The organism is Pseudomonas sp. MH9.2, from assembly GCF_034353875.1.
Taxonomy (GTDB): domain Bacteria; phylum Pseudomonadota; class Gammaproteobacteria; order Pseudomonadales; family Pseudomonadaceae; genus Aquipseudomonas.
In genome coordinates, this window is record NZ_CP133784.1 from 5,264,852 (window position 1) to 5,380,194 (window position 115,343).

The window sequence follows — 115,343 nt, forward strand, 5'->3', positions numbered from 1 at the left end:
TTTTTGCTTTTTGGTAGTGAATTGGTAGTGAATTGAGATTTGCTGACTCTCTGGCGTTCCCCCATCATTTAAGTGGGGGTATTTCACTATGCTGAGATTGAGTCCTCCAGTAGCGGGCCATCGCCTCCGCCATATTTGTACCTAAAGGCCCCATTTTATGGGGCCTTTTTGCTTTCTGTTGTTTCTGTTCCCCCATATGTTCCCCCGCTCTCTTTTTGCGTGATTTTACTCTACGGCCTTTTAAGGGGCATGGATGCAGCAGTGTGAGCGCTAGGTCTAGAAAATCATAATGGTGGATGATGACATGCCCGCTCTAGCACCCTGAGGCGTTACGGCTGCGCTCAGTCAGTACGCTATCGTCGTCATGTCGCAATCACTGTATTGAATCGCCATCGATACCGAATAGGGGTCAGTGCCGATGCAAGGTTGGCCCTTCCTGCCAGCTCAAAACAGACTCTCCAGGGATACACCGTGGCTTTCACGAGCGGCCCCAGGAGGAGCAGTTGGGCGGCCTGCCCAAGGAGGCGTTCAGCCTGACTCTAATCAGCCCTCGCCCTGGCGGGATGCTTCTTTATAAATAAGTTCATGACTCCATCTGCCCCTGTAGTTACATAGACCCTAAAGCTGCCGGGTGGGTTTTGTGTGGCTATCTGGGCGCCCTGGAGTGCTCCGCCTGTCTTGATGTGAGATGAGACATTCTTATTAGGCTGCGCCTCTAGATTTTCACTGGCAGGATGTTTGATTATTGGGCTGGCGCTATCGCTTACGAGCGTCGAGCTGGGCTTTGGCTTTGCTTCTGGGGTCTGTTGACGGGTGGCTGGCTTCTGGCCAGTCAAGTCCGCCTGGTGCTTTAGTGTGCTGCGCGTGGTTTTGGGCTCTGCCTCTTTCGCTACTTGGCGGTTGGCATTGCTTCCTTTTATGGGGCGATCAAGGAGCCCTGAGCGTCGAAGCCTAATCTCACCTGTTATATCTGCGCCAACTTCGGCCATTGTTTGCTTGCGTAGCTCTTCTATCCTGCGCTGCTGATCCTCGGTGATGCTCTCTGTCGAGATTGAGGCATCTTCCAGCAGAATCTCAGATTGACACAGTTGCGCCACACTGACGTGCAGCAACTCCTTTAGAGTCCCGTTGATCTGTCTGTAGTGGGCAGTGACGTTTCTGGAGCGGCTCAGCAGTTCTTTGTGCGTCTTTTTTACCTCGTTGAGCTTCTCCTCAAACCTTACATGAGCATCCTGCTCCATAGAGATCAACCTGCTGAGCATGTCGGCTGCAGTGATCTTGTTCTTCTTGGCGAGCCATACCAGATCTTTTTTTACATCGATTTTGAGCTTGAAGGCATAGGTCTTTCGGTCTTTATCTGAAGCGCTGCATTTTACCTGCCGCCATGCGCCTCTCATCTGGCCAATGATCAATATGCCCTCTTTTGAATCCTCCAGTCTCTCGCCGATCCGAAGGAGCTGATCGATCGTTGAGGAGCGATGTTGCTGGTCTATTTCGTCTTTCCCTTGCAGATATTTGTGAGCCCATTTCTGCTGCTTGTGATCATTGCTATCAAGCCATGTAAGTCCAAGCGACCTCCGACTCATACCCAAACCCCCTCCCCAAATTTTTAGCGTCATTTTGTGAAACTATAGCTCCTTATTCATCACGTTACTTCATCACGTTTATCGTCACGTTTCAGCATCATGACTAAGTATTGAAAACAGGCTGTATTTATTGCGATAAAATAGCCATATTCTGTCCTGGGCCTATGGAGGATTGGCGTGTTTCTATCTGCATTGTTTTATGAAGTGAAAGGGCTTGAGCCAGAGGATAAATATTTCCTGGTGCGCTTCATTCAGCACTTCGGAAGAGAAGAGCCGGTGGAGCTTGGTGTGAAGGCTTTGGCGAAGCAGTTTGGGCTCTCTGATCGCCATGTGACTGCGTCGCTAAAAGAGTTGGATAAGCGCGGCGTGATGACCTTTTTATCCACTCCTGCGGGTAAGGGGCGACCAAAAAGGAGCTACCAACTCACGGATGACTTTCACAACAAACTCAATAAAGCATCCGCGCAGCCAGCCACGGACCATGAGGAAGCTGTCAGCAGGCTGCTGAAGCACGAAAATAGGAAGGCTGCCCAAGCAAGCGAAAAAGCCGAGGAGCATAATGAGGGTGTGGATCTGGCGGCCGACGCACGGAGGAAAAGACAGCCCGGCCGGTTGAGTATCGTGAATAGCCTGTTGCTGAGCGTGCTGTTGTGTCGCGCTGACCGTCTAGGGGTGGTCAGTGGCCTGGGCTTTTCAGCTCTATGCAAGATCACGGGGCTCAGTAAAGAACGATTGAAGAATAGAGTGCTGTGCCTGATTGACCTGGGCCTGATAAGAACCTATGTGCCCGGTGCAACCAGCTCGGTTCTTTTCGAAAAAATGAAAAGCATCTACTTCCTCAATCTGAACCATCCAGAGCTATCAGGCGGGGACAATGCCACTTCAGTTTTGGTTTGCACGACGAGACTTGATTTTCCCACTAGAGCGCAGCATGCGGATACGATCCGTAGGAATACTCGTCAAAATCCCACGACACATCAGAATTATCCATACGGAGAGGTTCTTAGCCTCTGTAAGGACCAGCAACCCTCGTTCTTTCATTTTTTACAGGTCATGTTGGAGAAGTACGCCGCTCATCTGCTCTCCAAATATTGGTCTGTGCTTGTTAACTGCCCTTCTAGTCAGTGGATTGATGATCAAGAGCTACAGGCGCGGATTCGTAATGACTTTCGGCCTCCGGCTCGGCTCTCAGACTCTGGTGATGATTGTCTGAAAGTATTCGGCAGAGACCGGTGCGGCATTTTAGTCGATGAGCTCTATCATGGTGCTTATAGCTTGGCGATCTGGATTACTGAGCTATTTGACCAAGTATCAGGGGTTCCGTTTGGGGCAATGGATTTCGTCATCATCCCTAGACTTTTGAGGTCTGGTTATTTTCTTCTCACATTGCTTGCCTTGCCCCGCTCGTCAGATGGCTGGCGTGGCGGCGTAGTCATTGAGCCGAATGCTGACAATAGGGTGGAGCCGCAGTTCTTTCCCTGCGAGTCCGATATTCCCCTTGAGGATCGATACCGATTTGGCTTGCTGACCCGGCCAGGCAGCAAAGTGAAGAACCCGTAGGTATTTTCTTACAGGCCACCCGAATCCTCTGAACGGAATACAGAGGAGCCAGTTCATGAGGTTAATTCGCCTGAAAGACGTCAAGCACGCCACCGGCCTAGGTCGGTCCACGATCTACAAGTACATCGAAGAAGGGGGCTTTCCGAAGTCAGTGTCATTGGGTGAGAGAGCTGTAGCGTGGGTTGAAAGCGAAGTGATGGGCTGGGTCATGGCCCGAATCGAGGCGCGTGATGCTCACGAGGGAAGCGCTGCGTGATTCGCAGGCATCCGGAGTGAGCTTTGGATGCGCGCTCCCGGCAGTCTCAATAGGCCATGACTGGGGCTTCCCCGGTCATGGCCTATATGCCACATCAGCCGGCTGCCATGGTGGCATCTCAGACAACACCCTCGGTCGACTCATAGCAAAAAGTCTCGATAGGCAGGGCTCTATCGCTTTCCATTGCCCGGCTTCTCCGGGCAGTACCTCCCTTGACAAAGCTGGTTTTATTGATATAGGCATAGGCATATCTACAGTCAACTATAGCCATATCCAATAAGCTACCCCCTTTCAATAGTCTCAAGCAGAGAACGTCTCAGCAGTTAAAACACACTCACTAAGTATCTGGTGTGCATCCAACCAACCAGGTACTCAATCATGTACTCATTCAACACTACCGTTTTCGCCAGCTTCTCCCAGTCTCAAGCCTCGATCAGGATCGAACGACTCGTTCAGTCCATTGAGCGTACTGACAAGCCGGCTTTCGAGATCATCCAAACTCAATCTGGATACGAACGTGTACAACGGACCAGGATTTCCAAATACGTCGACTCCATGCAGCAGATGTTCGATCTCTTCGATGATCGTCACCCCTACGGCTATAGCGAGCACCTGCAAGCCTTCTGGGAAGCCTGTCAGGACATTGGCTTGGAGCGTAGTCCTGCTGGAGTGACCTGCCTGAATGTGCAAGGGACGGCCTATCTGGATTTCTATCATGCCATGAACGTACTGGTTGCTCGGATTCGTCAGCTAATCAGCAGCAAGAGGTACAAGCGCAAGGCGGATGACCGCCGCTACGAGGCTAGTCGCAAGCAAGCCACGCTCAGCGAGTACGTCAGCCAGGTGCTTGATCGTTACTCACGCACGGTGGTCGTCCGTGTTGATCTGCATTATCGAGCGATGGCTTGGCCACGCTTGCGCATTGAGCATGTGTTCAATGACTTGGATAAGCTCATTCGTGCGCGGGAGCGTAATCCCATCTTCGAGCATGAGACAGGCTATATCTGCTCAGTTGAGCACGGAGAGGATAAAGGCTTTCATATCCATGCAGCCTTCTTCTTCAACGGTGCTGGGGTACGCAGCGATTTTGCTAAAGCGAGAAAGATTGGCGAGTTGTGGGAGCAGATCACTTGTGGCCTGGGTTACTTCTTCAGCTGCAACGATGACAAGGACAGATATGGTGACGAGCTCGGAATCGGGGTGATCAAGCGAGCTGACAGCGAGGCATGTCGAAAGGTCATCAATGCCGTGAGTTACCTGACCAAGGACAACCAATATCTGCGCATGAAGCCTGTTGGGGCGAGAGCCTACCGCACTGGTCGTATTCACAGAGCAACGGTTTGAAAAGTCTACGGATCAGCACCATCGTGCTGGCTCTGATTTGCCCAAGCGGTTATCTGCTATCTGAATAAGGCAGCGTAATCAGTCATCTCCAAATACGTCGACTCCTTGACCCACAGAATTCAATCAGCACGGGGGCGCTCCGTGCGCCTGAACGATACTGCTCATCAGACAGAGGTGCGCTGGTGCTGGGTCAGGGAGATTGGGCAAGAGGGTCGACTGCATTATCACTTCGTCTTACTGCTCAACTGGGATGCGTACCACACCGTGGGACGCTTTCACTCGGCACAGCAGAATACATACAGCCGCCTAAATGCTGCCTGGGCCAGTGCGTTGAGAATTCCTGTCGACGATGCCTATGGCTTGGTGCATATCCCCGATAACGCTGGGCACCACCTCTCTCAGGATGATCCAGAGGAGATGGATCGGTACTTCCTTCGCGTGAGCTACCTCTGCAAGGCCGCGACCAAGGTGTACGGCAATCGATGCCATGTGTTTGGTTGCAGTAGGGGATAGCCCCCCTCCCGGCTAACCTGCAGCAGCTATCTCTGCAAAGCAGCTACTAAAGTCTTTGGGGATGGCAGTCATGGCTGTGGCGTCAGTCGGATTTGAGCGTGCTCGTTGGCCCTCAAATGAAGCCAGAGGGCATTTGATCGACGCTATCAGTACGCTCCCATATAGACCGAAAAGTCTATATGGGGCAGTCACATAGCCTTGCTGACAATCAAGGCTATGACCCTGATCAGTGCCAGCCCCAGGTAGATCAGTTAAAAAAAGCCTATTGAGATAGATATGACCCAATCCAGCAGGTTGATCCGTTATGAAACAATTCACTGACTCCAGCGCCACCCCTCCTTCCGCACTCTCGCGCATACATTACGGCCACACGTTCAGTGGGCTACCTGTCATGTGTGTGCACAAGCAAGTGCCGGTCTGGCAAGGGCGTCAGTTGTCCTCGTTGTCGAACCCCCAGTAGGCATTGAGCTTTTTTCGCAGCACCAACAGCGCGGCGGCTTCGGCCAGCGCCTTGTCTTTGCTGCGCAGTTCACGCTCAAGTTCCTGGATGCATTTCTTGTCTTTACGTGCTTGTTCGCGGTCGTCTTTTTGCTGGTCCTGTTCAGACTTCTGGCCGCTGATAAACGCTTGCCGCCAGACGAGGATTTGCTCCGGGTAAAGGCCTTGGCGTCGGCAATACTCTCCCAGGTCGATCTCGGACAAACCGGCGGCCTCAAGGACAACAGCAAACTTCTTTTCGGCTGACCAGTTCTGGGCCAATTGCTTGTTTTCGGGCACTACGTTTCCTTCTGAACTGACCTGCTTGCGCCAGTTGTACAAAGACATTTCGCTCACCCCTTCGCGCCGGGAAACCTTGGCTATCGACAGGTTAAGCGGAGGTGGCAACATCTTGAGCAATGCGGCTCTTCGTTCGGATGAATAGTACGCCACGGTGAATCTCTTTCCGCCCCCGATATGACTTTTCAGGAAAATCCGCAGAGGCGAAAGCACTTTTCTAATTTGAATTGCTCGAACGCAAAGCTGCCTATGTCAGGTGGACTTTGCGCCGATCAATGAAGTTTTTTAACGCACTACTTCTCCAAGTCAACCTTCAAACGCTCGCCGGCATAGATCTGAGCTTCCTGGGCTTTTTGCACCACAGCTGCAGTACCAAAGAACTCGTGGGTTACTCCTGGATAGAGCCTGCGTTCAACGCTCACTCCTGCGCTTCGCAGCGCCTGTTCCAGCTGAGCACCGTCGTCACGTAACGGGTCAATCTCGGCGTTGATCAATGTGACCGGAGGCAGACCTTGTAGATTGGCATGCACAAGATCGATGCGCGGATCTTTGGCATCAGCTTGGCTGGTAATGACTTGCGAAATGAACCACAGCATCATTGGACGGTTGAGGGGAATCGCATCGGCGTATTTCAAATACGACTCAGTGTCGGTATTTGACTGGGCTACTGGATAAACCGACAGCACATGCTTCGGAGCAGTCAACCCCGCCTTATGAGCCGCTACCGCCGTCGCAACGGCAAGGTTCCCACCTGCGCTCTCGCCAGCAAGCGCAAGACGCTTCGGATCACCATTCACCGAAGACGCTTTGGTTGTCAGCCAACGGTAAGCAGCTAGGGCATCTTCATGTGCGGCGGGGAATTTGTTCTCCGGGGCGAGTCGATAGTCCACGGAAACAACGACAGCGTTAGCCTGCTTCGCTAGACCTCGTGCGCCGCCGTCATAAACTTTGCGGTCGGCGAAAACCCACCCGCCTCCGTGGAAGTACAACACTACCGGAAACGGCCCTGTGCCGTCTGGTGTATACACAGTCGCGGGCATCGAGCCTGCAGCGCCCGGCACTTGGATCTCGCGAGTGGTGACGCCTGGCACAAGTGTCGTGGGCGTGCTGTCGCGTTTCTGGTCAGCCAGTACCCCTTTAACGGCGTCGGCCATGGTCGGTTGCTGGCGAGCTTCGGCTGGTGTGATCTTCTCAACTGCTTTGCCATCGAAGCTGGCAAATTTATTCAGCACTTTGTGCATGTCCGAATCAGTGCGCAGCATGCTTTTGGTACCGCTGACAGCAAGCTGAGAAACTGAAGGTTTGTCAGGGTCTCGAACACATCCGCTCAAGAAGGTAACGACTCCGATTGCTGAAAGTACGATGACCAGTTTGCGATGTTTTGTAATCATTATTTTTTCCTCACACCGACAGCCCGCCTTAATCGCGCACTGCGCCACGGGCGGGCCTTTTCGGTGCTTAGCTATCACGGTTTATGACCTACTCGGTATTTTCGGAGCAAGCGAAGGCATCAGGTTCATCCACTCAATCAGCCGGTTTGAGCACAACCTTTGTCCAGCCATTGTCACGCGCATCGAAGTGCTTATAGGCGTCTGGCCCTTCAGCGAGCTTCAAGCGGTGAGAAATGATCTGCGCGGGGTTAGCTCGCCCGTGGTGAATGAGTTGTGCCAACCTGCGGTTGTAGACTTTGACGTTGGCCTGGCCCGTGCGAATTTGCTGCCCCTTGAACCAGAATGCACCGAAGTCGAAGGCCATCTTGCCTTCCTTTGCGAGTTCGTTTTTTGCACCAGGGTCTTTCGGTATGAATACGCCGACGACTCCTATTCCACCGGTAGCCTTTGTCGAGGCAACGAGGTTGTTCATCGTCAGGTGATTGGCTTCATGCCCATGGCGGTCGCAGCACTGATAACCCACACATTCGCAACCACGATCAGTGCCTTTGCCATGAGTCAGATTGAGTATCTGATCCACCGCTTCTTTCTCCAGGGAGTTTATCGGTGTGGCACCCATTTGAGCCGCCAGCTTCAGACGATCTGGATGATTGTCGACCACGAATACTTGGGAGGCACCTTTGATCATGGCGGAGTGGGCAGCCATCAATCCGACCGGGCCGGCACCGTAAATCGCGATGCTCTCACCGGGTAATAGGCCGGCTAATTCAGTCGCATGCCAACCGGTAGGAAAGATGTCAGACAGCATCACGTAGTCATCTTCACGCTCTTGCGCGTCTTCGGGCAGCACCAGGCAGTTGAAGTCGGCGTAGGGTACGCGAAGCAATTCAGCCTGCCCTCCTTGATATGGCCCCATTTCTGCGAATCCATAAGCAGCGCCCGCATTACCAGGATTGGCGGTCAGACAAAACCCCGTCAGGCCCTTCTCGCAGTTTTCGCAGAACCCGCAGCCAATATTGAACGGCAGACAAACGCGATCCCCCACCTTTACCCGATCAACACCGGCCCCGACCTCAATCACCTCACCGAGATTCTCGTGTCCAAATACGCGCCCAGTCTCAAACGAAGTCCGACCCTCGTACATGTGCAGATCTGAACCACAGATGTTGGTGGCAGTGACTCGAACCAAGGCATCAGTAGGTTTTTCGATTTTGGCATCCGGGACATTTTGCACGCTCACGTCACGCGGGCCGTTGTAAACGATTGCTTTCATGTTGTTCTCCCATTAGCAAAACGAAAGGAATATTTCGTCTGCTCACCACTTATCTGTCAGGGAAAAGCAACATATGTTCAGTCAGTTGAGCCGAATGGCTGACGAGCGGTTAATTGAAATGCTTAGCGTCGAAAAGGATGAGTTTTTGGCCTCCGCGGGCATGGGAGGGATGATGAAGATGATGGATCAGCAGTCGTCCTTGATGGCAATGCCAATGGCTAAGGGATGACTGCATGCATCTGCGCTACCTCGGCAACCTTGGGGAGACAGATACTCGAAGATTTAGCTGCCGGCTTCCTGATCAATTGGTTCTTGGCTGAGAATTTGAATCGCGCCATCCAAGGGGGTCATGAGCAACTCTAGCTTTTTGAGCTGACGTAGTTGGATTCGATCCAACTTCTCCCTTATCTCGGCATAACCCCGTTTTTGAGCGCAGGTTGTAGTAGTCAACTAGCCTGATCTGAAGATGATTCAGCACCAGCTCATTTGGTTACTGAGGTTTCGGAAACTTCCGATGGATGCCTGATCTCTACCTGATGATCGCGGCCATCGTCGATCAGCGGAATGTCCTCGCCGCTGTGCAGCGTGCCGTCTAGACTGAATTGCGACAGGCCCTCGCCGACGGCGGTTTGTCGCACCCTGATATGGTAAATGGTTTCACCAAACCGGTAATGCAACGTGAAGCTAGGCCAGTGCGCCGGGAGCACCGGCCGTATGCGGAGTCGCTCGCCTTCACGCTGCAGGCCCAGCAGGGACTCCACCATCAGCCGGTACATCCAGCCTGCTGAGCCGGTATACCAGCTCCAGCCGCCGCGTCCGGCATGCGGAAACACCCCGTACACATCAGCGGCCACCACATACGGCTCGACTTTGTAAACCTCTATCGCCTCAGCGCTGCAGCCATGGTTAACCGGATTAATCATGCGCAGCAGCTCCCACGTTCGTGCACTGTCGCCCAGTGCGGCGAAGGCCATGGTTGCCCACACGGCTGCATGGGTGTACTGGCCACCGTTCTCTCGCACGCCGGGCACGTAGCCCTTGATGTAGCCGGGGTCGAGCGCCGAGCGGTCGAAGGGTGGATCGAGCAACTGGATCAACCCGACATCGCGGCGCACCAGATGGCGATCAAGCTCGTCCATAGCCTGGCGCCTTCGTCCGTCTGGTGCGGCGCCGGAGAGTACCGCCCAGCTCTGTGAGATTGAGTCGATCCGACATTCGTCGTTGCTTGCCGAACCTAGCGGTGTGCCGTCGTCGAAATACGCCCGGCGGTACCATGCGCCATCCCAACCATGCACTTCTAAGCTGTCCTGCAGCGTGCCCGCCTGCTCCTCGCAGCGCCGGGCGAACGGCTCGTCACCATAGCCGCGTGCGGTCTTGGCAAAGTGCTGCAATACCTCGTACAGGAAGAAGCCCAACCACACGCTTTCGCCACGCCCCTGCTCGCCGACCCTGTTCATGCCATCGTTCCAGTCGCCGGCACCGATCAGTGGCAGGCCATGGACGCCGCGCCCCATGCTGTGCTCGATGGCCCGCACGCAGTGCCGATACAGCGTTTCGTCCAGCGGCGCGCACGTAGGCAGGTCATAGTAGGACTCTTCGCCTGCGTCCAGCGGGCGGCCTTCGATATAGCCCACCGGTTCGTCGAGCACGCTGTGATCCGCAGTGACCCGCACATAGTGGCTGGTTGCCAGGGCCAGCCACAGGTAATCGTCAGAGCACAGTGTACGCACGCCTCGCCCCAGCGGCGGATGCCACCAGTGCTGCACATCGCCTTCGGGGAACTGGCGTGAGGCGCAGAGCAGCAGATGCTGGCGTGCGGCGTGCGGGGCGGCGTGGAGCATGGCCATGACGTCCTGCAACTGATCACGGAAGCCGAACGCCCCGCCTGACTGGTAATAACCGCTGCGAGCCCAGAAGCGGCAGACAATGACCTGATACATCAACCAGCCGTTGACCAGTACATCGATCGACGGATCGGGCGTTTCCACCTGCACCCGGCCCAGCGTCTCACGCCAGTGGGCCTGCACGGCGTCGAGTGCCTCGACCGCCCCCATGCTGCCACGGTAGCGCAGGCGCAAGGCGCTCGCCGTCGAGGCATCGCGCTCTGCGCCCAGACGGAACACCAGTTCGTGGCTGCCACCAGCGCCCAGTTCGAGGCCGACCTGGATCGCTCCGCACGGGTCAAGACCACCTCCGGTGCGGCCAGACAGTCGCGCCTGTGTCATCGCTGCTGGTGCCCCGAGGTTGCCGTTGCGGCCGAGAAACTCGCTGCGATCGGCGGTGACACTTAGACTTGGCGAGTCGACATCGAAGAATGCCACCCGGCCTGGAAACTCGATCGAATAGGTGTTGTGCGCCAGTAGGGCGCCGCTGAGCGGGTCGAACTCGGTGACCACGTGCATCGCCGACTTCTCGCGCAAATCGCCCAGCACCCATTCGACATAACCCGTTGCGGACAGGCGGCGCAGGCGCCCTGAGTCATTGCGTATCCTAAGCCGGTAAAACTTGATCGGCGCATCCAGCGCCACGTAGACCCACAGCTCGGTGTGGATGCTGTCTTCGTTGTGCTCGAAAACACTGTAACCAAAGCCGTGGCGGGTCATGTACGCGCCATGGCCGCGCCGCGGTAGCAGCGTAGGCGACCAGTAGTGCCCGGTCACCTCGTCGCGCAGGTACAACGCCTCGCCGCAGGCATCGCCGACAGGATCGTTCTGCCAGGGCGTCAGCCGGAACTCATGGGCGTTCTCGCTCCACGTATAGGCGCTGCCGCTCTCGGAAATGACCGTGCCGAACCCTGGGTTGGCCAGCACGTTGACCCAGGGCGCCGGTGTCGCCTCTCCCGGCATGAGAGTTATCGAATATTCGCGGCCGTCTGCCGTAAAGCCGCCGTACGGATTACACAAGATCAGCTCTCCCTGCTTGGGGGCGGGCTGCGGTGGGGTCGTTTCGAACAGGCGCGGGAGGTTCTGTTCGAACTGCGGCAGCGGCGGATCCACGCGACGCCGGTGCACCTGCTCGGCCAGGCTGCCATGGTCGTCGCTGAGGATGATGCGGGCGACCGACTGCATCAGAGTCCGATCCTCGTTCGAGAGCTGCTGAGCCAAGCGCACGAAGACTCTGCCCGGCCGGTCGATCAGGCTGGCATCAATACCCGAGGCAATCAGGCCCATGATCAGATCATGCAGGTGTTGCCGGTAGCCGGCACGATCCTCGTTCCATATCACCAGATCCACCGCCAAGCCCTTCATCCGCCAGTAGGTATGCGCTTGCACCGATTGGCGGACCAGCTCGATATTCTCTGCCGCATGGATCTGCAGCAGCACGATCGGTAGGTCACCGGAGACACCATGCCCCCACAAGCCGGACTGGTTCCGCTGATTGGCGGCCAGCACGCCGGCCTCTGCCCGATAGGCGGCATTCGCGTAGATGACCGAGGTGGCCAGGTGTTCATACAGCTGCGCATCGACCTGCGAGATATTGAACTGGCGGCGTAACACCTGACTATGGGTCCACGCCAGGTCGAACACGCGGTCGGCCAGATGGCGGTCGCGATATTTGTCGATCAGTTGCAGGCAGCCTTCGCGACTGTCGCTGACGCCGGTCACCAGATCGATCGTCGCCGACTGGTCGGGATCGAGGGTGATACGGCAGCGGATCGCCACGATCGGATCGAGCACCGCCCCGGCGCTGTTGGAGAGCAGACCCTGATCGTCGGGCGTGGCGTCCATCGCCGCTGGCTGGACGATACTGCGGCCGCGACCGATGAAGCGCCGGCGGTCCGTTTCGTAAGAGATCGAGTCGATATCGACCTGGTGCACCGCCAGCAGATGACACATCCAGGGCGCTACTTCCTCGCTGGAGCGCGACCGGCGCGTGCAAAGGATCGCCTGCAGCGGCTGCAGCAGCTCGGTCTGCACGAACAAATTGCTGAAGGCCGGATGTATCGCATCGCTGATCGCGGGAGCCAGCACCACCTCGGCGTAGCTGGTGAGCTCGATTGTGCGTCGCACCCGTGCACGGTTAGTAACATGGATGCGCCGCAGCTCGATGTCGTCCTCCGGCGATACCACGATCTCGGTATGAGTATCGAAGTCACGTTCGCGTATGCGGAACTCAGCGCGCGCCTCTGAGAAGATCGCCTCGTAACTTTCCAGGCGCCTCAGTGTTGGCTGATGGGCACTGGACCAGAAGGTGCCACTGGCGACATCACGCAGATAGCAGAACATGCCCCAGTTGTCGCAGGTGATGTCCTCGTGCCAACGGGTCACCGCCAGTTCACGGCAACGACTGTAGCCACCACCGGCACTGCTCACCATCACATGATAGCGGCCGTTGGACAGCAGTTTCACAGCGGGCCGGCGACGGTCGGGGTCAGTGAAGATGCGCAGCTGGGCTGTCGCCAGCTGTGCCCCCACATCGGGGGTGGTAAGGCCGGAAGCATGCAGGTACTCGGCTGCCGTTTTCGGTATCCGCTCCTGCAACAGCAAGGCGTTGGCCCGGAACTGCGGTTCGGACTCGAAACGTCGCTGCATCGGCCGGTCCAGCAGTACGCTGGCAAGTGCCAGCAGGCTCATGCCCTGGTGATGCGCCATGAAAGAGCGGACCACCACCGAGTCATGTCCGCGCGGCAAGCGTGCCGCGGTGTAGTCGATGGCCTCGTGCAGGCCGTAGCGTCCAGCCAAGCCTTGGGTGGCGAGCCGCTGTAGATTCCGGCAGGCAGCCTGCGGAGCCACCATCAACGCTAGCGCCGAGGCATATGGCGCCACCACCATGTCCTCGCCTAGCCCTCGCTGGAGCCCGAGTCCCGGTACCCCGAAGGCGCGGTACTGGTAATTGAAGTTGATGTCCCGCGTGTTGTAGGCCGATTCGGATACGCCCCACGGCAGCCCCAGCTGGCGGCCGTATTCGATCTGCCGGGCCACCGCCGCGCGGCAGGTCTGGTCTAGTAGGGTACCCTCGGGGCTCGGCATCACCAGCAGCGGCATCAGGTACTCGAACATCGACCCAGACCAGGACAGCAATACCGGCACGCCGCCGTTGCTGGTGAGTAGTCGGCCGAGTGTGAACCAGCTTTGCTGTGGCGACTGGCCCAGGGCGATGGTCACGAAGTTGGTGAGGCGCGCCTCCGAGGCCAGCAGGTCGTAGTAACCCGCATCCCGCAGATGCTCGTCGACGTTGAAGCCGATCGCGAACAGGTTACAGCGTGTGTCGTACAGAAAGCTGAAATCCATCGTCGCCAGGTCCTCGGCCAGCTTCGCCAGCCGTGTGGCGGTGGCGATGCGCTGGCTGGCATCACGCTGCACTTCGGCGACCTGCCCACGCAGGGCCTGGGGCCACAGATCGGCATTGAGCTGCGCCAAGTGGCGCCAGGTCGGCAGCGGCGTAACAGCATCACCTCCCGCGCCATTCATGGTCGATGGGAGCATGAAACGATACAGCTCGGCCTGCTGGTCGCCGCATTGGGTGATCAGCGCCGCCAGCCAGAAGGCGACGTCGCTCTCCGGTGTGGCATTGAGCACGGCGGCCAGCGCCACGGCACGATCGAGTAACCCGTGCATGCAGTCCGCTGCGTCTGGCAGCGATTGCGGCACAGTGGCCAGCGCCGCGCGCAGATCGGCCTGCAACGCGTGCATCTCGCGGCTGTCGAGCGCAGCGGCCGGGAGTGTGTCGCGCAGTACATGAAGGGTATCGCTCAGGCCTGTCAACTGGCGCGCGTCGAATAGCGGATCGTCGGCCAATGCAAGCAGGCCAGGGCGCAGGGTCAGAAGCAACCCGGCTAGATTGCCGCTGTCCACCGTCGAGACATAGCGCGGGTGCAGGGGTTGCAACGACAGGGTGTCGTACCAGTTGTAGAAATGGTTGCGATGCCGTTCCAGTCGGCTCATGACCGCGAACGACTGGTCTAGGCGCTCCAGTAGTCGCCCGGCACTCAGATAGCCGAAGTCATAAGCGGCCAGATGCGCCAGCAGGGACATGCCCATGTTGGTTGGCGAGGTTCGGTGGGCGATGACGGCGGTGGACTCTTCTTGGATATTATCCGGAGGAAGCCAGTTGCCTTGCTGGCTGACGTGGCTGTCGAAGAAAGCCCAGGTCCGACGCGACAAGTTCCGCAGAAAGCGCAGTTCGACGTTCGTCGGGGTGAATGCCGCGCGGGTGGCCGGCTTACTCAGCCACCAAGCGATGGCCGGCGATGCCATCCAAAGCAACACCAGCGGAGCGGCGAGCGCTAATGCGCCGGGGCTAGGGAGCAACGCCAGGATCACTAGCCCACTCAGCAGCGGACTTGCCCACATCAGCCGGTAGAGTTCCGGCAGGTCGTGGGCACTGGTGCGCTCTACTTCGCAAGAGGGGTTCCACTGCAGCAATCGGCGATGGCTGACCAGTATCCGCCACAGCGTGCTGGCGATTGCATCCAGGCTGCTCAGCGCCTCGCACGGCAGCCAGGCAAGAGTCAGTGCCGTGCGCAGGACATCCTGGCCGGCTGCGCGCAGCACCACCGCCAGGTGCTGGTCGAGTGGCACGTCGTGGGGCTTCTGGAACATCGCCTGTATCGGCGGAAGCAGCGATGGGATCAGTAGCAGGGCGAGGATCGTCAGGGTCCAGCCTGCCGGCTGCGCCAGGCCGAACCAGCCTGCCAGCAGCATCGCCAGCAGTGCCGCGGGCTCCAGGCTGCGGCGCAGGTTGTCGAATATCTTCCAGCGCGCTAGCGCGCACAGGCGATTGGCTTCGAAGCCGGCGCACTGGGTTGGCACCTGCGGCAGAATCCAGGGCAATAGCTGCCAGTCGCCGCGAATCCAGCGATGTCGGCGCTGGCTGTCAGCGCTGTAGCTCGAGGGGTACTCCTCGAACAACTGCACATCGCTGAGCAGGCTCGTGCGGGCGTAGCAGCCTTCGATCAGGTCATGGCTGAGAATGCGGTTGTCGGGGAAGCAACCGGCGACGGCCTGCTCGAACGCATCCACCGCATAGATGCCCTTGCCGATAAACGAGCCTTGCTGGAACAGATCCTGATAGACGTCCGAGACGGCGCGCGTATAGGGATCGATCCCTGCCTCGCTACCGAACAGGCAGGTATAGGCGGATCGTGCCGTGCTGGGCAGGCTGATGCCGACCCGTGGTTGCAGGATCGCGTAGCCGGCGCTGATGCGACGCTGCTGCGGATCGTAGACGGCACAGTTGAGTGGATGCTCCATGGCGCCAATGAACTGTCGTGCCGTATCCCGCGGCAGCTGGGTATCGGTGTCGAGGGTGATGACGTAACGCACCTGCTGCAGCCCTGCGAGGTTGCCGACAATCAGCGCAAAGCGCTCCTGCCCGGTGCCGCGCAGCAGTGCATTGAGTTCGGCAAGCTTGCCCCGCTTGCGCTCGTGGCCCATCCACACCTGCTCAGCCGAATTCCAGTATCGCGCGCGATGGAACAGGAAAAAGTGATTGCTGTCGGGATATTTTCGGTTCAACGCATCGATGCGCTCACGAGCCAGCGCCAACAAGGCTGCGTCCTGCTCCAGAACTTCGGTCGAGGCATCCATGAAGTCGGTAAGCAGCGCGAAATGCAAGTGCTCGTCGCGGTTGGCCAGGAAGCGCACCTCCAGCCCCTCGGTCAGCTCCTCGATGTCCTTCGCACGGGCTATGAGCGTCGGAACTACCACCAGCGTGCGCGCCTTGGCGGGGATGCCCGCGCTAAAGTCCAGGCGCGGCAGCATGCTCGGCGGCACAGAGAGGGTCACCAGCCAGTTCACCAGAGCCAGCGCCAAGCGGCTGGTAGTCAGCAGCGCGGGAATTGTGAGCAATACCAACAGTAGCCCATGCCAGCCGTTGGCCTGCGCCGCGGCGAAGAACGGTACAGCGAACAGGAACATCAGCACCGTGTTCAAACCGAGGTAAAAGGATAGCGGCGAGCGGCCCAGCAGCCGTTGGTATCGTTCACCCAAGGTGCAGTGTGCGCCGAGGTGTTGCTCCAACGCAGGCAGTCCCTTGCCGATCAAGTAGAAACCCACGTGACTGGTAACAGCTCCGACGTGATCAGCCCCGGCGTTGGCCTGTGCCAACTTGATCGCTGCCCGCGCCACGTTTTTCTCGGAGTGCGTACTATTTCTCGCAAGGCGCTCAACGACATGGCGGTAATTGTCACGCGTCGCGAAGTCCATGCTGACATAGACCCCCGATGGATCTTCGCGCAGCACTTGCTCGACGATACTCAAGCTCTCGACGAATTCGCGCCAGTCTGTCGTCGACAGCAGGCGCAGGCTACCGATGCTATTGCCGATGGAAACCTGGTCGGCCGCCTGTTGCTGCGCATCCATTTGCACCATGTGCTCGATGGTTTGTCCTGCCTCAGCCAGGTTTTGCTCGACCCAGGTCAACGGCAGTGCCAGTGCCGAACTCTGTCCCTGTAGTCGCCGCACCAGCTCGGCGACGAATGAACTGGTCATCGGCGGCTTCGAGCGTGCCATATCGGCCACACTGAGCACGACATTCTTCGGGTCGCACTCGACAGTTTCGGTCATCCGGTCGGCCCAGTCGTCGGCCAGACAACGATCATTCCATTTCGCCATGACCCGCGAAGCAACGCGGCGCAGATTCTCGATCAACGCCAGCCGCAGCATGATGGGGATCGCCCACAATTCGCCGAGTGTGAGCGGCGTTACTGCCTGATAGGCCGCAACAAAACGGTCCAGGATCTCGCTGTCAACCCGGCCATCGCCGTGTGAAATAATCTCCAGCGCGGTGTCGTAGATCCTCGGCAGCCCGGTCGATGGGCCATTCGCCAGCCGCGGCAATTCACGGCTGTAGCCCTTGGGTAGGTGCCTTTGCGCGATTCGAATTTGTTCCTCGATCAGATAGAAGTTGTCGAGCAACCATTCTGCGGCGGGCATGACGCGTCGACTGGACAACGTCGCTGTGGTCAGGGTTTCACAGCTGCTGACCAGCAGGGCTTCGTTATCGCTCAGTCGCGCCAGTAGCGGGTCCGCCGCCGAGCGCGGACTCAAGATGTGTTCGCGAGCCAGTTGAGTGCCATGGTTTGCCATCTGCTCGGTGCTGAACAACTCGGCGCGCAAGGCAGGCTCGTACTCGAACTTGCGAGTCGAGTCTCGCCACAGACGAAACCCTGTTTCAAGTCGACGCAACCGAAAAAAGGAGAGAATCCGCTGAGTATTCATTGATCCCCTGACCTCAGGCTGAGCCGTCAAAGAGATCATTCAGCCTAGGGGCTGTTGACGTTTCGCGCTAGGGAGGCTGAGAAAGAAGAGCAAAACCGCAGAATTAAGGTTCCTACGCCGACAACCCTGCGAGTTTGCAATGTCCCGATTGATGTGATGCTCAGTAACGAGCTTTGGTCGACGCTGGAAAAAATTCTGCTTCAACAAGCCATTTACCATAAGCCTGATCTGCGAGTGACGGTTGAGGGGATGCTCTACCGAATGCGCGTGGGCTGTCCCTCGCGAGCCTTGCTAAGAACCTTTGGAGACTGGAACTCAGTCTACAAGAATCGCTCGCTATTGACCGACTCCTGCCTGTCACGGAAGGCAGGTGGTGACCCGAACCGGCCGCTCACGACAGGCAACCAACGGCCAAAAGCAGCCTCTGACGACGATTCCGTGATGAGCTTTATGTCTAGATATGTGGAATGACAATCATGGGATCACCGTTGGTTTCATTGGCGCATCCGAATATCCGCTGGCACTGGCCACGGCTATACTTAATGGGTGGACTCACTCACATTCTGCGGGTCGTAGTGTTCATGGTGTTTCTGGTCCATCGGAGCCTGTAACTCCCACATTTTAGGGTGAGCCGGAGAACTTCCAGTAGATACGGATCCTGTCTGGTGCAGACACTGACCGTTGGTAACATCCGGTCTGCCGCATCGGAGTACAAAATGACTCAGTCAGTGGAGTTCTTCCTATCGATCGTCATCGCGAAAATCATCAAGGCGGGCTTTGCGTTTGGTGGCAGCTATCGCCAAGGCGAATTATTTAAGGGCTCGAAAGTAAAGGGTTATTACAACGCCAGAACCGGGTCATGGGAGCTGCAGGCAGGTGTCCGGTCGTATGACTATGCAACTTTCCTGATGATCGAAAAAGCCGTGAATTGTTTACGCGAAACCAAGGGCTGGGAAATCGGTATAGGACCAACCGTTGTTGTGGTTGACGAAGGGGCGCTAAGAATCTGTCCCGCTCGACGCTGAAGGACGATACCTGCGCGTTCACATTCGTCCAACAAGGATTAATGGCCGGGGTCAGCATCGAAGGAACGAAGATTTCCCTGATAAAACACGGAAAACCGGCCGTTTGGGTTGCGTGCCTTGAATTGAACGTTTAGATATGAAATTAAAAACAAGCTAGGGTTACAGAGTCTAACAATCTACATCAGAGGTTTTGCCATGAGTACCCTGACGATCGAAGGCTGGTGCAAAATTAGCGACGACCAAAAGTCCACCCCGGTGGGGGACGTCCATTTTAACATCGAAGGCCCTGTCCATTTGCGTCTGGAGCAGGCCGAAGAACGCCTGCAGAATGGCCATGAGTCAGAAGTCATGGTCGATGTCGATATGAAGTCAATGGACTTGATCATGCCTGAGGGATACGGCCCCCTATCCGATTGCCAATTACGCGTCTATTTGAGCGACGACCAACGCGGCCAGTTCCATTTGGTCGGGCATCGGACCAGTGATGGCAGCTTGATCTACACCAATGTGGTTTTGATTGCTCAGTTAAGTTAGCCGCCACTCAGTCCAGGCGCACGGACACCGCCCGTACACGGAAAAGTGCTCAGGGAATGGTCAATTCCTAGTGTGGTGACTATAGTTACTTCCAGTAATTCAGCCCCTTCTTTGTGAGCAGGAAAAAATGCAAGCAGATAACGAATCGCTGCCAGATTCCGAAATGCTCTTCGATGATGCGGATCGTGGATTGCTGCTCACCGCAGAAGACGGTCAGATTAAACGGGTTAACCTCACCTTCTGTCACTGGATCGGTTACAGCCGAGAGGAACTACTCGGTCGTCAGATTCAGAGCCTTATGAGGCTCACGGGGAGAAGCTTCTATCAGAACTGGGTATCCCTAATGCAAATTCAGGAGGAGGTCGCTGATGTGAAATTCGACCTCGTTCATCATAATGGCTGTGCAACCCCGATGATTTTCAGCGCAATCAGGTGTGAGCACTCCACCGGTATTTTTCACGAGTTGTCATTGTTCAGGGCCGAAGAGCGACATCGATACGAACGTGACCTACTCAATGCGCGGATGGTCGCCGAAAGGCATCTGGCAAAACACCTCAAGGCTCAACGCGCTCAGAATGCTGCCCAGGACAAATTGCGTGTTACCTACGCTGCGGCAGAAGACAGGGCCCTTTTCGCCGAACAGATGATTGGTATCGTCAGCCACGATCTGCGAAACCCGCTGTCGGCGATAATAATGGCAACGGATATGCTGGGCCGCGGGGAGCTTGATGCCAAACAGAGGCAAGTACTCGGTCATATCACTCACTCGGCGCAGAGGGCACAGCGTTTGGTCGCAGACCTTCTTGACTTCACTTTGACTCAAGTTGGACGAGGTATCGCGGTTTCCCCCAAGCCGGTCGACCTGCACGAACTTGTGGCGGGATGCTTGGACGAGTTAAGACGGACCTTCCCCGGACATGAGCTGTCCCACTTGCGTGTTGGACACTGCGAGTTCACCGCGGACAGTGACCGGCTTTATCAGCTTATAGGCAACCTCGTTGCCAATGCAATCTCCTACGGCTCTGCGGATGGTGGGGTAACCGTCTCGTCGCTCTGTGAGGACCACGCAGTAAGTATTGTCGTGCACAACGTTGGCACGCCAATACGCCCGGCGCTGCTCGACAACCTGTTCGAGCCGATGATTCGCGGCAGTCATGACAATGCTGAGCTGCACAGTCTCGGGCTTGGTCTATTCATTGTTCGAGAGATCGCAAGAGCGCATCACGGTGATGTGACAGTGACGTCTTCGATCGGAAGCGGAACGACGCTCACTGCCACGTTTCCTCGATCCGCCAATTAGCTTGATACAGAAACGTGGATTGTTTCGGTCGGCAGAGCGCTGAGGAGGGGGATTAAGCGTGCGTGACCTTTGTGTGACTTTCTCACGCACCTATAGCGGACCCATTCCATATAGCTACCGAGGCCAGCGCACGTCGTACACACTGGCACAACGGTCTCTTTTGGGGCCAGGCTCTGTGGAAACGCAGCCATCGTTTTGAACGATGCGTTGCTACGTAAAATCTGCAAGCGTTTGGTTAATCAGCTAGATCTGCAATTTGCATAGGAACGCGATTTTCGTTCCAGGTCTGACCGTCAAACCTGTTTTAAACGTTTTCACAAAGCCTCGACCCAGCCTCGTCGATGATGACGGGCTGAGAGCGGCCAAAAGAGGAAGATCCCCAGCGGCGACGTTGGTCGTCGTCGATGCCGAAGCTTGAATGGCAATGACGTTACGATGCTTCTGAGAAGAAGCATGTTCTGATCTTCCCATTACGCGCCCGACATGGCCACGGCCAATCTCTTTCCGCCCCCGATATGACTTTTCAGGAAAATTCGCAGATGTGCCAACTATTCTGACACCGGGGGGGGTAGAAAAACTTGTAGAGCGGGCTGGCTGGACTTTCGACGCATTTGTAGTTCGGGCTTACTATGTAATTACTGCAGCCAAAATATCTGCTGTTGAGACCCGGGATGCGCAGAAATTACAGGACGAAGCCGTCGCAGCCGCGGTAGCTTATCTTTCCAAAGCGCAAGTTGCTGGCTCGCCCTACTACAGTTACACCAACCAGTTATTCGCAGAGGTGGTAGTAGGCATCGCTGAATATTTCAGAGAGAGTAAGGCGCGGTTCCAGCCGGCTACTGTGAACAAATTCGACCGCCTTTATAGCCGCTGGCATCGAGAGCTTCCACTTCAGCGTGGGGCGGGGTTGACATTCACTTGGTTAGCACGCGATCTTGATGTCTTAAAAAGTGACAAGCTCCTTGTTCCGAAACGGGATGTGTCCGGAAGACTGCGGCAGAGTCACACCGCGATAATATTTGAAGGGCAGGTGAGTGCCGGCAATATCGAGATAATCGGAGGAGGTCCTAACTCCTTTCAACCATTATCGGATGACGACACTTTTCTTTCCTCTGTCGTAGAACCTGAGTATCAACTATCGCAGATGCCATCGCTCGGCCGAATTTTGGGTCCTGACGATGATCCGAACCTGGGTAGGTTTGGCGGGCAGTCAAGTCTCGACGGATTTCATCTGACTGCGACATTTGAACCGACGGAACCCCGTGATTGGGTCACGATCATACTTACGTTGGAAGCCGAACGGTCGGCGATGATCGGGATCGGCGATTTTGCGTGGTTCCTACTTCATCCAACATTCTCGCCGTCGGCAATCTAAGTCACGTTTCGAGGAAATCGTGCTCAGCTGCGTCTACAAGCATGGGGTGGATTCACGGTGGGCGTTTGGTTGCCTAAGACCGGGGTCGAATTAGAATGCAACCTCGCAGTGATCGAGTCTGCGCCTGAGATTATAAAAACGCGTTGAACTGAATTGAAAAACGACATGCTGTGCGAGAGGACGTCCTTCAGATCGGCATACGGACCGTGCTTTTTGAGCCGTGCTGGACCTAACTCTTATTTTTCCGTCAGTTTTACGCTGTGCAGTGGATCTGCAAAGAGCCAATTCTTGTTAATTCACATCAATGGCCGCATCTGATTCTCTGTACGGTGATTTTCAAAGGGCGTTGCACCGTCACGCAGTGATCTCGCCGTCAAGCTTGCATATGCGCCCATCCAGCGTACGAAGGTAGTCCCACAAACCATCCAGTAGACGACGAAAGCGTGCCGTCAAACCGTTATCCGCATCTTCTAGCCAGTATGGTATTGCGCGACGCAGCATCAGCAATTCCTTCGGTGCAACGAGACCGCACTCGGCGACAAGCCCACGGATCTGATTGGCTTTGGCCGTCCGCTGTTCGATTAAGCCGGCCCGGATGATATCCTGTTGCTCGATCGTTTTGATGGCGACGAGGCGACGCGGGATTTTTCCTGACGGTGGTGTATGAGTTGCTGAAGAAGGATGCCGGGGCGCAGTTGCGGGGTTCTACTAGGACGTGAGTGGAGTTTGGTCTGCTAGAAGCTCGGTTAGGTGCAAGGTTTAGATGCTTTCGTGGTGCTCCGCAGCTCCTACGACTGCCTCCCTCTTTATGTGCAAAGGAATGGATCGAGCTGTATGGGACTGCAACTGAACTCTGAGCAAACTGCGGCGCTCGACACCGGCATAGGCAAGCGTACGGCGAAGTTATCTACCTTACGGCGTGCGATGAAGTTCATGGGCGACTGTTACCATGTGGAACGGCAAGTATTTTCCTTATTATCGAGGGGAAGCAGTACCTTTTTCATATTTTTGGTGGGCAATTTAACGGTTCTGCCTGCGGCGCTGATTTGCAGATTGTTGGCATTACGCAGCGCTTTCCAGAACGCTGGAAAGATGGAGGAGCAGGCGTCGCAGTTGGTTTCAAAGGGGTTGCTGTAGTGGATGCCGTCAACGATCACGTCGAAGTCTGCGCCTGAAGTATCTTTGGATGAGTACTCTTGGCCTGCAATGCTCGCGTAAGCTCTGACGTCGCCTTCGTCCTCATCTTCACCAGGACAGGTGATGTTCAGCGTATTGCCATTGCCGTCATCGACCGAGCTCTCTGTATTACCTTGAGCCCAGCCCGATGTCCATTCGTAAGTTCCAGCCCATGCGGTATTGATTGTCATCCCGCCAAGGACTAAGGCCAATAAAAATTTCTTGTTCATGCAGACGTTTCCTTCTGGCTAGTAGGTGGAGTTGTGGTGGTTGGAAAGGAGGGCTGGAAAATCAACCTATTGAGCTGATTTTCCAGCGGTCATGGACGGGGATCCCTTACGGTCAAGAGAAACTCATCTTCCTCTTCAGTTCTGCACCGATCAAAGCTATATCGAGATCTTTGCCTGGGTTTTTTTCGCAGAAGTCAGTCAGTACAGCGATATATCTAGCACCCAATGCTTTTGTCAATGCGGCCGCAGTCGTTGCTGCAATAACACCGCCAACGACAGTTCCTACTCCCGGAATCATTTTCAGGAGTCCGGTTACTAGCACTCTCCCCACCACGGTTACTGCACCTGAACCAACAGCGGACATTACCAACGTTGTCAAAGCGCTGGTGCTGACATCCATACCGAACGTGACGCCAACTTTTGCCAGCATTCCTACCTGAATCGGAACCAGCAAAATGGCATCGGAGAACGGAATCGGCGAGGCAGCGGCTACTGCTGCAAGCGTGCTAGCGGCCAAAACTTCTTTTCCGGCCTGTTCAATCTTGATTTTCATCGACGATTGATGCCGCGAGTTAAGGGCGTTAGCAAATGCGCGCTTTTTTGCTTCAGGTATTAGCCCCGCTGTCTCGGTAATCAAAGCGTTGATGTTTTTTTCTTTAAATTTATAAAGTTCACCGTCGTCATCCTCAAACTCCCCAGCGAGTGCTCTTACCTGTACGAAAGCAGTCGCAGCGTTCAGGTCTTTCTTGACCTTGGTGATAAAATCATTTTCCTTGCCAAACATGCTCTGGGTAATCACCACAATGACCGGTATCGACAGTTTTTTGAGCATATTGCACAACTCTATTTCAGCATCTTCGACTCGATTGCTACTTTCCTGAATACACAGCCATGCCGCATGAATATGCTTGTTTTCGTCACCGCTGATGGAGCGTTTTTTGATGAAAAACTCAAGGTCGGCGGAGATTTTTTGGTAGTCCTTAAGCTCCATGCCTTTGCTATCGATGATGGTTAGCGGATGGCCTTCCTTCGTGATTTCTTCAATTTGTTGCGTCACCGGTTTACCAGAGCCAGTTTTTGCAAGCTCGCCACGGAATACGCAGTTGATCAGCGTGCTTTTTCCAACGCCGGTTTTTCCTGCAACGATGATGTTGATGTTTCCTACGCCCTCTATGACGTTAAGAATCGCTTCCTCGAGAGCGTCCGTTATTGTTGCAGTATCGCTGCGCATGGTTTGCAAGCCTTTTCGATTAGATATCGATGAACTGTGGCGAAGGTGCTCTCTTATGCCCAGTAAAGTCCCTGAACTTTCCGGCAGCACCTGATTTTTAAGCGAGTAAAGTCGCTAGGTTATAACTTTTGATCTATTGCCTTGGATGTCGGCACATTGGTTGAATTCTTTACTGTATATTAAAAAACTAGAAAGAATACGTGAAGTTTCCATGGTCAGTTTCAACTGAAACTTCTTTCACAGTACATCCATATACCGATATTGTTCGCCGCTCACCAAACACTAAGTCTGCTGGCAGGCTTGGGCCCATACCCATGCAACTTCCTCGATTTATCTTAAGGCCTTTAATTGTTACTTTGTCAGTAATGGCTTGTAAGTAAACGTCAGGGAGGCCCATGCTCTGGCCAAGAGATACTTCAATGGGTGAGGTTTCGCTCCGGCCACACGCAGAAATCAGCGCGAACGCGGCGAGCAATGAGGCGTTGGTTAGAAGTTTCATTCGAGATCCTTAAGGGAGATAATAATAGTTTAGATGGCTGTATCGAAAACTACATTTAGTTTGCTGGCGTCAGACAAACAACGTAAGTGCCCAACCGGCTATCCACACGATAAAGTACGCCAAGTTTTTGATTCAGCATCTTGGCGCGTTGGTACAGATAGACCGGTACGATAAATGCCCAGCTCTTGAAGCGGCTGGTGTCGTGCCCAGTTTGCTTCAGGCGCATTTCATCGAATAGAGACAATGAGATGTTCAGGATCAGGCTGACGTACCAGTAACGGTTGTCTGCCAAGGCGTGATTCAATTGCGCCCCACTGTTACCCATCAAGCTGGCGACAAACGCCTCCAGCAGATAACCGATGATAGGTGCGAAAGCCAGCAGCCAGGCGAGGGTGTTGCTGACACCAGCTCCTGTTAGTGGCGGTGGTGAGAGCACTGCCAGGTGGTGTCCTAGTTCCATCTTTTCGATCCGTACCCAGCCTGGCATTCCGTTCCTCCAGACCAAGCCGCCATAGATCAGCTTGCCGTTCTGAATGAGCGCAGATGATCTGCTGCGTATCCATCCCTCTTTTACGTTCGCCTTTTTCTTCGTAAAACCATTGGTAACTGCCTTTCATTTCCAGCATGAAAAATTCCTTTTTTTTACTGCGGGTATAAATGAATGACAAGCAACCTTTAAGGGTGATTTTCAACCTTTTGAGTTCTTCATGTCAATGAGGCGATGCCCAACCATCTAGGTCGAGATGGGGGGCGTTGTGAAAGAGACTGATCAGAAGTATTTGGCGGGTGTGGTGGGCCGTGCGATTGCCAAGCAACGCATTCGCAGTGGCTTGACGCAGGAGGAAGTGGCCGAGCGTCTGGGAATCGGCAACGAAGCCGTTTCCCGCATTGAGCGCGGTATCGTGATTCCCAACATTGGGCGCTTGCTGGAGTTCGCAGGAATTTTTGACTGCGAAGCGGCAGAACTGTTGACCGAGGCGAGTTCGCGTCCGGACGACCAGGCCAACCGGATCAGTCGGTTATTAATCCCTCTGAATCATGATGATCGACAGCTGATCCTCGATCTGGTTGAGCGCCTGGCCGAACGCCTAGGAAAGGCATGATTGGGCTGTGGTGCTTTCAGGTATTGGCGTTCTGATCGAACTTGGCCCCACAGCGTAAGCAGAGATAGTCATAGTGGCTGAACTGATATTTCTGCACGTCCCTGGCAAAGGCCGTCATGGCGGTGTAGCCAGATGTCGCGCTGGAAACGCTCTCGCCGATCAGGTCAAGCAACTGCATGAGCAGGCTTTCATGTTTGATTTCCGAGTCGACTCCAGAGTCCTGGATGTGTGCCTGGCGAACGCCGAGCAGAAAGCTATCTATGGTTCCGATGAGCAGGACGGCCGCGTTGGCGGCCTCCTTGGACAGTACAGCCTTGGACTCGCAGATCAGGCAGCATAGGGGCATGGTGGAGCTCCGTGAAAGGGTTAACCACTGAGATAACGCATTGCACGAGGGAGGCGTGAGCCTCCCTTTATGCTGTGAACTCTTCAGGCCACCAGTTGCAGGGCGGAGTTGAGCGCTCGTTGTTTGATAGCGGCACCTTGGCCGAACCAGGCGGTGTCCATGCGGTATTCGTTGCTGCGGGCGCGGCGCTCGTGGTCGACATACTCGGTGACCGCGTTGAGCAAGCCCCAAGCCGTACCATTGGCCGCTTCCAGTTCCGCCCCTCGACCATGACCGTCATACATACTCAGCACCTTGGTTAAGGCTCGTTCATTCGAGGTGCCGGTCCGCTCTGGGTTACCCGTTTGGGTCTCACACAGCACGCTCAGTAGATAGTCCTTTGCTTCATGGGCTTTCACTGGACGTGCGGCGAGTGTGCGCATGCGGTACATGAAGTCGTCCCACTGGGAAACGGTGATGCCCAACTGCTGTTTAACGGCTTGTGGGTTGAAACGGGTGCTGTGCGGGACCTTGATCGCCTGGCTGGCGCCATTGACCGCAATCGTCAGGGTGTTGTTGCAGACCACGCGAATGGTGGTCGGTGTTGCCGTGGTAGCCAACGTACCGTCACAGGAAGTTGCCAGCAGCAAATAGCCATTCACCACGTCATTGCCTTTGAGGGCGGTCGACTGTCCGGTCCGCGCCAGCGCCCAGAGTTTGCGCCCGCCCTTCAGCACGCCGGCGGTTTCCAGCTCATAACCCGAACGCTCGGTCAGGTCCCGGTAAAACTCTAGGACCTCACGCGGCTGGACCACCTGGTAGCGTTGCGAGACGACTGACAGGGCTTCCTTATTATCCGAACGGTAGAGCACCTTCTGTTCGGGAAACGAATGGATGGTGCAGAGATGGTCGACGGAATCAGCCATGAAGCGCACAGGTGACTCCTGGATCTGCCAGTTCATGCCGGCTTCTTGTTGCCAGACTTCCAGTGGTTGTTTGGGCGAGAGCTGATTGCCCAGGCCATGCCAGGGCGTTGTACCGACGTAAGCCATTTGTTCAACGAGGTGTGCCATGGAGAGCTTCCTTTTCATTTGCGCACGGCGAAGCCGCTGAGTGCTCAGCAGGGATCAGTCGGCGTGCGGGGTGTTGACAGTGAGGGGGTTAGCGATGGATCAGATGGGCAGTGGCAGTGGCAGTGGCAGCGTCAAGCGGGAGATGAGCAGTTCAAGCGGAATGACGGTCGCTAAACGACAGTCCGCAGTCGAGACAAGTGTAATTGTCCAAAACCCGCTCATCGATGACTTCGCCGAGTTTGGCGCCCGCGATGCAGCCGGTCGCCGCACCGGCTAATCCGCCGATGAGGGCGCCGACTTTCCTGGCTAAATCCTTGGTGATGACAGCGGTGGAGTGACAGCGTGGGCATTGAGTGGTCATGTACAGGTTTCCTGCCGAGAGAGTTGGGATGTGAAGTCATTGCACGGGCATAGAGCCCATCAAGCAGGTCGCGTATGCGACCTACCTGAGTGGTGAGCTACTGAGTCTGGGATTGTGATGATTAATGCGGATAGGTACAGGTTCGTAATGTATGACGGAGTTTTTTTTGAGTGCGATTAGTTGACGCCGAATTTCATAGCGTGATAAGGGGTGGGAACAGGCGCTTCGATTAGGACGGTTGCATTAATTGTTCGTCTCAGCGGAGATCGAAATTGGCGCGTGAGGGTTACTAACTTCAAAGTTTGTGAGTGTTTCCAGGTGCTCGCCAAGTAGATTCCAAGCGGTGGCCATCTCGGTGGCATAGCTGTGCCGCTGATAGATTCGTTTCATTTTGTTATCTTCAGTCCCGGAACTTCACCGTAATGCGCCGTTATAGAGTCGACGATAGAATAGTAGTGACACATCCACCGCTTTAGGTCCGAATGCCTGACGGTTAGCAGTTTGAGATCGACGGGAGTACCTCCCCCGGTGTCAGGCGCCTGCGGATCGACTGTTTGCTCGGACTTTCGACCGAACAATCGGTCGCGCAACAACTTGATCTGTTCTTTCAGATCGACGATCTGGCCCTTGTCTACTTGACGCTCACCGAGCATTTGCACAAGCATTTGCTTGAGCAGAACCGGATCATCAGGAAGGCTATCAGGCATCAAATTGTCGGGTAGCCCCAGATCATTACTGATCCGGGGCCCCCTTAGAACCGTACGTGCGAGTTTCCCCGCATACGGCTCAAGCTTACGAAAGCCAGTCTATTACTGGCCGGTCACGCGGAAGGTGGTTTTTGCAAACCGCTATGCTTAAGTGGCTCCTTGAATCCCTGCTTGTGGCACTGTAAGTGGCAGTCGGGATGGAGCAGTACACGGTTATTTAGTTTATCCGGGCCGCCATCCACCCGCCTGACAACGTGGTGATCGTGCCAGCCGGTATCCTTGCTGATGGCATGCCCGCATAAAGCACATTTACCCTGTTGCCGCCTGAAAAGACTCAGTACCTGCCGCCGATACCGGAGCTTATGTAGCATCCGTTGAACCCTTAATGCTTCCCACTTGAACTCCTGTTCTGCATCGTACGGCTGATACGCACCCGGCAAGCGCTTGTGACGAACGATTACGGTATCCGCCAGCATGTATAGCTGGCGAAACTTCACTGTCCCGTCGATCCCCTTTACTGGGTATACAAATGCCCGGTGAATTCCGGAACAGTAATATCGTCGTTTAAGCCAACCAACAGACTTCCTCGGATGCCGACGCTTTGCCCACCTCAAGATCCGCCAGAAGATAAGGTTGTCCAGCTTGTTAAAGGTGGCTTTCGCCACAACCGGGGAGTGATATTGCGCCCACCCTCGCAGCACTGGGTTCAGTCGCCCCATCAGTGCGCCCTGAGTAAGGGTTCCGCTGTTTTTTATAATATCTCGCACTTTCCGATAGAACGTTGAAACATTCTTCTTAGCAGGCTTGATAAACAGCTTTGTCTTTCTGTGCGGCGACTTCGGGACGTACTTCCTAAAATTCCACCCAAGAAAATCAAAGCCTTGATGGATGTGTGCGATGCGCGTTTTTTCTTGCGATAATGCAACCCCTCGTACAGACAGAAATTGCTCTATCCAAGGCTTGATTTCGTTTTCAAGCAACTCTTTCGAGTTTGCCAAAACCACAAAGTCATCTGCATAGCGCACAACCTGAACCTTGGTTTTCTTCGCTTCTATGGTGCCAAAGCGTTTTTTCAAGTGATCTTTCAGCAAAAGCTCCAAACCATTCAAGGTGGCGTTTGCCAGACAGGGAGAGATGATACCGCCCTGTGGCGTGCCTGCCTCCGTAGCAACAAATTGCCCCCGGTCAACAACCCCGGTTTTCAGCCATTTGCGCAGTATCGTCTTATCCATTGGGATATTTTGACAAAGCCAATCATGGCTGATGTTATCGAAAAAACCTTTGATGTCCCCTTCCAGAATCCAGACAGGGGCTACTTGGGCGGCCAGCAAATGAAACAGCTCTACCATTGCGTCGGCCGTCGAGCGATCCGGTCGGAAGCCGTAGCTTCGGGGGTCGCTCTGGCTCTCTACAACAGGTTCAATTGCCAGCAGATGAAGCGCTTGCATGGCCCGATCCAACATCGTGGGAATTCCGAGTGGGCGTTTCTCCTGTTTACCAGGTTTCGGTATCCATACCCGCCTCAACGGTTTAGAACAGTAACCCCGCTTGATCGATAGACACATCACCCCTCGAAGTTTGGCTTGGGGCGTCTCCCACGTTTCGCCATCGACCCCCGGCGTCCTGCGACCCCGGTTCTCCGTGACTCGCCGCACAGCTAAGCATCGCCCATGAAACGAGTGAGTCAGCATGCGTTGCAGGCGCTTCACCTTTCGCCAGTCGGCCTTCCTTGTTGCCTGCGCAATTTTCAACTGTGTTTTCCGAACAGAGGTTTGAATTCTGGCCCAATCGAGACCGTACCAATTCATAGCCCCATCCGAGGACGCAGACGTAACCGAAGTCGGTGGTTGCGTATTCATACAGTCCTGCTCGAAGTTAGAAACTGTTTGCACAGGATCTCTTAGCGTGTACCCGTGCCAACTTCATAGTTCGACGGAATCAACAGTTGTATTTGCGCTCGTAAACCAGATGCACGTCAGCCAGGGTTGCCCCTGCCGGTAATGTTGAAACCGGTATGCCATCCGTTACAGACGGCCCTTTGCTTTTTGCATCCTCCTATTCCCCACACTCATCAACGTCCCTTGCGGAAAGTCTGCCTTGCCGATGTGGCTGGTAAGGCAAGTGGTCGGGATTGCCACGTTCCCTGAATCGCATCAATTCCCCGTTTAGGCTTCGTCTATCCCCCGGCAGCGCTTCTAGTACCGCATCCCATTACATGACAGGAATGGCTGGCTGCAATGCCATTTTGGCTGGGGCCGATAATTGCCGTAGGCCCGTCAATCCTTACGAGGGTTCTGTCGACGATTCACATATGTTAGCCATGCGGGTTGGGTCACTAGTCCCCGTACTACCGTGCAATTCGGTTGTGCTGCGCATCCCGTTACCGGGTTGCACTCTCTTGCGGGAGGGACATTGTTGATCGGGCTTCACACCCCAAGATTGGCTCCTGACGCATGCCGATCTAGTGAACTGACGGATACACGTCAGGCTCGTTACTCCAGAAAGCGGAGTTGAGCAATGAGATCCAGAGCTTACGACTCGTGTTTGACTGCTAACCTATTGAAGTTAAACAGTTGAACACGCGATCTCGTGTCGCACCATGCCGCGGATTATAACCTTTAGGCGACAAATCTTGGAGTCAAAACCTGATGGGGGCGGTTACGCCACAGATCAAAACCGTCGAGTAACCAGTTCAATTCCTGGACGCTAAACACGATGGCCTCGTCAGTGATGTCGGGTGATGTTTTGAAACTTTCGGACTCCAGGCGCTTGAGCCAAAGGCAAAAACCGTTGCGCTCCCAGTAGAGTATTTTCACTCGATTACGGGGGCGATTCAGAAAGACGAAGAGTACAGGGTCGAACACGGCGACTTTGATATCCAGTTCGACCAGAGCGGCCAGGCCGTCGATTGACTTTCGAAAGTCCACCGGCTTTGGGTAGAGGTACACTTTTTCAACTTTGGCGTCGGGTCGCATCATGACGGTGCTGGCTCCAGAGAGAGATCGGGAGCACAGCGTCAGCGATCAGAGTGTGGCTTTGAATGTGGGGTTTATGGCGCGGTTACAACAAATTGAACTGAGTCGGCGCATAAGATCAGCCACGATCAGTCAGCGCGACGGTCGTCGGGCGCGAGTGATTTTGCTGGCCGCTCAAGGTTGTTCTCGTAACGAGATTGCCCAGTTGACCGGTCTCTCGGTTGTTTCAGTTACACGCTGGTGCAAGCGTTTTCAAGAGCTGCGTCTGCAAGGTCTGGTGGATCTGCCCGGACGAGGTCGCAAGCCATCCTTGCCGGCCGAAGCGTTTAAGCGAGTCATTGAGCAAGTGGTTCAACCGCGTATCGGTCAACCTCGCTGGAGCTGTCGAAGCATGGCGCGAGTCGCCGGTATTTCACCGGCCAGCGTCCAGCGCATATGGGCCGCCAACGACATAAAGCCGCACCTGACACGCACCTTCAAACTGTCCAAAGATCCAAAGATCCAAACTTCCAAGAGAAATTCTGGGACGTCATTGGGCTGTATCTGGGGTCATGCCGAGATAAGGGAAAATTAGGACATTAGACCTATAGCAGCATGATTTAATTAGCTTTTTATGGATCTGCGTAATTGCATCTCACTTGACCACCTAATTGCATCGCCACTGACCAGTCATTTGCATTCGCGCTGACCAGCTGTTTGCAGTTGATGGGTGTCAGCGGGTGCCACTCAGGGTGAGTACGTCAGCCAAGCACTGAAGGACTGCAACCGACCCAGGCTGTGTGAAAACGCCAGTGATTGTCTAACCTTCTGGTCATCTAGATCGTATCGGGGGCGATCATGAAGCGATTCATTGAGGGTGAGACTCGGACGCAGGTGACGCTGCTGCCGGAGTGTCTGGACGATTACGTAGCCGAAGAAAATCCAGTGCGCGTGGTCGATGTTTTCGTCGATGAACTCGACCTGGGCGCACTTGGTTTTGAGGGTGTCGCTCCTGTTGCAACGGGTCGTCCGGCCTACCACCCAGCGGTGTTGCTTAAGTTCTATATCTACGGCTACCTCAATCGGATTCAGTCCAGCCGCCGGCTTGAGCGTGAGGCCGAGCGCAACGTTGAGTTGATGTGGCTAACGGGGCGTTTGGCTCCGGACTTTAAAACCATTGCCGACTTTCGCAAAGACAACGGCAAAGCCATTCGCAGCGTATGCCGCCAGTTCGTAGTTCTTTGCCGCAACCTCAATCTCTTCTCTCAGTCGATCATCGCCATCGACGGTAGCAAATTCAAAGCCGTCAATAATCGCGACCGCAACTTCACTCAGGGCAAGGTGAAGGCACGTATGCAGCAGATCGAGCAGAGCATTGATCGATATCTAGCGGCGATGGATTCGGCGGATCGGGCAACGCCCGAAGTGGCCGAGGCCAAAGCAGAGCGGCTTAAAGAAAAGATAGAAACACTGAAAAAGCAGATGCAGAAACTCAAGGAAATCGAGGCGCAACTCCATGAAAGTCTAGACCAGCAGATCTCCCTCACAGACCCAGATGCACGCTCAATGGCCACGAGCGGCCGAGGCACCGGAACGGTTGGCTACAACGTACAAACAGCTGTCGACGACAAACACCATCTGATCGTTGCCCATGAGGTGACCAACGTTGGTAATGATCGTGGGCAACTGAGCAACATGGCGAACCAGGCGCGTGAAGAAATCGAGGCCGAATCGCTAACGGTGGTGGCCGACCGAGGCTATTACAAAGGTCTGGAAATCCTTGCTTGCGAGCAAGCCGGCATCACTGCCTTCGTACCGAAACCCCTCACATCAGGCAGCAAAGCCGAAGGCAGATTCGGCAAACAGGATTTCATATATCTTATTGCGTCGGACGAGTATCAATGCCCTGCGGGGCAGTTACTAACCAAGCGGCATTCGTCGATGGAAGACGGCATGTTATTGCATTGTTACTACTTCTCGGGCTGCCAGTCCTGCTCAATGCAAAAGCAATGTCCTACGGGTAAGGAGCGCCGAGTGAAGCGCTGGGAACATGAGGCTGTAGTCGACGCGATGCAGGTTCGGCTAGAACATGATCCAGCGATGATGAGGGTTCGTCGACAGACCGTTGAACATCCTTTTGGAACGCTCAAGTACTGGATGGGAAGTACCCACTTCCTGACCAAAACCCTGCCCAGGGTGAGCACTGAGATGAGCCTTCATGTGCTCGCCTACAACCTCAAACGAATGATGAACATCTTCGGCATCGCAGGACTGCTTGAAGCGATCAGGGCGTGAAACCAACTGCTTGATCGTCCGTGAGTGGCTGTTTGTGCCGCTGACGCGGCCCAAACAGCATTACGAACGCCTATGTAGCTGACTAGGGCAATTCACGCTTTCGCCTGCTGGTTTCGTAGGTAACGCACAAAATTCTCAGCTCTCGACGTATTCAGTGCGTTTTCACACAGCCTGGACCCGAAGCAGCCTATGGCAACAGGCAGGTATCACTGGCGCACCTCTCCCGCATTGCTCAGCGAATGTCTGCGCGCGCTACCCACAGGTACGACAGCGCGAACAGGCTGAGTAGTAGCGAGGTGTTCTTCGCCAGGCCCCAGAAGAGGACCGCGCTGTAAGCAAACTGACAATTGATCACCCGCAGCGGGTGCTCGGTCTTGGCCTTTAGCTTCGCCTTGGCCATCAAGAGTGTACACAAAGCCCCGATATGAGGGTTGCGGACATTACTCAGCAGGACACGCGTTCAAGGTGCCCCCAGCGCCGAATGATCTGCTTGGTCAGGTCGCCTAACTCTGCGGCGACCAGATCTGGCACGGGCATCTCGAATGCCGGTAGCAGTGCGTTGTGCGGTCGGGTCAGTAGTGCGCCATGGCAACCCGCAGCTTGCGCCCCAGCCGTATCCCAAAGATGACAAGCGACCAGGAGCAAGTCCGCCATCTCGACATTCAACTCCCGGGCAACCAGTTGATAGGTTTCCGGGGCGGGCTTGAATTTGCCCACAGCCTCGACACTGAAGCTGCGCTCAAAGAACTCAGACAACCCGGCACGCTCAAGTGCCGAAGGTGATGAACCGCTCGCCGAGTTGCTCAGAGTCACCAGCCGAAAGCCTGCATTACGCAAGCTGTTGAGCGCCGGCAGTACATCCGGGTGCGCGGGCATAGTGCTCATCCGTGCCTGCAGTTCATCCATGTCGCTAGCGTCGAGCGTGGTGTCATGGATAGATGCGAGCATGCGCAGGGTGCCTACGGCCAGCTCGCCAAATGGGCTGTAGCGCCCGCACAGGGTCATGGTTTGCGAGTAGAGAATCAGCTGCGCGAACCACTCGCGCAAAACGGCTCGATCACCAAATACACGCTCGAACAGCGGTCCGAGCGTGGTGATATCGAGCAGGGTTTCATTCACGTCGAAAACGATGATCGGGGCGAACCTGTGCTCTGCCATGAAGAACCTCTTTTTCGTGATGCTGCACGCTTCTGCGCACACGCTGTTTTCGTTGGAGGCGCCCTAACGTGCTAGATACCGGCCTGGGCAAATACCCGCAAAAAGTCTTCCGGCTCAGGGCGCATACGATAGTTCTCGGTGAGACCCGCATACATCAGCACGCCGCTGGCCTCACTGTGTCGCTGTCATAGCCTAGAGCTTAGAGGCCAGCAGCGATGTCGTCGCGGCGTAGTTGCTCGGGTATAGCGCGCGGCGCGAGGCCTCGTCGCCTTGTGCCTTGAATTCGACATCCTTGCCAATCATGCGTGCGTGGGCAACCGCTGGACGGGCGTTCACCGCCTGGAACCAACGATCCACTTCCGAGAACTCTCTTATCCGTCCCATGCCTAGGACAAGGTCTGCGCGGTCGACCCAGGCCCATGTGGCGATGTCTACAATAGTGAAACTGTCGCTCACGATGAACTCACGCCCCTTGAGGCGCGTATTGAGCACGTCGTAATGGCGCTCGGCCTCTCGCAGATAGCGGTTTTGCGCATAGGGAATCTTTTCCGGAGCCGCACGTTGGAAATGCACCGATTGGCCGGAGAAAGGCCCCAGGCCCGAAGCGACGAACATCAGCCATGACAGCAATTCGCCGCGATCCTCAGTGTTCCCGAGGAACTTCTCAGTCTTTTCAGCGAGGTAGAGCAGGATGGCATTACTGTCGAATACAACGGTGCCGTCATCGTTGATAGCCGGAACCTTACCGTTGGGGTTCAAGGCTCGGAACGCCAGCTCGTGCTGCTCGCCCTTGGCAGTGTCCACGGGCACCAGCTCAAACGGCAGCTCGGCTTCTGCGAGGAATAGGGCAACCTTCATCGGGTTCGGGGTCGGGTGGTAGTAGAACTTCAGCATGATGTCTTCCTTTTTGGATAAGCTTCTCAAGCGGCGCCTTCAGGGGCCAGTTGGTCTTGAGTTTTCAGATCGAAATCCGAGGCGTCATGTCGTTCGTGCAGTTGCTCTGACGGCTCGCCCCAGGTGCGGTTTACCTTGCGGCCACGCTGAACGGCGGGCCGCTCAAGAATCTCTTCGGCCCAGCGCCGCAGGTTCTTGTAGCTTTCGACCTGCAGAAACTCGCCCGCGCCATAGGCCTTGCCCAGCACCAGGTTGCCGAACCAGGGCCAGGTGGCGATGTCGGCGATGGAGTATTCGTTTCCGCCCAGATAGCGGTGCTCGGCCAACTCGCGGTCGAGCACGTCCATCTGGCGCTTCACTTCCATCGTGAAGCGGTTGATTGGGTATTCGAATTTCTCCGGCGCGTAGGCGTAGAAGTGCCCGAACCCGCCGCCCAGATAGGGGGCCGAGCCTTGCAGCCAAAAGAGCCAGTTGATGACCTCAGTGCGCGCCGCGGCTTCCTTAGGAAGGTAGTGTCCGAACTTCTCCGCCAGATAGAGAAGAATCGCGCCGCTTTCAAAAACACGACTGCCGGTTTCGGTATCGAAAAGCGCCGGGATTTTCGAGTTTGGATTAACTTCGACGAAGCCCGACGAGAACTGGTTTCCTTCGCCAATCTGGATCAGGTGTGCGTCATATTCCGCACCTGCTTCGCCCAGCGCCAAGAGTTCCTCAAGCAGGATGGTGACCTTCTGGCCATTGGGCGTGCCCAGCGAATAAAGCTGTAGAGGATGCTCTCCACTCGGCAGAGTGGCCTCGTGTGTGGGCCCGGCAATGGGGCGGTTAGTCTTGGCCCATTCCCCGCCATTTTCGGCGTTCCAGGTCCAGACTTTGGGTGGTTCGTAATTGTTCATGCCAGACATGATCCAGACCTCTTTCTTTCATGTTAGGGGCAGGCCCATGCTCGGGCGCTGCTGGATTTCGGACAAACACTGGGTGTGGCGGGTTATCAGCTTTCCGCTCAGTTATTCGTCTCGGCCAACTGTTGCAAGATACGCGTGTAATTCTCGACCCCTTGCGCACCAGTTACGAGGTGGCGACGGTTGAAGATCATCGCTGGCACACCCCGAATGCCCTGGTTAATCCAGGCGCTTTCGGCAGTACGCACGTCTGTGGCAAAGCGCTGATCTTCAAGAACGGCTAGGGCCTCGGCCCGTTCCAATCCGACTTCTGCGGCCACATCCGCCAGCACACTGTGGTCAGACAGGTTCCGGCAACTGGTGAAGTCAGCCGCAAAGAGGGCCTGTTTCAAGTCGTGCATGCGCCCTTGCTGATCGGCCCAATGCAGAAGCTGATGCAGGTCGAACGTGTTGCAACGTTGATCATTTGCCACACCACGGTTTTTTCATCGGCGTTAAAGCTGCTGTTAAGAAACTGGGCATGCAGCACTTGGTGTGCCCTCAAGCAAACCGGGGGCTTCGACCATCACTGCATGCAAGCCTGGAATCATGCCAAAGCCTTTCTGAGACTTCTCCAACAGGGAACTTGGCTGCGTCAGGTGCGCTGTTCTGGTCGTGCAGAGTAAAAGTGCTCATTGAGAGGCATCTTTTTTGAGTGATCGTTCAAATATGAGATCAATCCTAATTGCAGCCTGGGGTGCAGTCAAACTAATATTGAGCGATCACTCAGATTCAGTCCAGCCGGTTACACTGAGGCCTTTTATCCGAGAGACAACGATGTCCCGCACTGCTCGCTTTGATCGCCAAGTCGCCCTAGATAGAGCGGTTGAACTGTTCTGGTCAAGAGGTTATTACGCTTCTTCGCTGAAGCATATTGAGGCGGCTTTGGACATGCGCCCCGGCAGCCTCTATGCCACCTTTGGTAGCAAAAGTGGTCTATTTGCCGAAGCGCTTGAGGCTTACGCCGCCCGTGCCGGTGATGACTTTCGTCAGATAATCGAAGGATCTCCGGACGTTGTAAGCGGGTTAAAGCGCTATCTGCGCTCATTCGCCCGGCCCTGTAGCGGCGACGCGCAAGCGCCTGCGCAGGCTTGCATGCTGATTAAGACCTTGCTTGAGGTTAATGCCGAGGACGCCGCATTACGGACTCAGGTCGAGGCAATGCTTGCAACCATCGAACAGGGACTTTGTGAGGTGCTCGAGCAGGCCAAGGCAATGGGGGAGTTGCGTGCTGATGTTGAGTGCCCGCGGCTGGCCCGCTTGCTCCAAACGCAGATCATCGGATTGCGGGCGTTTGCCGAGCGCAATGTGCCCACTGATCAGATAGCAGCGCTTGCTGACGACATGGCCGACATGCTCGATGCCTACCGAGCTGGCTGAGCTGGTCCTGATGTCTAGACCCAGTGATAGTCCCTTCTAGCCGTTCTCTGGCGGTCGTCACTACCGCGTGTGCTGGTCAAGTCGAATGCAAACGGTTGGTCAGCACGAATGCAATTGACTGGTCAGTGGCCATGCAAATGGGTGGTCAAGTCCATGCAATTACGCAGGATCGTCATTTCACACAAAAAAACACAAAATTCGGTTCTTTCTGCAATGGTTATAGGCCCTTTTTGAGGTCCATCGCTAATGCATAAGATTTTCCGGATGGTACTCCCCGACGTAGCCTGCATAGGCTTGCAGCTGGTTTACCAACACCACAGTTAACATGGGTTCATGTCCAAGGTTTTGCCGGTATGTGTAAACCGCGTTTCGCGTCATGTCACCTTGGAATTAGTGCCTTAGAAAGCCAATATTCGACTGCCTAACCGAACGTCTTAAGTGCCAGAACAAAAATTTTCCGCTCGCGATGGACACCCCGCTTCAGAGTTCTTTAGAATTCTGTTCATGAAATCTATACCACCTCTTTGCGATACCGACCTCCAAGCCTTGAACACGGCTTACAGGCAAAGCGAGAAGCCCATTTTGCGCCGTCGGGCTCATGCCATTTTGCTCAGTCACAAGGGCTATACCCTCAGCCAGATCAGCGGCATTCTCGATGTCACTCGCCCAACGGTATCGATTTGGCTTGATGCTTGGAAACCGAGGGTTTGCAAGGCCTCGATGACAAACCACGCACCGGTCGCCCCATGATCTACGACGAACAGGACCGGGATAGACTCAAGGCCCTGGTGTCAGAGGAGCCTCATCAGATCAAGGCTGTTCAGGCACGCTTGCAACAAGAAACGGGTAAAACCTCCTGCACGATGACCATCAAGCGGGCTTTAAAAAAAGCTGGGGTATAGCTTCAAGCGGGCTCGCCGCTCCTTGAAAGAGCGGCGTGATGAAACCGACTTTCGCAACACCCAGAACCTGCTGCAAGAGCTCTGGAAATGGGAAGACCACGAAGAAGCCGAGCTGTATTACTTCGATGAGTCCGGCTTTTCGCAAGTCTCCTCCCTGCCTTATGCCTGGAGCCCCGTGGGTCAGCCGCTGGAGCTGCCAGCCTTCTCGCACAGCCGACGCCTCAACGTGCTAGGTTTTCTCAGTCGCCGGGGAAAACTGGTGTATCACACCACCACCGACACGGTGACCACGCCGGTGGTCATTGAAGCCTTTGATCGTTTGCTGGGGCAGAAATCGCCGCAGACCTTTGCCATCGTCGTGCTCGATAATGCCAGCATTCATCGCTCTGCCTTGTTTAAGAGCAAGGAGCTGGAATGGCGGGCACAACGGCTTTATGTAATCTTCCTGCCCCCGTACTCACCCGAGCTCAACCTGATCGAAATGCTCTGGAAGAAAATCAAGTATGAGTGGTTGCCTGTCACGGCCTATCAGAGCTTCCAGTCACTCACCGATCATGTGCTCAACGTGCTGTCAGGCTATGGGGAGAGATATAGGATCAATTTTGTTTAGGTACTTAACCGGTACCCTCAAGATCGAAGATCTAGACTAATGGTTTACGTTGTAAGAGCGAGCCGGCGGCATTTTCCTCGAAGGCTTTAGCCTCCTCGATATAGCCGTGTACGGTGCCATCGTGCCGCCAGCCACCCTGGCGCTTGATCTCCAGAAAGTCCGCCCCGGCACGGTAAGCACTGGTGGCCAACCCTCGGCGCAGGCTGTGGCTGCTCATCTCTGGCACATACAACAGTCCCGCTGCTTCGGCACGCGCTGCCAGGATGGTATTGACGCTCCCCTCGTGCAGCGCAACATTGCCGACGACGCCCCAACGGCTAATGCGCCGAAACAACGGGCCTTGCTCAATTTGAGCCGCATCCAACCAGTGTCTTAATGCTTTCGTTGGGCAGCAGAGGCTGTCGCCATACGGGATCGCTCGCTCCAGCCCCTCACCCTCTTGATCAGTTTTGGAACGCGGCAGCGTGATCCGTAGGTCTTCCCGTTCCCACTGCAAGTATTGAATCCCCAGCGTGACCAGCTCACTGCGGCGGAACGCGCCGAAGTACCCCACCTGTAACAGCGCGCTGTCGCGCAGCGCCGCCAGCCCTTCGAGCGTGTTCAGGTGCGCCACGATGAGTTCGAGATCTCCCAGAAGCAGGGCCTTGGCTCTGTGTCGAGGGCGCCCATGCACCCGCTCGATCCCGCGCAAGGTCTTGCGCACGGTGGCGCTGGCGGCCGGGTCGGGAAAGCCCTGATAGCGGTGCCATTGCGCCAGCGCGGTCAGGCGCAGCGCCAGGGTCCGCGGGTTCAGCACTTGCGCGAAGGACAGCAGGTAGCGAATCAGCGCAGCTTCATCGCACGGCAGGACGCCGCCACAGGCCTGAAAGTGGCGGATGGCCGAGCGGTAGGTGCGACGGGTGTTGTCGGAGGTAGCGGCCGCGAGAAAACGTTGGTGTTGCTCCGCCCATTGCTCAGGCGTGGCGAGCGTACCGGCGGTACGCGCCGGCACCGCCGCTTCTTCGGGCAGTACCGAAGGGAAGCTTTCGTGGTTATTGCGGGCTGTCATCACGAAACGCCTGTTTAGGCCCTGTGTACCGCAGATTATAGAAGCGAATGCCGATCGTGAGCGCCTAACTCACGATAACTGACCTTATCGTGGGTTAGCGGGCAGTCTCAACGGACTTAACTATTCTGTACTTAAATTGATGTATTACGTTGTCCATAATACGGTACGAAAAAATCCGAGGTGGTGATGGCCCGTTCCAGTGTCCTCTATGTGCATGTCGCAAACGCAGCGGCCCGGCTGGTGGCCGACGGCCACAATCCGACGATCGACGGTATCCGCGCGGCTTTGGGCGGGACCGGTAGCAAAAGCACGATTGCCCCCTTGTTAAAACGCCGGAAAGCCGTGCACCCCAGCACGCTGGCCCAGGCCGAGCTCGGCCTTCCGGCCGAACTGGTGCTGGGGTTGAAAGGTGTCTACGAAAAAGTGCAGGCGGATGCAGCTCTGCAAGTCGAGCAGACTGTGCAGCTGCATCAGATAGCCACCACTGCCTTGCAGGAGCAGTTGCAGCTGAGTTTTGCGGAGCGGAACGCCTTAGCCAGTACCCAAGAAAAGCTGATCGGATCGCTCACAGCAGCCAACGAGCGGACCCAGGGATTGGAGGAAACTGTGCAGCGTCAGGAGATCGCCCTGGCCAGCCTGGGCAGTGAAAAGGTTGGGCTCGAACAGCGCCTGGTCGACCGCGTTTCCGAGGTCGCCGCACTGACTCAACAACTTCAACAAGTGCGGGTACAGTTTGAGCATTTCCAAGCATCAGTCGCGCAACAGCGCGCCGACGAACGCCGGGCCGCGGAACAACGCCATAGTCGACAGGAACAGGAGCTGACAGAGCTTCGGCAGCGTCTGCTCGCTCAGCAAACCCGACTGGGCGAACTACAGGCGCAGGAACAACGCTTGGCGCAGGACCACGATCACCTATAGAGAACCCTGCTAACGACGCAAGCGACGCTCGCGCAGAGCCAGATTGAGCATGAGCACGTCATACGTCAATTCACCGAGTTGAAACAAATGCATCAGGCGCTGGAACAGCACTATGTCCATGGCGAGCAGCACTTGGTTGAGGTACAGACGAACTTGGCCGTGACTAAGCGAGAGCGAAGCCTGCTGGCGGAGCGCTTAACCCACACTGAAACCCAACTAACCGAACTGACCACAGAAAAGCAGCTTCTCTTGCAAGACAAGGCGGTGTTATCCAGTCAGCTCGCTGAGTACCGAACGCCTCAGGCAACTTGATGGGTTGCATAAGCGACTGTGCTCCATCAGTGTCCCTGCGCGCAGGCTGGTTTGATGACTACAGGGACTGCACTGCCAGTAACGCAGCTCCGCACGTTGGAATTGCGAAGATTTATCGTGGGCGCATTTTGGACAGCGGAAACCCTGTGGCCAACGCGCCTGGATCAACTGCGCCTCGCATTGTGCCTGCATCCCGTATTGCGCTGCCTCAGTTCGGGCAAAACAGCCCCTTTTGAAACTGAGGTTTGAGGTGCAGTGGAACGGAAAGCTGGGTTAAGCCTCTGGCGCCTGGTCGTCGAGCCTGTGTGCGACACTACTGCCAAGCCGCAGGGCGAGCCGGATGATGTCGTGAATGCCGAACTGGCGCAGCGCTGGCCGACGACTTCTGGCTGTGTCGGCGGCATCGCAGGCCTCGTTCCATGCTTTGCGTTTCTTGCGGCGCGCTCGCAGGCCATCAACCAACATCGTTCGCTCGGCGTCGTTCAGTCCGTCAACAGAGGCATGGCTTTTCATGCGGCCTCCGTGACAGCCATTGCTGTATTGGAAAGCTTTGCACTTTCATTTCCTGCTTGATCTGCCAGGCAATGACTCGCTTCATGGCCGTCGCTGTAGCGTCTTGCAATCAGGCTTCTTTGAACAGAACTTCGTCGAAGTTGCTGCCAACCCCCGGTGTCAGGCTAGTTGTCGCCTGAGCTGATTTATCAAAACGATAGATCGGGGGCGTCAAAGAGAGCTGCAATGTCGAGTTATTCACCTGAGCGTAAAGCTGCCCTTATCAACAAATTACTGCCGCCGCAAAACATGTCTGTGGCCGAGTTGTCTCGTCAAGAAGGCATCACGCCAGCCACCCTATATGCTTGGCGCGCCAAACTCAAAGCTGGAAGCGCAGTGGTGCCCGGAGATAAAAACAACGCCGATGACTGGCCAGCCGAAGCCAAGTTTGCGGCGGTATTGCATGCCGCTACGTTGAGCGAGATTGAGCTCAGCGAATACTGTCGCAGCAAGGGTTTGTACCCCGAGTAAATCAGCGCCTGGCGCCAAGCCTGCATCACCGGCCAGATGTCCGCCAAAGCACAGCTCAAGGCTGAGCGTGATCAGGCGCGTGCCGACAAGAAACGCATCGCCGAGCTGGAGCGCGAACTGCGTCGTAAAGATAAGGCACTGGCAGAAACCGCCGCGATCTTGGTGCTGCGAAAAAAGATGAATACCTTCTGGGGAAGCGACAGCGAGGACGTTTGACCTCGCTGCCAGAACGGCAACAACTCGTTGAACGCTTTAACCATGCCGTCGCTTCTGGTGCGCACAAGGCGATTGCCAGCGAAGAGATCGGGCTGTCGCTGCGCAGCCTGCAACGCTGGGCGCTGACACCTGTTATGCAGGCCGATGTGCGCACCACCACGCTACGGACACAGCCGCCGAACGCCCTGAGTGAGCAAGGCGCGGCGCGATCTTGGCGGTCTGCAACAGCGCGCCATTCGCCAGCTTGCCACCCAGCCAGATCGTGCCTAGGCTGGCCGATCAGGGCCGTTACCTGGCCTCGGAGGCGACCTTTTACCGCGTCCTGAAAGCGGCCGGTCAGCAGCACAAACGCGGCCGCAGCCATGCGTCACAGAAGCACGCCGCACCGACCACGCACCGCGCAACGACGGCCAATCAGGTCTGGTCGTGGGACATCACCTACCTACCATCGCCGGTGTGCGGCAAGTACTACTACCTGTATTTGGTCGAGGATATTTACAGCCGCAAGGGCGTGGGCTGGGAGGTTTACGAAGAAGAAAGTGGCGCGCACGCGTCCGCCCTGATGGAGCGCACCGTGCTGAACGAACGCTGCGTCGGGAAGCCTTTGGTGCTTCACTCGGACAACGGCGCGCCGATGAAATCGTCGACGTTGTTGAGCAAATTGTACGATTTAGGCATCACCCCGTCGCGCGGACGGCCACGGGTAAGCAACGACAATCCGTATTCAGAATCGCTGTTTAGAACCCTGAAATACTGCCCGCAATGGCCCAAGGACGGCTTTGCAGATTTGGACGCTGCTCGCTGCTGGGTGCGCGATTTTATCCGCTGGTACAATCACGAACACCGCCACAGCCGGATCCGCTTCGTAACCCCTGCGCAGCGTCATCGCGGTGAGGATCAAGAGGTACTGGCCAAGCGTCATGCGCTGTACCAGCAAGCCCGCAATCAACACCCGCATCGCTGGTCGGGCGCCACGCGAAATTGGCAGCCCATCGGGGCCGTCACGCTCAACCCAGAGAGGGAGCAACCGGCACTGAAAATGGCGGCATAAAAAACACGGCTGAGGCGACAAATACCTTGCAAAAGGCCGCCAATTGGCCGCTATTATCGCGAATCCATTGGCAGCTGATATGTATTGACCCGTCAACCCCAAGAGGCTGGCGATTGCAAGTCAGTGGGTTTTCAAACGCGAGTCACTACAACTACTGGCCGGAGCTCGGCAAGGGCACGCCAGACTCCGCCAGGATGCGGTAAGTGCAGCGGCGATCGCCAGCGAGGAAGTGCTCGACGCGCTCAACCGTGACACCTACGCCGAGAACCGCACGGAACAGCGTCAGTTCGCCGCCGCAGAGCTTGGCGCAAAGGTGCGCTGCTTTGGCGATCGCACAGTGATTCTCGACGAGTTCGATCGCCCCATTCCGGGCCGGGCTGCACTCGGCCATAAAGCCTTCCTCACGGCGGATCCTGACCAGTGCGGCGACGCGCTGGGCTAGTGGCAGATCCGGGCTGGGCATCTGTGCGCGATAGGCGACCACCTGTTGGCGCGTCCATTCGTCGGTGAGTTGTTCCAGGCCTTCTTCGCCGAAGACGCTCTGAACCACCTGCAGCATGCCAACCGCGAGCTGGGCGTGGCGATCCGGGAATCGCCCATGGGCCTCGGCTGTCAGCTGCCAAATACGTGCAGGTCGTCCCAGTTTGCGCTGCTCGTCGCTGAACTCGACCAAACCCTCTGCGTTCAGGACGGAAAGGTGCTGGCGCACGGCCATAGCCGTGACGGCCAACTGTTGCGCTAGTGCAGCGGTCGACTGAGCCCCGTCCCTCTTGAGCAGGAATAGGATGCGATCGCGACCGGAACCGGGCTCTGACGCGCTCACGCTGGCAGCTTGCATAGTCGCTTCTCTTTTCACTCATTTTGAAAACACATTATTGACAATTTATGGGCTTTGGTCTAGGGATTATTTTAGATTGTAAAGTAATTACTTTCGAAAAGACTTAAGATACAATCTACTTTGCAAAGTATCTTATAGCCCCGCTGGGCAATCGGCGAGTGCGTTGATGACGCCATCACCCGCTAGGATCCGCGCGCGGTGGTGTCGCACGCTCCGCCGCGCCGCAATAAGTAGGAGGAACCAATGGCAATCACTTTGACGGAAAAAGCAGCGAAACAAATCCAGGCGCAACTGGCGAAGAACGGCAAGGGCTTGGGTCTGCGCTTGGGTGTGAAAAAAGTCGGCTGTTCCGGCCTTGCATACACATTCGACTACGCCGACGAAGTTCGGGCTGGAGACCATGTGTTCGAGTCGCATGACGCGATGCTGGTGGTGGATGCTGTCAGCCTGCCATTTCTTGACGGCTCAGACGTTGATTTCGTCAAGGAAGGATTCAATGAGAGTTTCAAGTTCAATAATCCCAACGCCGCGAGTGAGTGCGGCTGTGGTGAGAGCTTCAATCTGAAAGGTATTTAACCAACACTTCGCCCCAGTAGTCGCAAAGTGACCGCTGGGGGCGGGCAGGAATGCCGCATGGGTGAGAGTTAATACTATCGAGGTAAACATGAGTGCGGTATTGCAAAACCTGGTCAATCAACCCTACAAGCATGGTTTCGTCACCGAAATCGAGTCGGATGTCGCGCCGAAGGGCCTGAATGAAAACATGATTCGCCTGATTTCGAGCAAGAAAAATGAGCCCGAGTGGCTGCTCGAATTTCGCCTCAAGTCGTACCAGGCATGGCTCAAGATGACTGAGCCTGAGTGGCAAAATTGTCACTATCCGAAGATCGATTACCAGGCGATTAGCTATTACGCCGCGCCCAAGATCAAAGCGAAGTTAAACAGTTTGGACGAGGTCGATCCCGAGTTGCTGCGTACCTTCGAGAAGCTTGGCGTGCCCCTGCATGAGCGCATGGCGCTGGCGGGCGTTGCGGTCGATGTGATTTTTGACAGTGTCTCGGTAGCCACCACCTACAAACACAAGCTGGCCGAGGTCGGCGTCATTTTTTGCTCGATGTCGGAAGCGGTGCTGGAGCATCCCGAGCTGGTCAAGAAGTATCTCGGTAGCGTGGTTCCCAGCGGCGATAACTTTTACGCCGCGCTCAACTCGGCGGTATTCACCGATGGCTCGTTTTGTTTTATTCCCAAGGGCGTCAAGTGCCCTATGGATTTGTCGACCTACTTCCGCATCAACACCGAGGAGTCAGGGCAATTCGAGCGCACGCTGATCATTGCCGAGGAGGGGGCATCCGTGTCCTACCTGGAGGGTTGTACTGCCCCAGCGTTCAGCACCAATCAGCTCCATGCGGCGGTGGTCGAACTGGTCGCCCTCGACGACGCCGACATCAAGTATTCAACGGTGCAGAACTGGTATGCGGGTGACGAAAACGGCGTCGGTGGCATTTACAACTTCGTGACCAAACGAGGCCTTGCGAAAGGTGTCAACTCGCGTATTTCGTGGACCCAGGTCGAGACCGGTGCGGCGATTACCTGGAAGTATCCCTCGGTGGTTTTGCTGGGCGACAACTCGATTGGTGAGTTCTATTCGGTCGCGGTGACCAATAACTATCAGCAAGCCGACACCGGCACCAAGATGATCCACATTGGCAAAAATACGCGCAGCACGATTGTCAGCAAAGGCATTTCCGCAGGCAAGTCGAACAACAGCTACCGTGGGCTGGTCAAGGTTGCGGCCAGTGCGACCGGTGCACGCAATTATTCGCAATGCGACTCGATGCTGATTGGCGAGGAATGCGGCGCCAACACCTTCCCCTATATCCAGGTGCTTAACAACAGCGCCCAGGTTGAGCACGAGGCGTCAACCTCGAAGATCGGTGAAGACCAGATGTTTTACTTTGCCCAGCGCGGTGTCGATGCCGAGGGAGCGGTCTCGATGATCATCAATGGCTTCTGTAAAGACGTATTTCAACAATTACCACTGGAGTTTGCGGTCGAGGCGACCAATCTCCTCAGTTTCAAACTTGAAGGAAGTGTCGGATGATTTACCCAGACAGCAAGATTTTGCTCGAAGTGCGTGGACTATGCGCAACCGTGAATGGCATCGAAATTCTGAAGGATCTTGACTTCACGGTGAAGAGCGGCGAGATCCACGCCATCATGGGCCAAAACGGTTCCGGCAAGAGCACCTTCGCCAAGGTACTCGCGGGCCACCCTGCCTATGAAGTGACGGGCGGCACCGTGCTGTTCGAAGGCAAGAACCTGTTTGAGCTGAAACCCGAAGAGCGCGCGCAAGCCGGATTTTTTCTGGCCTTTCAGTACCCGATCGAGGTGCCCGGCGTCGGTAACGGCCAGTTTCTGCGCCTGACTTACAACACAATCCACAAACAGCGCGGCAAGGACGAGCTCGACCCGCTTGAGTTTGACGACTTCGTGCGCGAAAAGATGAAGCTGCTGGAAATGAGTCCCGATTTCCTTGACCGCAGCGTCAACGCAGGTTTCTCCGGTGGCGAAAAGAAGCGCAACGAAATACTGCAGATGGCGTTGTTAGAGCCGCGCGTGGCGGTCCTAGATGAGACCGATTCCGGCCTGGACATCGACGCTCTCAGAATTGTCGCCCAAGGCGTCAACCAGCTTTCCACCAAGGACAATGCGATTGTGATGGTGACGCACTATCAGCGTCTGCTGAACTATATCGTGCCCGACTACGTGCACGTGATGGAAGGCGGACGCATCATCAAGACCGGCGGCAAGGCGCTGGCACTGGAGCTTGAGACGCGCGGCTACGAGTGGGTTAGCGCCGAGCACAAGGCTGAAGCGAGTGTGCCCGCATGAGTGCAGCCACCACACCGACTCCGGCGATTGCCGGGCCTTATCTGGAAAGCCTTTTGGCAGGACAGCCGCAGCAGGCGGCGAGTCCCTCGGCGTGGCTCAAGGCGCTGCGTGCGGAGGCGGTCGAGCGCGTGGGCGTGTTGAAACTTCCAACCACGCGAGACGAGGAGTGGCGCTTTACCGATATTTCTCTACTCAGCAAGACCTCGTTTGCGTCAGCGCTCAGTGCCACTTGTCTGGAGGCGGCAGATGTTGCTCACTTTTTTATTGAAGAAGCGAACACCCGACTGGTGTTTGTTGATGGTATCTATGCGCCGCAGTTGTCCAGTGCGAGTACCGACAGCAGCGTGGTGGTGTCCAACCTGACGGCAGCGATGGCAACGCACGCGGCGGTAATCAAGCCGCATCTCGGCCAGCATGCACCATTTAGCAAGGATGCATTCGCCGCGCAAAATACCGCATTTCTGCACGATGCCGCAGTGGTCATCGTCCCGCGTGACGTATCGGTGGCAGCCCCAGTCCATTTGCTGTTTATTGCGACCCAAAAAGATGTTGTGAGCACGCCGCGTTGCCTGGTGCTTGCCGAGGCGGGCAGCGCCGTAACAGTGATCGAGGATTACGTTGTGTTGTACCAGCCGCGTTGGCAAGAAGATGCCCACTTCACCAATGCTGTCACCGAAGTCGTACTGAAAGACAATGCGCATGTGACGCACATCCGGGTTCAGCGCGAAGGCAGTCAAGCGTTTCATATTGCAAACTGTTCGGTGTCGCTCGGGCGCGCCAGCAATTACCAGTCGGTGAGCGTCGCGCTGGGCGCGCGCATTTCACGCTACAACCTGAACGTGCTGCAAACGGCAGAGGGCGCCACCTGTGCGCTTGACGGATTGACGCTGATCTCCGGCAGGCAACTGGCCGACACCCATAGCTGCATGGACCATGCCCATGCCCACGGCAGCAGCCGCCAACTGCACAAATGCATCATCGGCGGCAGTGCCCATGCGGTCTTCAACGGCAAGGTTATGGTGCGCGAAGGCGCGCAGCGTACCGACGCCCAGCAGTCAAATCGCAATCTACTGTTGACCGCGAAGGCGCACATCGATACCAAGCCGCAGCTGGAGATTTTTGCTTCTGACGTCAAGTGCACGCATGGTGCGACCGTTGGCCAGCTCGACAGCGAGGAGGTGTTTTATCTGCAAAGCCGCGGGCTGACCGAGGTCGCTGCCCGTAACCTGCTGACCTATGCGTTTGGCGCCGAGATCATCGACCGCATCCCTATCGCATCACTCAAGCGGCAACTCGAGCAGGCGGTGCTCGAACAAACTGGAAGCATGCCATGAACGCCCTTCAGACTGCACGCAAAGTACCAACGGCGCCATGCCTCGACGTAGAGCGGATTCGTGCCGATTTTCCGATCCTCAAGCTGCAGGTCAACGGCAAGCCGCTGGTCTACCTCGACAACGCGGCGTCGAGCCAGATGCCGCAGCAGGTGATTGATCGCATGGTGCGTTATCAGACCACGCAGCACGCCAATATCAATCGTGCAGTGCATACCCTGTCAGAGATCGCGACCAACGAATACGAGGAAGCACGGCGCAAGTTGCAGCATTTCATCCATGCGCGTGAAGAACGCGAAGTGATCTTCACCAGCGGCACCACCGAAGCCATCAATCTGGTGATGCACGGCTACGGCCGCAAGTTCATTGGGCCCGGCGACGAAATTATCCTGACCACGCTCGAGCACCATTCAAACATTGTCCCGTGGCAGATGCTGGCGGAGGAAAAAGGCGCGACGATTCGTGTGGTACCGATTAACGACGCTGGCGAGCTACTCATAGACGAATACGAAAAGCTATTTAACGAGCGCACCAAATTTGTTGGCGTGATGCACGTCTCGAACGCACTGGGCACGATCAACCCGATCAAGCAGATGATCGCCTTGGCCCATGCTCGCGGCGTGCCGGTGCCGGTGCTGGTCGATGGGGCGCAGGCCGCACCGCACATGCAGGTTGATGTGCAGGATCTGGACTGCGACTTTTACGCGTTTTCGGGTCACAAGCTGTGCGGCCCGACCGGCATCGGCGTTCTCTACGGCAAGGCTGCGTTATTAGAGCGGATGCAGCCCTTCAAGGGCGGCGGCGACATGATTTTGTCGGTCACCTTTGAAAAGACCACCTACAACACGATTCCGCATAAATTCGAGGCCGGTACACCGCCGATTGCGGCTGCGATCGGACTGGGTGCCGCCATTGATTATCTGTCTGCCATCGGCATGGGCGCCATACGCGAGCACGAGATGACCTTGCTCGACTACGCCAGCGAGCAGATGGTTCGACTGCCAGGCGTGCGCATTATCGGCACCGCCCGCGACAAGGCCTCGGTCATATCGTTCATCGTCGACGATGTGCACCCGCATGACCTGGGGACCCTGCTCAACCAGGAGGGCGTCGCAGTGCGTACCGGACATCATTGCGCGCAGCCGGTGATGCAGCGCTTCAAGGTGCCTGCAACGTCACGCGCTTCGTTTGCGTTTTACAACACCCTGGCAGAAGTTGATGCGCTGATCGCTGGCATCCGCACCGTACAGAAGGTGTTTTCATAATGGCCGATCCCAGAACTTTGTATCAAGAGGTCATCCTCGACCACAACAAGAAGCCGCGCAATTACGGCGCGCTCGCGCACGCGAACCACCACGCCGCGGGCCACAACCCGCTGTGTGGCGACCATATCGACTTGGCGCTGCAACTCGGTGGCGAGTGCGTCGACGACATCGCATTTCAGGGTGAGGCATGCGCCATCTGCAAGGCGTCGGCGTCGATGATGACGGTGGCCATCAAAGGTAAGACCCGGGTTGAGGCGGAACTGCTGATTCAGGAATTTATCGATATGGCGACCGGCAAGCTCGATCTGAACGGCGATCACCACCTCGGACGGCTGATGGTTTTTGCCGGCATACGCGACCTGCCGGTGCGCTTCAAATGCGCAATTTTGCCGTGGCACACACTGCGCGCCGCATTCAGCGCCGTTGATAACATATCGACCGAGGCCGAGCATGATCCGATGCACATGACTATCGGTGATGCCTGAAGATGAAAATATTTTTCTTCAAAGAACGCAGAGATGTTTCAGGTTTGCTCCGTTCCTGCATTCCTTATCTGGGCCAATCCAACTTTGTATTGAGAGAAAGCGATGCTGACAGCAACTGACTTACGAGGCTACATCCTGGATGGCCTGCCAAGCGATCACATCGAAGTGCGCGGTGATGACGGACAGCACTTTGAAGCGGTGATCGTCAGCCCGCAATTCACCGGCAAGAACATGGTGCAGCAGCATCAACTGGTGTATCGGGCACTGGGCGAGCGCATGCGTTCAGAGATTCACGCGCTATCGATACGAACCTTCACGCCTGAAGCCTGGGTCAAAGACGGCAACTAAATCACTTTGGAGAATAATCATGATGGATGTTCAGAAAAGAATTAACCAACAAGTAACGACGAACCCGGTTGTGCTGTACATGAAGGGCACGCCGCAGTTCCCACAGTGCGGCTTTTCTGGTGCGGCGATCAAGATGCTCAAGGCTTGTGGCGGGCCGGATCTCTTCACTGTGGACGTGCTGGCCGACCCGGAAATCCGCAATGGCATAAAATCCTACGCGAACTGGCCGACCATTCCGCAGCTTTATATCAAGGGCGAATTTGTCGGTGGTTCGGACATCATGCGCGAGATGTTCGAGCAGGGTGAACTGCAAAAATTGCTGCAAGCAGCAGTGGAATAAGTTTGAGAAAATTACCATGCCAAAAATTGCTGAAATCGAAGATACGCCCAACCCGAATGCGGTGAAGTTCACGCTCCATGAGCCGCTGACCTGGGGCATTTCGCATTCTTACGAGAACGCAGAGCAAGCCAGGGACGATGTGCTCGCCTCCACGCTGTTCGACATTGAGCACGTAAGCAATGTGTTTTACGTGGATCGCTGGCTCACGGTCACGCAGGATGGCGCTGCCGACTGGCCGGAGCTGGTGCGCCTGATTGCCGTGCCACTGCGCGCCGCACCGGCAGCGGCGGCGCAATCGGCCGCCACAGTTTTCGCGGCGCGCACGGCAACCCTTGATCTCTGCGCCGAAGATCAGCAGCGCCTTGAGCATATCAACGTGCTGCTGGATTCCCAGATACGCCCCTATCTGAAAAGCGATGGTGGCGATCTGCATGTGGTTGGCTTGGCCGGCAACCAACTCAGCGTGCACTACCAGGGCGCTTGCGGCACCTGTCCAAGCTCGATATCCGGCACGCTCAAAGGCATCGAAAATCTGCTTCGAACGATTGAACCGGAGATCGAAGTCTTGCCTGTTTAGAGATGAGATGAAGATGAAGATGAAAAATTTGACACCCGTTGAACTGGCCGATTGGCTTACGACTGACCTGCGTTTGAAGCCCGTGTTACTCGACGTACGTGAGGAGTGGGAATTTCAAGCCGGTCATATTGACGGATCATTGGCGATGCCAATGAATACCATTCCCGCCAGGCTGTCCGAACTGGACACGCAGCAGCCGATAGTCTGCATCTGCCACCATGGCGTTCGCAGCATGCAGGTTGCGTTATTTTTAGAACGGAATGGTTTTACAGATATTAGAAACCTGACAGGTGGCGTCCATGCGTGGTCGCAGCAAGTTGACAGCGCGATACCGATCTATTGAATCACGACCAATTTTAGAGGGATTGCATGCGCAATCCCTAACGAGTCCTAAGCGGCGGGACGACGGATTCAGCGCAATTTAATACAAGGGGCTTCGCCATGCAGAGCACTGAACAATCCTACAGCCAACAGCCCGCGCCAGGCGCCTCATCCCACGCGGCCGTCGGGCCCGAGAAGTTGCCCGGAATCCGTCATATCATCGCTGTCGGCAGCGGCAAGGGTGGCGTCGGGAAATCCACGGTGAGCGTCAATCTGGCGCTCGCGCTGCAGCAGCTAGGGTTGCGCGTCGGAATAGTAGACGCCGACATCCTTGGCCCCAGCATCCCCGGGATGCTGGGCATTGCGACGGGTGAGCCTCCAGCGATGACCCCGGACAACAGGATGATCCCGGCGCAGCGGCACGGCCTGAAGGTGGTGTCGATGGGCATGCTCACCGGCGACGATAACCCGGCCGTCCTGCGCGGGCCGATGGTGGGCAAATACCTGAATATGTTCGTCGGCGGCGTGCAATGGGGGCCGTTGGACTATCTGATCCTCGACCTCCCACCCGGCACCGGCGATACCCAGTTGACGCTGGCGCAGAGCATGCCGCTGTCGGGCGTGGTGATCGTGACCACACCCCAGGCCGTGAGTCTCAAGATCGCCCGACGCGGCTTGCGCATGTTTGAGAAAGTACAGGTGCCGATTCTCGGGATCGTCGAGAACATGCGCACCTTCACCTGCTCCCACTGCGGTGAGAACACGGATATCTTCCGTCAGGGCGGCGGCGAGCAGATGAGCCAGGAGCTTGGCGTCCCGTTCCTGGGCGCCTTACCGCTGGATGCCGATGTCGTCACCTGCGGTGATGAGGGCAGACCCATCGTGGCGGACCAACCGAAGTCGGTCAGCTCTTTGGTGTACGCCGCCATCGCCGCAGCGCTGGTTGAGAAGCTCCAGGCGGCGGTCGCGACGCTCAAGCCCTTTGTCTGGAAGTGGGACAGCAACGAGGGGGCGCCGGCCTGGCTGGAAGACGCGGTGCGGCCTGCGGGAGCGCGCAACACGCCCATCGGCCTCCTGCGCCGCGATCCGCGTACCTTGTCGATCCTCTGGGAGGACGGTCATCGCGACGACTTCGACGTGCGCGACCTGCGCCTAGCGTGTCATTGCGCCCTCTGCGTCGAGGAGATGAGCGGACGCAAGCTGCTCGTTCCCAAGACGGTGCGCGCTGATGTGAGCCCGCTCCAGATCGTGAGCGTGGGCAACTACGCGCTCGGCTTCCATTGGAGCGATGGCCACAACAGCGGCATCCATTCGTTTAACGACCTGCGCGCCTCGGGCGAGCGCGCTGCGGCGAGGAACGTCGAAAATGTCTGAAGCCCTGACTGTGGATAGGGCGTCTGCAAATCCGACGCTGGCGGAACAGCCGGTCAGCATCCGCGCGGAGACTTCGCTCGCCGACCCCGACAGCTGCAAGTTCACCGTGAGCCGCAGCTTGCATCCCGGCGGCCCCTTCTTCTTCGGCAACAGGGAGCGGGCTGCCGGGTCGCCGCTCGGCGAACGACTGTTCGGGCTTTCGGGTGTGGCCAACGTGCTCATTGCCGGAAACGTGGTGACCATCGGCAAGGAACCTAACGCCTCTTGGTCTGGACTGAAAGCGGCCATCGGCACGGCGATCCGGACGCAGCTGCTCAGCGGCGTGCCGGTGATCCTGGAGATGGCTGCCTATGCCAGCACTCAAGGAAGGTCCGACGTCGAGCTTGGCGTGGTCGTTCAGCAACTGCTGGACAGGCAAGTCAATCGTTCCATCGCGAACCACGGTGGGAAGATTTCACTCGTGGACGTCCGCCAAGGCAAGCTTTTCATCAGCATGAGCGGCGGCTGCCAGGGCTGCGGGTCTTCTCAAGTCACCCTGCGGCAGGGCTTGGAAGTGATGGTGAAAAGAGTCGCTCCAGAAATCGTGGAAATCGTCGATGTCACGGATCACGCCGCAGGTAAGCAGCCTTTCTACCCGAGCCATGAGTAGACCTATGACAAATCGACTGTCCCAAGAAACCTCCCCAACCATCGCGACGCTCGACGATCTTGCAAAGTTGGCAAATTACTCGCTTATGGACACGCTCAACTGCGATCCTGACGCGAAAGCAGACGGAGCCGACCACGCGCCGCGACAAGTTTTTACGGGCCACTATGTCCCCATCAATCCCACGCCAATCAAAGACCCCGAGTACGTCGCTCACAGCAAAAACTTTTTCCGCGAACTTGGCTTCGCCGACAGCATGGCTCAGTCGGCCGACTTCGTCCGCATGTTCTCCGGCGACATCTCGCACGTTCCGAAGCCGATGCGCAAGGTGGGTTGGGCGTGTGGGTACGCATTGTCCATCTTCGGTACCGAATACACCCAACAGTGCCCGTTCCAAACCGGCAACGGATACGGCGACGGTCGCGCAGTTTCCGTGCTTGAGGCCGTCATCAACAGTCGCCGCTGGGAAATGCAGCTAAAAGGTGGCGGCCGGACGCCATACTGCCGCGGCGCGGACGGTCGCGCCGTCCTGCGCTCAAGTGTCCGGGAGTTCTTAGCGCAAGAGCACATGCATGCGCTCGGTGTGCCAACGTCACGGTCTCTGAGTTTGTATGTTTCAAAAACGGAGAAGGTCAAGCGGCCGTGGTATTCGCAGGGCTCGAGCTCGCAGGATCCCGACATGCTTATATCGGAGGCAGTCGCCATTTCGACGCGCGTCGCACCGTCGTTCATTCGGGTCGGTCAACTCGAGCTCTTCGGTCGCCGTGCGCGCAAGAAGGAACACCCGAAAGCGATGGAGGAGCTCGAGCAGATTGTGTTGCACTTGATCGATCGTGAGTACGCTGACGTCATCGACAAGAAACTAAGCACTGCCGAAAAAGGGGTGTTGCTCGCGCGCGAGTTCCGCAGCCGCCTGACGTCGCTTGTGGCGAACTGGATCCGCGTCGGCTACTGCCAGGGCAACTTCAACAGCGACAACTGCGCGGCCGGTGGCTTCACACTCGACTACGGTCCATTCGGATTCTGCGATGTGTTCAACCCGCACTACCAGCCATGGACGGGTGGCGGACATCACTTCGCGTTCCTGAACCAAACCGTGGCAGCGGAACGCAACTTCCACATGTTTTGTACGGCGTTGCGGCCCTTGCTGACATCACTGACGTCGCATCAGGACTATCTGCGACAGCTCGACGAGATTCGAAGTGGCTTTGCGACAGTGATGCAAGCGCAAATGGAGAAGATGTGGGCTGCCAAACTTGGACTCGGCACTTTTCACGCGGCGTTGTTCAGTGAACTCGAAACGCTCATGGTGCAAACTCCTGTCGATTACACCCTCTTCTTCCGCGAGCTCTCGATGGTACCCGACGAAATTGGCCCACTCAAAAAAAGCTTCTACGAAGACTCCGAAGGGATGGACAAGCGCTGGTCAGAGTGGCTCGCAAAATGGAAATCTCTCATAGTCAGCGCCAGCACGACCGATGCGAATGCTGCGCAGCCCCCTTCCCGTGAGGAGCTCTCTAGGCAGATGAAACTCGTCAACCCAAAATACAGTTTGCGAGAGTGGTTCGTTGTGCCTGCGTACAGCCAAGCGACTGCGGGGAACTACTCTCTAGTTCGAGAGCTGCTGGAAGTCATGACGCAGCCCTACGCCGAGCAGTCGAAGGAGGTGGAGGAGAAATACTATAGGCCCAAGCCGTCTGAGTTCTTTGAGGTCGCGGGGTTGTCGTATATGAGCTGCTCGTCATGATTTTTCGAAAACTGATCGGTCAGGGCCGGTACCCGGTCGGCGGCCAGCCCGCTGCCTACGTGTACCGAATCCGCAGCTGTGACCTGCCGGTGACGAGCGCAAAGGCACTGTTTGAGTACTTCACCGTATGACGAAAATTACCCTCACGCCGCATCGTCTTTCACCCTTATCGGGGGAGCCAGCTGCGCTGGAGCGAGCGAGCCTTCTTGCGGGAGCGGCCTCTCCCGAAGAGGGGGTCGTCGCCTACCACGAGCGCACCAAGCACCATTTCCACCGCCACGCTGCGGCGCAGGGCTATATGGACTGGGCGACGCAGCCAGATCCGTTTCGGCGCTACGGGGGGGCGCACCTGGTTCGCCTCCCACTGCCCAAAGCGGGCCGCCCACTGCCTTATTGGCAGCTCTATGCGAGCCCGACCGTGCCGCCGGCGTCACTGTCGCTGGAATCGGTGTCACTGTTTTTTCGCTACGCACTTTCGCTGACCGCATGGAAGCAAGTCGGCGAGACCCAGTGGCCGTTGCGCGCAAATCCGTCGAGCGGCAATCTGCATCCGACCGAGGGCTATGCGGTACTGCCTGCGCTTGATCGGCTCGGCGAGACGGCCGCCGTGTACCACTATGCACCGAGGGAACACGCGCTTGAACGGCGCGCGGTGCTACCCGCGAAGCGCTGGGCCGAGCTGGTTGCGCCTTTCCCTGATGGCTCCTTTCTCGTGGGTCTGTCTTCGGTGCATTGGCGCGAAGCCTGGAAGTACGGCGAGCGCGCGTTCCGCTACTGCCAGCACGATGTTGGGCACGCGCTGGCCTGCCTGAGTATCGCGGCAGCGGCGCTCGGCTGGAAATTGGTGCTTCTGGATGGCGTGAGCAACAGCACCCTCGCCAGCCTGCTGGGGCTTGACCGAGATGCGGATTTTGCGGCGGCGGAGCGGGAGGAAGCTGAGCTGCTGGTGTTGATTACACCGGATGTTTCGACGCCGCTTGCGACCGACTCGAAGCCGCTGACAGCGCACGGGGGTGACGTGCATTGGCAGGGCTTGGCCAACACGCTGAGCCCCGAACACAGCGCCGAGTGGCCCGTGATCGACGAGGTTGCGCGGGCGACGCGCCACTGTGAAAGCGCGCCTATCCAGGAAGACTTCTCCGGCTTCCCTTCGGAGGATGCACTTTTCAGGACACCTGTCCGTCAGGGCCTACTCAGCGCAGAGCAGGCCATTCTTGGCCGCCGCAGCGCGGTAGCGATGGATGGCTCGACGGCGATTTCTCTGGCAGCCTTCTTCCGCATGCTCGCTCGATTGATTCCGACACATGAGCGGCGATCGATGCCTTGGGACGCGATCCCCTGGCGACCACGCATCCACCTCGGGCTCTTCGTCCACAGCGTCGACGGCTTGGTGCCTGGCCTCTACGCGCTCGCCCGGGACCCGGACAAGGTCGATATTCTCAAGGCAGTGATGGGTTCAGAATTTTCTTGGCAGCGCGTACCCGACTGCCCGCCCGGGCTCCCCTTGTACCTCCTCCAGGAGGGGGACTGTCGAGCGCTGTCGAGCACCGTCTCCTGCGGCCAGGATATCGCCGGCGATGGTGCCTTCAGCCTGGCCATGATTGCCGACTACAGGGACAGCCTGGCCACGTACGGCGCAGCCTTCTACCGCAACCTGTTCTGGGAGGCCGGCATGGTGGGCCAGCTGCTTTACCTGGAGGCCGAAGAGGCGGGCATTCGCGCCACCGGGATCGGCTGCTACTTCGACGATCCGGTCCACGCGGCCTTCGGGATCGGTTCATGCGAGTGGCAGAGTTTCTACCACTTCACCGTGGGCGCTCCGGTTGAAGACAGCCGACTCAGCACATTGCCTGCCTACAACTTCCAGGAAGAACGATGATCATTCCACGCACTGTTCCGACAATCCGGACAGAACCACAACCAACCAGTAAGGAGCAACCATGTCCCTAAACGAACCTCTGCGCCAGAAGATCACCCACCTCGTGGCGCAAAACCGAGTCGTCCTGTTCATGAAGGGAACTCGCCACATGCCGCAGTGCGGATTCTCCGCCCAGGTCGTGAAGATCCTCGACGAGCTGCAGCCAAGCTACGAAACGGTAGATGTACTGAGTTCTGCCGAGATCCGCGATGGAATCAAGCGGTTCTCCGAGTGGCCGACAATTCCACAACTCTACATCGATGGGCAGTTCGTCGGCGGCTGCGACATCGTCCACGCGATGCATGCATCCGGAGAACTCCAACAGCTCATCGGTGTGCAGGTCAAGGACCAAGGGTGAAACAACTGCGCGCAGCCAAACTTGCGTCAATGCTCGATCGTGAACAGATCATCTATATAAAGGAGACCCGCATGTCATCCCATCCCACTGAGTTCCAAGGTAGCGTCATCAACGCGCTACGCGAAGCCATCGAGCGCCAGATCCCCGATTCACAGGCCGAAGTGAGCGGCGGCAGCGGTCACTACAACATCGAGGTGATCTCGGCAGTGTTCGCCGGCAAGAACATGCTCCAGAGCCAGCGATTGGTGTATGGCGCCATCGCCGATCTGATAAACGGTGACAAGGGCCCGGTGCATGCCGTCGACCGTCTGAAGACTCGGACACCCACTTGATAGCGGGGCTTTATAGAAGCGCCCATATCGCAAGCAATACGATGAGCAACAAAGCAACACGCAGACATACCACCGGAGATCATGATGCCACGCATGGTAAAACGCACTCACAGTAGCCCTTACAAGCTAGTTATTGGCGGCGAAGAAAAATATCTATGCCAATGCGGCTTATCCCTGAATCAGCCGTTCTGCGACGGAGCGCATAAGCTCGCCAAGGACGAGGACGGCAATCGTCTTTGTTGGTACGACGACGCAGGAAAGCGTCACGAACATAGCGGAGAATTTCTGGATATTCGCACGTTCTAAACGGTCGTCGCCGCCGCGGGGCCAACCCTGGTTTGCGCCGGCGAACATCGAAGCCTCGTGCTGTCCAGCTTGGATTCGCAGAAATCTACAGCCGTTTATGGATGCAACCGACAGGAGCGCCAGCCATGAGCAAAAACGTAACGCAGAAGCTGATTGAAAGCCACTTGGTCGAAGGCAACATGACGCCCGGCGAAGAAATCGGTTTGAAAATCGATCAAACACTGACCCAGGATGCGACCGGCACGCTGGTCATGCTGGAATTTGAAGCCTTGGGAATTTCGCGCGTGCGCACCGAGCTTTCCGCTCAGTATGTGGACCATAACCTGTTCCAGGAAGACTTCAAGAATCCAGACGACCATCTGTTTCTGCGCAGCGCCTGCCAGAAGTTCGGTCTTTGGTACAGCCGGCCCGGTAACGGCGTGAGCCATCCCGTGCATATGGAGCGCTTCGGTGTGCCGGGGAAAACCTTGTTGGGTTCGGACAGCCACACCTGTGCAGCCGGCTCGTTGGGGATGCTGGCCATAGGGGCGGGTGGCCTCGAGGTGGCGATGGCGATGGCGGGAGAGCCCTTTTACGTCAAGATGCCGAAAATATGGGGCGTCAAGCTGGTCGGTGAGCTTCCCGACTGGGTGAGCGCCAAGGATGTGATCCTGGAAATGCTGCGGCGCCACGATGTGGACGGCGCAATCGGCAAGATCATCGAGTATTACGGTCCCGGTTTGAGGACTCTGAGCGCCATGGACCGGCACGTGATCGCCAATATGGGCGCCGAATTGGGCGCCACCGCGACGGTGTTCCCATCGGACGAAGTGGTCAAAGTGTTCCTCAAGCGTCAGGGGCGCGTGGATGCCTGGCGGAAAATCGTCGCCGACAAAAATGCAGAGTACGACGAGTACAGCGAAATCAATCTGTCGGAGCTTGAGCCGCTGATCGCGCTGCCCAGCAGTCCGGGCAATGTGGTGCCGGTGCGCGAGGTGGCGGGCAGGGAAATTTATCAGTCCTACATCGGCTCATCGGCCAATCCTGGGCTGCGCGATTTTGCCATTGCCGCCCTGATCGTGGAGGGCAAACAGGTACATGATCGTGTTTCATTCGACGTCAACCCCACGTCCCGGCAGATTTTGCAGAACATGATCGAATTGGGTGTTCTCGGCAAACTCATCCGCGCCGGTGCGCGCTTGCATCAGGCGGGTTGCGGCGGTTGCATCGGCATGGGACAGGCGCCAGCCAGCGGGCGTATTAGCCTGCGCACCGTTCCGCGAAATTTCCCTGGCCGTTCGGGCAGCAAGGAAGATCAGGTGTATCTGTGCAGCCCGGAAACCGCCGCCGCCTCGGCCCTGACCGGCGTGATCACCGATCCGCGCACGCTGGGCATGGCCTACCCCCGCTTCAAGGAGCCGCAGAACAACCGACTCAATACCGAGATGCTGGTTGCTCCCGCGCCGCAAGGTGCGTCGTATGAGCTGGAGAAGGGTCCCAATATCAAACCGCTGCCGACTCTGGAGCCGCTGCCCGATCAGCTCGAAGGGCCGGTTCTATTGAAAATGGCGGACGATATTTCCACGGACAGCATCATGCCGGCCGGGGCCAAGGCGCTGCCTTGGCGCAGCAATATCCCGGAGCTCAGCAAGTTTGCTTTCAGTCAGATCGACGAGACCTACTATGCAAGGGCCATGGCCTGTCGGCAGCAGGGCTCGTTCGTCGTGGGCGGCGCCAATTACGGGCAGGGTTCGAGCCGCGAGCACGCAGCCCTGGGACCCCGCTATTTGGGCCTAAAGGCGGTTCTTGCGAAAAGTTTTGCGCGGATACATCAGCAGAATTTGAGCAACTTCGGCATCCTGCCCCTGACCTTTGTCGATCCGCAGGATTGGGAAAAAATCGCCCAAGGTGATGTGCTTGCCATCGCGGATGTGCGAAATGCCATCCGCAACGGAAATCGGGTGCAGGTGATCAATCTGACCCAGAACGAGACCTATGAGACCGAACATCCGATGACGCCGCGCCAGGTTGAAATGGTTCTGGCGGGCAGTCTGATCAATCTGGTTCGACAAAAAAGCCACAACCTGGAATACCCATGACCACATCCATCATTCAGAGCTTCGAGAAAATGCTGGCCGCCGGCAAGGACAGTACGTTGCTGCGTTTCTCCCTGGGCAACGAATACCTTAAGGCCGGTGACCCGGCCAGTGCCGCAAACCACCTGAAGCAGGCAGTGATACTGGATCCAACATACTCCGCCGCATGGAAGCTGCTGGCTCGCGCGCTAGTCGAATCGGGCCAGCCCGCCGAGGCCTTGCTCGCCTACCGCGAAGGCATCGCCGTGGCTGAAGCGAAGGGCGACAAACAAGCCGCGAAGGAAATGACCGTATACGCCCGCCGTATCGAAAACTCAGTTCACGATGATCGAAAATAGGAGCCATAAAAATGACTAATGAACTCGGATGGGAAGAACTCGCATCGCTGAACACCATTCATCAGGTCACCGAGGCGCTGGAGCAGTTCATGGTCGCAAGGGTCATCAGCAAGGCGTGCGGCGGCTTGCCAGCGCCGGGCTTCTTCGGCTGCGCAACGCGGCTCGGACGCTTCGCCGGTAATGCAGTGGGGCCGCAAGCCAGGGTGTTTCATGCAGTCGAGATCAACCCAGCGCTCGCCTTGTGGGCGCCGCCGAGCGACTCCCGAGTGAGAGGGTAAAGACGTATGACCTCTCATTCGAGACAGTCTGCGGAGCAAAGTCGACCTCTACTCGTGCCCGGCGGCACGCTTGCGGACACACGCGGCCGGCTGTTGCGCGACCTGCGGATTTCGGTTACAGATCGTTGCAATTTTCGCTGCACCTACTGCATGCCCAAGGCAGTGTTCGGCAAAGAATACAAATTCTTGCCTAAAACCGAGCTGTTGAGCTTCCAGGAAATCTCGCGCATGGCGCACCTGTTCGCTGCGCACGGCGTCGAGAAACTCCGCCTCACCGGCGGCGAACCCCTGCTGCGCAAAAACATCGAGGTTTTGATCGAGATGCTGGCCGCCATCAAGACGCATGACGGAAAACTATTGGATCTGACCCTCACCACCAACGCCTCGCTGCTATCCAAACAAGCCCGCGCGCTCAAGGCAGCAGGCCTGCAGCGCATCAGCGTCTCGCTCGATTCGCTCGATGAAGCGGTGTTTCGCGCTATGAATGACGTCGATTTTCCGGTGAGCGATGTATTGAAGGGCATAGACGCTGCGCACGCCGCAGGTTTTGCCTCCATCAAGATCAACATGGTGGTGAAGAAAGGTGTCAACGATCAGGATGTGGTTGCGATGGCGCGGCGTTTCAAGGGTAGCGGCCACATCGTGCGCTTCATCGAATTCATGGATGTGGGTGCCTCCAACGGCTGGCGCATGAACGATGTCGTGCCCTCGGCCGAGATTGTGCGCATGATCAGCGCCGAGATGCCGCTCATCGAAGCCGAACCCCACTACATCGGTGAAGTCGCCGAGCGCTGGGCCTATGCGGATGGCAGCGGCGAAATCGGCGTCATCTCCAGCGTGACGCAAGCCTTTTGTGCCACCTGCACCCGCGCCCGGCTCTCGACCGATGGCAAGCTGTACACCTGCCTGTTCGCGCAGTCCGGCCATGATTTGCGCGCGCTCATGCGTTCGGGCAAGAGCGACGAGCAGATTGCCGCTGCCATAGGCTTGATCTGGAATCAGCGCGAAGACAGGTATTCAGAAATTCGCACAGAAGAGACTGCGCGGACGAAGAAAATCGAGATGTCTTATATCGGCGGCTGAAAATTTAATGCGCACCAAACCTGAGTTCGCCCACGCCGCCCGATCCGATTCGGCGTTACGAGGGAGCGGATCTCTTATGACACAAGGTCGTACCGAACACGCAATGTGGCGGGGTCGGTGTATGAATGAAGGAATGCAATGAATGAATGAATGGATCACGGTAGCACGGACCGAAGAGGTCGGGCCAGGCGAGCGGCGGGTTATAGATGTGGATGACACGCAGATCATTGTATTTAACCTCGCCGGCCAGTATTACGCCATCGAAGACGTCTGCACCCATGATGGTGGACAGCTCACGGGCGGCACCGTCGAAGGCGACCAGATCGTTTGCCCGCGGCACGGTGCACGTTTTTGCATCCGCACCGGCGCGGCATTGTCTGCGCCAGCTTACGACCCGACCCGCACCTTCCCGGTACGCATCGAAAACAGCGAGATTCAGGTGCGCGACGATCGCTGGGATTGATAACTAAATTAGTGAGGGCACCAGTAACATGACCACCGAAACCATCACCTTTAGAAATATTGTATCTGTACTGCCGCATCCATCCGAGACCAATCATCTCCATAATCGGCCGGACCAGCAAAGAGGCTCGCAGAAGACCAAGCGGAACGAAGTCCTTCTAGGCGAAAGATTGCCAAAGCCAAGCTGGATCCGCGCCAAGGCCCCCTCATCGTCGGGCCGCTACAGCGACATCAAGGACATCGTACGCACCAACGCACTGGTGACCGTATGCTCAGAGGCATCCTGCCCCAATATTGGCGAATGTTGGAGCAAAGGCACCGCGACCTTCATGATTATGGGCGACAAATGCACGCGGCGCTGTCGGTTTTGCAACGTGAGCACTGGCCGCCCCGACTCACTCGACGCCAACGAACCGGAACGGCTCGCCAAGACCATTGCGTTAATGAAACTCAATTACGTGGTCATTACCTCGGTTGATCGCGATGATTTGCGCGACGGCGGCGCCAGCCATTTTGTCGAATGTATCCGTCAGATCCGCGCGCAGTCACCCAACACGCGCATCGAAATCCTGACGCCCGACTTCGGTGGTCGGCTCGACCTGGCGCTGGAAATCCTCAGCAGCGCTCCGCCCGACGTCTTGAACCACAACATCGAAACCGTGCCGCGCCTATACAAGGAAGCGCGTCCCGGCGCCGATTTTCAAAATTCACTCAACCTGTTGCAACATTTCAAGGATAGGCATGCAGGCATACCGACCAAGTCCGGAATCATGGTTGGGCTGGGCGAGACGGATGCCGAACTCTTGCAAGTGATGCGCGACCTGCGCGCGCACGGCGTCACTATGTTGACCATTGGCCAATACCTGCGGCCGTCCGGCGGCCACCTGCCGGTGCGCCGCTACGTGGCCCCGGACACTTTTAAGATGTATGAGCAAGAAGCTTACAATATGGGATTTGTGAACGCTGCGTGCGGCCCGATGGTGCGCAGTTCATACCATGCCGATGAGCAGGCAGCCAGAGCAGGAGTAGTCTGATGATCGATACAAGCTCAGCATTAGCGGTTTAATTTTAATATTTACTTGGAGCAACAAATGAATGCAATTGTTGAAATGCCAGCACCGGTCATTTTTAGTGATAATGCAGCAACGAAAGTCGCCCAATTAATTGAGGAAGAAGGAAATGCGGACTTGAAGCTGCGCGTATTTGTGCAAGGAGGTGGTTGCTCAGGGTTTCAGTACGGATTCTCTTTTGACGAAGTAGTCAATGAAGATGATACGACGATGGTTAAAAATGGCGTTCAATTACTCATCGATTCTATGAGTTACCAGTACCTGGTCGGCGCAGAAATCGACTACAAGAATGACCTGGAAGGGGCACAATTCGTCATCAAAAATCCGGGCGCGACGTCAACTTGCGGCTGCGGATCTTCTTTTTCAGTCTGATTTTAAAAGTGACGACGCACTACAACCGAATCGGGGGTGCTGAAAAGGTACGCGCGCTGGTCACGCGCTTCAACCAGATCATGGACGAACTGCCGGAGTCCTATGGCATTCGTCATCTGCACCCTGAAAACTTGCAAGGCTCACAGGAAAAACTGTTCAAATATCTGTGTGGCTGGATGGGCGAACCAGCGCTTTATGTGCAGGAATATGGCGATCCCATGCTGCGCCGGCGCCACCTGCCTTTTTCCATCAGTGAGTCCGAACGCGACCAATGGCTACTTTGCATGGACAGCGCACTCCATGAGGAGGTGGAAAACACCATTCTGTGCCAAGAGTTATCGGAGGGGTTTGGGGAGCAACGGAACCGTGCGACCTGAGGTCGTCTGAATTTCTGTTTTACTGGAGAGTTTTCTCCTGATAAAACCGGTTGTTCCATCAACCGTTTCCTACCTGGACATGCGGGGCCGGTAACAGCTCGGTGTGAAGCTCTGGGGACAATGTACCCGCCGATTTTCGGTACGCCTACCCGCGAGGGGAAGCGGAATCTACCAGCACAAAGGCGGTGAGGGGCTAGGAACGAGCGGCTACGACCAACATATGTGAACCTCTGTTAAACGTCGTCATGCTCAACAAGCCAAATGTGCTGACAGGCTTGAACCAAAACGGTACGCGGCCAGGTATGAACCCCTTGATTCCTGGGTCATCATGGACAGCAGGCCGCCGGCGAATAGGAGGGGGCCGCCCCGCTCAGAAATTCAGACGGAACAGGGTAAGCCCGTAGTGCCGCCGGAAACGGCAGGTGGACCGCAAGGAACGCTGTGGGTGCTGCGGGTAGAGGAATACGGAAAAAGCGAAGGCCTGCCTGTAATGGGCGGGATACGGGCTGAAATATTGCTCGACGCGAAAGTGGGCAGACTTCCGTAGGGTCATTCATGGCGAGAGAACTTGATTAATCGTAACTCGAAGGAAAGCAGATGACGGCTATTGGTAGCACTGTGAAAGCAGCGGCGATCGGTACTGGTGCGCCTTCGCACGCTGAAAGGATGTGGCTTCAGGCAAACTGGGGCCTCATCAAAGAAGACGTGAAACGACTCCAAGGGCGTATCGCTAAGGCAACAATGGAAGGCCGGTGGGGCAAGGTGAAAGCCTTGCAACACCTGTTGACCCACTCGCACAGCGGCAAGATGTTAGCCGTCAAACGAGTGACAGAAAATCGTGGCAAGAGAACGCCGGGTGTCGATGGCAAAATCTGGGCGACCCCGGCGGCCAAGTGGAACGGGATGGAGTCAATGCGACATCGCAGCTACCGGGCGTTGCCGCTTCGACGTATTTACATCCCCAAGAGCAATGGCCAGAAGCGTCCGCTGGGAATTCCCCGCATGCTCTGCAGATCGATGCAGGCACTGTGGAAGCTGGCTCTGGAACCTGTTTCAGAAAGCTTAGCGGATCCAAACTCTTATGGGTTTCGACCCAGCCGTTCGACCGCCGACGCCATCGAATATTGTTTCATCACGCTGGCCAAACGTAAGTCGCCAGTGTGGGTACTTGAGGGTGATATCCGTGGCTGCTTCGATAACTTTAGCCACGAATGGATGCTCAAGAATATACCGATGGATAAGACGATCCTGCGGCGATGGCTTCAGGCTGGGTTTATCGATGAAGGAACTCTGTTTGCGACGCAGGCCGGTACCCCGCAGGGGGGAATCATTTCACCGGTGATCGCAAACATGGCGTTAGACGGACTGGAAGCGGCAGTGCATGCCAGCGTGGGACCGACGAAACGCGCGCGTGAAAAGTCCAAGATAAACGTCGTCAGATATGCGGGGATGCGGACAAAAACTTGGACTGGTTATGCCGCGAAGCCTAGGCTTTCACGATACTCAATGGGACTGAGCGCGCCGAGGGAAATCTTTATACGTTTTTCGTTGTACCGGCGAATGTATGAATCCAAGGCCTGAATGAACTGCTCGATGCTCGTTGACTGCCAGTTGCGAGGATAGAACAGCTCCGTTTTCAGTCGGCCGAAGAAACCTTCACAAGCCGCGTTGTCTGGTGAGCAGCCTTTGCGCGACATCGAACGAATCAGCTTCGCATCAGCGATGCGCGATAACCAGCCGGGCCAGCGGTAGTGAGCGCCATGATCGGAGTGAACAACAGGCCGTTTATCGTTGCTGGCCACCGTTTCGATAGCGGCATCCAGCATCGTGTTCACAAGCTCGGCGTCGGGACGCGTGCCGATCGACCAACTGATTACCTTCCCATCGAAGTAGTCGATCATGGGGGACAGGTACACCTTGCCGGCCGGGATCTGGAACTCCGAGATGTCGGTCAGCCATTTCTCATTCGGAGCTAGGGCCGTGAAGTCGCGGTTGAGGAGGTTTTCCGGCGCCGGACTGATCTCCCCGAGGTAGGAACTGTATCGACGCCGTTTCGGCTTGGCGACGACTAGGCTCTCCTGCTTCATCAAGCGCTGCACCACCTTCTCTGAAAGGCGCACACGCTGCCTGCTCAACGAAGCTCGCATCCGACGGTAGCCATAGCAACGATGATTGCGCTCGAATATGTCCGCCATGGCACGACGCACTTCGGTGTACTTTTCCGCGACCTGCATTCGGGCTCGATGATAGAAATAGGAACTTCGGGCCAAGCCCAACGCGTCAAGCAGCTCTAGCAAGGAGTACCTCTGCCTAAGGGCATCAGCCAGCAATGTCTTCTCCCGATTGGTCAGGACTTGCCGGTTGATGCCCGTCTCTTTTTTTATGAGTTCATTCGCCCTCATCAACAGGTCATGTTCAAGCTGCAAACGGCGAACATCGAGCTGGAGAGATTCGAGTTGCCGCTGCAACTCCTCTCGTTCCGGTGACGATGAGGGTTCAAGTCGACACTTCATGGATGGGGATACCTCTGGGCCGAGTAGCTGTTTTTTCCAGTTGTACAAGGTCGGCCTGCACACGCCCAGCTTTTGAGCCAGGGCTTTCGCACTTTCTTTTCGCGTGCACAGCGCGATGACCGCTGGCGGCCGGGCTAACCCGTCTGATCGACCGACAACACGCGTATGCAACTCGGGGTGCATTTCGTAAATCCAGGCACGCAACGAATCCCGCGCGGGGTAGCCCAACGCCTTGATGGTAGCGGCGATGTTGCGACCGTATTCGAGATAGTGCCCGACAGCCTTTTCCCTTTGGGCCAGTGAGTACTTCGACTTCGAGTTCTCGCAGCCACGCGGCAGGTCGAGGCATCGCTCGTACTCTGCGTGCCAGCTCTTCAAAGAGTTCTTCGTCGGGTAGCCCAACTGACGAATAGTTGCCCCGGTTCGCTTGCCCAGTTTGATGTAGAGCTTGACCGCTCGGATACGGTCTTCGTATGAATACATGAACTACCTCCAGGTAGTCCAAGATTTCCGCCGCATCCCCTGTGGGTCAAATTTGCATCAGCAACAACAGTCCTAGAGCTAACTCGCTCCGCTATGTGTGTCAAACCAGCTCCTGACCGGCATCAGTATGTGTCAATACTTAGTGTCGAGTTTGACAGTCAACTTATGGTTGCCGATATAGCTGTTATAGCCAGGGATGCCGGGCGGTTTGGCAGTGTCAATGTAAGGAATGTAAGGTGATACCAAGCCTTACCTACTGGAAGAAGGCTTTACCGACGAGCAGATCGAAACGGCACGCACCGACCTGCACAACCTCCATCAGGAACAAGGCTGGTATTGATATGAACGCAGCAATGATTGATGACCTGGTGAAAAGTCTCGGACGCGCTTACCCCGAACTGATCGCATCCGGAATGTATCTTCCAGGCGGCCCGCCAAAAGGTATTTTTGAGGACAGCGACACCTTATCAAGGTCGCCTGAGCCGGGTATCGAGCTGGGATTCTGGGCCAGCAATCAACGGTTTGAAACTCTATTTATTAGCTTGCAGGAAAGCTTCGAAGGAGAGCCAACTTACAAAGGCAAGCTGCCCTACGAACTTAAAAACCGAATGAATCAGGGGGGAATACGATCCCAGTACGGAGAGCCTTTTGAATCAAGAGCACCTTTCAAGCTGCCCATTCGCGGCATGACAGGAGGGTCTGATACCTATCGTTTTCCGAGCATACCCAAAGGGACTCAGGCGGTTTTTAAATACAACGCCGAAATGGACGTGGAAATGGTGGTGTTCCGACTGAGCGAAAAATCACACGCCTAGCACCTGGATGCGACCTTTTTGTCCGAGGGGTGCCGCTGACCAGCACCATGATTTCGGTGGGATGCAAAATTGGTAGTGCCGCGGACGCATCCCGGTTCGGCGATATCGTGCTGGTTGCCATTCCGTTTTCTGCCTATCAAGACATCGATCCCACGCCGCTGGTAGGCAAAGTCGTGCTCGACGCCAACAACTATTACCCCCAGCGCGACGGCAACGTCGACGCACTCGACACCCAGTCCACTACCACCAGTGAGCTGGTTGCAAAACACTTGGAAGGAGCCCGGATCGTGAAGGCTTTCAACGCCATCCTTGAGCGCGATATCGAATCCGGTGCACAGGAGGCGGGCACGCCAGGACGCCGTGCGCTGCCGATTGCGGGGGACGATAAAGAGGCAAAACAGGTCGTCGCCGACCTCATTGACCAACTCGGTTTTGATGTTCTGGACGCAGGCCCTCTGGCCGAGGGTTGGCGTTTCGAACGCGCTCGCCCGGCATATTGTGTGTCGTTGACGCTGGATGAGCTCAAGGAGGCGCTGATCAATGCGGGCACCCGTGTAGCCGAAGGCTCGTGGCGTGAAAAAAGCTGATTCTCAAAAGCCTTTCTGAACCCTGTAAACACTTAGCCATAGACGCAAAACAGACAACTGATCCGGCCACCAAACGTGGCCGTTTATAACAAAAATAATATCGATAATCAGGAGTGCCGAATGACAACGACAATACGGCCTGACACGTTTCCTACGCGCACGCTGGCCATCGCGATAGCGGTAGGCATGACCGCACCGGCTTACGCGGTCAGTTTCGACATGGGAGACATTCAGGGCCAATTTGACTCATCACTGTCGTTGGGCGCCAGTCGGGGCACCTCGGCGATCAACAAGAGTTTGGTCGGTATCAATAACGGCGGCAAAGCATTCTCAGCAACTGGCGACGATGGCCGTCTGAACTTCAAGCGCGGCGACGCTTTTTCGAAAATATTCAAAGGCATCCACGACCTTGAACTCAAGTATGGCGATACCGGCGTCTTTGTTCGGGGCAAGTACTGGTACGACTTTGAGCTGGAGGACGGCGACCGCGATTTCAAATCCATCAGCAATGATCACCGTGATGAAGGTGCCAAGTCTTCCGGTGGGGAAATTCTCGATGCTTTTGTTTATCACAACTACAGCATCACCGATTTACCCGGCAGCGTGCGCGCCGGTAAGCAGGTGGTCAGTTGGGGCGAAAGTACCTTCATTGGCAACTCGATCAACAGTATCAACCCGATCGACGTCTCGGCGTTTCGGCGGCCGGGTGCGGAGATCAAGGAAGGCCTGATTCCGGTCAACATGCTGTACCTGTCTCAAGGGGTGACTGACAAGCTCAGCGTCGAAGGTTTTTATCAGCTGAATTGGGAAAAAACAGTCCTGGACAACTGCGGTACATTCTTCTCATCCACCGATGTCGCGGCACGGGGTTGTAACGCCAACAACCGTGTTGGCAGCCCAGCCATCGCGCCCCTTGAGCCGATCGCCAATGCGGTTGGACTGGGTTTCAACGTCAACAGTGAAGGCGTGGAGATCCCACGGGGCAGCGACAACGACCCGCGCAACGCCGGGCAGTTCGGTTTGGTCTTGCGCTGGCAGGGCGACAACACCGAGTACGACGCGTACTACATGAACTACCACAGCCGAACGCCGTTTATCTCCACGCGCACCGCGTCGGGTGTACTGGCCAAGGCGGGCGCATTGGCCAGCGGGGTCTGTGCCAGCCAACTGCTGCCGGCTAACTGCCTGACCAATCCTGGCATTCCGGCGGCGGCGCGTGCTCAGCTCGCCAGTGCTACCAGCTCATTGCTGCAAAGCGCGACGTTGGGCAATGACAGTTACTTCCTCGAATACCCTGAAGATATTCACCTGTACGGCCTGAGTTTCGCCACCACATTGCCCGAGGGCACGGCGTGGTCGGGTGAGTTCAGCTATCGGCCCAACGCACCCCTGCAAATCAACCCCACTGACATGACTCGCGCCACCCTGAACCCCTTGACCGGAGGCACGGCGTCACCTGTCGCCTCGACCGAAGGCGCTTACAACCGGGGTTATAACCGCAAGCAGATCTATCAGGCCCAGACCACGTTCACCCACTTCTTCGATCAAGTCATGGGCGCGGAGCGCTTCACGTTGGTAGGTGAGGCTGCGTTTACCTACGTCGGTGGTCTGGAGAGTACCGACAAAATGCGCTACGGCCGTGACCCTGCCTACGGCAGCCCGGATGATCCGACGCAATTGGCCGAGTACGGCACCAGCGGTTTTGTGACCGCCAGTTCGTGGGGATACCGGATGCGCGGGATCTGGGATTACAACAACGTGTTTGCGGGGATCAACCTCAAACCCAATGTGTCCTGGTCCCAAGATGTGCATGGCTATGGGCCGAACGGCCTGTTCAATCAGGGCGCCAAGGCCCTCAGTTTTGGTGTCGATGCCGATTACAAGAACACCTATACGGCCAACCTGTCTTACACCGATTTCTCCGGGGGTGAATACAACTCGCTCATCGATCGCGACTTTCTATCTCTCAGTTTCGGCGTGAATTTCTAAGACGCACTTCAGTCAATGAGGACGCATATGCACCTGCACACAACAATAAAAATGCTCAGCGCACTGACGCTGGTCGCCAGTAGCGCAATGGCTGCCGTTCCTGCCAGTGAAGTCGCAAAGCTGGGCACCACACTGACACCCATCGGCGCGGAAAAAGCCGGCAATTCCGATGGCAGCATTCCCGCCTGGACCGGTGGCTTGCCGCTCAACGCGGCGCCGGTCACCGACGGTTTTGTGGGCGATCCGTTTCCCAATGAAAAACCGCTGTTCACCATCACGGCGCAAAACGCCCTGCAATACAAAGACAAGCTTACCGCCGGCCAGTTGGCGATGTTTCAACGCTATCCGCAGACTTATCACCTGCCGATATTCGTGACCCATCGAACGGCTGCTCTACCCCAGAAAATCTATGATGCCGCCAAAATCAGTGCCGCCAAAACAGGGCTTCTCGAAGGTGGCAGTGGCCTCAGTAACTTCACGGACAGTCGCTATTACGCGTTCCCGATTCCGCAAAACGGACTTGAAGTGATCTGGAATCACATCACCCGTTATCGCGGTGGGTCCCTCAAACGCAGCATTGTGCAGGCAACGCCGCAAGCCGGCGGCGATTACCAATTGGTCACTTTTGAAGATGAAGTGGCAATGCCTGAAAGCCTTCCTGATCTTGATCCGGAAATGGCGAAAAACATCCTCTATCTCTATAAGCAAAAAATAACGTCCCCGGCGCGTCTGGCCGGAGGCGTTTCGCTGGTCCACGAAACCATCGACCAGGTGAAGGTGCCGCGTATGGCCTGGGTCTACAACGCTGGCCAGCGTCGGGTTCGTCGGGCGCCACAAATTGGTTATGACAGTCCAGGCACTGCCGCCGATGGCCTGCGAACTTCAGACAACCTCGATATGTTCAACGGCGCACCTGATCGATACGACTGGAAACTGATCGGCAAGCGAGAGGTTTACATCCCCTACAACAATTTTCGCCTGGCTTCGCCCAAGGTGAAGTACGCCGACATTCTCAAGGCAGGGCATATCAACCAGGACCTGACTCGTTACGAACTGCACCGGATATGGGAAGTGGAGGCGACCCTGAAACCGAGTGATCGCAACATCTATGGTAAGCGTCGCTTTTACCTGGATGAGGACACGTGGCAAATCGCCGAATCGGATCTTTACGACGGGCGTGGACAGTTGTGGCGTGTCGGCGAGGCTCAGTCGTACACCCAGTACGACAAGCAAGTGCCGATTTACGCGCTTGAGGCGTTGTGTGACTTGGTCGCCGGCCGCTATATCGCCATTGGCATGAACAACGAGGAAAAAAACTCGGTTCAGTATGGCTTAAAAACCTCGGCCAACGATTTTTCGCCCAACGCGCTGCGCAGCGATGGCGTTCGTTGACAACTGTTTGATGCTTTGACGGGGCGCCCTGTCTGTGGCGCCCGTGTTAGCGAGTGATCACCCGCGCGTATTTAAGCTACTTATAGAAAGAAGGAGAGATAGCATGGCTATTTTGGTAACAGGTGGTAAGGGCTTTATTGGCGCCAGCGTCATCAAGAATCTGGTGGAACGGGGCGAGGAGGTGGTGTGTCTTGAGCTAAAGGATTCACCCGGCAGGCTGGGTGATCTCGCTAGCAAAATCGGTATGGTCGTCGGTGATATAACGGACTACGACTCGATTGCTGCCACGCTCAGTGAGTACAAGATTGATCGTATCGCGCACATGGTGTTTTTCTCGGCCCAAGAGCGCGGTGTCAGTGAACGGCCAGAGCAAGCCGATCAGTTATATAAGCAGCAAATGATCATGAATACCGGCACCTTTCATCTGTTTGAGGCGGCCAGGCTGGCGGGTGTCAAACGCGTCGTGTTCCCCAGTTCAGTGCAATACCATGGGCTGGAAAAACCGTGGACGATTCCTGGCCCCATCACCGAAGAATCACCGGCATTGCCTTCTACGACTTATGGGATCGGCAAGCACTTGTGTGAGCACCTGGCCCACGAATACAACCGTCTATTGAAGACAGACATCGTCAGTTTTCGTATTCCCGGTGTGTATGGACCGGGTGTCAAAGTGGGCGCGCGCGGGGTGAATCTGATAGGTACGCAGGGCGGCATGGGGTTACCAGTTAACTTCCCCTATTCATCTGAGCAACACATCGTACTGGCCCATGTCGATGACATTGCTGAAGTGTTTGCCAAGGCGTTATTGGCGCCGACGTTGCCGCATGAGGTTTACCAGATTGGTGGGCGTTATGTTTCGTTCGGGGAGCTTGCGGATATCGGCCGATCGCTGATGCCCGGGATGCAGATCAGCTTCAATGAACGCGCGCCTGCAATGCCGGTTCCCGCCATCGACAGCAGCCGCATGGAGCGCGAGCTGGATATCCAGCACCGAACGCTGGAGGACGGTTATCGAGAGTTGATAGCCCTAACGCGTCAAGAAAACGGTCTGTCTGCGCTTTCTTGATAGCAATGAATATCTCAATGCGAGAGATAAGCGCCGAGCAAACCCTGACGGTGATCAACGCGGTGACTTGGTATGACCAAGGTATTGCGGGTGTTGTGGCCCACGCTGAAGGCGCGGGCACACACTACGGTTTATTCGAGGGGGGTGTGCTGATCAGTGTGATGTCGGTGTTCATCCAGTCCGACAGAGTACAGTTCAGAAAGCTCGCCACCCTTCCAAGCCATCAAGGCCAGGGCTTGACCGAGAGATTGTTGGCTTATGTCATGACCGAGTTGCAGCGCAAAAAAATCACCACGATATGGTGCAACGCGAGGAAAGAGAGGGTACGTCATTACCAATGTTTGGGTATGACCAGTAATGGGCAAGTATTCAGCGAAAACGGCAGGGATTTTGTGGTGATGGAGCGTGTTGGTCAGAGGACACGCGGGCGTAGAGCGCCACCATCACAGTCTCGCTCATTGCTCACCTCGCTTGGCAGCACGAGGCTTTGTCACAGAGGGCTGGGATGGCGACAATTCTGAGGAAGCCCGCGATTCTGTCGGCTTAAGCTGCTCGTAGGCCCTCTCGAGCTGCTCACAAGAGAACCGATTTGGCTCAAAAGCCAGACGAATATGCCAGATACGCGACTTTCGGCTCATGACTGAAGTCTCCCATCAGTGGGGGTAATGCCCTCAATGACGAGAACAATTTCGACGTGGGGGCATCCTGCATGCCTTGGGGCGAAACTGTCCCTGGCAATGCGCAGCCCCCATTTTATCCGAGAGTTTGCTCTGTTGTTGCCGGCGTTATTTCTCCGGTGTTGGCCAACATGACCTTGGATGGTTTGGAAGCGATGCTGGCGAAGAAACTTCCCAATGCAAAGTGGACAGGCCGAAAGATGCGCGTGGTGCGTTATGCAGATGATTTCATCATCACTGGCTGTTCGAAAGAATGGCTGGAGAATGAAGTCAGGCCCGCTTTGGTTGAGTTTCTGGCAGAGCGTGGACTTGTCCTCTCTGCGGAAAAAACCAAAATAACGCACATAGAGGACGGGTTCGACTTCCTCGGATGGAACTTGCGCAAGTACAACGGAAAGCTCCTGATCAAGCCATCGAAAGCAAATATCAGCGCTCACCTAGCCAAGCTCCGGGAAGTGATCAAGACCAACAAGGCGATCAAACAGGTCAATTTGATCAGGCTGCTCAATCCGATTTTACGGGGATGGGCGAACTATCACAGCCACGTGGTCGCCAAGAAAGTCTTCAATCAGGTGGATAGCGAAGTCTGGATAATGCTCTGGCGCTGGGCGGTGAGACGACATCCGCGCAAAGGAACACGGTGGGTCAAGGACAGGTATTTTAAAGTCCGAGGATCGCGCCGCTGGGTGTTCACCACCGTTGAAAAATCCGCAGACGGTAAGGTAAGGGAATACACCTTACTGAAAGAATCGGATACGCCGATAGTGCGGCACATCAAGATCAAGTCTGCTGCCAACTCGCATGACCCCCATTGGGATGAGTATTTCGAGTTCCGATGGGGCAAGAAAATGCTCAAATCAACGAAGGGACGAGCGAAGCTTTATCGCGTCTGGCGACAGCAAGGCGGTCTATGTTCTGTTTGTCATAAGCCCGTTACCAAAGATACGCCGTGGCATAGTCGCCACATCGTAAAGTTGGCCGACGGGGGAACGGACGCCGCAGTCAATCTTGAGATCTATCACCTGCGTTGCCCCAGAGATCAGCAGTACGCCAATGTTCAAGAGGTATAGCCGGGTACTTAACAGTGCCTTTGTAGAGGCTTGAGCCGTGTGCTGGGAAACTCGCATGCACGGTTCTTAGGGGGTTGGACGCGGGTAACCGCGTCTGACTACCCGACAACCAGATTCGGCCGTGGGCGCTAGGTCGCAAGAATTGGCTGTTTGCGGGCTCGCTGCGCAGCGGCAAACGGGCAGCGGCGATCATGAGTTTGATCCAATCGGCGCGGCTCAATGGGCATGATCCGTATGCTTATTTGAAGGGCGTCCTTACGCGCCTGCCGACGCAACGGGCGAGTGAGATTGAAGAGCTGCTACCGCATAAATGGCGTCCGCTTTAATTGCGCAAGACGGGATGCCCGGACGCATACGGACGGCGGGTGTAAATTCGCCTCCTACTCGATTCTGAAGCAATGGATGAGCCTGCCGCTGATCACGCTGGGTGGCATCCCAGTGCCGGAGCTATCCGGGAGACCTTTAGCGTATCGGCACGACGTTGCGGTCCTTGGTTTGATTGATCGCATATGCTAACAGGCTGGCGGTGGCCGCCTTCTGGATATGCTCACTCCACCAGGCCATCATCGGACGGATTACCCAGCGCCATCGAGCCGAGGAGTTTCTGGCTTTTCTGCAACAGATTGACCGCAGCACGCCAGCCGGACTGGATCTGCATGTGATTCTGGATAACAGTTCGACCCATAAAACTGCTGCAATCAAGCAGTGGCTGGAAAAGCACCCGCGTTTCAAATTGCACTTCACACCGACCAGCGCGTCTTGGCTGAACGCCGTGGAAGGTTGGTTTGCGCAGCTGGAAAGACGAGCGTTGTACCGGGCCGCCTTCACCAGCGTCGCCGACCTGAGGGCGGCTATCCGACAATTTATCGAGGCTCACAATGAGCATTCAGCCAAGCCGTTCAAGTGGAATAAAACGGCTGAGGCCATCATTAGCTCGGTACACAAGGCGAAGCTGAGCGTGATAAAAAATAAATTAATGGACTAACCGCTCAGGCCACTATGGTGCCCGTTCGATGATTGCCAGGCGACCTTATAACGTGGTGGTGGTGGTGGTGGTGGTCAATAAACTCGCAAAAATCGTTTGGGCATTACTGGTAAAGGCTCCCAATATCGGCCCGAACTCTTTACGGCATGCCCCGAAGGGTATTGAAAAAAACTTATAAATAGAAGGCGTAGCTACGTGATGGCGAAATAGGTCAGGCCGTGACGAGGTAAACCTGGCCGGGAGTTTGAGCTATGGGCAAATCATCAACTCAATTTTCAGATGAGGGCCTCGTCAGCGGACTCCATCAGGGCTAGTAGACTTGTCGGCCTGCACAATGCTCCTATCGATACGTCAGCATGACTACCCCCCCCCTGAGCTTCGGGAGCCCTCAACACAAATTTTCGTAGCATTTGCATATCGAAAATTTCCGGTTTGATACTGACAGTATTTTCATACTAACAATGACTGAAAATCCAAGGCCTATCGTTATAAATAGTCTGCCATTATCGCTCGAAAAATAGATAGATCAGCGCATTATATAGTCGGTTACAGCCTTATTTTTATTATGCATATAAGGTGAGTGGGTTGCGTCAGCCATCAATACAGGTTGGTTGTCATGCATAGATGAGCAGGTAACAACACAATAGGACTTGCGCTTTGGTACACACTCGTATAAACCGAAAATTGGTAGCTAAGGGGTTCACATTCTGGGGGCAGTGGACCACTGCGATGTCCGTTGTCATTGCACTGTTGTTTATCCTTGCTTATTATCAAACGGGGGCCGTAAATTCTCAATACCGCGTACTTGCAGCCCTGACGCTGCTGGGGTCTGTGCCGTGCTATTCTCTGCTCCATGTGTATCATAAAAAACATCATCACTTAAATGGGTTATGCAGGCTTTCGCTGGGTTGGCTGGTTACGTTACTCGGTTTGGCAAGCATCGGTTTGCTGAGTAATACGAGTGACTTGTTTTCACTGGAAATCATAATAGTATGGTCGCTGCTGGGTTTGTGCGTGCAGATATTGCTATATGTTCCAATTCACTACCTATCCGGATATTACCATCGGCAATTAAATCGCCAGCATAAAACGTTGATCATAGGGAATAACGCGCTTGCATTAAAGTTGGCCGGCACGCTGTCTAAGCATGAGCACCTTACCTTGGTTGGTCTTGTTAGTTTGGTACCTACAGAGCTAAGTGGTTCGATACCCACCTTCGTAGTAAGCCAGCTAGATGAGTTGCGCGCACTAATAAATAGTCATGGTGTTCGGTGCTTGTATATTGCCCTTTCGTTAAGCGAAGTGCAGCGCATCGAGGCCTTGTATATTGATCTTCTTGATTTAAATGTTGACGTCGTCTGGGTTCCAGATCTGAACAGCATGACGCTCCTTAATCATTCGGTAAGCGAACTGGATGGCTTGCCTGCCATTCACCTCAATGAAAGCCCCCTGACCAGCTACCCGACGGCGGCCTTGAGTAAGGCTTTGTTGGATCATGGTTTAGCACTTGCTGCCCTTATCGTCCTGAGTCCACTCCTGTTACTGATTGCCATTGCCGTTAAACTGTCCTCTGAGGGGCCGGTTATTTTCAAGCAAGAGCGCCATGGCTGGAACGGAAAGATTATCAATGTTTGGAAATTTCGTTCAATGCGGCTACATGACGACCAGCATGTCCGACAGGCCAGCCGTAATGATTCACGCATTACAGCGGTGGGCCAATTTATACGGCGTACATCTCTCGATGAATTGCCTCAGTTTTTCAATGTTCTGCAAGGCCATATGGCGCTAGTTGGGCCACGTCCACATGCCATCGCCCACAATGACTACTATACTGGAAAAATTCGCGCCTACATGACACGCCACCGTATCAAGCCCGGTATTACCGGTCTGGCCCAGATCAGCGGTTGCAGGGGGGAAACTGAAACAATCGATAAAATGCAAAAGCGTGTCGAGATCGACCTGTATTACATCAACAACTGGTCATTATGGCTTGATATAAAAATTCTGATGAAGACCCCCCTCACCTTATTGTCGAAGAATATTTATTAGTGCCGTCAGGGTTTCTTATGTCAATTGATTTCAGTAGAGCTTGCAGTTACTAAATTGAATAGAACGAGAGCACGATGAATAATATGCGCCCTGTACAGGTTATCGCCGTCACCAGTGGTAAAGGCGGTGTTGGCAAGACTACTGTTTCTATAAATTTGTCACTGGCGCTGTCCAAGCTCGGCAAGCGCGTAGTCTTACTGGATGCTGATTTTGGACTGTCAAATATTGACTGTTCGCTTGGTCTTAACCCCGAAGTCACTCTTGTCGACGTAGTCGAAGGTCGCTGTGAACTGCGTGACATATTGCTTCGAGGGCCTAGTGGAATTCGTATCATACCTGCTGCCTCAGGCAATCAGAGTATGATGAATCTAACGACCACGCAGCACGGTGGGCTGATCCAAGCCTTCAGCGACCTTGATGACGATATTGATGTGTTAGTGATTGACACCGCATCTGGAATAGGTGATCTAGTCGTTAACTTCGTCCGGGCAGCACGGGAGGTTCTGGTAGTTGTGTGCAACGAGCCAGCCTCTATCACGAACGCCTACGCATTTATAAGAATACTAAATAGGGACTATAGTATTGTTCGGTTTCGGATATTGGCTAATATGGTGCGGAGTCAGCAAGAAGGCATCAATCTATTCAATACATTAACCAAAATGACAGATGCCTATCTTGACGCGGCATTGCATTATGCTGGCGCTGTGATCTATGATGAATGCGTTGTTAATGCACTTAGGCGTCAGCGTGCGCTAAGTGAAATTTCCCCGCGTTCCAAAGCAGCCTTGGGATTCAATGCACTCGCACAAAAAGTTAATCGCTGGCCTTTAGAGAGCTCACCGAGTGGAGGGGTCGAGTTCTTTATTGAACGGTTAGTTGATCAGAGTGGCGTACGAGCTTTGACGTAAACGGTTCCATAGCAAATACTAGCTTTCAGTTGGAAATCTTTGATAGAACAGCTTAAATTTATGTATTTTATTTCCTATTCTGACTTTACTGCGTATCTGGCTATGTAAGGCTGCTGAGAGCTTTGACGTGATGTAGCTTTCATGTTGGCAAGACGCCTGGAAAGGGCCTTTCAACGATAGATCGGGGGCGTCAAAGAGAGCTGTAATGTCGAGCTATTCACCTGAGCGTAAAGCGGCCCTTATCAACAAATTGCTGCCCCCTCAAAACATGTCCGTGGCCGAGTTGTCGCGTCAAGAAGGCATCTCTCAAGCCACCCTGTATGCTTGGCGAACCAAGCTCAAAGCAGGAGGCGCAGTGGTGCCCGGAGATAAAAGCAGTGCCGATAACTGGTCGGCTGAAGCCAAGTTCGCAGCTGTGTTGCACACGGCCACGTTGAGCGAGATCGAACTCAGCGAATACTGTCGCAGCAAGGGTTTGTACCCGGAGCAAATCAGCGCTTGGCGACAGGCCTGCATCAGTGGCCAGCTGTCAGCTCAGGCACAACGCCAGGCCGAGCGAGAGCAGGCACGTGCCGACAAAAAACGTATCGCCGAGTTGGAGCGCGAGCTGCGGCGTAAAGATAAGGCGCTGGCAGAAACCGCCGTGATCCTGGTACTGCGAAAAAAGATGAATGCCTTCTGGGGAAACGACAACGAGGACGTCTAACCTCGCTGCCAGAACGGCAACAACTCGTTGAACGTTATAACCATGCTGTGGCTTCTGGTGCGCGCAAAACGATTGCCAGCGAAGAAATCGGGCTGTCGCTGCGCAGCCTGCAACGCTGGGCGCTGACGCCTGTGATGCAGGCCGATGTGCGCACCACCACGTTACGCCCGCGACCACTCAATGCCCTGAGCGAGCAGGAGCGTTGCGCTATTTTGGATGTCTGTAACAGCCCGCCATTCGTCAGCCTGCCGCCGAGCCAGATCGTGCCGATACTGGCCGACCAAGGCCGTTACCTGGCCTCAGAAGCGACCTTTTACCGCGTCCTCAAGAAGGCTGATCAGTAGCACCGACGTGGCCGCAGCCATGCGCCGCACAAACATGCTGCGCCGACGACTTACAGCGCAGCCACAGCCAATAAGGTCTGGTCTTGGTACATTACCTACCTTCCATCGCCAGTGCGTGGGAAGTACTACTATCTGTATTTGATCGAGGACATCTACAGCCGAAAGGCCGTGGGCTGGGAGGTTTACGAGCAAGAAAGTGGCGAGCTGGCGGCCGAACTGATGCAGCGCACCGTGCTCACCGAACGCTGCGCCGGACGGCCCTTGGTGCTGCACTCGGACAACGGCGCACCGATGAAATCGGTGACGCTGCTGAGCAAACTGTACGAACTCGGCATCACCCCGTCACGAGGGCGACCACGGGTGAGTAAAGATAATCCCTACTCAGAATCGCTGTTTAGAACCCTGAAATATTGCCCGCAATGGCCTACTGGTGGTTTTGCAGATTTGGACGCGGCACGCAGCTGGGTGCGCGATTTTATCAGTTGGTACAACCACCAACACCGCCACAGCCGCATCCGCATCCGCTTCGTGACCCCGGCGCAGCGTCATCGAGGCGATGATCAAGAGATCTTGGCCAAGCGTCATGCCCTTTATCAGCAAGCTCGTAATCAACATCCACATCGCTGGTCAGGTGCGACACGCAATTGGCAGCCCATCTGCGCGGTCACACTCAATCCGGAAAGAGAGTTACCGACACTGAAAATAGCCGCATAAAACACAGCTGACGCGACAACTACCTTGCAAAACGCCGTACGGTCGTCGCGTGCAGGTGATTTTGCTAGTCGCTCAATGTTATTCTCGTAACGAGATTGCCCAGTTGACCGCTCTCTCCGTTGTTTCAGTCACCCGCTGGTGCAAGCGCTTTCAAGAGCTGCGTCTGCAAGTCCTGGTGGGCCTGCCCGGACGAGGTCGGAAGCCATCCCTGCCGGCCGAAGTGAAACGAACCCTTGAGCAAGTTACTCAGCCGCGTATCGGTCAGCCCCGCTGGAGCTGTCGAAGCATGGCTCGAGTCGCTGGCATTTCACCGGCCAGCGTCCAGCGGATATGGGTCGCCAACGACATAAAACCGCACCTGACACGCACCTTCAAGCTGTCCAACGATCCAAACTTCGAAGAAAAATGTTGGGACGTCATTGGGCTGTATCTGGATCCGCCGGATAAGGCATTGGTGCTCCGTTGCGATGAAAAACCAGGTCCAGGCCTTGGAGCGCACCCAGCCCGGACTGCTTTTGGGAGTCGTGCAATTGCGCACGTAATTGCACGACTATGTCCGCCATGGCAACGCAACCTTGTTCACTGTGCTGGATTATCTTCAGGGACGCTTGATCAGTTCCATTGAGCGCCAAGACCGGCATCAGGAATGGCTGGAGTTTCTCAAGAAGATCAATCGCGAAACGCTCAAGCATCTTCAGCTGCATTTGATCGCCGACAACTATGCCACGCACAAGCATCCAAAAGTAAAGGCGTGGCTTGAGAAGCACAAATGCTTCAACATGCACTTCACTCCGACCTCCAGTTCGTGGATGAACAGGGTTGAACGCTTCTTTCGCGATATCACGGTGTCCCTGCGTGACGGCAGTTTCAGTTCGGTTCGCGAACTGAGCCGCCGTCTAAGCTTGCCCAACATCAGTCAGCGCGGAGGTCGTCGCGCGCAAGTATCCTGCTGGCAGCCCAGGGTTGTTTGAGTGTGGAAACCGATGGCCAACTGATGTAACACCCCTACGATTACCTGTTGGTGCCAACGTTTTCAGACGCTACGTCTAGAAGGCCTGCTCGACAAGCCCGGCCGCGGACTCAAATCCGCCCTTCCTATAAACACGGCCCGTCGATTACTCGAGCAGGTCACCGAGTCCCGTCTTGGCGTGCTCCGCTGGAGCCCAAAGTATGGATCGTGCAGGCAGCATCCAGAGGCCAACAAACCACGAGCTAAGGACTCTTAAGATAGTGCTGGCCGTTTATTGGCCGTCGGGTTGGTCATGTTCTGGCGTCGTGTTGGCATGCTCCCCAAAGCGCGGGGTGCCATTTGGTTAGTGGGCAAAATCGGCTCTGTACACTAGCCAGCCTTCCAAAATCCAAATTTGCATATGAGCACCGCAATGCGCCAGCCATGGCTAGGCCAGGGAGGGAGCAATTAAAGAAAATTCCTACAATGGATAGAGAAATTTCTTCGTTTTTTGAACGATTCAGTCAGTGATAATCCAAGTAGAAAGAATTCGTAAGCAATTTTCTTGAACTGCTTTAGTTGGCAGTTTACTGCGCATTTTTTTATGGGATTGCCAATTTTCAGCAAATAGCATCAGGGCCTAATAGGAATCCTGGGGCGGTAGCATTTCCGATGGCGAACCCATTAATTTTCCGACACCCACATGATTAGCTGCAGCCAGATAAAACTATAATTCTTTTGTGGATAAGAAGGTAAGATATAGGTTTTAGTGCACGATGTAATAAAGGCGCTGGTTGTGCTCAAAACTCGGACCACCTTTTGTTTGGGGCTGCATTTGAGAATCGTTCAGTTTTTGCAGGTCAGAACTTAATAAAATGAGTGGTTTACAGCGCGCAGGTGTGCAAACGAATGCAACCGAAGTGAATTCCATTACCTCCGTAAATAGTCACATATTGGATAAAGTGATCGTCAGGCTAGTCGGCAAACGTCGAGGATGTTGCAGCTATTATTGCCAGAGCGTTGAGCATAGATTTCGAAAGCATAGTTGCGACAGAACTGTTTCTCTGGATCAAACTGCTGCGTTACTGGTGTCGCTGCAAAAGTCATAATTAGGGTTAACGTCTTTGCGGTATGTGGGTAGTGTAGCAATTTGAGGGGCTTGCAATTGCTACACGGATAAGCGATTGATGTCGAAAGCGACTCTCTCCAGAATGCCAGACATTAGCCGTGGGTTGAATAAATATCGATGTCGGTGCTTCAGGTTGATACATAGTTTCCGGGTCTATTATCGAAATCACGAAGTAGTACGATGGAGTTATTTATGCACATTAAGTCTGCTAAATGTCTATTTGTGGCGGGGGTTTCAGCTGCGCTGTGCAACAGTGCCTGGGCACTTGATCCGCAAAGTATAAAATTATTTGAAGGGGTAATGTTTACCCCGAGTCTTAAAGTTGCTGAGAGGTATGATGATAACTTCAGGGCTGTTCAAAATGGTAAGCAGTCGTCGTGGATTACTGGGATAACGCCAACCTTCGTGCTGGATGCCGAAAATGCTAAGAGCGACTACATTCTGAGTTATTCAGCGGAAAGTAACATTTTTCATTCCAGCCCTTCGGCCGATCATACAGACCATCATTTAATGGCTGATGCAAACTATGAGTTCGATGCACATAATCGCCTACAGCTAGGTGCTGGCTACCATAGGGTTGAAGATACAGCGTCGCAAAATGTGAATAAATACAGCCTCGAGAATGATAAATTCAGCACTGCCAATGTCGGAGGACTTTATAGCTATGGGGTCCCGCAGAGTTCTCTTATGCAGGTCGATTTTTTCGGTAACTACGAGCAGCTTCGCTATCATAACAGTGGTGATCTGAGCTCTAGCCTAGAACGCAATACAACGTCGCTTGGTAGTATTTTCTATTATCGCGTGGGGCCCAAAACACGCGTACTGTTTGAAGCCAGAGATACCAATTACGATTATATTTCAAATACCGCTCTAAATAGCAATGATATTGGACTGCTTGGCGGCTTGGTTTGGGATGTCTCAGCAAAAATATCTGGTACTTTCAAGTTCGGTGCGGAGCGCAAACGCTTCGACGATTCCAGTCTTAGTCCTAGAAGCGGTTCTCTTTGGGAAGCGTTAGTCAGCTGGCATCCGGGCATTTACTCCACGTTCAACCTGTCGACTCTCAGAGCCATACAAGAGAACGATGATAGCAACGTCACTGTCGCTGCATCGTCTATTGAGACTAAACGCACAAGACTGGAGTGGAAAAATCAGTGGCTTGATAGGCTGACATCCGAGGTGAGCTACAGCTACATTGAAAAGCAATACCAAGATGTCAGTCGCAGCGACCAAGAGTCCAATTTTGGGCTGGGTTTGACTTATGAAATGCGTCGTTGGCTGGATGTAGGGGTTGGCTACCAATTACTGAAAAATGATTCCAGCCTCTGGGGCAAAAGCTACGAGCGCAATATTTTCTCAATCAGCTTCACCGCCAGCCTCTAAGACAATAAGCGTGCTATTCAAGAGTAAATACGTACATGGCCATTCATAGGTTTTTCATTCTGTTGCTGGGAATGCTGGTGTTGCACTGCGGTTTTACGTTTGCTGAAGGAACACCCCAGTACCAGCTGGCATCTGGAGATGTTATTAGCATCCATGTTTTTGGCGAAAAGGATTTGAGCTTTGACGAAGTACGGCTGACTGGAACGGGCACATTTTCCTATCCCTTCATTGGCGAAATCAGGGCCCAAGGAAAAACCACCACCAATATCGAACAGATGATTATCGACAAGCTTAAGGGTGACTATCTCGTTGATCCGCGGGTTACAGTCAGCGTATTGAAGTACCGCGAATTTTTTATCAGCGGCGAGGTAAAGGTCCCGGGTGGCTACCAATTCCAGCCTGGTCTGACGCTCCGTCGTGCGGTGGCTCTGGCGGGCGGGCTAACAGAACGGGCATCTACCAACCGCATAAGTATCATTCGTGATACGGGTATGGATCGTAAAACTGAAAGCGCCAGTCTTGACACTTCTGTCATGCCCGGGGACAGCATCATCATTGATTCAGGGTTTTTCTAAGGCGCTGTCGCTAATTAGGGAACTACGCAGTGCTTTAAATCAACGGAGCCCTGCGCAGAACTGGCCACCCTTGAGGTGCGTACCAGAGTTTTCTCATATACAACTTCAGAGTTTCTCCATACATGAAAAGTAAAAGCCAGCTTATCGAGCACAATCAGATTGCCCAAGGTCTGGAGGACGACGAGAAGCCTATGGACATGGTCAAGCTGCTCATGGCTGTATGGCATCGCAAATGGAGTATCCTTAGCCTGGGCCTGATTGTCAGCTTGGCGACCAGCTTGGTGGTACTAGTTCAGACGCCAACGTACCATGCAGCCGCCACCCTGCTGATTCAGCAAAAAAACACCAAAGTGGTATCTATCGAGCAGATCTATGGTGTGGACGGTGCTGGCCTTGGCTTTTTAGAGACTCAACTGGAACTGCTCAAGTCGCGTTTTCTCGCCGAGCGGGTAGTGCGTGAGTTGGACCTAACTCATAATCCATTGTTCGACCCGCGCCAGCAGCAAAAAACACTGCTAGATTTCCGTGGCTTGCTGGGCAAGCTGGATTTTCGTACTTTATTACATCTAAGCTCGTCAGACGGTCAGGTTGCGCCCCGCCAGACCGCAGTCTTGGATGCTACACCAGAGCAAATCTTCGATGGTGTAACCCAGGCCTTTCGCAAGGGGATTGTCGTCTCACCTCAAGGGCGAAGTCAGTTAGTGACCATTGAAGTGGATATGGCCGATCCGCTTATCGCTGCTCGCGCCGCTAATGCCCTAGCCAATGGTTTTATCGAAGATCAATTGGAAGCAAATACCCGGGCGTCCACGTCGGCGACAGGTTGGATGAACAACCGTCTAGGTGAGTTACGCATTCAGTTGAAGAGTTCTGAACAGCGTTTACAGGACTATCGAGAATCCGAAAATTTGGTTGATATGGGCGGGGTAGGCACTATCAGCGCAAACGAACTCTCCTTGACTGGCGAGCGGATGATTAATGCCAGGAGCCAGCGCGCCGAAGCCGAAAGCCAGTGGCGCCAGGTGCAAGTCATGGGAAATAATTGGGAACGCTTAGCGAGTGTGCCTGCTGTACTTGGTCATCCGCTGATTCAGCAGTTCAAGGCTGAACAGGCTCGCGCGCAGGCTAAGGTAGATGAGTTGTCGCGTCGATATGGCGACCGCCACCCAGCTATGGATGCTGCGCGTTCAGACCTAAATGCCGCTAATGCAAGTTTGCGTGGACAAGTCCAGCAGGTGGTTGCCGGTATCGAGCGCAACTATCAACTGGCGTTGACCAACCAGAACTCCCTGCAAAGCTCATTCAATGAAAATCGTACTGCTATTCAGGGCATCTCCCGGAAAGAATTCAAATTGCGTGAACTACAACGAGAGGTGGATGACAATCGGGCGCTTTACGACACGTTTATGAATCGTCTTAAGGAGGCCGACGCTATATCAGACCTGGACAGCGCGAATGCTCGAATAGTAGATCAGGCCGTGGTACCCACCGAGCCAATCAAACCAAGAAAATCTCTGATAGTCGTGATCGCAGCTTTGCTTTCTCTTTGTGCTGGTGCTGGCTTGGTCATAATCCTAGAGTTGCTGAACAATACTTTCAAAAGTAGGGAGCAGGTGGAAAGCCAGCTGAATATTCCGGTGTTGGGGATTTTGCCACTTCTCAAGTCGTTCACTCGCATTGATATGGCTCGGATGTTCCACAGTGACAAAGATAAGGGCTTTTCTGAGTCAGTCCGAACAATCCGTACCAGCATTGTACTGGCCGGTAGCGAACACGGACGCAAGGTGCTGCTTGTCACTTCTGCTATTCCGGACGAAGGTAAGAGCACGGTGGCAATAAATTTAGCCTACGCCTTTGGTAGCTTGGAAAAAGTGCTATTGATCGATGCTGATCTGCGTCGCCCGAGCGTGGCCAAGAACTTTGAGTTCGCCGTTGGTACGCCTGGCTTGGCTAACCTGATTGCTGGTACTGCTAGCAGGGAAGAGTGCATCAAGGTTGTGGACGGTATAGACGTTCTCTGCGCAGGTACAGTGCCACCAAATCCGCTGGAGTTGCTGTCTTCTTCGCATTTCGATAAGACGATTGAAGACCTCATGAGTGGCTATGATCGCATTATTATCGACTCGCCTCCGACCCAAGCGGTAATTGACGCTATGGTCCTATCGACCTACGTCGATGCCGTTATCTATGTTGTCAAGTACGCTTCAACTTCGATTTCGTTGGTAGAGAAAGGCATCGGTCAACTGCTGCAGAACAACGCGCCCGTTACCGGGATAGTGCTCAGTCAGGTCGATATCAAAAAATCTGAAAAATATGGATATATAAATGAAGGGCATTACTACGACTACAGTAGCGATATTACATAAATTCGGTCTTTGGGTTGTTTCGATCTGACAGATTAATGCGGAAAATAATATACGTATTTTATGATGGTCAGCCGTAAATACTCATGAGCGGCGGTGTTAAACTTCTCCTGCTAACGTGCTAGGAATTGAGTATGCGATGATCGATTTGCATAACCATCTACTCCCCGGTATCGACGACGGGGCGCCTGATCTTGAAACAGCGCTGGCACTTGCACAGATTGCGGTATCGGATGGAGTAACCCATATGGTTTGCACGCCACATATGCACCCGGGTCGTTACTCCAACAGTTTAGAGAGTATTGAGGCGTCGAAGAGTTCATTCGTGAATGGCCTCAAGAAGGCGCATATAAAACTGCGGGTAGCGACAGCAGCAGAAGTTCGTTTTGGAATAGAATTGACTATTGGTATAAACCTCAACGCTGTCCCTTTTCTGGGTGATTTTGAGGGGCGTCGTGTGTTATTACTGGAACTTCCACATGGCGAAATACCCTTTGGCGCAGAGCGGATGATTGATTGGCTTGTAAAACGAAATATCACACCGATGCTGGCTCATCCCGAGCGCAATAAAGGCATTTTGCGAACTCCTAGTAGGCTCAAGGGGTTTGTACAGCAGGGCTGCCTGCTACAGGTTACCGCTGGAGCGGTAACCGGTCACTTTGGCCCCACTGTTCAGACATTTGTCCATACACTGCTGAAAGCGGATATGGTGAGCATTATGGCAAGCGATGCGCACAACTTACAGCACCGTCCTCCATTGCTGTATGAGGGGATGCACCAAGTCGCCCAGATAATTGGTGATACTAAAGCCCATGATTTGGTATGTGCTACACCGTGGGCTATCGCTCAGTCGCTTTTTTTGTAAGAGTTTTATTTCTGCGTAGGTTGCGCAAAAGCGTAGCGTGTGATGCCTTGCATCAAAAAAATAGCGTCGGTGGTATTAATGTTTGACTTGTGTTTGGGAGGCATGCTTGGCAGACGCATGATGATGGTTTAGTCGGCTTTAAAGGAATGGCTTGCCTTAACTAGTGTGCTATCTCGAAATAAACGTTCCCGTGAGGCGGTCATATCCATCTGATTTTTATGAAGAAAAGCCAAGATGAAAAATGACTTTATTCTGACACTGCACACTAGCGGGCCCAGACCATTTGCGCATATTATTCACGGCTTGGCAGATAGGCCATTGCGCAGCATTAGAGGCCGTACGCTGATACCCTGATATGTATAGCCCTCTAGGCAGCATCCAAAGCTGGAAAAAATATTCCGTGTTTCTATAGGCGGCTGTAGATAGCGCCTACGCGCAATGCTGGGTTAGTGGAATTTAGTACCGTGCTGCTAGTGCGAGCCAACCGATCCGAAATCGCATGCTTTGCTCACAGAAAACGCAGTTTTCAGGCGTTCGACCATCCCGTAAGCATGACGATGTTTCTAGGTTTATGGGTATCTAGGTTGAGCGCGAGTTGGCAGAGAGCGATGTGGTGCCAGGTTTAGCTCAGATAGACCTAGCGCCACGTAACCTTTGCATCAGCCGGGCCCTATTCATTGTACGCAGCCATAGATCCAGGAGGTTATCAAACGGTCGAAATTGATTGGACAGCTAGCGCATTGTACAACAGAAGCCCCCTTAAACAGTGTTGCAACGTATATCTCTAAAGCAAGCAGGCGGCGTCCCACGTAAGACGGGAGCAATACCGCTTTCGCGGTACTGTGAAAATTTAGTGTTACACGTTCAAATATGTTTATCTTCTAGATCATAGACTGTGCAGCCAAGAGTATTGCATATCATTTGATCATGCGGCTTTCTTTATAAATCTAGCTTCAGATATCCCATGTGTTGCTGCGCGCACCACGCTCAAAGGAAATTGACATGAGAGTTACTGTTTTCGGCATTGGTTATGTAGGCCTAGTCCAGGGTGCTGTGCTGGCGGAAGTAGGCCATGATGTTGTGTGCGTGGATGTCGATGGTGATAAGGTTGAACGCCTCAAGCGTGGAATCATTCCTATATACGAACCAGGCGTGGAAGCCTTGGTCAAAGAAAATCTCGCCAGTGGCCGCCTGTGTTTCACCACCGATGCTGCGGCAGGGGTAGCCCATGGCGAAGTACAGTTTATTGCCGTAGGAACGCCGCCTGATGAGGATGGCTCTGCGGACCTAAAGTACGTACTAGCGGTGGCCGAGACCATAGGGCTTAACATGCAAGGACCGCAGATAATCATCAATAAGTCCACGGTACCTGTAGGCACTGCAGATAAAGTCGTTACCCGAGTAAAAGAGACTTTGAACCAACGCGGCCGCAACGATCTGAGTTTTGATGTGATCTCCAACCCGGAATTTCTCAAGGAAGGCTCTGCCGTGGCCGACTGCATGCGTCCAGACCGTATTGTCATAGGTACATCCAGTGCGGAAAGCGAAGCGTTGATGCGCGAGCTTTACGCGCCCTTCAATCGCAACCATGAAAAGATCATCGTCATGGATGTACGTAGCGCAGAGCTGACTAAGTATGCGGCCAATTGCATGCTCGCCACCAAGATTAGTTTTATGAACGAGCTGGCCAACTTGGCAGAAATACTAGGCGCCGACATCGAGATGGTTCGCCAGGGCATAGGCTCTGATCCGCGCATTGGCTACCATTTCATCTATGCTGGCGCTGGATACGGTGGATCCTGCTTTCCCAAGGATGTCCAGGCACTGATCCGCACTGCCGACAGCATTGACTTCGACGCAACGCTTTTGAAAGCGGTAGAGAGTCGCAATAATCAGCAGAAGACCACGTTGTTCAGCAAGATCCATAAGCATTTTGCCGGTGGCCTACATGGCAAGACCTTTGCCCTTTGGGGCCTTAGCTTTAAACCCAATACAGACGACATGCGCGAGGCAGCAAGCAGAGTTCTTATGGAAGCACTGTGGCACGCCGGCGCGAGGGTTCAGGCTTTCGATCCGGAGGCTATGGAAGAAACTCAGCGTATTTATGGCAACCGCGATGACCTTAGACTATGTGGTACCAAGGAGTCGGCGCTACTTGGCGCTGATGCGCTAGTCATAGTTACCGACTGGTCTGCGTTCAAAGCTCCGGACTTCGATGTGATCAAAACGTTGCTCAAGACGCCCATCATCTTTGATGGAAGAAACTTATTCGATCCACATAAAATGGCTGAGAAAGGACTCGGTTATTATTCGGTGGGGCGCAAGAAATTATAGCCGTCTGATATAAAATTTTGATATTGAGAAGTCTTGTTCATAGATATATATATATATATATCTATCTATGGCTTCGCTGGAAAAATAGGCGGATTAAAAAATGAAGCGAAAAATTGCATGGTTTTATCATGTGACATTCAGGCACTGGATACTGAGCTTGCGAGTTAAATATCTAAACACCCTGTATGGCATGCATATCGCATCGGATGCTCGCATATCGTTAAAGGCAAAGCTTGATCTGACCAATCCCAAAGGGATTTATATAGGCTCAGGCTCTTACATTGCTTTTGGTGCTGTTATTTTGACCCATGACATGTGCCGCAACAAAAATGCGTCAGTACGCATAGGCAAGAACTGCTTTGTCGGTGGTAATGCGATTATCATGCCCGGAGTTGAAATTGGTGACTCGGTCATTATTGGCTCAGGGTCAGTAGTTACTCGCTCGGTGGGTAGCAATGTGGTGGTTGCAGGGAATCCGGCTAAGATTATAAAAACGGATATCAAAACAGGTAAGCTAGGCATCCTAAAAAAAACTGAAGAAGCTTTTTAATGAAAAGGATACGTGCGAAAGCACCGCTAATCTGTTTAGTCTATATATTGCTTATATTTATACCGGCTGAACTTAACTGGTTAATAGGACCGGTCAGGATTGAAGCCTATAGGTTGTTTTTGATAGCAGCTGCGCTTCTTTTAGCTTCGAAAATGATGAATCATAAATACGACCGAAAAGAGTTGGCGCTGGTGATTTTTTGCGGTTTGTCTGCCATAAGTTATATATATGTCCATAATGCGGCGGGTGTGCAATCCGCACTTATTCTAATATTGGAAGTGTTTGTCAGCTATTGGATAGGGCTGCAAGTTGGCGGGAATATCCATAAGCTCCGCGGATGCATTACGCTGATTATGACGATGTTTTTATTGCTGGTGCCTTTCGCGATAGTAGAATCGCTGAGTGGGTATCGTTCTCTTCATGTATTATTTGCAACGATAGCAGATACAAAAGTAGATGCGTACTTAGGTGAATCTTACTTCAGGCATGGATTACACCGAGCAGGCACTGTGTTCGCTCACCCTATTTTGTACTCTGTCATATCCGTGATGTACATTGGCCTGTTGTTCAGGTTATACAATCTGCCTTTGATAGTTCTATTTTGTTTTGCGATATTGACTGCCATAATTACGTCCGTGACTTCGGCAGGTTTGTTGATGTTGTTGATGTTGTTGGTGCTGTTTTTGATGCAGAAGAGTACTCGGTATTTTCCAAGTGTCTTTAAGTTGGCAGTCATTCTGAGCGGGTTCATTTTTATATTTTTATCCTTTGCTTCAAATCAGGGGCCGATCCAATTACTGATACAACTAACGTCGCTCAACACAGACACTGCATTTGCTCGTTATATGCAATGGCAATTTGCCTCAATGGAGGTGTTAAGAAACCCAATATTTGGAATAGGGTTTAATGAGTGGGCTCGGCCATACTGGATGGCGGCCAGTATTGATAGCTATTGGTTAACGGTTATGTTGAAAAGTGGGATTCCGGCATTGATTGCGTTGTCGGTTTTTTTTATACTTTCACTCAAAGCCTATTGGCAGGCGTTTCAGGTTACACGTGAGTGGTTGTATTTTTGTTTTTTTATAGCTATCTGTTCTTTCATATTGGGTGCGTTCACTGTCGATTATTTTGATCGTGCACAGTTGATGCTGTACTTGACCATGGGGTTCTTCAACTCATTTGTCTCCAAAAAATCGACGGAGACAGGAAAGTTGAACATATGATGGAAAATTCGTTATGGATGGCGTTTCTAAATTTACTGATGGAGCAGATATGGGCGATTATATTTTTTTTCGCCGCTGGCATTAGTTTGGCCCGTGGCAGGTATAAAAAAACAGCAGTCTGGTTGTTAGGGATGGGGAGCGCTTATGTAGTCAATATGAGCGGATTTTTATCGCCGATATTAAAACCTGTCCAAGCGGGATCAATAACAGACATTAGTGTGGTGTCTGTTTCCGTGCGCAGCAGTAATCCTCAGGTTGGGATGCTGTTGGCCGAGATGCTAAAAGGGGGTTACGACATAGTTGCTGTGCAGGAATTGCAGGATCAGAAGTTAATGTTAGATGTATTGAAAAATTACCCGGGTTATTTCTGTTATTATCAGCCTGGAAAGTCGACAGTCGTCCTAAGTCGATTTCCTGCAGTTGAAAGTATTCATCTAAAAAATGTGCAGCGGGTAACATTGCAGATTGATCCTGATAATACACTTCAAGTCTATAATCTACATGCGCCCAAATACTCAAGTAATCTAGCTCTGTACAATAAATTTTTTGCTGGCGTTTTTCAAAGTATAGAAAACAATCAACAAGGGAAAATCGTAATAGCTGGTGATTTTAACTCGACTCAGAATAACTATTGGCGCGGTAAGTTACCTAGCCTCAACTTTAGTAGCGCTCTGCATGACGCGGGGAGTGGTTGGCTAGCAACGTTCCCTACAAAATACAGGAGCTATGGATTTCTTTTTCCTTTTGTGTCTATCGATGATATTTATGTGAAAAACATGAAGTTGATAAGTGGTGACGTTCTGGGTAAGTACTATGGCAGCGATCATCACCCCGTGCATGCCATGTTACGCACTAAACTAGATTGATGTGTAATGCTGGCTTTGACTGTCGAGTAGTAGAACATCGACCTTGTCTGTAGCCGGTAGATGCAGACCGTATATGCCGTATATTCAATAATATAAAATGATCCGCATGTGAGCTGCGCGGCATAACTATAAGTGATCCGGTTTTCGTAGTAGGCACTAGTTCAAACCGTGCTTGTATGTTTCCAAATAATTCATTGAGCCGCTGTATGAAGGCACAAATTCATACCGATAAACACTAAATTCTACGTACTGTGCTTTTTTGCAGACGTCAGGAGATGTGCCTGTTATCGGACAATATCCAGGATATTATAATGGGCAGCATTAATATCGCACCAGGTACCGACAATAATTTCAATCTTATACGCATGCTCGCGGCCTGCTCGGTAGTCTTTAGTCATAGTTATGTATTGGTTTCTGGTGACCCAGCGTCAGAGCCGCTAACTTACGTATTGGGTATCAGTCTTGGACATCTAGCGGTGGATGTTTTCTTTATAGCCAGTGGTTTCCTAATCTCGGGTAGTTTGTTTCGGCGTAGCTCAATTCGGGAATTTCTTTGGGCTCGAGCGCTACGTGTATTTCCTGGACTGTGGGTCATGTTGTTACTCACAGTTTTAGTTTTTGGTCCGCTGGTAAGTGCGTTGCCTGGGCGTTATTATTTTTCGGAATGGGGGACGTGGAAGTATCTGATAAAAAATGCGATTTTAATTTTCAATGCCAGTTATTCATTGCCGGGGGTTTTTGAAAATATACCGTATTCATTTGCTGTTAATGGCTCCCTTTGGTCGTTGCCTATTGAAATTCGCATGTATTTATTGCTGGCGGTGCTTTGGTTTACGCTCGGATTGCTTAAGAGGCAAAGTACTGATCAATTGAAGTGGGTGGTCTGGATCATCGTAATTACGAGCATGGCGACACTGATGTATTACAATGCGCAGGGTGAGCAAATCAATCATAACGTTCGTTTGGCTGCAGTATTTTTTTGTGGCGTGTTACTCCAAATATATAAGAGTTTCATTAGGGTCTCCAGCAAGGTAGCGTTGTTGTTGTTCGCATTGTTAGTTGCCGCAGGGTGCTACTCTCAATCGTTATTTTTGATCGTGTACTATGTATCACTTCCTTATTTGATTATCTATATCGCATATTGTCAGGTGAGCTGGGTATCCAGGTTGAAAATGAAAGATGATATATCTTATGGGATTTACATCTATTCATTTCCAATACAGCAGCTATTGATTTTGAAGTTCGTAAATATTACACCGGGCATAATGTTCAGTGTTTCGTTGGCGTTGACGGCCCCTCTTGCTTTTGTTTCATGGCGATTAATAGAGGAGAAATGCATACAACTTAAGCGCAAGCCCAGTATTCAAACAGTTTAAGAAAATATTCGGCCACTGCACTGGGGGATATTCCCTCTATAAGGTGTAGCCATGCTGTGAGGGGATCGATATGCAACGAATTGATATTGTCAGCGTATGTTACAACTGTGGTGTTGATATCGCGCTGGTTATTGAAGATATCCGTAAAGGTTCTTATCCATTACATAAAATTCGTTTTATTGTGGTTGATAATGCTTCTGCTGATGACTCAGTTGAACGGTTGAGGGCCATTGAAGGCATCGACATGAAAATTATTGAGTCCGGTAATAATCTAGGTTTTGGCGCTGGCTGTAATCTAGCTATGGAGTATCTATCAGCACCTAAAACCTTGTTATTGAACCCTGATGTAAACCTCTATCCTGACAGTATCCGAAACTTACTGGAATTTTCGGTGCATCATTCCTATGCGCTGATCTGGGGGGGCCGAGCACTTGATGCTCAAGGCCTTGATGATGGCAAAGGCGCCTGGCGTGAACCAACGTTGCTTGGAATTGCCTGCTGGGCTCTATTTATTGATGTGCTTTTGAAGAAATTAGGGTGGTCGATACCGGACGGGTACAAACTGAAAGCCAAAGATAAGTATATTCAAGCCGATGCAATATCGGGCTGTTTCTTTCTGATTGATACTGGCCTATTGAAAAAACTGAATGGATTTGATCCGCGTTTTTTTATGTACAGTGAAGAAATAGATCTTTGCCGCCGCGCACGCGAAATGGGCGCCAAGCCATTATCGACCACAACAGCGAAAATTATACACCATGGCAGTCAGACGCTGAACAGTATCAATAAATTGAATTACCTCTATTACCATAAACTTAAGTACTCCCAAAAGTATTGGGGGAAGCATAAATTCAAAGTTGCCAAACTCTTGGTTCGTCTGGCAACTCATTTTCGGATTGTTATATTCTCCGCTTTAGCCGTATTTAAGTCGTCAACCATTTCAAAGAAACAGCTCTGGGTTGATTTTTTAAAAATACAGAAAGGTTGGAAGTTTTGATGAAGGTATCAACAGCTAATCGTCGGCCGGCAGTCATCATTCCTGCCTATAATGAAGAAGCAAATATAGGCACCTTGCTTGACGGTTTGACAGCAGCAAACTGGGAACAGGATTATCAAATTATTGTCAGTTGTAACGCCTGCACTGATCGTACGCTAGCTATTGCTCAGCAGTATGCAGGGGTGTTATGTCTGAGTAGCCGAGAACCTTCCAAGATAAACGCGTTAAATCTTGCCGATCAAGAGGCGTCCGGCTATCCGCGAATTTATGTCGATGCGGATGTTTTGATAAGCCACGCATCTATATTGACGCTTATAGAACGCCTTGCTATTGAGTCCGCGCCTGCACTTGTTGCGCCATTAGCCGTGACAAGGACCGTAGACTCATCGTTCAGTGTCAGGCATTATTATAAGGCATGGTCGAATAGTAAGTATTGCCTAGTTGATGGCTATGGCAGCGGCGTGTATGGTCTGAATCAGAGCGCTCGCTTATTATTTCATACGTTTCCTGCTGTTATTTCTGACGATGGATTTGTGCGGAGGATCATTGATAACCGTCATATAATTCGTGTGGTCGAAGCCAAATCCTATGTCCGAGCTCCGAGCAGTTTTAGCGAATTAATCAAAGTTAAGACGCGCAGTAAGCTAGGAAATATTCAGTTATCAGAAAGAAATAACGCTGTTGAGAATAAAAATACAACCGGCCCGGTATTTCAAAAAAAAATAGCACTGGTTAGTCGATTGATATACATGGCTGTGAATTTCACGGCCTTTATTTTGGCACGTAAAAACTACAAAAAAATAGCATCCTATAAATGGCAAAGGGATGAGTCTTCCCGAGGTAACGCAAAAATCAAGGGCGAAGAAAAAAAGAAAAAAATACTTGCCATATCGTCCAAAGGTGGACACTGGTTGCAACTGTTGCGTCTGCAGAGCGTGTGGGCGGACCAGGATGTATTTTTTGTCTGTAATGATCCGCAATTGCATCATCAGGTTGCGGGACATGAATTCTCTACTGTTATCGACGCCAGTATGGATAGCAGATCTCGGCTAATTATTCAGGGGATTCAGGTTTTCTGGATAGTGATGCGCATACGTCCTGACCTAGTGATTACAACGGGCGCGGCGCCAGGCTTCTTCGCAATTCTGTGGGGCAATCTTATAGGCGCTAAAACTGTTTGGGTCGACAGCATTGCTAATGCCGAAGAACTTTCCCTGGCAGGCAAAAAAGTCGGCAAATGGGCTGATATCTGGCTGACACAGTGGCCTGAACTTGCGCGGCCTGAAGGCCCGTATTTCGAGGGTCGGGTATTTTGATTCTGGTAACAGTAGGTACACAATTACCCTTCGATCGGCTGATCAAGAGAGTCGAGAGTTGGGCCATAAGCACTTGCCACAGTGATATTGTATTTCAGGTAGGCCTAAACGGTTACCGCCCTTTGATAGGGCGTGCTACTGAATTTATTCCACCCAAGGAATTGCATTGCCTTATTGACCGCGCTGAGCTTGTGGTAGCGCATGCTGGTATTGGCAGCATCATTTCCTGCCTTTCACTGGGCAAGCCCATTGTAATTATGCCTAGGGAGTTTCGCTTCGGCGAACATCGCAATGATCACCAAATAGCCACAGCGACGAAGCTTAGGCATATACCAGGCCTGTATGTTGCGGACAGTGATACCTCACTGTCCGATGTTATCGGAGCAGCCAGGCACGCGTCCTATAAGACTTCGCCTACGTCTTTTGCCTCCCAAGCAGATGACTCACTAATTAATTACATCCGGAAATTACTGATTTAAAGACTGTCCGAATAAAAAAAAGTTATCGGAAATATTAACTCCGTCTGAAATATCAGTTGCTAACGGGTGTCCAGTTGTCCGTCAAACATGGATATTTATACATGAGTGAAACTCCAGTTTATGTAACCCAGCCCTACATGCCGCCGATTGCCGAATTCATTCCTTATCTTGAACAGATATGGGATAATAAAATTCTAACAAATTGCGGACCAATGCATCAGCAGCTCGAAGAAGCGTTATGTGACTATCTTGGTGTTGAACATATTGCTCTGTTCAATAATGGCACTATTGCGCTGCTTACGGCGCTGCAGGCCTTGAGGATCACAGGGGAAGTTATTACTACTCCATATTCTTTTGTGGCTACTGCCCACTCTCTATTGTGGAACGGTATTAAGCCCGTGTTCGTGGATATCGATCCGCTCACCCTCAATCTTGATCCGGCAAAAATTGAGGCTGCTATTACTCCGCAGACTACGGCCATTATGCCGGTACATTGTTACGGTAACTCCTGCTCTGTAGAGGCTATCCAAAAAATCGCGGACAACTACAATTTGCGGGTTATCTATGATGGTGCTCACGCTTTTGGAGTGCGTGATCAGGGTGGAAGTATTCTGCGCCATGGCGATCTCTGTACGTTGAGTTTTCATGCCACTAAAGTGTTCAACACATTTGAAGGGGGGGCAATAGTTTGCCCGGATGCAAAAACTAAGCAAAGAATCAATAATTTAAAAAACTTTGGCATCGTTGATGAAGTCACAGTGGTAGCGCCTGGCATCAACGGAAAGATGAGTGAAATAAATGCGGCTTTTGGTCTCCTGCAATTGCAGCATATTGATCGAATTATGGTTCGGCGCCATGAAATTGACCAGATTTACCGAGAGCATTTGAAAAATATCAAAGGTATTAGGGTTGTAGAAACGATTGGACAAAAAACTGCTAATTACTCCTATTTCCCGATTCTAGTCGAGCCAGACTACCCGCTCAGTCGTGACGAATTGTATGAGCTAATGAAGGTTAAGAACATATTCACACGTCGCTATTTTTTTCCGCTAATTAGCGAGTTTCCTATGTATCGTGGCATGCCATCTGCAAAGCGTAACAATCTGCCTGTTGCTAACGAGATTTCCGGAAAGGTTTTATGTTTGCCAATATATCCCGCCATGACCAACGATGATCTCGCACGGATTATTAATGTAATAGAGAGAACATAATGGGACTCTTGAATAGACAGGAAATAGAGAGCATGGGATTTGCAAGTGTTGGTGCGAGTCCACAGCTTTCCGACAAAGCATCTTATTACAACTGCGCCAATATTATCATAGGTGACAATGTACGGATTGATGACTTTTGTGTGCTTTCGGCGGGCGCTGGTGGAATAGTGATCGGTAGCCATATTCATATTGCCGTATATAGTTTTTTAATCGGTGCCGGGAAAATCAGCTTGCATGACTTTAGCGGTCTTTCATCGAGAGTTTCAATTTATAGCAGTTGTGATGACTACAGTGGTTTAAGCATGACGAATCCGATGATTCCTAATGAGTTCACTAATGTTCATGATGCGGATGTTGTCGTTGGCCGACATGTGATTATTGGTGCGAGTAGTGTCCTTCTCCCTGGTGTAGTCCTTGATGAAGGCGTGGCCGTCGGGGCATTGAGTTTAGTATCTAAAAGCTGCAAAGCTTTTGGGGTGTACTCAGGCGTGCCGGCTAAACGCATCAAGGAGCGAAAAAGAGATGTACTGGAGTTAGAGCGACAGTTTCTCTTCAACGTGAATGAGAAGCTTAGTCAGTAATAGTATTTGTCTAAAGCGAGCGGCTATTACATTGTCACTAAAATTGAATATTATGGTGAATTACACTAGCCAGATCTATGTTGCACTAGTAGGTATTCTGGTTCTTCCTTTATATATTAAGCATATGGGAGCGGAAGCTTATGGTTTGGTAGCATTTTTCACCATGTTGCAAACCTGGTTTATTTTGCTCGATTTAGGGTTGACTCCAACGATCAGCCGTGAAACAGCGCGATATTATGGCGGCGCTATTACGGCACTTAGTTATCGTAAGCTCTTCCGTGCACTGAGCAGCGTTTTTTTGAGCGTGGCAGTATTGGGAGGCGGGTGCCTATGGTTTTTTTCTGAATTGTTGGCAACACGCTGGCTCCATGTGACTGACATTCCAATCAGTGAAGTAATATTAGCCATTCAAGTCATGATCTTCAGCGTTGCGTTACGCTGGGCGGGTGGTTTATATAAAGGTGCTATAACAGGTGCTGAGCAGCTTGTATGGCTTGGGGGATGCTATGCTTTTTTTGCAACCCTGAGATCAGTAACTGTTTTTATAAGTATGTATTTTTTTGGGTTTACTCCTGTTGTATTTTTCTTACATCAACTTATTGCCGTGTTGTTAGAGTTTTCTGTTCTGACTTGGAAGTGTTATACGTTATTGCCTAAAATAAAAAAAACGGAATCAATTGGTTGGTCATTCAAACCAATCATGCCGGTCCTAAAGTTTTCTTTAAGTGTAGCATTTACCTCGTTCGTCTGGTTATTGGTTACTCAAGCAGACAAAATGGTTTTATCCGGCGTGCTACCTTTGAATGAGTATGGTTATTTTTCTCTTGCTGTGGTGGTTGCTGGCGGGATACTACTTGTAAGCGGCCCGATCAGCAATATCATAATGCCGCGCATGGCAAGATTACATGCACAGAATCGGAGAAAAGAGTTACTAGAGCTATATTGTGCAGCGACGAAAATGGTTTGTTTGACCGCCGGTGTGACATCGCTGACTCTGACATTTGGCGCAGAATCGTTACTATATGCCTGGAGTGGCGATATAGTCACGGCCAATAAATCAGCGCCTATTTTAAAGCTATACGCGCTGGGCTATGGGTTGTTAGTAGTGGGTGCATTCCCTTATTATCTGCAATATGCGATTGGTAATTTGCGGTTGCATTTGATAGGCAATGCAGGAATGGCCTTGCTGCTGGTGCCAGTAATTTTTTATGTGGCATCACATTATGGTGCCATAGGTGCAGGTTGGGTCTGGATTGGTTTCAATTGTGCTTATCTGTTTATCTGGACTGCCTACGTACATCATAGACTTGCACCGGGCTTGCACAAAAACTGGCTTACGTTTGATGTGCTAATTATTTTGGTTCCGGTTTCTATAGGGCTATGGTTGGGCTCTTATATACTGCCATATAGCAATGATCGTATGAGCAGCTTTATAAATTTTTCGGTTTTGGGTCTTATTTCGTTTTCCATAGCCATACCGATTGCAGTTATTGCTTTTAAGAATGGGAAATTCTCTGCATTTAATAATCACTAAAAATACATGGTGCTTCAATGAATTCTGGAAAAAACAAGGTGCTACGATCTGAAAGCAAGATAATGGATGGGTGGGATAATAATAAGCCATTGGTCAGTGTTCTTTGTCTTACATATAATCACGCTTCCTTTATTGAAGACGCAATTTGCGGTTTTTTAAAACAATCAACTAAATATCCTTTTCAAATAGTTTTTCATGACGATGCGTCTACTGATAAGACGCAGGAATTGATTTTAGGTTACAAGAAAAAATACCCACGAATAATAAAGCTGGTATTTCAGGACGTTAACATTTATTCGTGCGCGGGCAATGTTCTTTCACATGGCATGACGTCTTGCGATGGTAAGTATATTGCTTTTTGTGAGGGCGATGACTATTGGGTTGATTCCACCAAACTCCAGGAACAAGTCGATTTTTTAGAGAATAACCTAACGTACTCCGTTGTTTATTCAGACTGTCAGCCGTTTGATGAGTTTGGGGATGTAGCGTTTGATTATCGGGGCGTCCGTAGAGACTTGTCTGCTGATCAGATGAAAGAATCACCGTCTATTTATACATTGACAAGTTGCTTTAGAAATATAATCACTGTGCCTCCAGAGGCCGCGATGGCTAAGTACGGAGATTTATTTATATGGTCTCTTTTAGGTCATCACGGCAAGGGTAAATACTTGCCTACTGAGCGGCCTAGTCGATATAGAGTACACAGTGCGGGTTTACATTCTAAATCGAGTCGGAGCGCAAGGGTAGATATGTCAATCTCTACTTATGCGGCTTTAATGTCATACTATAAGCGCGTTGGGAATAGTGAGTTGGCGAGCTTTTTTAGGAAAAAACTGTTGGATGTTTGTACTCGAGAGTGGATTAGATACCTCCCAGGAGGGGAAGCCATTTATTGGTTGCGAAGTAAAATGAGACTCATATTTAAAGATTAATTTTCGATGGGTAAGGTATGTATTTTCTTCTGATAATGGTGTTGGAATTGAACGGCATGCAAATATTCTGAAATAAAATACGACGCTCCATTAGAGCGGTATTTAGATCCGGTTGTCATAGAGTTTCAATGACAAATGTATTTGCCCCCGTTAGATTATTAGGCTCTCATGAAAATATTAGCGTTGACTCACTTTCGATTTACAGCAGCGATTATAGTCGTCATTTTTCACTTTGGTAGAGAATTGAACTATTTACCGGGTTTTCTTATTCGTGGTCCGGAGATGGTAACCTTCTTTTTTGTGCTCTCAGGGTTCGTATTGTCTATCGCTTATAAGGGTCGTATTTTTTCGTCTACAGAGTTTATGTTCAGCCGCATTACTCGTATTGCCCCTGCTTATTTTATGGCTTTGTCTTTAGTTGTTTTTTCGAGCTATATACAGGGTAAACTTTATACTTCTGATTTTTTGCTGAGTATTTTTTTTCTGCAATCATGGGTGCCCGGTTACGCTCTTGTATTAAATTCACCGGGCTGGTCGCTTTCGGTGGAAATGTTTTTTTATGTCTCGTTTCATTTTATATTCCATTTTGTGAATAGTAATGGGCGGTCCGTCTCTGTATTGTGTCTACAAAGTTTCGCTGTTTGGTTGGCTACTCAAGTGATCGGCGCAGTCATTCTGGATGGGGACTGGCGCGGTGATAATTTCTTAAGTTATTTTCCGCCGATGCATTTGCCAGGATTTATTCTAGGTATCGTAGGGGGTAAGTTATTTATAGAACAGCCGGCCTTTTTGAAACGGTTTAGGGGGCTTGGATTTGTAGTCGCATGCTTGCTTTTTTGTGCTGTTGTGTTGGAATACTGTCAGGTTATCAATGCATATGTAAATACAGCAAATGGTTTGCTTTCACCTGTTTTTCTATTGTTGATACTGGTGGTCGCAATTAACAATGATGAATTGGGTTTTCTTAAAAACAGGAAGATGATCTTGTTGGGCGAGGCGAGCTATGCATTGTACCTGTTTCAAGTTCCAGTGCATGGGGTTTTAAAGAGAACAGTGCTGCCTTTTATAGGTAATGATACGTTGAGTTTTTTATGTTATTTGGTGGTGTTGGTGCTGGTTTCTGTATCTGTGCATGTTTTTTTTGAAAAACCTGCTAATAGGTTTTTTAGGTCTCTTATTAAAAACTAAACAGTAGCGATACTAAAGTTTAGTCAACCGGTAGATAATAAATGAGCAAAAAAATCCTAATTACTGGCGGAGCAGGCTTTATTGGCTCGGCCCTAATACGGCATATTCTGCAGACCACTGATTGGCAAGTTGTTAATATTGACAATCTGACCTACGCAGGAAACCTTGAGTCTTTGGCTGCGGTGACCGGTTCCCCGCGTTACCTCTTTTATCAGGTTGATATTTGCAATGAGGCGGCACTTGACTGGATATTTTCCAGTTTTAAACCCGATGCGGTTATGCACTTGGCTGCCGAGAGTCATGTCGACCGTTCTATCGATGGTCCTGCGGCGTTTATCCAGACTAATATTGTAGGTACCTATAGCCTTTTGGAAGCGACCAGACGTTACTGGAACGCATTGCCGTTAGCTGAGCAGCCCACCTTTCGCTTTCAGCATATTTCCACAGATGAGGTTTTCGGTGACCTACAGGGGGCTGATGATCTGTTTACGGAAAGCACACCATACGCGCCCAGTTCACCTTATTCTGCGTCCAAGGCCAGCTCCGATCATTTGGTGCGTGCCTGGTATCGAACCTATGGCTTGCCAGTATTAATCAGTAATTGCTCGAATAACTATGGGCCCTACCACTTCCCAGAGAAGCTAATCCCCCACATTATTCTCAACGCTTTGGCGGGCAAGCCACTACCGGTTTACGGTGATGGCTCGCAGATTCGCGACTGGTTGTATGTGGATGACCATGCCCGGGCATTAGCTTTGGTGTTGAGCAAGGGAGGAGTAGGTGAGACCTACAATATAGGTGGACATAACGAGAAGCCCAATCTTCAGGTGGTAGAGACAATCTGCGCGTTACTGGATGAGTTTGTGCCTCTGAGTGCCGATGGCGGCACGTCACGCACTTATAAAGAGCTGATAAGTTTCGTCAAGGATAGGCCCGGCCATGATAGGCGCTATGCGATAGATGCGTCGAAAATCCAGCACGAACTGGGTTGGATGCCGCTGGAAACTTTTGAGAGCGGTATTCGGAAGACAGTGCGGTGGTATCTGGAAAACCCTCAGTGGTGGCATCGCGTACTCAACGGTGAATACCAGTTGGGCCGAATTGGCGATTAATGTGCATGCAGTCATGGGAACTTTGAAAAGAGTTTAATTATTTCCTTGGCTGCGGGAGGCTGATTGCTACTCACCGATACTGTTGTCGATATCTCGCTGCCGTGCTGTGCGCTGTCTATGGTTCGCGATGACTAGGATTTGGGCCGTTATCGCTTTGCGATTATAGATAAATCATATTTGTCTACCGTGCATGTCTTGTTTTTAAACGTGATCAGTATTTGTAGTGGCCTAATGAGGCTATGAGGATCAAGTGGTTCGATGTCTAAATGGTTTTCATGTTCGGTAGTTTAATTTATAAGTTTGTTTCTGTGTCGGACGTCTTTTGAGTTTCTACTAAGATATAGTATTAAGTTCTATAGTAGTAGAGGCCTGGTTCGTATTCCTCTCACCCTGCTGACGTCGGTTTTTTTATAATTATTGGAGCATGCTATGACCTGCCTTATTTCCAGTGTTGTCACGCCTCGCAAGGGTATCATCCTCGCAGGCGGTTCGGGCAGCCGACTTCATCCAATTACTCGCGGTGTCTCCAAGCAACTACTGCCTGTATATGATAAACCCATGATCTATTATCCCTTGTCGGTGCTGATGTTGGCGGGTATTCGCGAAGTGCTGATTATTTCTACGCCGGAAGATTTACCCAACTTTCGAAAGTTACTGGGTGATGGCTCCGAATTTGGTATTGAGCTTGGCTATGCCGAGCAGCCCTCGCCGGATGGCTTGGCCCAAGCCTTTCTCATCGGTGAGGCTTTTATAGGTAATAGTGATGTGTGTTTGATTCTAGGCGATAACATATTCTATGGTTACGGGTTCAGCGCCATGCTGCTAAAAGCTGCTAATAGTCAATGCGGCGCGACAGTGTTCGGCTATCATGTCAGCGATCCAGAGCGTTTTGGCGTGGTCGAGTTTGATGCTGAGGGTAAGGCGCTTTCCATTGAGGAAAAACCACTTCAGCCTAAGTCAAGCTACGCGGTTACAGGGTTGTATTTTTACGATAATGCCGTGGTGGAGCTGGCCCGACAAGTGAAACCATCTGCACGTGGAGAACTGGAAATTACCGATTTGAATAATGCCTATCTGCTGCGCGGTCAATTGCAGGTGAGTCTGCTGGGACGCGGTTTTGCTTGGCTGGATACAGGGACCCATGATTCGCTTATGGAGGCCAGTCAGTTCGTGCATACCATCGAGGCCCGTCAGGGGTTGAAGGTGGCCTGTTTGGAGGAGATCGCTTTTAACCAAGGCTGGCTCAGCGCAGAACAACTAGCTATCCAGGCTCAAGCCTTGAGCAAGACAGGCTATGGACAGTATCTGCAACGCTTGCTCATTGAGGACGTTGTGTAATGAAAGTGATCGAAACGGTGTTACCGGGTGTTTTGATCATTGAGCCCAGAGTATTTGGCGATCATCGTGGTTTTTTCATCGAGACTTTTCAGACTGAGCGATATCGCGAGATTGGTATCGAGTTGCCGTTCGTGCAGGACAATTACTCACGCTCGCCGCGAGGTGTTTTGCGTGGTTTACATTTCCAGCGTTCGCGGCCTCAGGGTAAGCTGGTGGGTGTTAGCCGCGGCGCGGTGTATGACGTGGTGGTGGACATCCAGCCGGGTTCTCCAACCTGCGGACAGTTTGTTGGCGTTGAATTGAATGATGAGAATCATAGGCAGATGTGGATTCCCCCGGGCTATGCCCATGGCTTCTGTGTGCTCAGCGAGGTGGCAGATTTTCAGTACAAATGCACTGATCTGTATTTTCCTGATGATGAGGGTGGGCTTCTATGGTGCGATCCCGACCTGAAGATTCCATGGCCGGTGGGCGAGCTGCAATTGTCAGCCAAGGACCAGCACTACCCCCGCTTGCGTGACTTGTTGATGGGAGTTGGGTAAAACGGGTAGTACTTGGGGATTTGCCGGCATGGTGCGGCTTAGGAAATGGAGGATCACGCAGTGTCCTCGATAGCTTGGGATCACCGAATAGACAAAAGCGCCGTTCAGAACTGGATTCGGCGGACACTACTGAGCTTGTGGGATCTGCTCTCTACGGAAACTCCAAGTAACTTCGGCCTGCCATGGAATTAGTCATTTAAAGCTCGGGCTATTGCGTTCTCTTTCGTATATTTTATGCCAAGTGACGAGTGAGCAGGCTTTCAGCCTTGCTTCATATTTATCAGACGCACTTAGCCCATACCCGTTAAACATTTTCGTGCCTGAATTCAACACATAAGTGCAACGCTCACCCCCGCATAGACTTCATACGGTGTCTTCCAGCCCAGGCGTTTGCGAGGGCGTAAATTTATCTGCGCGACCACACGGTTTACAGCAGCAACCGTCAGCTTGCTGAAGTCACTGCCTTTGGGAAAATACTGGCGGAGCAAACCGTTGGTATTTTCATTCGTGCCGCGCTGGCACGACGAATACGGGTCGGCAAAATAGACCTGGCAACGGCTCTTGTTCGCGATGCGCTCATGGCCGGCAAACTCCTTGCCGTTGTCCAGCGTCAACGTATGCACCACATGCCCATTGAACTGTAAATTGATCGCCCGAGTGACTTGGCGGCTATCTGAGCGCTTGACCGGGTAAGCGCTCAGATAGCCGCTTTTACGCTCAACCAGAGTGACCAAATTACCGCCCACCCCATGCACTGTGTCACCTTCCCAGTCGCCCAGCCGTTCTCGAGTTTCGACCTCAGCAGGACGTTCGGTGATCGACACCCGATTTCGCAACTGTCCCCGCCGGTCGTGGCTTCCATAGCGTTTACGGTAACGCTTTCGACGGTGCCGCAGATGCGTATAAAGCTCGCCTCCGCCCTGTTTGTCGGTGGCAATAAACCGATAAATCCACTCATGACTGACCGCCTGATCTGGTCGCTCTTGCTTGAGCCGATGACAAATCTGCTCTGGGCTCATTCCATGGTTGAGCCATATCGCAAGGTGATGACTCAACCAGGTAACCGGTTTGCAAAACTTCCGAGCCCCGGCGCGCCGGACATCACTTTCATGGGTCGCCGAAACCGCCTCGTAAACATTTTCAGAACGGTTGCGGCGAACCTCACGACTAATCGTCGAAGGGTGCACGCCCACCTGTTTAGCAATATTTGCTTGGCTCTCTTTAGCCCTCAGACCCGCTTCAATCTGGTAACGTTGGCCCTGAGTCAGCTGCCGGTAAGGCGTGGTCATCTGCGCTTGAATCCTTTGGTGTGAGAGCCTGGATTCTACCGGTGGCTGGCTCTCTGCCTCTCGTTTCAAGCGTTGCAGTTATTCTATGAATTCAGGGGGTGTTATCTATAGGTTCGGCAGCGCGATCAGAATAGTTAGTTGAGCCGTGTTGTTAGCCAGCTCATGGGCGTATGCCTTTACATTGCCGAACGGGCGTTGGCCTAACATCTAAAGCAACATTTACTTAAGTTAAACAGAATTATCAGGGTGGCCGCCTGTCATTAAGTTGAGGCCAGGATTATATCGCGATCACGCGACACATTGAGGGATTAAAACGTTATGCGGGTGGTTGCGCCACAGGTTAAAACTGCCCAACAGCCAGTTCAGTTCCTGGACAGTCAGCGCGATGGGCTCGTCGGTGAAGTCGGGCGCGGTTTTGAAACGTTCAGACTCCATGCGCTTGAGGCAAAGACAAAAACCGTTGCACTCCCAGTAAAAGATTTTCACTCGGTTCCGGTGACGATTCAGAAAAACGAAAAGCACAGAGTCCAATACCGCTACTGTGATATCCATCTCGACCAGGACGGCCAAGCCATCGATGGATTTTCTGAAGTCGACCGGTTTGGCGTAGAGGTACATTTTTTGTACCTTCACATCGGGTCCTATCATGGGAAGCTGGCTTCTGAAAAAAGTACTGGAGCACAGCATCGCGGATCAACTCGCGACTTTCAATGTGCGGATGATGGATTAGTTACGTCGTTCCTCGAATGGCATGTTGCTCAATCCCTTGGATGTACACGTCAGATAAGGTGTCAAGCCATTTGTAGCCTCTCCTGCACTGGCGATGTCTCAGTGTGTACCCACTATTGGGAGGTGGGTATAGAACGTCAGGCAAGTGCGTTGCGCTTGGCGATGTCGGCTAACTCCACTAGGGTGCCAATATTGAGTTTGTTCATTACTCGTATTTTGTAGGTGCTGATGGTCTTGTTGCTTAGCGCCATATCGACACCCACCTCTTTATTAGACTTGCCCAAGGCCAGTTGCCTGAGTACCGACATTTCTCGATCAGACAGCCTGTTCAGTAAGTCTAACTCGCTTGCCTGAGCATCGCTGCGTCTCACAGAGTTGAATGCCAGATTAGGGAAATAGTGGTAGCCTGACATCACTGCTCTTATTGCATTGACTAACTCGCCCAAATCACCGGTCTTGCATACATAACCTGCTGCGCCTGCCTGCATGCAGCGTGTAGAATAGAGGCTTGCTGGCTGGGAACTGAGTACTACTATCTTTAATCGAAGACTCAAGGCGCTTAGCCTCATGATGACTTCCAAACCATCAAATTTTGGAATGCTAATGTCGAGAATTACAAGATCAGGTAACTGTTCGCGGACCTGCTGAATCGCATCCACACCATTGTCAACTTCAATGATGTTCTGGAAGCCCTCACGCTCCAACAGAATGCTGACCGCCATGCGTATTAAGGGATAATCGTCAACGATCAATGCCGTTTTCATGTGATTACTCCAAGAGTGTCAGTTGCTGAAAACACTGAGCGCTATTAAAGGGCTTGGTAGTTATGCCGTTTGTAAAAACTGCACATGATATGGTGTGTGGAGGTTTGGCATGTTTTATAGTCATTCTATTATACGTTTTTCTTGGGTTGGTAATGGGTAAGGTGAAGTCTCGCTTTTATTATCATCGGTTTTGCTCTGCTTTTCAGAATTTGAGCAGTGTTGTTGAGTCGATCATAGTGTTTAAGGAGCGAGTCTTGGGGTTGAGAATAAATACAATTGGAATGCGTGGCTATATGTTTCGAAAGAAATACAGAACGAGACCGGCCCAGGTCTAAGATACCTTCATCTGCAGCGATATTTGATGTGGTTTTACCCATCTCGTTTCTTGTGTGGGTCATATTATTACTCGGCTAAAGTCGATATTTGATAATATTTTAAACTGTTTTAGATGCAGGGAGCCTATTGATATCTCGTGAACCCAGAGTGGAGTCCTTGCGTAACATTTTCATCATCATCATTCATTTCGCAGGGTAGCCTTTACGTGTTCTACCATGCAATTGAATAGTTTTTCCGCACAATGGCAGCCACTACTTAATGCCATAATTCGTTGGTTTTATCCAATCGCAGAACGCGACAATAGATAACATTATTATTTAATTGGACAAAAAATAACATTTTAGATGCTTTCTATGTCGTTATGTGTATAAGAATTTGTTTGAAAAGCTGCACCTGTGGGCCAGTAAGTAGAAGGCTTATTGCGGCAAGTAAATTTTCCTGATGTTGTTATCAAATGCTCTTGGCGTTAAAAAGGACGATCCATGATTCGTAAATGTCTTTTTCCTGCTGCCGGTTACGGCACGCGTTTTTTGCCTGCTACTAAGGCGATGTTGCCAATCGTTAACAAGCCGCTTATCCAGTACGCAGTCGAGGAAGCTCGTGATGCGTGTTTGCAGCACATGGCGATTGTGACCGGTCGTGGCAAGCGGGCCCTTGAGGATCATTTTGATATCAGCTACGAGCTAGGGAAACTCTGAAAAAGGTTTCCAAATCTGGTGAAATGTCCTCCATCACATGAGCTGAACGGTTAAGCCCCATGAAGCAGATTTCTTTCGCCGATGCTGAGTACGCAGGTAAACGTAAGCGAACCCGCCGTGAGATTTTCCTGAGCGAGATGGACAAGGTCGTCCCCTGGAAGGGGTTGATCGCCTTGATCGAGCCGCATTATCCAAAAGGCGAAGGGGGCCGGCCGGCGTATCCGTTGATGGCCATGTTGCGGGTACATCTGATGCAGAACTGGTTCGGTTACAGCGACCCGGCCATGGAAGAGTCGCTGTATGAAACAACGATTCTGCGCCAGTTCGCGGGGTTGAACCTGGAACGCATTCCCGACGAAACCACGACTCTCAACTTCCGCCGCTTGCTGGAGAAAAACCATCTCGCCGGGGGCATTCTTGAGGTCATCAATGGCTATCTGGGTGACCGAGGGCTGATGCTTCGTCAAGGCACTATTGTTGACGCCACGATCATTCACGCACCGACCTCGACCAAGAATAAAGAGGGTAAACGAGACCCCGAAATGCACCAGACCAAAAAAGGCAATCAGTACTTTTTTGGGATGAAAGCGCACATCGGAGTCGACGCTGATACGGGCCTGACGCACAGCGTGGTGGGCACGGCAGCCAATGTCGCGGACGTGACCCTAGTCGATCAATTGCTGCATGGAGAAGAGACCCATATCTGTGGCGATGCGGGCTACACCGGGGTGCAAAAGCGCCCTGAACATGAAGGGCGTGAAATGATCTGGTCGATCTCTGCTCGGCCCAGCAGCCGTCGCAAGCATGGGGAGCAAAGCGTCATTGGTCGCGCGCTGCGCAAGATTGAATACGCAAAATCGCAGACGCGAGCCAAGGTTGAGCATCCGTTTCGAGTGATCAAACGCCAGTTTGGTTACACCAAAGTGCGGTTTCGCGGACTGGTAAAAAACACCGCGCAGTTGGTGACACTGTTTGCGCTGTCGAATCTGTGGATGGCGCGCCGACATTTGATGGAGCCTGTAGGACAGGTACGTCCGCAGTATGGAAATTAAGGGTTAACAAGTGCCTGAAAGAGGCTTATTGATCGAAAAAAATTGATATTTCAAAAAAATCAGCGAAGTGCTCTCTTTTTGAGAGCCTGACGCCCGATTTTCCGGAAAGAGGAGGCCTTATTTCAGACCTTCCCTAGAGCATCAGATCCGAGGCACTGACAAGGAGAAATTCTTGGCTGGTACGCGTGAGTTGATCGAAACTTGCACTTTCTCATACACGCGCCAGGTGGAGATGAAGGGGCTTGGCCACGCAATTCTTTGCGGCCGTCCTTTGATTGGCGACGAGCCCTTTGCTGTGGTGTTGGCTGACGATCTTTGTTTGAATTTGGGGGGCGATGGTGTCTTGGCCCAGATGCTCAAGCTGTACAAGCATTTCCGTTGCTCGATCGTGGCGATCCAGGAAGTACCGCACGATCAGACTCATAAATATGGTGTTATTGCCGGCGAAGAGATCCGCGAAGGAATTTATCGTATTGACAGCATGGTCGAGAAGCCAAAGCCGGAAGACGCTCCGTCCAATCTAGCGATCATTGGTCGTTATATTTTGACCCCTGACATCTTTGATTTGATCGCGTATACAGAACCAGGGAAGGGCGGTGAGATTCAGATCACTGATGCTCTTATGAAGCAGGCAAAAAATGGTTGCGTGTTGGCTTATAAGTTTAAAGGTCAACGCTTTGATTGTGGCGGCGCTGAGGGTTTTGTTGAAGCGACTCACTTTTGCTTTGAGCATATATATCCGAAAGGCATCTGATGCGCACAGTTTTCTAAGGTGCCGTTTGTTGAATTGGCATCAGGTTTTGTATTCGTATGAGCGAAGCAGCTATGAGCACAACGGTTTCAAACGAAGACGAACTCAACCACACCATGGGTAATGATTTACAGGGCTGCTTCCACGCACGGTGGTCTTTGTTGGTTGAACGCATTTGGGCGTTTCCGTCACCAGGGGAAATACGCCGTAAGGTTGACGATCCGTCTGTGGTGTTGGCACGTATCAAGGATCTTCACGCTGCGTTGGCGTTGGAGTTGGAAATGGATGGGGCGGAAGGGCTAAGTCTGCTGTTAACTGATTGGCGTTTTAAACTGCGTCTCTCGCCCATCGAACCCGAAATTTGTGTGTGTGTGGAAAGTCGCGGCGATGTCGCGTTGATGCAGGAGAAAACCACCGAACTGCTTGAGCAGATAGACGGGAGAAGGGACTGAGGATGTTGGCACATAACGGAACAGCTGTTGAGATGATTGGCGACGAGAGCCTTACCTCCAGAGCGTGGTATTTGATCCAGTGCAAGGCGAGCCAGGATGAGCGCGCTGAAATAAATCTGACCCGCCAAGGGTATATCTGTTTTCGTCCCAAGCACAGTCGTGAACGCGTTACGCGAGGGCTGCGAAAGGATGTCCGTGAGTCTCTCTTTCCGAGTTATATGTTTATCCAACTAGGCTCTTATGATAACTGGGGGCCACTACGATCTACTCGCGGCGTATCACGGATTGTCAGCTTTGGTGGCAAGCCGCTAGCGGTTCGTGATGCGCTGATTGCCCGGCTTCATGAGCGCGACAGCGAAGCCACAGTGCAGGCGGATTTTACCTACGGTGAGACGGTGCGTATTAGTGATGGGCCCTTTGCCGAGCTGGAGGCAATCTTTTTGGCAATGGATGGGGACGAACGAGTGGTGTTGCTGATGAACGTTCTGCAGCGTGAGCAAAGAGTCTGTCTACCGTTGACAGTTGTGAGTAGACGTTGAGAACACCTCCGAACAGCGGAGCTGACAGGCGTACCTGAGCCGGACTCTATTGATAGGTTAGTGCTCAGTTACTAATTACGTAGTAGCCACGGGACATACCTGTCGTGAGGCTGGGCGTTTTAAAGGAGCTTAAAGTGCGAATCCTCAAAGTAACGCTTGCGCATATTCTTTGTGCGTCCCGTGGGTTTTCTCTCTTATTATGCAGTGTACTTTCAACGCTCTCTTTGATGGTGTTCGTCTGGTGTCTCATGGCATGGGAATATATAAGTGTCTGGCCTGTATTTTTGTCGTTGGGGGGCGCTATAGGCTTTGCAGCGCTGTATCGGTACTACGACATGCTTGTTTTTAGGCTGAGGCCGAAAAGTATGAGATTAACGCTATAGTAAACCTGAAGAGTGGCTCCTTCAAAAAAGCAATATGGTTGATTTTAAACTGCTGTATATATAACTCCATAGTAAGCTTGATTAGAGAATGCAATGTCACAAATGTTGAAGTTTTTTTTACGTGCGTTTGCGTTATTAGTGCTGACGTTTGTTTTGATTGTGGTGAATCATTGGGGTAGGCGAACGACCGCTTCGTTTGGAGTAAATTGGGACGGTGGGGCTCTTCATATCATAGACTTGTCAGTCGTTTTATTACCTGCTCTTATAGTAGATGAGACAGCCTCACATTGTTGATGTGGCACTTCCTAGTCAGTGTGACTGGTTAATTTTTTTAATTTTACCCGTCCTGAATAGGACTCAGAATTTCTTCGAGTACTAGATATGTAGTCGTTGTGTATAATATTCAGTGGTGCCCGGTGGAAATATAACATGGCCCACGTTAAGTTGTAGGACTTTTCGTAAATTACAGCTAGGTTGTGCTTTGATTTTTCGAACGGAAAACCCAGCGCTTGTATCTGAAATTAAGCGAAGTGCCGCATACATTTAAAGCTGTCGGTTGACGCTTGATAATATGATCTCAGACGATTGATGAGCGGGTTCATTATATAATGATTGCTCAGGGGCTTTGAAAAAGTGCTCATATGTACTCAAATATATTGTGATGACCTAGCCGAATTTATCATGAGTCCGACGAGCTTTTTCGATTTCGATTTCGATTATGTGTAAGTTAGTCCTCTGTGAACGGTTTCTTGCCAACATTGAAGCGGTAATGCCTAGGGAGACTACTTTCGCTAGGTATTAACTCTAATATTCCAAAGTTGGCGTCGGTCGACAAGCTTCATTTGCTGGATGCAACACTGCGCACTCACCAGCTGAAAAGCTGGTTTGTACCGAGTGATCCCGCAATGGGAGAGGCGCTTTATGAGAGCACCTCGCGGTGCCAGTATCTACGCATTACGAATCAATACCTTGATGAGATTGTTTTGATAAAACGGTCCGAGTAATTATAATGGCGTTCCCTTATATTGATTTAATAGTGAATAACTACAATTAGGAAATAAACATGTCCCGTCTCGCAGAATTTCGTGCTCTAGAGCAACAGCTTGCACGCCAGATTCAAGATCTGGAAATACTCAAAAACGACCCAGTCCTTCAGAAATCGATCGAGTTTGAAAGCAAACTGAAAAAATTGATGTCGCAGTACAATCAAGATCTTCGTAGTGTTATCGTAATTCTTGATCCAAATGTGTCACTTCGTGCGTCCGCAGATGGCGGTAGTGAGAAAAAGCAACGTAAGGCTAGAGTTCTCAAACGCTACAAGAACCCAGAGTCGGGAGAAGTGATTGAGACAAAAGGTGGTAACCACAAAATTTTGAAACAATGGCAGCAGACGTACGGTACTGAGGCGGTAGAGGGCTGGGCTCAGGAATAGGTAGGCCCTTAGGGAAGAAGTAAGCAACAATTTTAATTTTAACGGCGTCTCCGTTTGAGTGGCAAAAAATATCGACTTAATCGAAAATTAGACCTTTCCTCCTCTCAGTTGTAGAAGTTCAGACTTGATCTGGCGGTTATGGGTT

The 115,343-nt window shown here is 53.2% G+C and carries 98 protein-coding genes and 14 pseudogenes; 86 read left to right on the top strand and 26 right to left on the bottom strand.

Going from position 1 to position 115,343, the window contains the following annotated elements:
* Positions 1 to 539 precede the first annotated feature (539 nt).
* Positions 540 to 1,619 carry a hypothetical protein gene (locus tag RHM55_RS24330; protein ID WP_322178689.1) on the bottom strand — a complete coding sequence of 360 codons (1,080 nt, stop codon included), beginning with the start codon at positions 1,617 to 1,619 and terminating at the stop codon, positions 540 to 542.
* A 144-nt stretch (positions 1,620 to 1,763) separates the two neighbouring features.
* Here RHM55_RS24330 and RHM55_RS24335 point away from each other — a divergent pair, with 144 nt between their 5' ends.
* The 4 genes from RHM55_RS24335 to RHM55_RS26095 all read left to right on the top strand — a co-directional run bounded on the left by RHM55_RS24335 (position 1,764) and on the right by RHM55_RS26095 (position 5,259).
* On the top strand, positions 1,764 to 3,146 hold the full coding sequence (locus tag RHM55_RS24335; protein WP_322178690.1) for a hypothetical protein: 1,383 nt from the start codon (positions 1,764 to 1,766) through the stop codon (positions 3,144 to 3,146).
* A gap of 55 nt (positions 3,147 to 3,201) precedes the next feature.
* Positions 3,202 to 3,402: an AlpA family transcriptional regulator gene (locus RHM55_RS24340; protein WP_322178691.1), complete on the top strand. Its 201-nt coding sequence runs from the start codon at positions 3,202 to 3,204 to the stop codon at positions 3,400 to 3,402.
* A 378-nt stretch (positions 3,403 to 3,780) separates the two neighbouring features.
* A complete protein-coding gene (locus RHM55_RS24345) occupies positions 3,781 to 4,746 on the top strand; it encodes a YagK/YfjJ domain-containing protein (protein WP_322178692.1) in 966 nt (321 codons plus the stop codon).
* A gap of 105 nt (positions 4,747 to 4,851) precedes the next feature.
* Positions 4,852 to 5,259: a YagK/YfjJ domain-containing protein gene (locus RHM55_RS26095; RefSeq protein ID WP_416151994.1), complete on the top strand. Its 408-nt coding sequence runs from the start codon at positions 4,852 to 4,854 to the stop codon at positions 5,257 to 5,259.
* A gap of 400 nt (positions 5,260 to 5,659) precedes the next feature.
* Here the strand turns inward: RHM55_RS26095 and RHM55_RS24350 are convergent.
* The 3 genes and pseudogenes from RHM55_RS24350 to RHM55_RS24360 all read right to left on the bottom strand — a co-directional run.
* A pseudogene (locus tag RHM55_RS24350) lies at positions 5,660 to 6,189 on the bottom strand (transposase); the annotation flags it as partial.
* Between the two features lie 140 nt (positions 6,190 to 6,329).
* The gene (locus RHM55_RS24355) at positions 6,330 to 7,427 is read right to left on the bottom strand and encodes an alpha/beta hydrolase (RefSeq protein WP_322178693.1); all 1,098 of its coding nucleotides are present in this window, start codon (positions 7,425 to 7,427) and stop codon (positions 6,330 to 6,332) included.
* A 133-nt stretch (positions 7,428 to 7,560) separates the two neighbouring features.
* Positions 7,561 to 8,700: a glutathione-independent formaldehyde dehydrogenase gene (locus RHM55_RS24360; RefSeq protein ID WP_322178694.1), complete on the bottom strand. Its 1,140-nt coding sequence runs from the start codon at positions 8,698 to 8,700 to the stop codon at positions 7,561 to 7,563.
* A 73-nt stretch (positions 8,701 to 8,773) separates the two neighbouring features.
* Between RHM55_RS24360 and RHM55_RS24365 the strand changes: the two genes are divergently transcribed.
* Positions 8,774 to 8,929 (top strand): hypothetical protein, encoded by a 156-nt coding sequence (locus RHM55_RS24365; RefSeq protein WP_322178695.1) that lies wholly within the window; start codon positions 8,774 to 8,776, stop codon positions 8,927 to 8,929.
* Positions 8,930 to 9,182: 253 nt separating this feature from the next.
* On the opposite strand, the gene RHM55_RS24370 is transcribed toward RHM55_RS24365, so the two are convergent.
* Positions 9,183 to 17,861 carry a GH36-type glycosyl hydrolase domain-containing protein gene (locus RHM55_RS24370; protein WP_322178696.1) on the bottom strand — a complete coding sequence of 2,893 codons (8,679 nt, stop codon included), beginning with the start codon at positions 17,859 to 17,861 and terminating at the stop codon, positions 9,183 to 9,185.
* 156 nt (positions 17,862 to 18,017) lie between these two features.
* Between RHM55_RS24370 and RHM55_RS24375 the strand changes: the two are divergent.
* From RHM55_RS24375 to RHM55_RS26100, 6 genes and pseudogenes are all read left to right on the top strand, one after another.
* A pseudogene (locus RHM55_RS24375) lies at positions 18,018 to 18,188 on the top strand (transposase); the annotation flags it as partial.
* Between the two features lie 419 nt (positions 18,189 to 18,607).
* Positions 18,608 to 19,020 (top strand): annotated as a pseudogene (locus tag RHM55_RS24380) (YSC84-related protein); the annotation flags it as partial.
* 61 nt (positions 19,021 to 19,081) lie between these two features.
* Positions 19,082 to 19,420, top strand: a complete 339-nt coding sequence (locus tag RHM55_RS24385; RefSeq protein WP_322178697.1) for a hypothetical protein — start codon at positions 19,082 to 19,084, stop codon at positions 19,418 to 19,420.
* Between the two features lie 127 nt (positions 19,421 to 19,547).
* Complete coding sequence (locus tag RHM55_RS24390; protein ID WP_322178698.1) at positions 19,548 to 20,720, top strand: PAS domain-containing sensor histidine kinase; 1,173 nt, start codon at positions 19,548 to 19,550, stop codon at positions 20,718 to 20,720.
* Positions 20,721 to 21,261: 541 nt separating this feature from the next.
* Positions 21,262 to 22,095 (top strand): hypothetical protein, encoded by an 834-nt coding sequence (locus tag RHM55_RS24395; RefSeq protein ID WP_322178699.1) that lies wholly within the window; start codon positions 21,262 to 21,264, stop codon positions 22,093 to 22,095.
* Between the two features lie 27 nt (positions 22,096 to 22,122).
* Positions 22,123 to 22,242: a hypothetical protein gene (locus RHM55_RS26100; RefSeq protein ID WP_416152034.1), complete on the top strand. Its 120-nt coding sequence runs from the start codon at positions 22,123 to 22,125 to the stop codon at positions 22,240 to 22,242.
* A 797-nt stretch (positions 22,243 to 23,039) separates the two neighbouring features.
* Here the strand turns inward: RHM55_RS26100 and RHM55_RS24400 are convergent.
* The 3 genes from RHM55_RS24400 to RHM55_RS24410 form a co-directional block, all read right to left on the bottom strand.
* The gene (locus RHM55_RS24400) at positions 23,040 to 23,501 is read right to left on the bottom strand and encodes a hypothetical protein (RefSeq protein ID WP_322178700.1); all 462 of its coding nucleotides are present in this window, start codon (positions 23,499 to 23,501) and stop codon (positions 23,040 to 23,042) included.
* A gap of 112 nt (positions 23,502 to 23,613) precedes the next feature.
* Positions 23,614 to 24,732 carry a GTPase gene (locus tag RHM55_RS24405; protein WP_322178701.1) on the bottom strand — a complete coding sequence of 373 codons (1,119 nt, stop codon included), beginning with the start codon at positions 24,730 to 24,732 and terminating at the stop codon, positions 23,614 to 23,616.
* A 554-nt stretch (positions 24,733 to 25,286) separates the two neighbouring features.
* Positions 25,287 to 25,691 (bottom strand): DUF4339 domain-containing protein, encoded by a 405-nt coding sequence (locus tag RHM55_RS24410; protein ID WP_322178702.1) that lies wholly within the window; start codon positions 25,689 to 25,691, stop codon positions 25,287 to 25,289.
* Between the two features lie 295 nt (positions 25,692 to 25,986).
* Here RHM55_RS24410 and RHM55_RS24415 point away from each other — a divergent pair, with 295 nt between their 5' ends.
* On the top strand, positions 25,987 to 26,334 hold the full coding sequence (locus tag RHM55_RS24415; RefSeq protein ID WP_322178703.1) for a helix-turn-helix transcriptional regulator: 348 nt from the start codon (positions 25,987 to 25,989) through the stop codon (positions 26,332 to 26,334).
* Positions 26,335 to 26,350: 16 nt separating this feature from the next.
* Here RHM55_RS24415 and RHM55_RS24420 read toward each other — a convergent pair whose 3' ends face one another.
* The 6 genes and pseudogenes from RHM55_RS24420 to tnpB (RHM55_RS24445) form a co-directional block, all read right to left on the bottom strand.
* Positions 26,351 to 26,680, bottom strand: coding sequence for a hypothetical protein (locus RHM55_RS24420; protein WP_322178704.1), 330 nt, complete (start codon positions 26,678 to 26,680; stop codon positions 26,351 to 26,353).
* Positions 26,681 to 26,763: 83 nt separating this feature from the next.
* Positions 26,764 to 27,732 carry a DUF932 domain-containing protein gene (locus RHM55_RS24425; RefSeq protein WP_322178705.1) on the bottom strand — a complete coding sequence of 323 codons (969 nt, stop codon included), beginning with the start codon at positions 27,730 to 27,732 and terminating at the stop codon, positions 26,764 to 26,766.
* 151 nt (positions 27,733 to 27,883) lie between these two features.
* Positions 27,884 to 28,093 carry a hypothetical protein gene (locus tag RHM55_RS24430; protein ID WP_322178706.1) on the bottom strand — a complete coding sequence of 70 codons (210 nt, stop codon included), beginning with the start codon at positions 28,091 to 28,093 and terminating at the stop codon, positions 27,884 to 27,886.
* A 533-nt stretch (positions 28,094 to 28,626) separates the two neighbouring features.
* Positions 28,627 to 28,800: pseudogene (locus tag RHM55_RS24435) on the bottom strand (transposase domain-containing protein); the annotation flags it as partial.
* A 113-nt stretch (positions 28,801 to 28,913) separates the two neighbouring features.
* Positions 28,914 to 30,659: a group II intron reverse transcriptase/maturase gene (gene ltrA, locus RHM55_RS24440; RefSeq protein ID WP_322178707.1), complete on the bottom strand. Its 1,746-nt coding sequence runs from the start codon at positions 30,657 to 30,659 to the stop codon at positions 28,914 to 28,916.
* 759 nt (positions 30,660 to 31,418) lie between these two features.
* Entirely contained in the window at positions 31,419 to 31,778 is a 360-nt protein-coding gene (gene tnpB, locus RHM55_RS24445; RefSeq protein WP_322178708.1) for an IS66 family insertion sequence element accessory protein TnpB, read from the bottom strand.
* A gap of 73 nt (positions 31,779 to 31,851) precedes the next feature.
* Here tnpB (RHM55_RS24445) and RHM55_RS24450 point away from each other — a divergent pair.
* Positions 31,852 to 32,321 (top strand): annotated as a pseudogene (locus tag RHM55_RS24450) (helix-turn-helix domain-containing protein); the annotation flags it as partial.
* A gap of 291 nt (positions 32,322 to 32,612) precedes the next feature.
* Positions 32,613 to 34,049, top strand: a complete 1,437-nt coding sequence (locus RHM55_RS24455; protein WP_322178709.1) for an IS1182 family transposase — start codon at positions 32,613 to 32,615, stop codon at positions 34,047 to 34,049.
* Positions 34,050 to 34,255: 206 nt separating this feature from the next.
* Here the strand turns inward: RHM55_RS24455 and RHM55_RS24460 are convergent.
* The 5 genes and pseudogenes from RHM55_RS24460 to RHM55_RS24480 form a co-directional block, all read right to left on the bottom strand.
* Positions 34,256 to 34,446, bottom strand: a pseudogene (locus RHM55_RS24460) (IS5/IS1182 family transposase); the annotation flags it as partial.
* 47 nt (positions 34,447 to 34,493) lie between these two features.
* Complete coding sequence (locus tag RHM55_RS24465) at positions 34,494 to 35,207, bottom strand: haloacid dehalogenase type II (protein ID WP_322178710.1); 714 nt, start codon at positions 35,205 to 35,207, stop codon at positions 34,494 to 34,496.
* A gap of 192 nt (positions 35,208 to 35,399) precedes the next feature.
* The gene (locus RHM55_RS24470; RefSeq protein ID WP_322178711.1) at positions 35,400 to 36,101 is read right to left on the bottom strand and encodes a glutathione S-transferase family protein; all 702 of its coding nucleotides are present in this window, start codon (positions 36,099 to 36,101) and stop codon (positions 35,400 to 35,402) included.
* A gap of 26 nt (positions 36,102 to 36,127) precedes the next feature.
* Positions 36,128 to 37,003 carry a glutathione-dependent disulfide-bond oxidoreductase gene (gene yghU, locus RHM55_RS24475; protein WP_322178712.1) on the bottom strand — a complete coding sequence of 292 codons (876 nt, stop codon included), beginning with the start codon at positions 37,001 to 37,003 and terminating at the stop codon, positions 36,128 to 36,130.
* A gap of 98 nt (positions 37,004 to 37,101) precedes the next feature.
* Entirely contained in the window at positions 37,102 to 37,473 is a 372-nt protein-coding gene (locus RHM55_RS24480) for a DsbA family oxidoreductase (protein ID WP_322178713.1), read from the bottom strand.
* A 343-nt stretch (positions 37,474 to 37,816) separates the two neighbouring features.
* On the opposite strand from RHM55_RS24480, the gene RHM55_RS24485 reads away from it, so the two are divergent.
* Both RHM55_RS24485 and RHM55_RS24490 read left to right on the top strand, forming a co-directional pair.
* A complete protein-coding gene (locus RHM55_RS24485; protein ID WP_322178714.1) occupies positions 37,817 to 38,419 on the top strand; it encodes a TetR/AcrR family transcriptional regulator in 603 nt (200 codons plus the stop codon).
* 498 nt (positions 38,420 to 38,917) lie between these two features.
* Positions 38,918 to 39,931, top strand: a pseudogene (locus RHM55_RS24490) (IS630 family transposase).
* A gap of 31 nt (positions 39,932 to 39,962) precedes the next feature.
* On the opposite strand, the gene RHM55_RS24495 reads toward RHM55_RS24490, so the two are convergent.
* Entirely contained in the window at positions 39,963 to 40,979 is a 1,017-nt protein-coding gene (locus RHM55_RS24495; RefSeq protein ID WP_322178715.1) for a site-specific integrase, read from the bottom strand.
* Between the two features lie 186 nt (positions 40,980 to 41,165).
* On the opposite strand from RHM55_RS24495, the gene RHM55_RS24500 reads away from it, so the two are divergent.
* Positions 41,166 to 41,897 carry a DNA-binding protein gene (locus tag RHM55_RS24500; protein ID WP_322178716.1) on the top strand — a complete coding sequence of 244 codons (732 nt, stop codon included), beginning with the start codon at positions 41,166 to 41,168 and terminating at the stop codon, positions 41,895 to 41,897.
* A 267-nt stretch (positions 41,898 to 42,164) separates the two neighbouring features.
* Here RHM55_RS24500 and RHM55_RS26105 read toward each other — a convergent pair whose 3' ends face one another.
* Positions 42,165 to 42,401 carry a transposase gene (locus RHM55_RS26105; protein WP_369125024.1) on the bottom strand — a complete coding sequence of 79 codons (237 nt, stop codon included), beginning with the start codon at positions 42,399 to 42,401 and terminating at the stop codon, positions 42,165 to 42,167.
* A 156-nt stretch (positions 42,402 to 42,557) separates the two neighbouring features.
* Here RHM55_RS26105 and RHM55_RS24505 point away from each other — a divergent pair, with 156 nt between their 5' ends.
* Positions 42,558 to 42,782 carry a hypothetical protein gene (locus RHM55_RS24505; RefSeq protein ID WP_322178717.1) on the top strand — a complete coding sequence of 75 codons (225 nt, stop codon included), beginning with the start codon at positions 42,558 to 42,560 and terminating at the stop codon, positions 42,780 to 42,782.
* A 165-nt stretch (positions 42,783 to 42,947) separates the two neighbouring features.
* Positions 42,948 to 44,499 (top strand): annotated as a pseudogene (locus RHM55_RS24510) (IS3 family transposase).
* 151 nt (positions 44,500 to 44,650) lie between these two features.
* Here the strand turns inward: RHM55_RS24510 and RHM55_RS24515 are convergent.
* Positions 44,651 to 45,337 carry a metalloregulator ArsR/SmtB family transcription factor gene (locus RHM55_RS24515; protein ID WP_322178718.1) on the bottom strand — a complete coding sequence of 229 codons (687 nt, stop codon included), beginning with the start codon at positions 45,335 to 45,337 and terminating at the stop codon, positions 44,651 to 44,653.
* 243 nt (positions 45,338 to 45,580) lie between these two features.
* Between RHM55_RS24515 and RHM55_RS24520 the strand changes: the two genes are divergently transcribed.
* The 27 genes from RHM55_RS24520 to RHM55_RS24650 all read left to right on the top strand — a co-directional run bounded on the left by RHM55_RS24520 (position 45,581) and on the right by RHM55_RS24650 (position 67,213).
* Positions 45,581 to 45,913: an iron-sulfur cluster assembly accessory protein gene (locus RHM55_RS24520; protein WP_322178719.1), complete on the top strand. Its 333-nt coding sequence runs from the start codon at positions 45,581 to 45,583 to the stop codon at positions 45,911 to 45,913.
* 88 nt (positions 45,914 to 46,001) lie between these two features.
* Positions 46,002 to 47,438: a Fe-S cluster assembly protein SufB gene (sufB, locus tag RHM55_RS24525; protein WP_322178720.1), complete on the top strand. Its 1,437-nt coding sequence runs from the start codon at positions 46,002 to 46,004 to the stop codon at positions 47,436 to 47,438.
* Positions 47,439 to 47,458: 20 nt separating this feature from the next.
* On the top strand, positions 47,459 to 48,229 hold the full coding sequence (gene sufC, locus RHM55_RS24530) for a Fe-S cluster assembly ATPase SufC (RefSeq protein ID WP_322183102.1): 771 nt from the start codon (positions 47,459 to 47,461) through the stop codon (positions 48,227 to 48,229).
* 53 nt (positions 48,230 to 48,282) lie between these two features.
* A complete protein-coding gene (gene sufD, locus RHM55_RS24535; RefSeq protein ID WP_322178721.1) occupies positions 48,283 to 49,563 on the top strand; it encodes a Fe-S cluster assembly protein SufD in 1,281 nt (426 codons plus the stop codon).
* Positions 49,560 to 50,825: a cysteine desulfurase gene (locus RHM55_RS24540; protein WP_322178722.1), complete on the top strand. Its 1,266-nt coding sequence runs from the start codon at positions 49,560 to 49,562 to the stop codon at positions 50,823 to 50,825. Before sufD ends, RHM55_RS24540 begins: the two co-directional genes overlap by 4 nt.
* Entirely contained in the window at positions 50,825 to 51,310 is a 486-nt protein-coding gene (gene sufU, locus RHM55_RS24545) for a Fe-S cluster assembly sulfur transfer protein SufU (protein WP_322178723.1), read from the top strand. The genes RHM55_RS24540 and sufU overlap by 1 nt, the downstream gene beginning before the upstream one ends.
* Before the next feature lie 102 nt (positions 51,311 to 51,412).
* Positions 51,413 to 51,658, top strand: coding sequence for a BolA family protein (locus RHM55_RS24550; protein ID WP_322178724.1), 246 nt, complete (start codon positions 51,413 to 51,415; stop codon positions 51,656 to 51,658).
* Between the two features lie 22 nt (positions 51,659 to 51,680).
* Positions 51,681 to 51,998, top strand: a complete 318-nt coding sequence (gene grxD, locus RHM55_RS24555; RefSeq protein ID WP_322183104.1) for a Grx4 family monothiol glutaredoxin — start codon at positions 51,681 to 51,683, stop codon at positions 51,996 to 51,998.
* A 16-nt stretch (positions 51,999 to 52,014) separates the two neighbouring features.
* Entirely contained in the window at positions 52,015 to 52,575 is a 561-nt protein-coding gene (locus tag RHM55_RS24560) for a NifU family protein (protein WP_322178725.1), read from the top strand.
* A gap of 13 nt (positions 52,576 to 52,588) precedes the next feature.
* Positions 52,589 to 52,918, top strand: coding sequence for a rhodanese-like domain-containing protein (locus RHM55_RS24565; protein ID WP_322178726.1), 330 nt, complete (start codon positions 52,589 to 52,591; stop codon positions 52,916 to 52,918).
* 98 nt (positions 52,919 to 53,016) lie between these two features.
* A complete protein-coding gene (locus RHM55_RS24570) occupies positions 53,017 to 54,270 on the top strand; it encodes a P-loop NTPase (protein ID WP_322178727.1) in 1,254 nt (417 codons plus the stop codon).
* On the top strand, positions 54,263 to 54,919 hold the full coding sequence (locus RHM55_RS24575) for a NifU family protein (protein ID WP_322178728.1): 657 nt from the start codon (positions 54,263 to 54,265) through the stop codon (positions 54,917 to 54,919). The genes RHM55_RS24570 and RHM55_RS24575 overlap by 8 nt, the downstream gene beginning before the upstream one ends.
* A 4-nt stretch (positions 54,920 to 54,923) precedes the next feature.
* Positions 54,924 to 56,663, top strand: coding sequence for a protein adenylyltransferase SelO (locus RHM55_RS24580; protein ID WP_322178729.1), 1,740 nt, complete (start codon positions 54,924 to 54,926; stop codon positions 56,661 to 56,663).
* Positions 56,660 to 56,794, top strand: coding sequence for a hypothetical protein (locus tag RHM55_RS24585; protein ID WP_322178730.1), 135 nt, complete (start codon positions 56,660 to 56,662; stop codon positions 56,792 to 56,794). Before RHM55_RS24580 ends, RHM55_RS24585 begins: the two co-directional genes overlap by 4 nt.
* Positions 56,791 to 58,542, top strand: a complete 1,752-nt coding sequence (locus tag RHM55_RS24590; RefSeq protein ID WP_322178731.1) for a SagB/ThcOx family dehydrogenase — start codon at positions 56,791 to 56,793, stop codon at positions 58,540 to 58,542. Before RHM55_RS24585 ends, RHM55_RS24590 begins: the two co-directional genes overlap by 4 nt.
* Before the next feature lie 61 nt (positions 58,543 to 58,603).
* Positions 58,604 to 58,939, top strand: coding sequence for a Grx4 family monothiol glutaredoxin (gene grxD, locus RHM55_RS24595; protein ID WP_322178732.1), 336 nt, complete (start codon positions 58,604 to 58,606; stop codon positions 58,937 to 58,939).
* A gap of 71 nt (positions 58,940 to 59,010) precedes the next feature.
* The gene (locus RHM55_RS24600) at positions 59,011 to 59,271 is read left to right on the top strand and encodes a BolA family protein (RefSeq protein WP_322178733.1); all 261 of its coding nucleotides are present in this window, start codon (positions 59,011 to 59,013) and stop codon (positions 59,269 to 59,271) included.
* Positions 59,272 to 59,364: 93 nt separating this feature from the next.
* Positions 59,365 to 59,577, top strand: coding sequence for a CDGSH iron-sulfur domain-containing protein (locus RHM55_RS24605; RefSeq protein ID WP_322183106.1), 213 nt, complete (start codon positions 59,365 to 59,367; stop codon positions 59,575 to 59,577).
* A gap of 125 nt (positions 59,578 to 59,702) precedes the next feature.
* Positions 59,703 to 61,655 (top strand): aconitate hydratase, encoded by a 1,953-nt coding sequence (locus RHM55_RS24610; protein WP_322178734.1) that lies wholly within the window; start codon positions 59,703 to 59,705, stop codon positions 61,653 to 61,655.
* Positions 61,652 to 61,990, top strand: a complete 339-nt coding sequence (locus RHM55_RS24615; RefSeq protein ID WP_322178735.1) for a tetratricopeptide repeat protein — start codon at positions 61,652 to 61,654, stop codon at positions 61,988 to 61,990. The genes RHM55_RS24610 and RHM55_RS24615 overlap by 4 nt, the downstream gene beginning before the upstream one ends.
* 11 nt (positions 61,991 to 62,001) lie before the next feature.
* Complete coding sequence (locus RHM55_RS24620; protein WP_322178736.1) at positions 62,002 to 62,268, top strand: hypothetical protein; 267 nt, start codon at positions 62,002 to 62,004, stop codon at positions 62,266 to 62,268.
* 54 nt (positions 62,269 to 62,322) lie between these two features.
* The gene (moaA, locus tag RHM55_RS24625) at positions 62,323 to 63,351 is read left to right on the top strand and encodes a GTP 3',8-cyclase MoaA (protein ID WP_322178737.1); all 1,029 of its coding nucleotides are present in this window, start codon (positions 62,323 to 62,325) and stop codon (positions 63,349 to 63,351) included.
* A 142-nt stretch (positions 63,352 to 63,493) separates the two neighbouring features.
* A complete protein-coding gene (locus RHM55_RS24630; protein ID WP_322178738.1) occupies positions 63,494 to 63,814 on the top strand; it encodes a non-heme iron oxygenase ferredoxin subunit in 321 nt (106 codons plus the stop codon).
* 28 nt (positions 63,815 to 63,842) lie between these two features.
* Entirely contained in the window at positions 63,843 to 64,847 is a 1,005-nt protein-coding gene (lipA, locus tag RHM55_RS24635) for a lipoyl synthase (protein WP_322178739.1), read from the top strand.
* A gap of 57 nt (positions 64,848 to 64,904) precedes the next feature.
* Positions 64,905 to 65,255: an iron-sulfur cluster insertion protein ErpA gene (erpA, locus tag RHM55_RS24640; protein ID WP_322178740.1), complete on the top strand. Its 351-nt coding sequence runs from the start codon at positions 64,905 to 64,907 to the stop codon at positions 65,253 to 65,255.
* The gene (locus tag RHM55_RS24645) at positions 65,225 to 65,632 is read left to right on the top strand and encodes a group II truncated hemoglobin (protein ID WP_322178741.1); all 408 of its coding nucleotides are present in this window, start codon (positions 65,225 to 65,227) and stop codon (positions 65,630 to 65,632) included. Before erpA ends, RHM55_RS24645 begins: the two co-directional genes overlap by 31 nt.
* A 597-nt stretch (positions 65,633 to 66,229) precedes the next feature.
* The gene (locus RHM55_RS24650; protein ID WP_416151995.1) at positions 66,230 to 67,213 is read left to right on the top strand and encodes a reverse transcriptase N-terminal domain-containing protein; all 984 of its coding nucleotides are present in this window, start codon (positions 66,230 to 66,232) and stop codon (positions 67,211 to 67,213) included.
* On the opposite strand, the gene RHM55_RS24655 is transcribed toward RHM55_RS24650, so the two are convergent.
* The gene (locus RHM55_RS24655; RefSeq protein WP_322178742.1) at positions 67,105 to 68,628 is read right to left on the bottom strand and encodes an IS3 family transposase; all 1,524 of its coding nucleotides are present in this window, start codon (positions 68,626 to 68,628) and stop codon (positions 67,105 to 67,107) included. The genes RHM55_RS24650 and RHM55_RS24655 overlap by 109 nt on opposite strands.
* Positions 68,629 to 68,969: 341 nt before the next feature.
* Between RHM55_RS24655 and RHM55_RS24660 the strand changes: the two genes are divergently transcribed.
* From RHM55_RS24660 to rfbC, 34 genes and pseudogenes are all read left to right on the top strand, one after another.
* Positions 68,970 to 69,443 (top strand): DUF6392 family protein, encoded by a 474-nt coding sequence (locus tag RHM55_RS24660; RefSeq protein WP_322178743.1) that lies wholly within the window; start codon positions 68,970 to 68,972, stop codon positions 69,441 to 69,443.
* 29 nt (positions 69,444 to 69,472) lie between these two features.
* The gene (locus RHM55_RS24665; RefSeq protein ID WP_322178744.1) at positions 69,473 to 70,030 is read left to right on the top strand and encodes an NADP oxidoreductase; all 558 of its coding nucleotides are present in this window, start codon (positions 69,473 to 69,475) and stop codon (positions 70,028 to 70,030) included.
* Positions 70,031 to 70,150: 120 nt separating this feature from the next.
* The gene (locus tag RHM55_RS24670; protein WP_322178745.1) at positions 70,151 to 72,019 is read left to right on the top strand and encodes a DUF1302 domain-containing protein; all 1,869 of its coding nucleotides are present in this window, start codon (positions 70,151 to 70,153) and stop codon (positions 72,017 to 72,019) included.
* A 27-nt stretch (positions 72,020 to 72,046) separates the two neighbouring features.
* The gene (locus RHM55_RS24675) at positions 72,047 to 73,411 is read left to right on the top strand and encodes a DUF1329 domain-containing protein (protein WP_322178746.1); all 1,365 of its coding nucleotides are present in this window, start codon (positions 72,047 to 72,049) and stop codon (positions 73,409 to 73,411) included.
* A 103-nt stretch (positions 73,412 to 73,514) separates the two neighbouring features.
* Entirely contained in the window at positions 73,515 to 74,477 is a 963-nt protein-coding gene (locus tag RHM55_RS24680) for an NAD(P)-dependent oxidoreductase (protein WP_322178747.1), read from the top strand.
* Between the two features lie 17 nt (positions 74,478 to 74,494).
* Positions 74,495 to 74,998: a GNAT family N-acetyltransferase gene (locus RHM55_RS24685; RefSeq protein ID WP_322178748.1), complete on the top strand. Its 504-nt coding sequence runs from the start codon at positions 74,495 to 74,497 to the stop codon at positions 74,996 to 74,998.
* Between the two features lie 188 nt (positions 74,999 to 75,186).
* Entirely contained in the window at positions 75,187 to 76,224 is a 1,038-nt protein-coding gene (locus RHM55_RS24690) for a group II intron reverse transcriptase (RefSeq protein WP_322178749.1), read from the top strand.
* Positions 76,225 to 76,328: 104 nt separating this feature from the next.
* Positions 76,329 to 76,550, top strand: a pseudogene (locus RHM55_RS24695) (transposase domain-containing protein); the annotation flags it as partial.
* Between the two features lie 236 nt (positions 76,551 to 76,786).
* Positions 76,787 to 77,209 (top strand): annotated as a pseudogene (locus RHM55_RS24700) (IS630 family transposase); the annotation flags it as partial.
* Between the two features lie 28 nt (positions 77,210 to 77,237).
* The gene (locus tag RHM55_RS24705) at positions 77,238 to 77,387 is read left to right on the top strand and encodes a hypothetical protein (RefSeq protein ID WP_322178750.1); all 150 of its coding nucleotides are present in this window, start codon (positions 77,238 to 77,240) and stop codon (positions 77,385 to 77,387) included.
* Between the two features lie 479 nt (positions 77,388 to 77,866).
* Positions 77,867 to 79,258 carry an undecaprenyl-phosphate glucose phosphotransferase gene (locus RHM55_RS24710; protein WP_322178751.1) on the top strand — a complete coding sequence of 464 codons (1,392 nt, stop codon included), beginning with the start codon at positions 77,867 to 77,869 and terminating at the stop codon, positions 79,256 to 79,258.
* Positions 79,259 to 79,332: 74 nt separating this feature from the next.
* Positions 79,333 to 80,166, top strand: coding sequence for a MinD/ParA family protein (locus RHM55_RS24715; protein WP_322178752.1), 834 nt, complete (start codon positions 79,333 to 79,335; stop codon positions 80,164 to 80,166).
* 205 nt (positions 80,167 to 80,371) lie between these two features.
* A pseudogene (locus RHM55_RS24720) lies at positions 80,372 to 81,930 on the top strand (IS3 family transposase).
* 40 nt (positions 81,931 to 81,970) lie between these two features.
* Positions 81,971 to 82,832 (top strand): annotated as a pseudogene (locus RHM55_RS24725) (IS630 family transposase); the annotation flags it as partial.
* 1,368 nt (positions 82,833 to 84,200) lie between these two features.
* A complete protein-coding gene (locus tag RHM55_RS24730) occupies positions 84,201 to 85,391 on the top strand; it encodes an outer membrane beta-barrel protein (protein WP_322178753.1) in 1,191 nt (396 codons plus the stop codon).
* Positions 85,392 to 85,426: 35 nt separating this feature from the next.
* Positions 85,427 to 85,966, top strand: a complete 540-nt coding sequence (locus tag RHM55_RS24735) for a polysaccharide biosynthesis/export family protein (protein ID WP_322178754.1) — start codon at positions 85,427 to 85,429, stop codon at positions 85,964 to 85,966.
* Positions 85,967 to 86,088: 122 nt separating this feature from the next.
* On the top strand, positions 86,089 to 88,332 hold the full coding sequence (locus RHM55_RS24740) for a polysaccharide biosynthesis tyrosine autokinase (protein ID WP_322178755.1): 2,244 nt from the start codon (positions 86,089 to 86,091) through the stop codon (positions 88,330 to 88,332).
* Between the two features lie 136 nt (positions 88,333 to 88,468).
* Positions 88,469 to 89,194 carry a tyrosine-protein phosphatase gene (locus RHM55_RS24745; protein WP_322178756.1) on the top strand — a complete coding sequence of 242 codons (726 nt, stop codon included), beginning with the start codon at positions 88,469 to 88,471 and terminating at the stop codon, positions 89,192 to 89,194.
* A 1,002-nt stretch (positions 89,195 to 90,196) separates the two neighbouring features.
* Positions 90,197 to 91,528 (top strand): UDP-glucose/GDP-mannose dehydrogenase family protein, encoded by a 1,332-nt coding sequence (locus RHM55_RS24750; RefSeq protein ID WP_322178757.1) that lies wholly within the window; start codon positions 90,197 to 90,199, stop codon positions 91,526 to 91,528.
* Between the two features lie 100 nt (positions 91,529 to 91,628).
* Positions 91,629 to 92,078: an acyltransferase gene (locus tag RHM55_RS24755; RefSeq protein ID WP_322178758.1), complete on the top strand. Its 450-nt coding sequence runs from the start codon at positions 91,629 to 91,631 to the stop codon at positions 92,076 to 92,078.
* On the top strand, positions 92,078 to 93,301 hold the full coding sequence (locus tag RHM55_RS24760) for a hypothetical protein (protein WP_322178759.1): 1,224 nt from the start codon (positions 92,078 to 92,080) through the stop codon (positions 93,299 to 93,301). Before RHM55_RS24755 ends, RHM55_RS24760 begins: the two co-directional genes overlap by 1 nt.
* Positions 93,298 to 94,167 carry an endonuclease/exonuclease/phosphatase family protein gene (locus tag RHM55_RS24765; RefSeq protein WP_322178760.1) on the top strand — a complete coding sequence of 290 codons (870 nt, stop codon included), beginning with the start codon at positions 93,298 to 93,300 and terminating at the stop codon, positions 94,165 to 94,167. The genes RHM55_RS24760 and RHM55_RS24765 overlap by 4 nt, the downstream gene beginning before the upstream one ends.
* Positions 94,168 to 94,478: 311 nt before the next feature.
* The gene (locus tag RHM55_RS24770; protein ID WP_322178761.1) at positions 94,479 to 95,543 is read left to right on the top strand and encodes an acyltransferase; all 1,065 of its coding nucleotides are present in this window, start codon (positions 94,479 to 94,481) and stop codon (positions 95,541 to 95,543) included.
* Between the two features lie 70 nt (positions 95,544 to 95,613).
* A complete protein-coding gene (locus RHM55_RS24775) occupies positions 95,614 to 96,540 on the top strand; it encodes a glycosyltransferase family 2 protein (RefSeq protein ID WP_322178762.1) in 927 nt (308 codons plus the stop codon).
* The gene (locus tag RHM55_RS24780) at positions 96,540 to 97,856 is read left to right on the top strand and encodes a glycosyltransferase (protein ID WP_322178763.1); all 1,317 of its coding nucleotides are present in this window, start codon (positions 96,540 to 96,542) and stop codon (positions 97,854 to 97,856) included. The genes RHM55_RS24775 and RHM55_RS24780 overlap by 1 nt, the downstream gene beginning before the upstream one ends.
* Positions 97,853 to 98,335 carry a glycosyltransferase gene (locus RHM55_RS26110; protein WP_369125022.1) on the top strand — a complete coding sequence of 161 codons (483 nt, stop codon included), beginning with the start codon at positions 97,853 to 97,855 and terminating at the stop codon, positions 98,333 to 98,335. Before RHM55_RS24780 ends, RHM55_RS26110 begins: the two co-directional genes overlap by 4 nt.
* Before the next feature lie 101 nt (positions 98,336 to 98,436).
* Positions 98,437 to 99,546 (top strand): DegT/DnrJ/EryC1/StrS family aminotransferase, encoded by a 1,110-nt coding sequence (locus RHM55_RS24785; protein WP_322178764.1) that lies wholly within the window; start codon positions 98,437 to 98,439, stop codon positions 99,544 to 99,546.
* 32 nt (positions 99,547 to 99,578) lie between these two features.
* Positions 99,579 to 100,127, top strand: coding sequence for an acyltransferase (locus tag RHM55_RS24790; RefSeq protein ID WP_322178765.1), 549 nt, complete (start codon positions 99,579 to 99,581; stop codon positions 100,125 to 100,127).
* Between the two features lie 55 nt (positions 100,128 to 100,182).
* Positions 100,183 to 101,661: an oligosaccharide flippase family protein gene (locus tag RHM55_RS24795; RefSeq protein WP_322178766.1), complete on the top strand. Its 1,479-nt coding sequence runs from the start codon at positions 100,183 to 100,185 to the stop codon at positions 101,659 to 101,661.
* Between the two features lie 17 nt (positions 101,662 to 101,678).
* Entirely contained in the window at positions 101,679 to 102,593 is a 915-nt protein-coding gene (locus tag RHM55_RS24800; protein WP_322178767.1) for a glycosyltransferase, read from the top strand.
* Positions 102,594 to 102,761: 168 nt separating this feature from the next.
* Positions 102,762 to 103,781, top strand: a complete 1,020-nt coding sequence (locus tag RHM55_RS24805; protein ID WP_322178768.1) for an acyltransferase — start codon at positions 102,762 to 102,764, stop codon at positions 103,779 to 103,781.
* Positions 103,782 to 103,822: 41 nt separating this feature from the next.
* Positions 103,823 to 104,893 (top strand): dTDP-glucose 4,6-dehydratase, encoded by a 1,071-nt coding sequence (rfbB, locus tag RHM55_RS24810; protein WP_322178769.1) that lies wholly within the window; start codon positions 103,823 to 103,825, stop codon positions 104,891 to 104,893.
* A gap of 429 nt (positions 104,894 to 105,322) precedes the next feature.
* Complete coding sequence (rfbA, locus tag RHM55_RS24815) at positions 105,323 to 106,231, top strand: glucose-1-phosphate thymidylyltransferase RfbA (protein WP_322178770.1); 909 nt, start codon at positions 105,323 to 105,325, stop codon at positions 106,229 to 106,231.
* On the top strand, positions 106,231 to 106,773 hold the full coding sequence (gene rfbC / locus RHM55_RS24820; protein WP_322178771.1) for a dTDP-4-dehydrorhamnose 3,5-epimerase: 543 nt from the start codon (positions 106,231 to 106,233) through the stop codon (positions 106,771 to 106,773). Before rfbA ends, rfbC begins: the two co-directional genes overlap by 1 nt.
* A 326-nt stretch (positions 106,774 to 107,099) precedes the next feature.
* Here rfbC and RHM55_RS24825 read toward each other — a convergent pair whose 3' ends face one another.
* The 3 genes from RHM55_RS24825 to RHM55_RS24835 form a co-directional block, all read right to left on the bottom strand.
* Positions 107,100 to 108,062 carry an IS30 family transposase gene (locus tag RHM55_RS24825; RefSeq protein ID WP_322178772.1) on the bottom strand — a complete coding sequence of 321 codons (963 nt, stop codon included), beginning with the start codon at positions 108,060 to 108,062 and terminating at the stop codon, positions 107,100 to 107,102.
* A 288-nt stretch (positions 108,063 to 108,350) separates the two neighbouring features.
* On the bottom strand, positions 108,351 to 108,695 hold the full coding sequence (tnpB, locus tag RHM55_RS24830; RefSeq protein WP_322178773.1) for an IS66 family insertion sequence element accessory protein TnpB: 345 nt from the start codon (positions 108,693 to 108,695) through the stop codon (positions 108,351 to 108,353).
* A 233-nt stretch (positions 108,696 to 108,928) separates the two neighbouring features.
* On the bottom strand, positions 108,929 to 109,555 hold the full coding sequence (locus RHM55_RS24835) for a response regulator transcription factor (RefSeq protein ID WP_322178774.1): 627 nt from the start codon (positions 109,553 to 109,555) through the stop codon (positions 108,929 to 108,931).
* 818 nt (positions 109,556 to 110,373) lie between these two features.
* Here RHM55_RS24835 and RHM55_RS24840 point away from each other — a divergent pair.
* The 6 genes and pseudogenes from RHM55_RS24840 to RHM55_RS24865 all read left to right on the top strand — a co-directional run.
* Positions 110,374 to 110,577 (top strand): annotated as a pseudogene (locus RHM55_RS24840) (NTP transferase domain-containing protein); the annotation flags it as partial.
* Between the two features lie 71 nt (positions 110,578 to 110,648).
* On the top strand, positions 110,649 to 111,641 hold the full coding sequence (locus RHM55_RS24845; RefSeq protein WP_322178775.1) for an IS5 family transposase: 993 nt from the start codon (positions 110,649 to 110,651) through the stop codon (positions 111,639 to 111,641).
* A gap of 133 nt (positions 111,642 to 111,774) precedes the next feature.
* A pseudogene (locus tag RHM55_RS24850) lies at positions 111,775 to 112,395 on the top strand (sugar phosphate nucleotidyltransferase); the annotation flags it as partial.
* Between the two features lie 56 nt (positions 112,396 to 112,451).
* Positions 112,452 to 112,844, top strand: a complete 393-nt coding sequence (locus tag RHM55_RS24855; protein ID WP_322178776.1) for a hypothetical protein — start codon at positions 112,452 to 112,454, stop codon at positions 112,842 to 112,844.
* Between the two features lie 2 nt (positions 112,845 to 112,846).
* Positions 112,847 to 113,383, top strand: coding sequence for a transcription/translation regulatory transformer protein RfaH (rfaH, locus tag RHM55_RS24860; RefSeq protein ID WP_322178777.1), 537 nt, complete (start codon positions 112,847 to 112,849; stop codon positions 113,381 to 113,383).
* 1,446 nt (positions 113,384 to 114,829) lie between these two features.
* Positions 114,830 to 115,198, top strand: coding sequence for a histone-like nucleoid-structuring protein, MvaT/MvaU family (locus RHM55_RS24865; RefSeq protein ID WP_322178778.1), 369 nt, complete (start codon positions 114,830 to 114,832; stop codon positions 115,196 to 115,198).
* Positions 115,199 to 115,343 lie beyond the last annotated feature (145 nt).

Excerpts from the sequence above, each read along its gene's own strand:
- RHM55_RS24330 (WP_322178689.1), bottom strand. The coding sequence starts at position 1,619 with ATGACGCTAAAAATTTGGGGAGGGGGTTTGGGTATGAGTCGGAGGTCG.
- RHM55_RS24340 (WP_322178691.1), top strand. The coding sequence starts at position 3,202 with ATGAGGTTAATTCGCCTGAAAGACGTCAAGCACGCCACCGGCCTAGGT.
- RHM55_RS24345 (WP_322178692.1), top strand. The coding sequence starts at position 3,781 with ATGTACTCATTCAACACTACCGTTTTCGCCAGCTTCTCCCAGTCTCAA.
- RHM55_RS24355 (WP_322178693.1), bottom strand. The coding sequence starts at position 7,427 with ATGATTACAAAACATCGCAAACTGGTCATCGTACTTTCAGCAATCGGA.
- RHM55_RS24360 (WP_322178694.1), bottom strand. The coding sequence starts at position 8,700 with ATGAAAGCAATCGTTTACAACGGCCCGCGTGACGTGAGCGTGCAAAAT.
- RHM55_RS24365 (WP_322178695.1), top strand. The coding sequence starts at position 8,774 with ATGTTCAGTCAGTTGAGCCGAATGGCTGACGAGCGGTTAATTGAAATG.
- RHM55_RS24370 (WP_322178696.1), bottom strand. The coding sequence starts at position 17,861 with ATGAATACTCAGCGGATTCTCTCCTTTTTTCGGTTGCGTCGACTTGAA.
- RHM55_RS24385 (WP_322178697.1), top strand. The coding sequence starts at position 19,082 with ATGAGTACCCTGACGATCGAAGGCTGGTGCAAAATTAGCGACGACCAA.
- RHM55_RS24390 (WP_322178698.1), top strand. The coding sequence starts at position 19,548 with ATGCAAGCAGATAACGAATCGCTGCCAGATTCCGAAATGCTCTTCGAT.
- RHM55_RS24400 (WP_322178700.1), bottom strand. The coding sequence starts at position 23,501 with ATGAACAAGAAATTTTTATTGGCCTTAGTCCTTGGCGGGATGACAATC.
- RHM55_RS24405 (WP_322178701.1), bottom strand. The coding sequence starts at position 24,732 with ATGCGCAGCGATACTGCAACAATAACGGACGCTCTCGAGGAAGCGATT.
- RHM55_RS24410 (WP_322178702.1), bottom strand. The coding sequence starts at position 25,691 with ATGGAACTAGGACACCACCTGGCAGTGCTCTCACCACCGCCACTAACA.
- RHM55_RS24420 (WP_322178704.1), bottom strand. The coding sequence starts at position 26,680 with ATGCCCCTATGCTGCCTGATCTGCGAGTCCAAGGCTGTACTGTCCAAG.
- RHM55_RS24425 (WP_322178705.1), bottom strand. The coding sequence starts at position 27,732 with ATGGCACACCTCGTTGAACAAATGGCTTACGTCGGTACAACGCCCTGG.
- RHM55_RS24430 (WP_322178706.1), bottom strand. The coding sequence starts at position 28,093 with ATGACCACTCAATGCCCACGCTGTCACTCCACCGCTGTCATCACCAAG.
- ltrA (WP_322178707.1), bottom strand. The coding sequence starts at position 30,659 with ATGAATACGCAACCACCGACTTCGGTTACGTCTGCGTCCTCGGATGGG.
- tnpB (WP_322178708.1), bottom strand. The coding sequence starts at position 31,778 with ATGATGCGACCCGACGCCAAAGTTGAAAAAGTGTACCTCTACCCAAAG.
- RHM55_RS24455 (WP_322178709.1), top strand. The coding sequence starts at position 32,613 with ATGAAGCGATTCATTGAGGGTGAGACTCGGACGCAGGTGACGCTGCTG.
- RHM55_RS24465 (WP_322178710.1), bottom strand. The coding sequence starts at position 35,207 with ATGGCAGAGCACAGGTTCGCCCCGATCATCGTTTTCGACGTGAATGAA.
- RHM55_RS24470 (WP_322178711.1), bottom strand. The coding sequence starts at position 36,101 with ATGCTGAAGTTCTACTACCACCCGACCCCGAACCCGATGAAGGTTGCC.
- yghU (WP_322178712.1), bottom strand. The coding sequence starts at position 37,003 with ATGTCTGGCATGAACAATTACGAACCACCCAAAGTCTGGACCTGGAAC.
- RHM55_RS24485 (WP_322178714.1), top strand. The coding sequence starts at position 37,817 with ATGTCCCGCACTGCTCGCTTTGATCGCCAAGTCGCCCTAGATAGAGCG.
- RHM55_RS24495 (WP_322178715.1), bottom strand. The coding sequence starts at position 40,979 with ATGACAGCCCGCAATAACCACGAAAGCTTCCCTTCGGTACTGCCCGAA.
- RHM55_RS24500 (WP_322178716.1), top strand. The coding sequence starts at position 41,166 with ATGGCCCGTTCCAGTGTCCTCTATGTGCATGTCGCAAACGCAGCGGCC.
- RHM55_RS26105 (WP_369125024.1), bottom strand. The coding sequence starts at position 42,401 with ATGCAGGCACAATGCGAGGCGCAGTTGATCCAGGCGCGTTGGCCACAG.
- RHM55_RS24515 (WP_322178718.1), bottom strand. The coding sequence starts at position 45,337 with ATGCAAGCTGCCAGCGTGAGCGCGTCAGAGCCCGGTTCCGGTCGCGAT.
- RHM55_RS24520 (WP_322178719.1), top strand. The coding sequence starts at position 45,581 with ATGGCAATCACTTTGACGGAAAAAGCAGCGAAACAAATCCAGGCGCAA.
- sufB (WP_322178720.1), top strand. The coding sequence starts at position 46,002 with ATGAGTGCGGTATTGCAAAACCTGGTCAATCAACCCTACAAGCATGGT.
- RHM55_RS24540 (WP_322178722.1), top strand. The coding sequence starts at position 49,560 with ATGAACGCCCTTCAGACTGCACGCAAAGTACCAACGGCGCCATGCCTC.
- sufU (WP_322178723.1), top strand. The coding sequence starts at position 50,825 with ATGGCCGATCCCAGAACTTTGTATCAAGAGGTCATCCTCGACCACAAC.
- RHM55_RS24550 (WP_322178724.1), top strand. The coding sequence starts at position 51,413 with ATGCTGACAGCAACTGACTTACGAGGCTACATCCTGGATGGCCTGCCA.
- grxD (WP_322183104.1), top strand. The coding sequence starts at position 51,681 with ATGGATGTTCAGAAAAGAATTAACCAACAAGTAACGACGAACCCGGTT.
- RHM55_RS24560 (WP_322178725.1), top strand. The coding sequence starts at position 52,015 with ATGCCAAAAATTGCTGAAATCGAAGATACGCCCAACCCGAATGCGGTG.
- RHM55_RS24565 (WP_322178726.1), top strand. The coding sequence starts at position 52,589 with ATGAAGATGAAAAATTTGACACCCGTTGAACTGGCCGATTGGCTTACG.
- RHM55_RS24570 (WP_322178727.1), top strand. The coding sequence starts at position 53,017 with ATGCAGAGCACTGAACAATCCTACAGCCAACAGCCCGCGCCAGGCGCC.
- RHM55_RS24575 (WP_322178728.1), top strand. The coding sequence starts at position 54,263 with ATGTCTGAAGCCCTGACTGTGGATAGGGCGTCTGCAAATCCGACGCTG.
- RHM55_RS24580 (WP_322178729.1), top strand. The coding sequence starts at position 54,924 with ATGACAAATCGACTGTCCCAAGAAACCTCCCCAACCATCGCGACGCTC.
- RHM55_RS24585 (WP_322178730.1), top strand. The coding sequence starts at position 56,660 with ATGATTTTTCGAAAACTGATCGGTCAGGGCCGGTACCCGGTCGGCGGC.
- RHM55_RS24590 (WP_322178731.1), top strand. The coding sequence starts at position 56,791 with ATGACGAAAATTACCCTCACGCCGCATCGTCTTTCACCCTTATCGGGG.
- grxD (WP_322178732.1), top strand. The coding sequence starts at position 58,604 with ATGTCCCTAAACGAACCTCTGCGCCAGAAGATCACCCACCTCGTGGCG.
- RHM55_RS24600 (WP_322178733.1), top strand. The coding sequence starts at position 59,011 with ATGTCATCCCATCCCACTGAGTTCCAAGGTAGCGTCATCAACGCGCTA.
- RHM55_RS24605 (WP_322183106.1), top strand. The coding sequence starts at position 59,365 with ATGGTAAAACGCACTCACAGTAGCCCTTACAAGCTAGTTATTGGCGGC.
- RHM55_RS24610 (WP_322178734.1), top strand. The coding sequence starts at position 59,703 with ATGAGCAAAAACGTAACGCAGAAGCTGATTGAAAGCCACTTGGTCGAA.
- RHM55_RS24615 (WP_322178735.1), top strand. The coding sequence starts at position 61,652 with ATGACCACATCCATCATTCAGAGCTTCGAGAAAATGCTGGCCGCCGGC.
- RHM55_RS24620 (WP_322178736.1), top strand. The coding sequence starts at position 62,002 with ATGACTAATGAACTCGGATGGGAAGAACTCGCATCGCTGAACACCATT.
- RHM55_RS24630 (WP_322178738.1), top strand. The coding sequence starts at position 63,494 with ATGAATGAATGGATCACGGTAGCACGGACCGAAGAGGTCGGGCCAGGC.
- lipA (WP_322178739.1), top strand. The coding sequence starts at position 63,843 with ATGACCACCGAAACCATCACCTTTAGAAATATTGTATCTGTACTGCCG.
- erpA (WP_322178740.1), top strand. The coding sequence starts at position 64,905 with ATGAATGCAATTGTTGAAATGCCAGCACCGGTCATTTTTAGTGATAAT.
- RHM55_RS24650 (WP_416151995.1), top strand. The coding sequence starts at position 66,230 with ATGACGGCTATTGGTAGCACTGTGAAAGCAGCGGCGATCGGTACTGGT.
- RHM55_RS24655 (WP_322178742.1), bottom strand. The coding sequence starts at position 68,628 with ATGTATTCATACGAAGACCGTATCCGAGCGGTCAAGCTCTACATCAAA.
- RHM55_RS24660 (WP_322178743.1), top strand. The coding sequence starts at position 68,970 with ATGAACGCAGCAATGATTGATGACCTGGTGAAAAGTCTCGGACGCGCT.
- RHM55_RS24670 (WP_322178745.1), top strand. The coding sequence starts at position 70,151 with ATGACAACGACAATACGGCCTGACACGTTTCCTACGCGCACGCTGGCC.
- RHM55_RS24675 (WP_322178746.1), top strand. The coding sequence starts at position 72,047 with ATGCACCTGCACACAACAATAAAAATGCTCAGCGCACTGACGCTGGTC.
- RHM55_RS24680 (WP_322178747.1), top strand. The coding sequence starts at position 73,515 with ATGGCTATTTTGGTAACAGGTGGTAAGGGCTTTATTGGCGCCAGCGTC.
- RHM55_RS24685 (WP_322178748.1), top strand. The coding sequence starts at position 74,495 with ATGCGAGAGATAAGCGCCGAGCAAACCCTGACGGTGATCAACGCGGTG.
- RHM55_RS24690 (WP_322178749.1), top strand. The coding sequence starts at position 75,187 with ATGCCTTGGGGCGAAACTGTCCCTGGCAATGCGCAGCCCCCATTTTAT.
- RHM55_RS24705 (WP_322178750.1), top strand. The coding sequence starts at position 77,238 with ATGATTGCCAGGCGACCTTATAACGTGGTGGTGGTGGTGGTGGTGGTC.
- RHM55_RS24715 (WP_322178752.1), top strand. The coding sequence starts at position 79,333 with ATGAATAATATGCGCCCTGTACAGGTTATCGCCGTCACCAGTGGTAAA.
- RHM55_RS24730 (WP_322178753.1), top strand. The coding sequence starts at position 84,201 with ATGCACATTAAGTCTGCTAAATGTCTATTTGTGGCGGGGGTTTCAGCT.
- RHM55_RS24735 (WP_322178754.1), top strand. The coding sequence starts at position 85,427 with ATGGCCATTCATAGGTTTTTCATTCTGTTGCTGGGAATGCTGGTGTTG.
- RHM55_RS24740 (WP_322178755.1), top strand. The coding sequence starts at position 86,089 with ATGAAAAGTAAAAGCCAGCTTATCGAGCACAATCAGATTGCCCAAGGT.
- RHM55_RS24745 (WP_322178756.1), top strand. The coding sequence starts at position 88,469 with ATGATCGATTTGCATAACCATCTACTCCCCGGTATCGACGACGGGGCG.
- RHM55_RS24750 (WP_322178757.1), top strand. The coding sequence starts at position 90,197 with ATGAGAGTTACTGTTTTCGGCATTGGTTATGTAGGCCTAGTCCAGGGT.
- RHM55_RS24755 (WP_322178758.1), top strand. The coding sequence starts at position 91,629 with ATGAAGCGAAAAATTGCATGGTTTTATCATGTGACATTCAGGCACTGG.
- RHM55_RS24760 (WP_322178759.1), top strand. The coding sequence starts at position 92,078 with ATGAAAAGGATACGTGCGAAAGCACCGCTAATCTGTTTAGTCTATATA.
- RHM55_RS24765 (WP_322178760.1), top strand. The coding sequence starts at position 93,298 with ATGATGGAAAATTCGTTATGGATGGCGTTTCTAAATTTACTGATGGAG.
- RHM55_RS24770 (WP_322178761.1), top strand. The coding sequence starts at position 94,479 with ATGGGCAGCATTAATATCGCACCAGGTACCGACAATAATTTCAATCTT.
- RHM55_RS24775 (WP_322178762.1), top strand. The coding sequence starts at position 95,614 with ATGCAACGAATTGATATTGTCAGCGTATGTTACAACTGTGGTGTTGAT.
- RHM55_RS24780 (WP_322178763.1), top strand. The coding sequence starts at position 96,540 with ATGAAGGTATCAACAGCTAATCGTCGGCCGGCAGTCATCATTCCTGCC.
- RHM55_RS24785 (WP_322178764.1), top strand. The coding sequence starts at position 98,437 with ATGAGTGAAACTCCAGTTTATGTAACCCAGCCCTACATGCCGCCGATT.
- RHM55_RS24790 (WP_322178765.1), top strand. The coding sequence starts at position 99,579 with ATGGGATTTGCAAGTGTTGGTGCGAGTCCACAGCTTTCCGACAAAGCA.
- RHM55_RS24800 (WP_322178767.1), top strand. The coding sequence starts at position 101,679 with ATGAATTCTGGAAAAAACAAGGTGCTACGATCTGAAAGCAAGATAATG.
- RHM55_RS24805 (WP_322178768.1), top strand. The coding sequence starts at position 102,762 with ATGAAAATATTAGCGTTGACTCACTTTCGATTTACAGCAGCGATTATA.
- rfbB (WP_322178769.1), top strand. The coding sequence starts at position 103,823 with ATGAGCAAAAAAATCCTAATTACTGGCGGAGCAGGCTTTATTGGCTCG.
- rfbA (WP_322178770.1), top strand. The coding sequence starts at position 105,323 with ATGACCTGCCTTATTTCCAGTGTTGTCACGCCTCGCAAGGGTATCATC.
- rfbC (WP_322178771.1), top strand. The coding sequence starts at position 106,231 with ATGAAAGTGATCGAAACGGTGTTACCGGGTGTTTTGATCATTGAGCCC.
- RHM55_RS24825 (WP_322178772.1), bottom strand. The coding sequence starts at position 108,062 with ATGACCACGCCTTACCGGCAGCTGACTCAGGGCCAACGTTACCAGATT.
- RHM55_RS24835 (WP_322178774.1), bottom strand. The coding sequence starts at position 109,555 with ATGAAAACGGCATTGATCGTTGACGATTATCCCTTAATACGCATGGCG.
- RHM55_RS24845 (WP_322178775.1), top strand. The coding sequence starts at position 110,649 with ATGAAGCAGATTTCTTTCGCCGATGCTGAGTACGCAGGTAAACGTAAG.
- RHM55_RS24855 (WP_322178776.1), top strand. The coding sequence starts at position 112,452 with ATGAGCGAAGCAGCTATGAGCACAACGGTTTCAAACGAAGACGAACTC.
- rfaH (WP_322178777.1), top strand. The coding sequence starts at position 112,847 with ATGTTGGCACATAACGGAACAGCTGTTGAGATGATTGGCGACGAGAGC.
- RHM55_RS24865 (WP_322178778.1), top strand. The coding sequence starts at position 114,830 with ATGTCCCGTCTCGCAGAATTTCGTGCTCTAGAGCAACAGCTTGCACGC.